Origin of the sequence: Methylotuvimicrobium sp. (genome assembly GCF_050611805.1) — a bacterium.
Lineage (GTDB): Bacteria > Pseudomonadota > Gammaproteobacteria > Methylococcales > Methylomonadaceae > Methylotuvimicrobium.
Genome location: NZ_JBNGHF010000014.1, coordinates 1 through 100,515 on the forward strand (window position 1 = coordinate 1; position 100,515 = coordinate 100,515).

Sequence of the window (100,515 nt, forward strand, 5' to 3'; positions counted from 1 at the left end):
CCGTTAAAGGACGCCGTAAACCCAGCACCTAAATTATCCAAGACAATTAACCATGTCCAATGGGCTATGGAATTTAGGTGCTGGGTAAATACGTCCATGTAGGCTCTATGCCAGCTCCATGCTGGCAAAGCCTTTATCGAGCCCCCCGAGGCCTCCTCCGGCACTGCCGAAATTTGAAGTGCGAAAGATATAGATAAATATCGACTGGACACAGGCAAAAAAGGGCCTGAAGCCAAAGAGACACTTACTCTGAATTTTCGTTCTATCTTTTATTTTCGCAGTAAGGCTGTTTTATACTGCCATTCTTGCTCGGGTTCAACCGTCTCGACAAAAACCACGTCGTTTTTTTTCGACGACGCCAGCAATACGCCGTCTCGGTAAAGCAAACGATTGGCCGCCTGCGGACCGACCCGATCGCCGCTACCGATAATGCCGGTTAGATTGAGCGGATCGACGGTACTAATCGCTATCAATTCGCCGGTTTTCACTTGTTTTCGGCTATCGCGGAGCATCGAGACGGCTTGCGGCAAAGCGAAGTGCTCGCCGGCCAAACCCTGCACGAAGCGGCCGCCGCGCACTTCGCCGCTCGCTTCCAGTCGCCGATAGACATAGAGCAAATCGCGCCAAGAAGGAATGCCTTCTTCGTTATCGAGTAATTTGCGGAAGACCACGCCGTAGCGGTTCAATAAAACGCGCGCAATATGCTCGACCGGCTCGTAAGCATCCGCGCCGGCTTGCACCGGCCGCAATAAAGACCACCTGCCGGCTGTCGCCGAGGTATCGTGGGCGGAATAACGTCGGCTGCGGCGCTGCCGAATCGCGCTACTTTGAATCAAGGTTCGAAGGCCTTGAAAGCTGTCTGCGGTAATCAATCCAGCGGCGACCAATTCGCCAAGCGCCTCAAATAGTTGCGCATTCAACAAACCGGTTTCATCGCTGATTTCCTGAAAAAAACTGGCGCCCCAATTTTTCAAAACCGCGTGGACTTTTTGCGCGCCGCTCGATAGCTCGATCGCGCCATGATCCGGCAAGGGCGCATAGACGCGCCAAAAGGAAAGATGAGCTCTCGGGAGCAGCGCGATCGATGTGCTTTTACCGGCCGGCCTCGGCGTTTTGGCGGCGCTTTTAAATTTCAGTCGCAGCCAAACGAAACGTCCGGAGCTGCAGCAAGTATCCAATTGCGATGCAAAATAGGGTTTCAAGCGTTTCGGCAGTACATCGCCTTCCCATGCGGCGGCGGGCAAATTGCAGCCTTCCAATTGCTGCAAGACTTTTTCCAAGGCGGCTTCGCCCTCTCGCGGTTCGTCCAGGCCGTGCCAGTGAAACAAAAAACGCATGAAGTCGGCTTGCGCGACCGGCTGTATCTCGTTGCGTAATTGTTTGAGCGTGTAGCGATGAACCCGAGCCAACAGTCCTCGCTCGCACCATTCGGTCTGCGCGGTATCGGGACTGAACCGGCCTTGTATCGCAAAACCTTGCTGTTCCAATACGGCAAGCGCTTGTTCGACTCGTGCTTCCGGAAGGTTCAAGGAAGCTGCCAAATTCCGGGACGTAACAGGGCCCAAACCTTCTAATCGGCTACGCAAGATGTTTTGCAACGCGGCATCCTTCGTCAATTGGGGATCGGCGTCCACGGCGTCAATCGGCGGCTGCACCGCTATTCCGGGAAATAGCAACTGCAATTCATGCAAGCGTTCGGCAGCGGTTAGAATGCGGTTTCCGTTTGGCAGCACCAGTAATGCCGCTCGTCCGGCCTGCTGCAGTTGCTCGAACAAAGGGTATTGTTCGCGCGTGCATTCTTTTTCATCGATAAAACTCAACACGACCATCGCATCGTGCAATTCGTCGGCGGTGTTTGCTTCGGGCCAGGCTTCAAGCCGGACGCGCGCGATCGCGGCCGGATCGAGCCTGCCGATTTCGGCGGCTTCTTCGGGGTTAGCAAAGCGGCGTTGTTGAATCGCCAAGGTCCTTCTTTCCTCGGCCGGCGCGTCGTCCAAAAAGGCGTAAGGCCGAGCGTTCAAAATTTCCTGCGCCATCGGCGACGGCGCGCTCAAATCCCTCGCTACAATCTTGATCCGCCCGCTTTCTATGCCGTCCAACAGGGCTTCGAGCCCGTCGATGTCCATCAATTCGTGCAAACAATCCCACAAGGCTTGATTGACCAGAGGGTGATCCGGAATTTCGCGGTCTCCGGCGATGTTTTCGAAACAGGCCAATTGATCGGGGAAAATCACCGCGATCAAATCCTCGGCATTGTTGCGTTGAAATTGTGCAGGCACCCTTTTGCCGGCCCGATTACGCGGTACCGCGAGTGCGGTATTGGTCACCCAGCGCCAACGGGTCGGGAACATCGGCGCGGCCAACAAGGCCTGAATCAATACGTCTTTTACGGTCGAAGCTTTCAAATAGCCGGCCGGTTCCGTAAGCGGAAAGCTGTGCGTCGGCCCGAGCGATAAAACGATATTGTCTTCACCCGCGGCAGCTTGTAATTCGAAATTAAACTTGCGGCAGAAGCGTTTGCGAAGCGCCAGACCCCAAGCCCGGTTGATCCTCGAGCCGAAAGGCGAATGAATCACGAAATGCATGTCTTGCGTTTCGTCGAAGAAGCGTTCGAACACGATCGTTTCGAGTGTCGGTAACACCGTCAAGGCAGCCTTCGCAGCCGCTAAATATTGTGATAACTGCTCGGCGGCGACATGCGGCAAGGCTAAATCGATCAGATAACGATAGGCCGCGCCCTCGCCTTGTTCGAGCAGACTGTCGATCATTGCGGATAATCTTGAGACCGCTTCGGATAATTCGTTACTTCGCCCCGGCGCTTCGCCGAACCAAAACGGAATATTCGGAGGCTGACCGTGCGCGTCCTCGACATGAACCCTGCCCTGCTCGACCTTGAGCAATCGGTAGGAATTGTTGCCGAGTTGAAAAATATCGCCGGGGAGGCTTTCGAACGCAAAGTCTTCGTTGAGTGTTCCGACGAAAAGGCCTTCCGGCTGCAATATAACGTCGTAATCGAACAGATCCGGTATCGCCCCGCCGTTCAGCAACGCGGTCAAACGCGCGCCTTTGCGGGGCCGTAGCATGCCGTGTACGGCATCCCTGTGAAGATAGGCGCCCCGCCGGCCGCGTCGAGTATGAAATCCGTCGGCGAGCATTTTGACGACGGCTTTGAATTCCGTTTCGGTCAATTCCCGGTACGGCCAGGCCCTGCAAAAAGCCTGATACAGTTCGGTTTCGCGCCATTCGCGGCAAGCGACTTCGGCGACGATTTGTTGGGCCAGCACGTCCAAGGGATGCCTAGGGATCAGTATCGTATCGAGTAAATCCTGTCCGACCGCATAGAGTAAAGCGCTGCATTCGAGCAAATCGTCCCGCGACAACGGAAACAATCGGCCTTTCGGCGTAGCCCCCAATCGGTGACCCGAACGGCCGACCCGCTGCAGAAACGCCGATATCGAATGCGGCGAGCCCAACTGGCAAACCAGGTCAACATCGCCAATATCGATACCGAGTTCAAGCGAGGCGGTTGCGACCAGTGCTTTCAACAGGCCTTGTTTCAAACGCTGTTCGGCATTCAGGCGATGCTCTTTCGCGAGACTGCCGTGATGCGAGGTGACGGCTTCTTCGCCGAGCCGCTCGGCTAGCGCGGCTGCTACTCGTTCCGCCTGGCGCCGCGTGTTGACGAAAATCAGCGTGGTGCTGTGTTCGACGATCAATTGTTCGAGACGGTCGTAGATTTCGGTCCACACTTCGCCGGCCATGACCGCTTCGAGCGGCGAGCCGGATACTTCGATTTGGAGATCGCGGCGACGGACATGACCAGTATCGATAATCATACAAGGCTCGGCACGGTTGCCTATTAAATAATGGGCGATACCATCGAGGGGTTTTTGCGTTGCCGATAAACCGATGCGGACCGGTTCTGTTTCGGTCAACTGCGTCAACCTTTCCAGTGACAGCATGAGATGTGCGCCGCGTTTGTTGCCAGCCAAGGCATGTATCTCGTCGACGATGACGCTACGCACCGATTTCAGCATCTCGCGGCCAGATTCCGAAGTCAGCAACAAATATAACGATTCCGGAGTCGTGACCAGGATATGAGGCGGGAAACGTTTCATTGCCGCGCGTTCGGCTTGCGGCGTATCGCCGGTGCGGACCTGGGCGCGAATCACGATATCAGGCAAAGCCGCTTCGAGCAGCGCCATGCCGATACCGGTCAACGGGTCTTCCAGGTTTTTATGAATGTCGTTCGATAAGGCCTTGAGCGGCGATATATATAAAATTCGCGTTTCATCGGGCAACGGCGCTTCAATGCCCTGCTTGACCAATTGATCGATCACGGCCAAAAAAGCGGCCAAGGTTTTACCCGAACCTGTCGGCGCGGCGATTAATGTCGACGCCCCGCTTTGAATCGCCGGCCAGGCACGAACCTGGGCTTCCGACGGCTGTCCGAAACGCTCGATAAACCAGTCGGCCACGACCGGATGAAAGGCAGACAAAGAGTCGGTCACTGATATCGACTAGGGTTTAGCGAAAATAAACCCGCAAAGGTACACTTGCTCATTTGAATTGACCGCATCGATAGATATAGATACTTGAGATTTATAGATCTTTGGGAAGTTTTTACTTTAATCTTAGACAGGCTAGAGCACGGCAATTCAAATTGTATCCGATTAATTGCCGCATATATACTTCGCGCGGCCATGTTTGGGGATTTTATGGCAATGCTATTTTGTTCGGTAGCAAGGCGCGAAAACAGGCGCATAGCAAGCTATGTAACTGTTTTCGCAAAGCTACCGCTCCTGCTCACGCCCCTTACCTACATCCATGTAGGTAACGCAGCTACCGGACAAAAGAGCGCGTCAGAAAGCCGCAAATGTGGCCGTGCGAAGTATAACCTTTGCTAGTCGGATTCGGCGCCGTCGCCCAATCATGCGAGTAACATAACCTGCTTCAAGGATCGTTGTTTCAGGGAATTATTGAGTGCCGAAACCCAAGCAAAAAGCAGTCCGCCGAGTTGAAAAACTAGGGCATTTGCCTCATTTTGCGTGAAATGCCATAATCCTTTCACTTAATCATTTGTAGTCAACAAATGATCTAGAGCAACGCTGTTGCAATACTTCGCTATGTGAACTTCCTTTATTTACAATGTCTGTAGACAGACGAACATCATAAAATATTGCACAACAGAGAACGATAGTTAGACTAAACGCTAGACAAACCAATAAAACTCAGCAAAAGCCTTGCCAAAAACTGCGACATATTGTCGCGCGGCAATATGACACATTCAAATAGTACCTTAGTACTAATACAATGACTCCGGCTCTTGAAATACGCTTCTTAACGCCTCAGCTTATTCAAGATACTCCTCAATTATGCGATAGTGTTATCGCATTCTTTCCACTCGGGGATTACCATGAAACGAAACTACCAAATAGACGAACCGATACCCTTAAAACACCGACAACTTGTCCAACAAACTGCATTTCATGAAGCCGGTCATGCCTCGGCGATTTACTTGTGTAACCGACAAAAGAATCTACCGCCCGTTTACTTCCAAATAACATTTGGAGGCTTGTGCGCCTCCACACCCGTAGCAGACCGTCTAAAAAAGCTACCGCATTACAATTGGGTTGCTACCGTCGAAGGTGGAAATCTGATTCACAGCCTGCCTCTCTCGGTAATCGAAAGCAGCGGCTATTTTTCCGATCACGAAAGCCACGCCTATCAGCTAGCTTATGAAGCCGATATCATCAACCTGTTGGCCGGCCCACTGGCTGAAGCGAAATATGTCGCGGAACGTGATAATGAAACATTCAATCCTCGCCTAGTCAATGTTGAAGCTCTTAGATATTATGGCGGCACTTCCGATCTCGAAAAAGTTGACGAATATCTGGAAGCTTTAATAGCAACTCAAGATAAACGTAGCAAAAAATTAAACGAGCTTTTTTTGGCCGCATTCCGATTTATCGAAGACCCTAGCCATTGGTATGCCATCAATCGACTAGCCCATCATATTCTCGAAAACGACAATGAAATCATCGGCTGCGAAGAGATAATCGATGTAATAGACAACGCCCTATTGCCGTCCTTAACCTATGACAGGTTAAGTGCTAATTTCCGTTGTTAATTGAACCGGCCTGACCATTACCGCTTATGAAACTCGACTCCATTCCTTGCCGAGGTCGCGAAAAAAAAAAACAAAGCCTACGCGGCCTTGGCTTTAACCTCTCCGCCCTGCAATACCCTCCAAACAACGAAAACAATTAATGAACTGTTGAAATTGATTCATTATCAACCCTTCCAGAAACACCTTTAAATACCTAAAGATTTGCTATCTCGCACCGTTGTATTTGACTGTAACTTAAGCCGTTGATCCCACGTTTATACATTGATTGCCCGAGCGAACAGGCCAAACCCGAAGCCAATACCCGAGCATAAAAGGGCAAGGTTTCGCTATAAGTGGGCAAAGCCTCTTCGATGCGGTCAAATACTTGCAAGTGTCGGTCGAAATCTTCGCGTTGCCTTGCTATTTCGATCATCAACACCGAATTACCGAGACACGCCTCCGATAGCTCAAGCGACCAAGTCAGGTCGTTTTGTAATTCGCATTGACCGACATAAAGGCCTGATTGTGTCTCCGGCCATTGCTCCGGCGCGATCAATGATAAGCGGTAGCCGTCCGGCTTACGATAAAGCCAATAACATTGACCAAGCACCGGTTTGAATTTAATGGCGCTACTCAACACGAATAACGAGGTAAATAGCTCATCGGCAATCCGGTTTAAAGGCTTGGCCGGGACATTAAGGCCTCTGGTAAGGGTATACAAAGCATCAAGCACAGGAAGCAATCCTTTGCCTTGCGGATTAGGCGATTGAACATGCGAGCTCATTGTTAAAAATAACCCTTATGAATAACCTTCGTCGACACGTTGCGCAAGATGCTTGAGAGCATCTGAAATAACGACCGGATAATTTTCTTCGCGCGTCAATAACTTCAATTTGCCGGGCAGCGTATGCAGTTGATCTTGCGTTTCGAGGCGAATACGCTCAAGCGACCGCTGCATTCCGGTAATCTGACGACCGTTTTGCATTACTGGCTGCAATAACGGTTTACCGTCGAAAATTTCATCATCTACAGCGATTGTATCGCCGATCATGATTCCGTCAAGATCGAAGCGGCGATACACTTGTTTTCGCCCCGGCCAGGTAGCCTTGCCTTCCGAGCGTTTGCGTCTCGGCACGCCGGCATATTCCTGCAATTTATACGCACAATCCATGTAAGGTGCATCCGCCGAGGTATCCAGATACGTGCCGATGCCGTATCCGTCGATCGGCGCTTGCCGCGAACGAAAAGCTTCGAGTTGATATTCGTCGATGCCGCCGCTCGCAAAAATCGTGACTTTTCGCAAACCGCCTTCATCGAGTATTTTTCTGACGTTATGCGCATGCTCGGCAAGATCGCCGCTATCTAAGCGCACGCCTTTGATCCTTATGCCGGCCGCTTGTAATTTGGGCGCGAGAGCCACGACTTTTTTCGCGCCTGCCTCGGTATCGTAGGTATCGATCAATAATACGACATTATCGGGATTGGCTTCGGCAAAGCGTAGAAAGGCATCGCTTTCATCGTCGTGAGCCTGCACAAACGAATGCGCCATCGTACCGTAAATAGGTATGCCGAACTGCCGACCGGCGCAAACCGTTGCCGTCCCGCTAAAACCGGCCAAATAACTCGCTCTTGCCGCCAAAACGCCGGCCTCGGCGCCATGCGCGCGCCGAAAACCGAAATCGACCAATAGCTTGTCTCCAGCCATCAAAACCGAACGCGCGGCCTTCGATGCAATCAGCGTTTGAAAATGCAACAAATTGATTACACGGCTCTCTACCAATTGCGCTTCAGGAAACGGCGCGATAATTCTCAGAATCGGTTCATTCGGAAAAAACACGGTGCCTTCCGGCATCGCGTCGACACTCCCTGTAAATGTCATCTCGGCCAGGTAATCCAGAAAATCCGTCTTAAAATAACCGGTTGTGCTAAGCCAATCGATTTCGGCCTGGCTAAAACGCAGATTTTCAAGAAAATCGAGGACTTGCTCCAACCCCGCCGCAACCAGAAAATTTCGACTTTCCGGTAACTTACGCACAAAAAACTCGAATACTGCAGTCTCTGTCATCGCATGCCGATAATAGCCCTGAAGCATCGTCAATTGATAAAGGTCGGTCAATAAAGCATTGCGAGCAATCATGCTAATTCGTCCAATGTAATAAGATGCGCCCCTTCGTCCGCCATCATGCGTTCGGACTCTAAACCGTCTTGTGGGTGAACGTTCGCGGCCGCTAGCGCATCTTGTAACAAAAACACCCTATAGCCGAGTTTAAGCGCATCGCGTACCGTCTGCAACACGCAATAATCGGTCGCAATGCCGCACACAAACAAACGCTGTATCGAAGCGTTATTCAGTCGGCGCTCGAGTTCCGGATTTTCAAAGGCCGAATAGCCTTCCGCCTCGTTCGTATCGCCTTTGGACACAATGGGGACAGTCTCCGGGAGTACTAAACCGGGAGCAAACTCGGCGCCTTTCGAACCGGCGACGCAATGAATCGGCCAAGGACCGCCTTGATCGGCGAATGAACGATGATGGCTAGGATGCCAGTCGCGTGTCGCAAAAACCGGTAAGTGACTGCTCATGAATCGCTCGATATAAGCATTGACGACCGGAACGATTTTATCGCCGCCGGCAACCGCCAGCGCTCCGCCCGGCAAAAAATCGTTCTGAATGTCGACCACCAGCAACGCATCGCCTTGCTTGAGTCGTATTGGAAAAAAATCGATTTGACTCATCGCTTAGGAACGAGCATGAAATAACTTCGACAAATGCTGAAAGGGGTTCGGTGACTCGATTGACAGGCGTTGGCGGCGGGGATAGCCGCCGTCGAGCCTACATGGATGTATTCACGGCGTCCTGTCAAGCGAGTCGCCGAACCACCACAATGCCTAAAACTTGTAGAAGTAAATTTGTGCATATTCCTTACGGACTCGACTGATGATGAGCCGATTCCATATGTTTACCGGTAAAGGGTACAAAACTGACCCCCAATACCGTCCGCGAATCGAAGTTGCCTTGCGAGTCTTTCTCTATAACCAGCAATTCCTGATAGCAAAAGGGAAGACCGACGGGAATCACCAAGCGCGAGCCATTCCGTAATTGATCGATCAAAGGCTGAGGAATATGCGGCGCGGCTGCGGTAACGACGATGCCGTCATAGGGGGCGTGTTCCGGCCACCCGAGATATCCGTCGCCGTTACGGACTTCTATATTTTGATAATCGTAGTCTACAAGCCTTTCCCTCGCTTTATCGGCCAGGGTTTCGACGATTTCAACCGTATAGACCTGTTTGACCAGCCGGGATAAAATCGCCGCTTGATAGCCGGAGCCCGTACCGATTTCCAATATCGTGTCATCCGGCTTGGGAGCCAATAAATCGGTCATCAGCGCGACAATATACGGCTGCGATATCGTCTGCCCCAAACCGATCGGTACCGGACCGTTGGCATAGGCGTAATGCCGAGACTCCTCGGGCACGAACAAATGCCTCGGGACTTCGCGCATCGCATCGATAACCCGCTCATCCAAGGCATTCTTACCAATATAATGCCGCGTCAAGCGCACTTCGGCTTCAATATCATCGAGCATCTGCTGAATGTTTTCTTTCAAAACGCGCCCCAATTTTGAGTAATAAAAAAGTGTTTTGCACGTTCCTTATTCCCAGAAAAATCATTTCACTATGAAGAATAAAATTTTAATTCAATAGCTTATTAGCCTATGCACATCCTTTTTGCTCCCCTAAAAGGTTATTCAAAATTTTAGAGCAAGCCATTGAAAGACTACATGTGGTTCATGGTCAAACTGACGAGTCTAGGTTAATGTATATGCACTTCTCGAGACTTTACCTTATCACTTCTTCGCAAAACATAACGATCCGATTTATTATCCAACCTTGTGCCATCGTCATCTAATTGAACCAAAGCTCCATCATTCTCTATAAAATACCGCCGTATGTTTCCCCCACCTTTAAGTGGCGTTAATACAACGGTTTGACTATCCTCATTCCAGCTATATTTCCCTTTTTCATAATACTCCCTTGAGGACTCCCTTGCCGGCTGAGTTACCATCAAATAATTATTTTTTGTTTTAAAGACAACGTGACCTTGATGCCATTGCAATCACTGCACGGGAGATAACCGTAAAATACTCCGCGAAAAATTTGACTTTCATCGACATGATTTTCATGGAGCGCATGATCGTTATCCTTTTGCAAATGTTTTACTCGGGCTTTTGCAAGATTTTCTCGAGCTTCAAAATCTGTCGCCGCAATTACCGGCATCGCGGTAATAAGGCATCCGATTAGCAACACGAAGCGACGAGGTTTTAATTGTTTTTTTACTATTCGCATGGCAAATTTCCGAAAAAAAGTTGTGTTTAGAAAAAGAAGGATCAATTGGGACAACCGGTTTCAATTTTAAACCCGATACTTATGATACTGTACCGGTAGCAGATCGTAATTTCCGCCCAGATTACAGAGCGGCCGGTTTGAAGATCGATGTCGAGGTAGGTTGGCCTTTTGAGTTTAGCAAGCGAATTGCCGGAATCAAGCCTTCGGGGTTATATCGAGACCACTAATTCCCGCAACTTTTCATTCTTGTGAACATTAATCGAAAAGGTTTTGTAATATTACTGACGTTAATGAATAGAGGGCTCGGACCGACCCATTCTTGCCGGTCGCGTTTCTCCGTAGCTGCCAGTCAGCCAAATCCAGATTCTGCGAACTTGATGGCCAGAAAGCAATCATTGGTGACCTTACTCAACGTCGAATTGCTGTCGCACGGCACTTCCATAAAGCCGCCATCTGAGCGACCGCCAAACTTCGAGACCTGTCGAACGACTCATAAGGGACGGCCGCAGAATTCGGAAAAAATAGTACGCTAAGCTTTTATGGTAAGAGTTTAAGCGTTGTAAAAGCAATTAATGCATCAAGTTGATAAGACCGCGTGTTAGCACCTAGTTAGTCCAAACATATATTGATGTGTTATGCCGAAAAGGGGTAATCGTCATTGCTGGAGCGCACATTTTTCTTTAGAAAAATGCGTACGCTTCGATCAACAACTGAACCATCGTAATCTCCCACAAAATAATTTTCCGCTTGCATAATTTGTTTATTACACTAAGATAGTAATTAATTACTATCTTATTAGGTGCAATCGTGAATACCCATGTAAAACATCTTCCTGCGGATGAACGACGGGCCGTAACAGTCGAGGCGGTGGTTGAATTGGCGGGTTCGCAAAACCCCAGCGAAATCACAACTGCGGCTATCGCTAAACATATGAACCTGACCCAGGGCGCGTTGTTTCGTCATTTTCCGACCAAGGATGCCATTTGGCAGGCAGTCATGGAATGGGTGGCGGAACGCCTCCTGGCCCGGATTGATTGTGCCGCACAAGGTATTGAATCGCCTCTAGCCGCGATGCAGGCGATATTCATGAGCCACGTCGAGTTCGTGGCTGAGCATCCAGGGGTTCCTCGAATGATGTTTGGAGAATTGCAACGTGCCGAGCAAACGGCGCCCAAGCGCATAGTGCAAACCCTGATCCAGCGTTATGGAGAACGCCTGCACCGACTGATTGAGGAAGGCAAGGCCTGCGGCGAGCTGTCCGCCGCACTCGATACCGAAGCCGCGGCCACTCTGTTCATCGGCACGATCCAAGGTCTGGTCATGCAATCGCTGCTGGCCGGCAATGTAGAGCGTATCCGTCACGATGCGCCACGCGTCTTTGCAATTTATCAGCGTGGCATCCGGAGTGCGCAATGAATCGCATGCCTCTGCAAAAACGCACCTTGGCGCTGCTGGCCGTTATTGTGCCGCTGCTTGTGCTTTTCGTCTACGTCGCCTTACGATCCGGTCCGTTGGCACCGGTAACCGTGACGGTCGCGGAGGTAAAGTCAAAGTCAATTGCCCCGGCGCTATTCGGTATCGGCACGGTGGAGGCGCGCTATACCTACAAAATAGGTCCCACGGTTGCAGGTCGCGTGCAACGTCTGGAGGTGCATGTGGGCGATCGGGTGAAGGGCGGTCAAGTGTTAGGCGAGATGGATTCGGTCGATCTCGATGATCGCGTCCGCTCACAGGAATCAGCATTCAAGCGTGCCGAAGCGGCATTGCGCGAAGCGAAAACTCGGCAAGTGTATGCGAAGGCCCAGTTGCATCGATATGAACAATTGTTTGCGGTACGCTCAACCAGCGAGGAAATAGTCGCCACCAAGCGACAGGAATTGCAGATCGCAGATGCTGTACTTACTGTTGCCCATGAAGACGTCTCTCGTGCCCGGTCTGACAGGGAGGCGTTGATTACGCAGCGGGGCAACCTGCGTTTGATCGCGCCGGCTGACGGTTTGGTTAGCTCCCGCGATGCCGATCCCGGTACAACTGTCGTTGCTGGTCAAGCTGTGGTGGAAGTGATCGATCCCGAAAGTTTATGGTTGAACGTACGCTTCGACCAGATCAGTGCAACAGGGCTTGCCACTGGACTGCCAGCCCGCATTGTGTTGCGCTCGCGCAGTGGCCATGTGCTGGCCGGCCGCTTACTGCGGGTGGAACCCAAAGCAGATGCCGTGACCGAAGAAATGCTTGCCAAGGTGAGTTTCGATTTGCCTCCCGATCCATTGCCGCCGCTGGGTGAACTGGCCGAAGTTACAGTCGACTTGCCGGCGCTACCAGCCGCCCCGGTGATTCCCATTGCCGCCATCCATCGCGAGAATGGCCAAGTGGGAGTCTGGCAAGCTATGGACGGCGACCTGCACTTTACTCCCGTTAAACTAGGCGTTGCTGATCTCGATGGCCAAGTACAAATACGCGATGGACTGAAGGACGGCGACCAGGTAGTGGTTTACAGCGAAAAGGCGCTGACCACACGCAGCCGAATTCATGTGGTTGAACACATTCCCGGTGCAGCACGATGATCAGCTTGGCGGGCCGCGACATTCTCCATTCCTGGGGTAAGTTCGTGTTCACCGGTGTCGGATTGGGCTTATTGATCGGCGTGACGCTGAGTATGGCAGGCATCTATCGAGGCATGGTCGACGATGCACAGGTGATGCTGGACAATACAGGCGCAGACCTGTGGGTAGTGCAACAGGGCACTCAGGGGCCTTATGCCGAATCGTCCAGTCTGTACGACGACCTGTATCGCAGTCTACTGAATATGCCGGACGTAGAATACGCAGCCAATGTCACCTATCTGATTATGCAGGTAGGCCACGGCGAGCAGGATGTTAGTGCCATGGTGGTTGGTGTCACGGCAGGCAAGTCGGGTACGCCAGGACAGCCCCGGTATCTCGTCGCTGGGCGACATATCACCCGTAGTCACTATGAAGCCATTGCCGATATTTCCAGCGGATTTCAGCTCGGTGAGCGTATCCGAATCCGCCGTAATTTTTACACGGTCGTCGGATTATCCAAACGCACAGTGTCTTATAACGGTGATCCGATGGTTTTCATCCCGCTCAAAGACGCACAAGAAGCGCAATTTCTGAAAGACAACGATGCGCTGGTTCAGCAGCGCCGCCGCAATGCCGAGAACACGGACTTCAATCGCCCTGGCATTCCCGATCTGCTTGCTGTGGTAAACGCATCGCAAAGTACCAATACCACTGTGAATGCGGTACTTGTTAAGCTCAAACCCGGCTCACTCCCTGAGGATGTAGCCGAAACGATACGCCGCTGGACGCGCCTGCAGGTTTATACCCGTGCCCAGATGGAATCGATTCTGATGGACAAAGTAATCGATAAATCGGCCAGGCAAATCGCCTTGTTTTTGGTGATTCTGAGCATCGTCAGCGCGGCCATTGTCGCCTTTATCATCTATACCTTGACCTTGGGAAAAATCCGGGAAATCGCGGTGCTTAAACTGATCGGCACCAAGAACCGCACCATTGCCGGCATGATCATGCAGCAGTCGCTCGCGCTTGGCGTTATCGGTTTTGTGGTGGGAAAAATCACCGCCACCTTCTGGGTACCGATTTTTCCTAAGTACGTATTATTAATGCCGCTAGACTCCGTCGCAGGTTTTTTTGCTGTGCTGGCGATCTGCGCATTGGCCAGCCTTGTTGCTATCCGTATGGCGCTGAAGGTCGATCCGGCCGAAGCCATAGGAGGCTAAGGTGAGCGGCAAAGGCATTCACATTGAAGGCTTAAAAAAACGCTACGGCGAGGGCGATACCGCTGTCCATGCCTTGAGAGGCGTGGACATGCAGGTCGCCCCGGGTGAAGTGGTAGGGCTTATCGGGCCGTCCGGTTCCGGCAAAAGCACCCTGCTCAAGTGTCTGGGGGCGGTGATCGATCCGACTGCCGGCCGCATGGTTCTGGGTGATGAGGTGATCTTTGACAACAACTGGAAAGTACGTGACCTGCGCGCCTTGCGGCGCGACAAAATCGGCTTTGTATTCCAGGCGCCCTATCTGATTCCGTTTCTCGATGTGACCGACAATGTAGCACTGCTGCCGATGTTGGCAGGCATTTCCAATAATAAAGCGCGTGCGAAAGCTCTGGAGCTTCTCACCGCGTTGGATATACAACACCGCGCTCGCGCCATGCCGTCGCAGCTTTCCGGCGGCGAACAGCAGCGCGTGGCCATCGCCCGCGGGCTGGTCAATCGCCCGCCTGTGATTCTTGCCGACGAGCCCACCGCGCCGCTCGACAGTGAGCGGGCCATGGCAGTTATCCGTATCCTCAACGACATGGCACGCCAGTTCGAGACCGCCATCATCGTTGTCACCCACGACGAAAAAATTATTCCCACCTTCAAACGCATCTACCATATCCGCGACGGCGTGGCCCATGAGGAAGTCGGCGAAGGACGAGGATTCGAGTGAGTAAACCATTAAATTCAAGGCGCTTTATGACATACCAAAACTTCGTTAGAAACCTTTTTAAAGCGATTGCAGCCAGCGTATTTATAGCCGGCATCTACTCGCATGCTTGGGCTGATGGAGATACCGAAGCCAAGCCGTTGGAACTGCGCCGGATCATGCAGGAAATCGGTAAGAACATGCAGACCATCACTGACGCCATTTCTCGTGAAGATTGGGCTTTGGTCGCCAAAGTTGCACCACAGATCGCCGAGCATCCGGAGCCGCCTGTTATCGAGAAGATGCGTATCCTGATGTTCATTGGCACCGATATGGGCACGTTCGAAAGTCAGGATGAATTAACGCATCGAGCTGCGCGGGCGCTGGAACAAGTTGCCGCTCGGAACGATGGGCAAGGCGTGATCACAGCCTTTGCGAATCTGCAAAGCAGTTGTCTGGCTTGCCATCAGAGTTTCCGTCAATCGTTCGTGGAACATTTTTATGGGCAACGTTGAAAGAATACACCGTCACAGTATTGATCGATCGAAGACCGATCACATGACGGTTCGGACATATACAGCCATCATTTTTGCCGGATTAATGGCGGGGTGTACCGTAGGGCCCGATTTCAAACCACCGGCCGCCCTCGATACGCCAGCCTACACCGCAACCCCTTTATCGACTCAAACGGCATCCGCGGCCACGGCTTTTGGGGGGGCGCAACACTTTAGGACCGGCGCCAACGTGAACGCACAGTGGTGGCGTGATATGGGATCGTCCAAACTCGACGCGCTGATAGAACAGGCTTTTCAGGCCAGCCCAACGCTGGCTTCTGCACGAGCCACGTTACGTCAGGCGCAGGAAATCCATGCGGCGCAGGAGGGAGCGATGATGTATCCTCAAGTCGATGCCGGTTTCAGCGCTCAACGACAACGCTTTAATCCCATCGTATTGGGGCAAGATGGCCAGGCGAGGGAATTCAGTTTGTTTAACGCCGGTGTTAACGTCAATTACCAACTCGATCTTGCCGGCGGTAACCGCCGCGCCTTGGAGGCCTTAGCCGCGCAAACCGAGTATCGTCGTCACGAATTGGAAGGTGCGCAGCTAACCTTGGCGGGCAATATCGTTACCGCTGCGATCAGCCAAGCCAGGCTTGCGGCACAAATACAATCTACGGAGGCTATTCTTCGCGCTCAAGAGGAACAATTGTACCTGACCCAAGAACGCGTGCGTCTTGGCCAGGGCGCACCGGATGAGGTATTAGCGCTGCAAACCCAAGTGGAACAGACTCGCGCCGGACTTCCTGTGTTGCGCAAACAGAGTCAGCAGAATGAACATCTGTTGGCCGCACTCAGCGGTTGTGCTCCGGGAGATGGGCGATTACCCGCTTTCACCCTGGAAGAATTCACCTTGCCGTCCGATTTACCCTTAATCGTACCTTCTGAGCTGGTGCGCCGCCGCCCCGACATCCTGGGCGCAGAAGCGCTGTTGCACGCTGCCAACGCGGAATACGGCAGCGCAATCGCCAAGCTGTATCCGCAACTGAATCTCAGCGCCGATCTCGCTACGCAAACCTTGGTTGCAGGCGCATTGTTCGGCCCCGGTTCGGCAATATGGAATGTCCTTGGACAACTGACCCAGCCGCTCTTTAATCCCGCACTGCCCGCCGAAAAACGAGCGGCATTGGCCGCGTTCGATGCGGCTGCGGCTAATTACCAAAGCGTCGTGCTCGAATCCCTACGCAATGTGGCCGATGTCCTGCGCGCCCTGGAGAACGATGCCCAGGCATTGGCGGCATTGGCTGCCGCCGATACTGCGGCACAGGGCTCTTTGCAATCCGTGCAGAGACAATATGCACTGGGTGCGGCCAGCTACGTTCAGCAACTGATCGCACAACAAGCGGCGCAACAAACCAGAATCGACTTGATCGCGGCTCAGGCACAGCGCCTCGTCGATAGTGCGGCTCTGTACCAAGCCATGGGCGGAGGTTCCAGTTAAGGCTATACCTTATCGTGATGTCAGGCTGTGCGCTTCTTTGGCGTCTGGGTAAAGTAACTCTAAGCGTCTGTTTGGTAAAACATACTTTATATACCATTAATCAGTACTGAATTTCCTCTGCGACTAACCCTTGTCGGGAAAAAATTATTGACAAAATATACGACCGGTCGTATATTTATACCCACTATGAACAGCAAACTCTCCAAACGCACAAAATTACTAGATCAGGGTGTTTACCTGCTGATGAACCAGGGCTATCATGCAACCGGTATTAACGAAATTGTAAATGCCGTACAGGTGCCCAAGGGTTCATTTTATAGCTACTTTGATAGCAAAGAAGAATTTGCTGCTCAAGCCATTACCCATTATATGGAGCCATTTATACAGCTATTAACGAAGCACCTACAACATTCACAGGTTGACCCGCTCTCTGCTTTAAAAAACTACTATGCGGAGCTTATTGTTGCAGTGGAAAAGAATGGATACAAAGGTGGATGCTTATTGGGTAACCTGATGGGTGAAATTGGCGATACCAGTGAACGGTGCAATCAGGCGCTAAAATCTGCCGTTGAACGCTACAAAGTGCTGCAACATAAAGCATTACTGCAAGCACAAAAAGAAGGCACGGTACGTACTGATCGGAACGCTGAAATTATGGCTAATTTGTTGGTAAATAACTGGCAAGGTGCGTTGTTACGGATGAAAATTGAACAATCCGTGCAACCTTTGCAAGAGTTTTGCGATACCTTACTGAATGATTATTTTGTTGCCAAGTCCAATTTAGATTAGGAGCAAGGTAAGTCGACACAAACGCCGGTTGCTTAGATCTTTTTTTTGCCTAACAGCAAGACGACCGGTCAACTATTAACTATGGGGATTTGATATGAGCGAAGAAAAAACCTTAATGGATTTTGTTAAACTAGCAAAATCACAAATACACGAAATAGAGGTATTAAATGTTAAATCTCTATTGGATGAAGGTTATCAGGTATTGGATGTGCGCGAACCTGCCGAATTTATGTCAGGTACTATTGAGGGCGCATTAAATATTCCACGTGGCATACTGGAAGCGGCGGCAGACCGCCAATACGCAGGTCGTCGTGAAGAATTAATGGATCGCGATAAAAAATGGCTACTACTTTGTGCCAGTTCGGGACGCTCTGCCATGGCGGCGGCTGTGATGCAACAAATGGGCTTTAAAAATATCAGGAATATTAATGGCGGTATTACAGCCTGGAAAGCGGCCGAATTAGCCGTGAAAATTCCACCACAAACTTAAGTATCACGCATTTAACAAGAGTGTTTAACGAACAAACTTTCAAACGATATGGCCATGATGGCTTATATCGTTTTTTAAACAACCAATCTCAGACGACTGGTCATATAACAGTATAGGAGACAATATGCCTAAATATATTATTGAACGAGAAATCCCTAATGCAGGCCAATTAAACTCCGCAGAACTGCAACAAATTTCACAAAAGTCCTGCTGTATTCTGAACGACATGGGGCCGCAAATTCAGTGGGTGGAAAGTTATGTGACAGACGACAAAATCTATTGCATTTACATTGCCCCCGATAAACAAAGCATTAAAACCCATGCGGAGCGTGGTGAGTTTCCGGCCAATTCGATTGCCGAAGTAAAAACCATGATTAACCCAACAACAGCTGAAAATAACAGAGGCTAAGCATCATGAAAATACAATGGGATAAACAAACATGCTCTCATTCCGGCAACTGTGTCAAATCACTGCCCGAAGTATTCAAAGTGGTCGACGGACAATTTGTGATCGAACCGGACAAAGCGACTGATGCTGAAGTCGTTAAAGTTATCAATCAATGCCCTTCCGGCGCGCTTAAACGCGTCGACTGACTAAAAAAACGGGGCTTCTTGCACATGGCGCAAGGTATTCATTATTGATGCGCCTAACACGTTGCCCCTTCACTGAATAAACAATTGAAGGAGTTATTATGACTAGCTCGACAAAACGCATTATCGTCGTTGGCGGTGGGATTGGCGGCACAATGACCGCCAATAATTTAGTCGCTAAATTTTATCCGGAAATCCTAAAAGGCGAAATTGAGATCATGATGCTCTCAAATTCCCCTAACCATATTTACAAGCCGGCCAATATGTATGTGGCTTTCAATGCCTATCATCCGCATGAACTGGTGCGTAAACAACGTTCGTTATTACGCCCGGAAATTATTTTTCATGTCGATGGCGTTGAAAGTTTCGAATTTGAGCAAAATCGTGTCCTCTGTGAAAGCGGCAAGCGCTACGATTATGAGTATCTGGTTATTTCTACCGGCTGTATTCCAGCACCGGAACGTATTGAAGGGTTGAAAGAGGCAGGCGATCATTTTTATCAGACTAAAGCGGCACAACAACTCGCTCATAAATTACGCACCATCGAAGAGGGCCGTATATTTATCACTGTCAATTTTCCCAAGACCCCGAACGTACCCCATCAATGCGGCATTGCCCCTATCGAAACCACGTTAATGCTTGATGAATATTTGCGTAAACGCGGCGTGCGAGACCGTGTAGAGATTATTTACAGCTATCCAACCGTGTCTCAATTATTGCGTAATTGCTTATTTTTACAGAAACCCACCTGCGATGTGTTGCCTACCATTTTCGATAGTAAAAACATTAAATATCAACGCGGTTTTACTTTAGATAAAGTCGATCCTGAAGCAAAAATAGCTTATTCGGAAGAAGGTAATTCTCAAGAATTCGATATTTTAATGGCCACGCCGCCTATTCGCGCGGTAGATGCCGTCATTAATTCAGGCAAGTCACAAGCACAAAATAATGAAGGTTGGTTACCTACCGACTTTGAAACCTTGAAAATGTACGGTGCCGATAATGTCTATGTGATGGGAGATACCGTTGATTTACCCGTTAGTAAAGCCGGTGGCACTTGCCATAACCAATCACCTGTTGTTGTGGAAAATATCGCTTCGGAAATTCGTCGTGGCTATACCTCTGCTATCTATGATGGGAAAGTACAGGCAATCGCTCAAATGGGATTGGAAGCCGGCATGCTGCTGTGGTACGACTATAAACATGATGTACAGGTCGCCCCACCTACCAAGCTCGGGGGCTTAATGCGTAAAACGTTTAATCGCGGCATTTATTGGGCTGTTGCGCGTGGAATAGTTTGATTACAGAGGAATTACTTATGTCTGAAGAAATACAAAACGTAGAAAAACTTATGTCGGATACGGTTCTTAATGACCCGGCAACCATTGATGGTATTAAGAATTTAATCGATAAAGCAACTCCTTTAGTACAAGCCGGACGCTTCAATAACATCATCGATTTATTGTCAATCATATCGGACAATATCGAATTTCTTGATGAAGCGGCACTGGAAAAAACCACTAAAGTAGGCGAAGAAATTTTAGCCTTGGGTTGGACAGCCGGTAATGCCGTGCGTATGGCAAACGCGCAAACGGAAGCATTAGAAAAGCCACCCGGTTTGTTTCAATTAATCGGCTCGCTGAACGACCCGGATGTTCGTCGTTCATTACATTTTTTTATCGGCACCATGCGTATTATTGGCAGGCAGATGAAAAATGATTAATCAGTCAATTTTAGGTGGCCTGTTTACTTAAATAGGTGACAACTATTATCAACGTTGCAGACTAAGTTTCCCCAGCAATTCCCAATTTGGGGATCAAAAAGGGTGTGGGGTGTGCTTGGCGAGGATGTCGGCAGCGGGACAGATTTTTGCTCCTCGGCAATTGCTCCTGCATTGCCCTACTACACGCCATCCTTGGCGTAATGCAAAATCTGCATTCACGCCATCCTTGGCGCTTAGCTGCCGCCAAGCCCCCATGGATGGGTTTACCCAGCACCTAAATTCCATAGTTCATTGGCTATGGTTAACTATTTTGGGTAATTTAGGTGCTGGGTTTACGGCGTTCCTCGACAGGCATACCCCACACCCTAAGATCGGCGAAAATGCTCAAACTGGGAATTGCTGAAGTTTCCCCTCACGCCTCACAATGTTACGCTGTTGGGTAGATATTTAGCCCATTGATAATAAATTATTAACTCAACATCCACTCTATTTTAAAAATATTATGAAAATAACGTACCAATTAAAAAAGTCACTTATTATTTTAACCTTCCTTTATCCAATGCTGGCACAAGCTGAAATTTTAGCGTTAGTCAATTATCAAAGTAAACCCGATCAAACCCCAAAGAGGGAAGGGTTGGCGATTATTGATCTTGATTTCAACTCTGAGAACTTTGGAAAAATTGTAACGGATATTCCATTGCCCACAGACTTAGTGGCGCATCATATTTTTTATAATAAAGATGTAACTAAGGCCTATGTCGCTTCCTTAGGCAGCAACCCCTTGCAAGTAATCGATATGACAAAACAACCTTATGAGCTTAAGACCATTTCTGTTCCTGAGTGTCAGGTTGCGGAAGACTTGGTCTTTTCAGGCGATAAAAAAAGATGGTATGTCACCTGTATGGGTTCTAGCAATGTCATTATGGGTGATGCACAAACAGATAAGCAGATTAAAGTCATTGCCGCAGCCAAAACGGCGACAAGCAAAAAATTTATTAGCCATCCGCACGGTATTGGAATAAACGATGAAATTAATCGAATTGTAATTGCTAACACGGTGCACCCGACTGATTTCAGCGATGCAGATGAAACAGTAACGATCATCACAGCCCGCAGTGGCAAAATACTCTCTACACATAAAATGTCGGAAAAAGCATCACCTTCAGGTTCAGCCCCTGTTGAGGCGGTATTTTTACCTAAATCAAATCCAGCACGGCTTTATATCAATACCATGTTTGGCAATACCTTGTGGACAGGCGTTTGGAATAGCATGAGTCAAAACTTTAGCTTTTCACAAGTTTTTGATTTTAACCCTTTAAAACAAGGAGTCCCTTTAGAAATTTACTTTAACCATAAGCTTGACAAAATGTATATTACGACAGCAAGCCCAGGTTATTTAAATATTTTTGATATTAAAAATCCAGCTAAACCGATACTTGAAAAATCGATTGCAACTGCGGAGGGCTCGCATCATGTTGTCTTTTCTCCTGATGAACGATATGCCTTTGTGCAAAATAACCTTTTAAATTTACCAAATATGAGCGATGGTTCTATTACGGTAGTTGATTTGCAAAAATCGACAGTAAAAATGACGATTGATACATTTAAAAATCAAGGCCTAAATCCAAACAGTATTGTCATGATGCCAAAATGGTATCATGACAACGCCCACTAGAAACGGTCGAAAAAGCTCAAGGGCGCGCGACCAACTTGATTCAAGGTTTTACAAAACTGAAAGTAATTATCCCCCCGCGCAAAGTCGGGGGATTTTCTCATTATTGGTTAAGTTAGCAGTGCACAAATACCGCATTGCCAAGCGCGCGTTGGTACATACCTCTCACCACAACTTCACCGATTAATTGTTTCAAGCCAACGTGGATATTCGCAACATTCAGGAGTTTTTGGGTCATAGCGATTTGAAAACCACGCTGATCTGTATTCATCGCATACTCAGTAGGACGATCAAAGAAGCTAAACGCCCGTTAGATTTTTAAGCTAAACAAAATCGTTGGCGGAAATGAGCCAATTTGCAATAAGTGCTGCGTGACTGCTTTGGCGCCTAGAGGCGTCTAGCATTTGATCTTTGTATTTAAATGAGACAGCAAGAAATAGCGACATAGAACCCCACTATATGTCATATGCCCGCCTAATTTCCTGACTGCTTCCATACATATTTTTTTAGAAGCGCTTAGTTTTTCCAAAGATATCTAAAACATTGGTCATCCCTCTGCCTAAGCGTAATGTGGAATCATATTCTTGACGGCAGAACCTTGTACAAGCTTTACATAGCTCATACAGGTGTATCCATATTTTCTAAAAAATTACGACTTTATTATCTAGCACAAGCCATTTGTAGATCGACAAAAAACTATCATACTTTAAGGTCTATAAGCTATTGAATTTACAAACTAGGCTTTTTCATTAAAAAGTAAAACTATCATACTTTTGATTGCTATTAACGATTTCTACTCTAAATTTTAAACAAAAAAGTATCATACTATCAATGAAAACGTACCACTTGCAAAAGCCCATACGATTACACTTAAGCCCAACAGCCTATATAACCCCGTAATTTTGAAAAAATAAAGAAAATACCAGTAAACTTAATCAGATAACTTGCTTAATGCTATCCATATCAGTTTGGCAGCTCTTGTTAGATCACTATCAGTAGTTTCGAAACCAAGGCTAAATCGTATTACCGAATCAGCTTCTTCTCCCTTTAAACCAATGGCTTTAAGAACATGAGAGGGTTCAGGAATACCCGAAGTGCAAGCAGATCCCGTAGATGCTGCCAAATGCGGCTGCATTGCACCAAGAATATCTTGCGCGTTGAAGCCTAAAAATCCGATAGACATATTGCCAGGATGGCGTTTATTCGCCTCAGGACCATATAGCTTTGTTGGCCATGGGAGCGATGAAAGCATGTCAATAAACCTATCTCGACGAATTCGTAGTGCATCGCGCATATTCCCCAAATTCTCTAAACACATATATTCGGAGGCGGCACCCATACCAACACACAATGGAGTAGGCACAGTACCTGACCGTAATCCATGTTGCTGACCTCCACCATAGATGACCGGTTCAATCTCGTCTTGAAGATCTCGGCGAATATAAAGAGCACCGATACCTTTAGGTCCGCACATCTTATGTCCGGATAAACTAAGTAAATCTACATTTTGCGTGTAGTCCTTTAAACTGATAGCAATGGGACTTTGTGCCGCATCGCAATGAAAAATAGCTCCATGTGCCTTGATAACCTTGGATAATCCAGCAATATCCTGTATAGTGCCAATTTCGTTGTTCACAGCCATGATAGAGACCATAAGCACATCGTCGCTAAGCTTCTGTTCTAGGTCAGACAACAATATTTGCCCATACCTGTCTACTGAGATAGTTTCAACATTGAAACCGTATTGATCTTCCAGTACGCGTCCGATAGACAGCACAGATTTGTGTTCGATTGCACTAAGAAGAATCCTTTTCCGCCGAGACCCTCTTAAAACCGAACGTTTAGCTAGGCCAAGCAACGCTTGATTGTTTGACTCGGTCGCACCGGAAGTGAAAATAATTTCATCCCTGTCTGCTCCAATTAGGCAAGCGACTTGTTGCGCCGCATTATCTATCGCAGCAGCAGAATTCCAACCAAGTACATGATCTGCGGAGTGAGGATTCGCAAATAACTCCCTGAAATATGGCAGCATTTTTAGCAAAACATCCTCAGAAACAGGTGTTGTCGATTGATAGTCAAAATACAGAGTTTTTACGTTATCCATATAAAACAAAATTTTATAGAGTTTAAGGCTAATTTCTAGTCTATCTGAGATTTCCACGGTTTCTGGTGGATTCCTCCAGGTTAACATTGACTATAACATTAGCTCTATATTAAAGTTCTCCTGGATGGATCATCCAGGAGAAAAAACATCATGGCACGCGGACCACTTTACCAACAAGACTATAAACCACAATTCTCAGGACACGAGACTTTTCCCTTACGCTATGGGTGGCTAAAGAAATGCTATGATCGTGTGTCTGAAACTCAGCTAGAACCTAATAATAAAGCACTATGTTGGGGAGATGACGCCATTGCACGTTTCGGCGTAGGTAAGAATATGGTGTCATCTATGCGTCATTGGGCTGTAGTTGCAGGTATTATTCAAGAGCAACTAAAGACCAATCATGTTACAACCACACCGCTTGGCCAATTGTTGTTCGGTGACAAAGGCGTTGATCCTTACCTAGAACACCCCACTTCGTTATGGCTAATTCATTGGAAATTAGCAACCGAGGAAAAAAAAACCACATGGTATTGGGCATTTAGTTACTACCCTGCTGTTACATTTCAACGTGAGGATTTAATAGTTAAATTAAAGAGAAAATGGCCAAACAGCTCACAAACTACACTTAAGAATGATGTCGCGTGTTTTGTCCGTACTTACGCGGCACAACCATCGTCAGGAAGAGACGATTCTCTAGAGTCTCCGCTAACCGAACTAGGGCTGATTAAACCTATCTCCAAACGCGATGAATTTCGCTTTGTTCGCGGTCAGAAAAACACATTAGGAGACGGGACTTTTGTCTATGCAATGCTTGAATTTTGGAATACATATTCTAAGGCATCAACACTTTCATTTGAAGCCATAGCACATGAACCGGGTTCACCGGGTCGTGTATTTTTGCTTGATGAAAATGACGTTGCAGATCGGCTTTCAAAAATTGATAGCATCACCAATAACGTACTTCGGTGGTCAGAAACTGCCGGATTGAAACAAGTAGTTCGAAGACCAGATTTTGATTTCAACAGCGCTCTTGAGTTTGTTCGAAAAGATTATGAGTTTTCAGATGAAAGGGAGGCAGCATAATGGCATTAGTAGATCAAGTCCACGTTGCTCGGCGTTTCCAAAAATCAATAAGAATCGATACAGATTTAGGTGAAAAAAGTGCTCTGGAAGGCTTCATTTGTCCGCAATCTTCAGCAGATACTCTGCTTTCAATGGCCCGACATATTTCGGAAACAGGTCAAGGTGCGTTCACCTGGACAGGACCTTATGGAAGTGGCAAATCAAGTTTGGCTATCGCCCTAAGCGCACTTCTTGGTGGTAATACAGAGTTCAAAAATGAAGCGGCAAATGTTTTTGGAAGAAAAATTACCAATACGATATGGAAATCACTACCGCCGGGTTCAAAAGGATGGCGTATTCTTCCGATCATAGGACGACGGGATAACCCTGTTGATATAATCGGTAAAGCCATCAAAGAAGCCGGTTATGCTTTACACGGCCCCGAAGGGGAGTGGTCGGAAGAGCATATTATAGACATATTGATGAAAGTTGCTACGAGCAAGCCAAAAACACACGGAGGCCTGATATTGTTCATTGACGAAATGGGCAAGTTTCTGGAGGCTGCTGCACAAGATGGAACGGATGTTTATATATTTCAGCTGCTTGCAGAAGCAGCGTCTCGGAGTAACGGACGACTTTTATTTATAGGTGTCTTGCATCAAGCTTTCGAGGAATATGCGCATCGACTTTCACATGAAGTGCGCGATGAATGGACTAAAATTCAGGGACGATTCATTGATTTGCCTGTAAATACGATAGGCGAGGAACAGATTGATCTGATTTCTCGAGCGATTGAATGTAATCTAGCTCTACCTCAATCGAAAGAGCAATCCAAAGTTGTTGCACAACTAATACGCAAGGAACACTTACAAGATGCAGAACGACTGGCTAACATGCTGGAAAAGTGTTGGCCCTTACATCCGGTTGTTGCTTGCCTTCTCGGCCCGATTTCCCGTCGTAGGTTCGGACAAAACCAGCGTAGTATCTTTGGTTTTCTCAATTCAGCTGAACCTCATGGTTTTCAGGATTATTTGCGCTCAGCGGATGAAACGACTCTCTATACACCAGCAAAACTTTGGGATTACTTACGAGCCAACCTAGAACCTTCTATTCTCGCCTCACCTGATGGCCACCGTTGGGCGCTTGCGGCAGAGGCCTTAGAACGGTGTGAAGCTCTTGGAAATGATGGGTTTCAAGTTGAGCTTCTAAAAACGATAGCAGTTGTCGATCTCTTTAAAGAGCGATCCGGGATCGTTCCGAGTTTTGATCTTATCCAAACATGCTTTCCGGATATCAGTGCCAAAGACCTTAAAGACACATTGGCAACTCTCGATAAATGGTCGCTGACAATCTTCAAGAAGTTTCAGGATGCACACGCCATTTTTGCTGGTAGTGACTTCAATATCGACCAAGCCGTCGGCATGGCTCTGGAAGAGATTGATGAGATTGACTTCGGAACGCTAAAGTCATTAGCAGGTTTGCAACCCATCCTGGCTAAGCGTCATTACCATGAAACCGGAGCCATGCGTTGGTTTGATGTGAATATCACGCCTGCCAAAGATGTGATGAGTGTGACATCGCTGTTTAAACCTAAAAACAGTATGATTGGAGAGTTCTTGCTCGTTGTACCTACCGAAGGTGAAGATGAGGAACACGTTAAAACTCTATGCCGGGAAGCGGCTAAGTTAAGAGATCAATGGGACATAGTTATTGGTTACTCTCCACGGGCTTGGTCTATGGTGATGCTGGCACGTGAACTGCTCGCACTCGATAAGGTTAATAATGATCATCCTGAGTTAGCGGGTGATCCAGTTGCAAGACGTGAAGTTACGGCAAGACTCGCAGATTTGCAGGCCCTGTTAGAAACTGAGCTTACAAAATCTCTCGACCACGCAGAATGGTGCCGTAAACATCACTCTACAAAACGATATCGCCAATCTGATCTGAACAGCCTCGCTTCTGAGCTTGCCGAAAGACGTTTTGATCAATGCCCCAAACTTCACAATGAGCTTCTAAACCGTCAAAAACCATCTGGCAGCGCTATCGCAGGTCAAAATGCTCTCTTGAGACACATGATTACAAGAGAAGGCGAGCCACGTTTGGGCATTGATGGCTATCCGGCTGAAGGTGGTCTCTATGCATCTCTTCTGGAGGCCACAGGACTTTATACAGAGACAAAAGATGGCTGGCGCTTTGTAGCCCCTTCCGATGATGAAAGTGATATATGCAGGCTGTTCCCGGCATGGAACGCAGCGATCCAATATATAACAGAGAACAAAAAACGTTCGGTTGCCGTATCAGAGCTTTATGACCTCTGGGAGGAACAACCATACGGTATCAAGGATGGATTGATGCCGGTTCTATCAGTCGCCTTCATTCTGACACAACGGGAAAATCTGGCCATATACAGGGAAGGTATATTCCGTGCACGATTTGACGATGTCGATGTTGAATATATGGCGAAAGACGCTCAGACGATTCAACTTCGTTGGATGGACCTGAATAAGATTTCTCGGCGCATGTTGTCGGACATGGCAGATGTCGTGCGTGACCTTGATGAGAAAAACAAACTCATCCATCTTGAACCTATTGATGTTGCCCGTGGTCTTGTTGCAATCTATGAAAAACTTCCGAACTGGACGAAACGCACAATGCGTTTGTCTGCAAGAGCCATTCAAGTGCGGGATATCTTCAAACATGCGCGTGACCCTAACAAGTTCCTGTTTGACGATATTCCCGCATTGGTAAACTCAAGGGAAGCCGAAGTCTCGGATACAGACGATATCCGAAACATTGTCTCAATAGTCAAAGAAGGCTTGCAGGAGCTTGTACAGGCATATCCTCTTATGGTCCATAGGTTAAGAGATATGCTTCTTGCTGAGCTACAGGCTCCTAATCTTTCACGTCAGTCTATTTTAGAACTCCGTGAGCGAGCAGAGAATGTAAAAGAGCTTGCCGGAGATTTCCGCTTGGACGCTTTTGTCGGCCGCCTAGCTAAATTTGAGGGTGCTGACGAAAGCTTTGAGGGCATTGCAAGCCTTGCTGCAAATAAGCCACCAAGAGATTGGGTTGACCCCGATATGGACCGAGCATCTATTGAACTTGCCGATATGGCTCAAAAATTTCTCAGAGCAGAAACATTCACACGCATCAAGGGTCGTCCAGAAAAGCGTCAGGCATTGGCTGTGGTAGTCGGAATGGAAGGCAGGCCAGCCCCACTTTTGGAAGAATTCGATGTTATCGATTCTGATAGAGAGGCTATCAATGATCTCATTGGCCGGGTTTCAAAGGCGTTGGATGCAGTAGATACCACGAAGCGAAGCATTATTCTTGCAGCGTTGGCAGAGTTAAGTGCCCGATATATGCAGAATTCGGAGTCCGAGATAGAAAAACGAAAAGGTCGCATAGGATATGTCAGTAAATGAAATGCACGTTCTGGGCTTGTCCGGTGGTCGAGATAGTGCTGCACTTGCCGTATACATGCGGCAGCATCACCCGGATATTGATATTGAATATTTCTTCACCGATACAGGTAAAGAGCTTCCGGAAGTTTACGAATATCTGGGAAGACTTGAAGGTTTCTTGGGAAAAACAATCCATAAACTCAACCCTGACCGTGATTTTGATTTTTGGCTGAAGCAGTACAACGACTTCCTGCCTTCCGCGCAGACAAGATGGTGCACACGTCAATTAAAACTGCGCCCCTTCGAGGTTTGGGTGCGTCCACTGCTCGAAGAGGGTAAGACAATATATAGTTATGTTGCTATACGCGGTGATGAAGAATACCGTTCAGGCTATTCATCAAAAGATGAGAACCTGATTGTAAAATTACCCTTTAAAGAGGCCGGAATAGACAAATCAGGTGTTTTGGATATATTGGAAGGAGCCGGTCTCGGTCTTCCTCAATACTATTCTTGGCGGACCCGTAGCGGCTGCACCTTTTGTTTTTTCCAGCAAAAGATTGAGTGGGTACGTCTCATGGAGCGACATCCCGAAGCGTTTGCAGAAGCAAAGACTTATGAAAAAAATGCCGTCGATCATGGCTCGCCCTTTACATGGAGCCAGGGCGAGTCTTTGGAAGAGCTATCTAAGCCGCAACGAGTCCAGCAAATCAAAGAAGATCATGAACAGCGTCTGGCGAGACAGAAAAGTAAGTTCCAGCCTAATCCTTTGCGTTCAGACAGTGAGCCTTTGGATATTGATGATCTATATGGCAAAGCTAAAGTATGCCTCGCTTGCCATAAGTAATATGATGAAATGTAAAGGACTTCAACTTAAAGTTCATGTATGTTTAAGGTAACTGCTCGAACCATTTTAGAACTGGGATCGGAACTCATCAGTTCTGACGCTATTGCGTTCTATGAGCTGATCAAAAACGGAATCGATGCGGGTTCCCAAAACGGTGTCACAATTAATTTCGATGTCGTTATGGGCCGACGGGATTGTCAGGAGTCCAAGTCCCAAATCCTCCGAGCTATCGAAGGTGGAGATGATGATTCTCCGGATTTGTATGACCTTAAGAAGGAACTTTCGGGCAAGCTCAATACGGAAGCCAAAGAGCTCTGGGACGATGCCAGCAATTTTATCGAGGAAGCCGGTACCTATGAAGCCTTACTGGCTGCGCTTGAGGAGATCGACGATCTGAATTCAATCACAATCTCAGATACTGGGTCAGGCATGTCGTTGGAGGAACTCGACACCGTCTTCCTTGTGATCGGGACTTCGTCCAGGAAGAGCGAGATCGATGCCGCCATTGCAGGTGGGAAGTCGCGCGCCCCTTTTCTCGGGGAGAAAGGGATCGGGCGCTTGTCAGCAATGCGGCTTGGCGATCGTCTCTCCGTGCGAACAACACGAACAAACGACAATTATTACAATCTCATTGATATTGATTGGTCCGAGTTCGACGATGCTTCTAAGATGATCGAAGACATCGATGTCAAACCCAGAAAAGGTAGGAAGAAGGACAAACTGGACTTCAGCGGAACTGATATCAAGATTGAGAAGCTGAACGCCGATTGGAGCGAGAAGCGTGTCGAACGATTAGCGATTGACGACTTCTCGCTGCTTGTAAACCCTTTGGGAAAAGTTTCCGGCCAGCGCATTGCGGTGTTCTGGAATGGCAAGCGGATCAATATCCGGCGGCTTGAGAAGAGCTTCCTATCGCATGCCAATGCACTAGTAAAGGGCAAGTACCGCTTAACCGATGCCGGCCCGGAATTGGAGCTTAGGATCGAACTCAACAATATCGGCTTTGAACACTCTCAGGAAGTGAGCATCGAGATTGCCACTGCCGATGTTCTGCACGGTGCGCTCGTTGGTCCGAAGGCAAAAAGCCGAAGGATGAACAAGAGGGATATTGACTATTCCGCACTGAATCGCGTCGGCCCCTTCGATTTTGAGCTTTACTGGTTTAACCGGTCAATCCTACGCAAGGGCAAATCGACCGGAGATTATCAGGCATTGCGCAACTTGCTCGACCAATGGATGGGTGTTCGCTTGTACCGTGACAGCTTCCGGGTCTATCCCTACGGGTCCGAAAACGACGATTGGCTTGAATTGGACAAGACTGCTCTGGCGTCGAAAGGTTATGCACTCAACAGAATCCAGCTTGTCGGGCAAGTCGAAATCAGTCGCCTGCAAAATCCTCAGCTCATTGATCAAACGAACCGCGAAGGCTTGAGGCAAACACCAGAAGAAGCGATCCTCAAGGAGACGATTCAGTTCGCCGTAGAACGCCTTAGAGACGAAATGAACCGCATCACCAAGGAACAAAAAGACGCTAAAAAACCCTTCATCGCAGACGAAACCAAAACGGCCGATCTCGAAAAACGGATGAAAACTGCAATTCAGTCAATTCGAAAATTCGTTCCATCAGAACATAGAGATGTCGTTCAAGAGCTCGAGCTAATGCGTGAGGAGTTCGCTCGATACGCAACCCAAGCCCGCGAACGTATTGCTGACATGGAAAAGGATGCGGATCAAATGCTCGCCATGGCGGGAATAGGCCTAATGGTCGAAGTTGTCGCGCATGAACTCACCCGGTCGGCAGAAGACGCGCTCGACGTTTTGAATAGCCTGAAACGTAAAACCGTTCCAGACGAAATTCGTCGTCGACTTGAAAGTCTCAGAGCATCAATGACTAGCATTACCAAACGGTTACGGATTCTCGATCCTCTTAGCGTGACAGGAAGACAGCGCAAAGAACGCTTCAATCTCGATGAGCTCTTGAATGATATCCTAGAAGCCCATGAGGCCCAGTTCGAACGTCATCAGGTCGCACTGAATGTTCTGCTTCCTGACAGACCTGTGCAGGTATCCGCAGTCAAGGGAATGGTCGTTCAGGTGTTGGAAAACCTGATCTCCAACTCGGTTTACTGGATGGATGTTGAAAAACAGCGGAAAATGTCATCCATGCTGGAGATAACAATTTCGCTCGAGGATAACCCACCACGAATACGGTTCTCTGACAATGGTCCTGGGATTTCAGAACAATATAAGGACCGTGTCTTCGATCTCTTTTTCTCACTCAAAGATAAGAGCCGGCGTCGTGGCCTAGGCCTCTACATAGCTCGGGAGGCAGCAGAACATAACGGTGGCGCACTGATGTTGGACCCGGGCACACTCAATGACGAAGGGCGCTTCTCCACGTTCGACTATCGTGTGGTGGAGGGAGAGAATTGAGCGATAAAAAACTGGTGCATGACGCCGGGATTCGTTCCGCGATCATCGTCGACGACGGATACGATGAGATTCCCCTAGTGGCGGAGCTTCTCGACGAAGAGGGCTGGGAAAGCTTTTTTGATGATGCACAAGGCGAAGCAGCAAAGCGAATTGAGGCAATATTTCCCGGCTATGATCCTGACGAACGAGAGCACCTGAAGTCCAACCAAGACTTTATCAACGCCCTATGGCAACAGCGGGAAACCATTAAAGACTTACTCGGAGAGCTGTTTGACACTTACGAGCAGAAAATACAGGAGATCAGACCTTTCTTGGAAGACGTAGAATCCGCTCTTAACGCACTCGATATTCCTTTTGAGACGTGTGGACGAAATTTCGTTGATGCAGCTATCGAAGCTGACTTGATCGTTATCGACCTTTTCCTCGGGATTCAACAAGGGGAGCAGGATCGCAAATTGACTGTTGAGCGACTCAAAGAGGTGATTGAAGTTAGGGGGCAACGCCCACTTCCATCTATTGTACTCATGTCGCAAGTTTCGGGAATTGGCAGACTAGCGAAAGAATTCCGCGAAGACGTGAAGCTCCATGCCTCGGCTTTCCGACACATTAGAAAGAGCGATTTGCCGAAATCGGGCCGTCTGGAAGGGCTGATTCTCACTCTCGCGTCGCATCGATCAGACAGCCAAGCACTTGCTAATTTTGTTGATACTTGGGAAGCGAATGCAATTACAGCTGCTAGCGCAGCAGCCAGTACTTTGCGGAAAATTGATATCGATGATTTGCAACATATTCGAAACATGTTGCTTCGCTTTGAGGGGATTAACACGTCGAGCTACATACTCGATGTCTTTGATCGCGTGCTCCAATATGAGATCGAGGCTCATAGCGCGGTGTTAGATGCAGCTATCCTGCTTGATGAAGTAGCGGATGATCCCGCGCCGCTGATGATTTCAAACGACCGCGACACTTATACCGTTCTGGAGCAAACCCTTTTCGTTAATCCAAAACGCCGTAACCATGCTACCGGGGCTGAGTGGCCGATTGCCTTTGGCGACATTTTAGGGCCAAAGCCGGGAGCTCTGATTAAGCCTCGCGGCTTCTTTTCTGGTCGCGACGACCTGGTTTTTTTTGTTGCTTCGCCGGAATGCGATCTGATTCGGAGGGATGGGCTGACAACAGCCTTGCTAGTGGCTGGATCGCTCAAGGAGATCGATATGACCAAGCCGGATCTCGCAGTGACGACCAAGACGACTCCGATATTAGTTTTTGATGGAGGCAAACGTTTTCAAGTCAATTGGGATTTTGGCGATCTGCGCACGATTAACTTGGATAAAGCAAAGCGGTTGCTCCACCCAGATCGCGGTAACATGTCGGTCATTGCAAGGCTTCGAGAAGGATCCGCGCTCAGTCTGCGGCAGCAGCTTCTCAGTAATGTCGGCCGGGTTGGCGAACTCGCCCCCCTTCCCAGATCATTACGGTTCAAAGCAAACCTCCATCTACCACTACAACAAGGCGGCACTCAACTTATCATAATGCCTGATGGTGTGGAGATCACCGGAAATGTGCTGATTCCCCGTCCCGGCAAATACGCAGCCGCAATCATCGATTCCAATTGCGAAGACGATCTAACAGCGGTGTTGCTTGGTCTTGATCTGGAGAATGTAGCCAATAAGAGCAAAAAGCGCTTTGAAACGCTCAAAGAACAGACCCGTATCCGACAGATATTCAGATCAGGCTTTCAGATTGAACTACCTTTGGACAGACCTCGCACCGCAGGTTTACTCAAGCTCGGGGAAGAGCAAGCGGAGAAGGACTCAGCCAAGCCAAAGATCGACCAGCTCGCCATGATTGTCGGGAAGACAAGCAAAGACGAACTCACCAATATCGAAAAAAGTGCTGGTCTTATATTAGAGATTCATTTAGAACCCGATATGTAAATTTTTCCAGATAACTGAGGTTTTGATTTAATTTTGCGAACTGCTCAAAGCGGTGGTTGAACGTACACTTTTCGCTCCCTATTAGTAAGGGCTATTTGAACAATGAAGGAGAGGATCTCCAGTTTGAGTGACGTTAATCGACTGCGGTGGAACGCAGCAGTTACATTGGAATAAGACTCGCCTCGGGCTCGCACCTTGATTAGTTATTGGCAACAAGTTATTTGTAAATGTCAGCCTACGGTTATTTATTCGTACCCAATAATACTTTTATATCTACTCATAATGTCTGGGTTTAGCCTAAGCCTCTCTTCGATATCGAAAGAGTTCCACCAATCGATCCAATGTAGATCCTCTCGAGTCCTGATTTTTTCGAAGTACTCTGTAAGGTCTCTTGTGACCTGAGAGCTAACCACGAGTAGATAAGCATCTGGCTTATAATCATATATTGTATCTGCAACATCTACGTCTGACTTCCCAATGCTTTTTTTCTTCGAACCTTCGAGATTAGTTTTGCACTGAACAATCAATTGACCAATTTCAATCGAAGGCTGCTCCTTACCAACACGAAGTTCTTTATAAGTGGCATTGTATTCACAAATTATATCGCGCCCGTTATCGCCTTGATTTGTTGGCGCAACTTTCTTCGCTGAAAGAATATACGGCTCCTGCACTAAGAGCTCTAAAACCAAATCCTCAAATAATGCACTGTCTGATTTGGTTTTTATAGTCCACTTCATTCTTTTATCTGCAAAAAGAATTTTGTTTTCTTGAGCATTACGTGCTTTTACTTTTTCCTTTTGGTCTAGGAACGCTGATATTCCACCGTCGTTGGTTATTGCCACCACATTCAGCATTCCTAGAATAAAAGAAATATTTTCATTTGGGATTACCAAAAGCTCTGAAGCACCTTCCAACTTATTAATTATTTTAGCTGCTAAATTGTATCTCTTATTGTCCACACAATTTCTGATTTTGTCTGTTAGATACAGTAGGCCTGATACACCTTCTAAAAATATGTGTTTGTCCTCATGCTTCTTATACAATTGCCTAATCATTTTAGGGAGAGTTTTGCTTTTAACGACTGAAACACCAGAAGAGAAACTTCTAAAATAGTACCAAGTAGGATTGACTCTTTCGTTATATGTGCATCCTATATTCTCTCCGAGAACCTCCTTAATTCTAGTGACCCAGCTGGTAATTTCGTTTCCTTCCCAATTATAGGTTTCTTCTTCTCCCTCTGTTACGTCAATAAAATCTATAAGGTTATTCTGAACTATTAACAACCCCATTAATATCTCGATTAGTTCATCGAGATCTTCTTTATATGAAGATCTAATTCTTTCAGATAAAGGCTGTGAAGGAAAAATGAAAGTCCCGTACAATTCATCTTCGATTCCACTCCATTCATTGTGTTGACCCAAAAACCTAAAAGAGAAATCTCCAACAGTTCTAAAAACTAAAGCAACGACCATAGGTATGATTTCGTGTAAATCTGTTCGTTCTCCAGGAGCAAAATGTGTTCTGAAATAGAAAATTGGGTAGTAAAATGAATCTTCCTTAATAAGACGAACAGTCCAACTTATACAGTCATGCCTAATAACAAATCCCAAGCCATCTTCTTCTTTGATATGATACCCGAAAGGTTCTAGCGCCTCTTTTAACTCTTTAAGCATGCTTTTTGAGGCTCCTTTACTTAACGCTAATTTGATTTCTTATCCAATCGACTGACTTGTATCAGTTGTGCTAATTCAGCAATCTCTTCTTCGGATGCAAATGGCACCTGAGCCAGAACAACTCTTCCTTCGCCCGATAGCTTTGCAGCCAGATGACCGCGACCGAGTAATCTCTCAGCTCCAGGTTCATCAAGAACCAGTATAGAGTTCTTTTTATCTGCAACCTTTAGCACTAGCCGGTTTGTTAAGTTGGCACGGAGCTGCATCGGCAAGGCGTCTTTGTCCGGTCGTTGTGTAATCAGTACGAGGTTGATTCCTGCCGCCCGTGCCTTCACGCCCAAACGGCTTGCATTCAAATCAACGGCGTCCCTGTATTCATTGATCATCATCCAGTCCGCCAACTCATCGTGGAACAACCAAATGCGTGGAAGTTGCTCGGATGGGGGTACTTTTCTGTTGTAGTTATCCAGCTTGGTAACACCTGCTTCCGCAAGCAGCCGGTTCCTTCGCTCCATTTCGGCCACTAGCTCTTCCAATGCATGGATGGCTTCGTCTTGTTCGGTAATGAGATCGCCATCGAGATGTGGCATATTTCGCAACCAGGGGAAATCAATTCCAGCCTTGGGATCAATCATGCGAATGCGTGCTTTTTCGGGAGAGTTTGTTGCGCATATATCAAGAAGTAGCGACTGTACCAGAACACCTTTACCGCTTCCTGTTTCCCCGGCAATCAGCGTGTGAGGTCCATGCTGCTGATGCCCCCCGAACTCATTGCCAACATTAAGGTATAGGATTTCCCCATCAGCCTCTTTCGCACCTAACAGTAAGCTGGTATTTGACTCAGGTGCAGTTGCAGGAAGCTTCCGCCTGCGCCAGAGATCCTGTAGCCGTAGTATCGCCCGATGTGGTCGTTTTACCATGATGATAATTTCCATCGGAGCAGCTAGTACATTGATAACATCAACTGCGTGGGAGGTCAGCAACTCCTGCCGCTTCTTTTCGACCTTGGGGACTGTAAGGTCATCTGAGCCTCTGAAGCGCACGAGGGCAGCATTTGGCGTGAGCCTAGAACCTATGAGTTCGGCAGTCATTTCATACCCGCGTAAAGCCCTCTGCAAAGCTTTAACCGTCTTATCAAGCCAGGCTTTGGTGCCTTCGTCGTCTTCCTCAGAAGCAACACCGTTGTTGACCCATTCGGCAAGCTGCCGCGACGGCCACATTTCTAATAATTCATCTGGAATAGTATGCCTAGTATCTTCTTCCGTGGTAGCCGGTTGAGGTGATGCGCTTTCTTCAGTTGGAGCGGAGATAGCGGTGTCCGGTTTATCTTGAGTTGCTGATACAGTTGCACCTTTACGTCCTACAGGTTCGGACGCGGGTGTTTGAGATTGGGTGGTTTCCTTAGAGTTAATCGTTGTTTGAGAAACCTCTAAAATTGTCCCTGTAGAAACAAGAGCGTCACTCCATGTACTATCATCGGCTTTCGGTTGCTCTTCAGAAGTTTTATTTTTCTCGGCAAATGATCGAAATAATCTGGCGACACAGGTTTTATCAAACACTTGCTGTGCACAGTGCGGCATACCTTTTAACGGCGTGGCTTCACCTGCATCGACATATTCATCATTGTCGTGAACGAAGACATGAGAAAAGCCAGCAAGTTGTATCGGTATTTCGTCCAACCTGACTGCATCTGACCATTTGTGTAAGTCCCAGCCGTTCATAAGCGCAGAATCAAACGGTTCCATGCCTTCGATCATGAAATCACCTATGCGGTTTAACCAAATTTCTCGATCTATACGTTTGTGATTTGGATCAATGGCTCGCCCTAGGCGCGCAACGGTTTCTTCGAGCTGTTTGGCTGATTTCTTTGCCTGTGTTCTGTACCCACGAGAACTGATAAATTTTGCTTCCGAAATAGCCACTTTCAGAACTGGTTTACCATCGATAATACGTGGAGCTATGGCCATAATATCGGCTATTTGCTCCTCACGTTGCCCAAACCAAGATGCAAAATCATCCAGGAAATACCACCCTATGGGCAAGCTAGAGCCTCCGAGTCCTTTACGAATTTTCTCCATGGAAAGCACTATACCAAGCAACTCATTCGCGTAATGACCATATCGGGCAGCGCGCATCACGACTTGACCGGACAGCGTATTGGCTTGATCGATCAGTTGGTCAATGAAAGATTCACCATACATAATGATTGCAGGATCGAGCCTTGCTAAGCGTTCTTTGAGAAGCACACGCAATAGTTTAGGCTTTGATGTAGTCGATACAACAATATTGCGATCTACTTGCCGGTCTCGTATATGGCGAATAACGCGAATGCCATTGTTGCTCAGGAGGCGTCGATCAACCAATTCGTCGAAGTTCACAACCCATTCACCAATCTTGTGTGTTTGGGTAAATACATTGCCAATTTCGCCATCACGGAAATTTACTTCACGAGCAGGTATAACATTGCCAGGCAGTGCGTTATCCCCTTCGAGGAATCCTTGTATGAGATTGAGGTAGCTTTGGCCGGAATGCGGCTGAACAGGGCTAGTCAGGTATACTGAGGTTGCTGTATCAGCCAAGCCTATCGGGCGGCGTCGAGACCAACGCGCCGGAACATGATTGAACAGATCAGGGTCTCTGTCGCCCGGAGCTCTTTTCCAAACAAGTTTTGCATTCCTGGCCACCACATCTTGAAGGGCCACAAGGTCGGCAGCGCGGTCAGTATCATCATTGGGAATTTTTGCGGCATCAAGAAAACCTACACGCAGTCTGGAAAGGAAATTCCTTGCTGCTTCACTAGCCATGACCGAACCGGATTCTTCGTTAACTGTAACATTTTGTTGTTCATAAATCCGTCTAATCCGCTTGGGCTCAGAATGCGTGAGCAAGAGATCGCATTGCAGTTCATTTTCTTGCTCAACTTTACTTGAGAGCTCTGATGCCAAAGCACTTGGCAATGCTTTAGATTCCGCATTATATAAAACCACCGAAAAATTACTACGCTCATGAGGCAGCAGCTTCAAATACTGTTCGCCTACATTGCCAAAGGCTTTGGCGGCAACACCGGGCTCAATATCAAGCGCATCATCTCCGTCCTGCCGGTTTCTGCGTAGCGGCGGCTCGGCGAGTGTATAGTCATATGATGTGTCAGCCGCAGATAGGAGTATCGGTTTATCGCGATCAAATCCTATACAGACTTCCGGGTAATAGATTGCAAGTAGCTCAAACTGGACCTGAGAAAATAGAAGGTCAGCCCGAAAAATGTCATCTTCTTCAGCATCGAGAACATCATTAACAAGCCGAGCAGCCTGATTTGCTTTAATGTTAATTTCAGCGAGACGCAATGGATGCCATGGAGTAACGATCGCAGCAGGGCTTCCGGCACCTACATTCGCCACACCAAATCGCAGAATTTCCTGCCAGAGTTTTTCCCGTGCGAGATCATTACTTGCATACTCTAGCAGAGATACTAGTAATTCGTCATAAGCTGTCGCTTGCCTAACAAAAGCTTCTGAGCCAATTCCCGATCCCTCGATCGCAACCCAATCACGAATAGCCTGAGAATAGGCAACTAGGAAGTTATCAAATCGCTCTTTTATGGTCTCTTGGCCTTGTATCCCCAATACACCAGAAAGCTCATTTAGGTTGGACAGAAATGCGACACTCCTATCACCACTATCCTTATTAGGTGCAACGAGCTTTCCATCATTTGTATTGGTGGCATCACGGATCGTATTAACATCATTTAACTCAATGCGCTGGATACTTCCTTTCGCACTAACTGATTGTCTTGTGATATCCGCTGTTGGTAATAAAGCATAACTTTCCTCATAGTTTGCCACGTTAAGCAAGTCGTCGGGCATTGCTGTCGCCATAGCATCGACGGACATTTCCCAGTGGAAAATGAGCTTAACCTTTGCACCTTCGGGGTCAAGGACGGCTTCGAACTTGATAGATCTGGCCTCTTTAGAGCCGGACGTCGTTCTAGCAAGATCGTCATCAACCTTTGGAAAGTAAAACTCCATCAACTTTCCAAAATCTAATTCGACCTTGTTCCCCAAAACTGTTTGTAGCCCTCGGTAACGGAAAGCGAAGTATCGTGCGACTTTTGGATTTTTTCCTCGCCAGAAACTTTTCTCTCGGGCATTGGGAATGCGAATTGTCAGTTTCTTTTCTTTTAGCTCATCATCACTAACACGGTTGCGCAAGCTACCCAATGTTTCTAGCAATCCAACCAAAAAATCTTGGTAGGTTTGCGGGTTGCGATAGATATACCGTTCCCATTTGCCAGACAACTTTTTGTCTCGGGCTAATTGTTCACGGTGAGTTTCAAAGAAGTCCTGTATGTCGTCCGATGGATCTTTTGGGAAATCACTTGAAAGCAGTTCGCGTTCTTCATCTTCCAGCAGATCATCAAATTCATCATCAAAGAACTTGATCGTTACTTGTCCCAAAGATAGCGACGCGGTTTTTGTTATTCCTTCAAATAGATCAGAAGTAGACCTCCAATCGAGGTCTACTAAGCTTTTTTGTTCATTGGACCAGTCATCAATCCGCAAATCAGCATTAAGGAACGTTTCTATCGCCTGCCGTTCCGACTCTTCTAAACGATCAGAAATTTCTTCAAAGTTAGCACGAAGCTGCTCTCGCGGAATTGGCTCGCCTTTCTCCGTTTCCCGAACAAGAAGGGGACGAACTTTATTATGTAGCCCTTTAAATATTTTGTTCCATTCGCCGATAGATTTGCGTTTCTTTTCAGGTATGCGGTCAAAGTAACCTGAATACCGTGGAAGCCTTAAGCTAGGAAGAGCATTATCAATTGCTTTTTGGAGAGGCAGCCCCTTATAAATAATACCTTCCGCAATAGAAAGAACGAAATCTGCGAATGTTTCAATGGTTCGCGCTGCATGTGATTGGTTTGCTGATTGGAGGGCAGTAAGTAAATGTTCACGCTTAGTAGCGTCCAGATACACTGATGTCAATCCGGCCTGATTAATCCAGGCGTCATAGCAAGTTCTCAGTGTGTCTGTTTCTATTTTTGTGATTTTTTCAACGCTCTTATCATTACGTTGAAGCTCTTCTTGCGTAGCCACAAAAAGCACTGCGCGTGTGCTATCCGGCAATCGGCAGTGACGCCAATGTGTGATGGATTGGTCGCTTATCACGTTCTCAGGAAGAGTATTTTCCGGATCGAATAAGCTAGATATCCTGACTAAAACAGTAGATGACGTATCTGAGCCGGCCGATACGGCTTGTGCAATAGAGCGCACAAGAGACGCTTCAAGCCCGAGCATGCAAAAACGCATTGAGCCGTCCGGCTCCTGATCTAAATGAACCTTTATGAAATCGAGCGCGACTGCCGCGATGAGTTCGTTTCTTGTCATGTATTGCTCCTGAACGGGTTCTCAACGTAGGCACAATCATCAGAAAGGCGGCGTAGCAGTCCTAATGTCCTCAAGCGTTGCTCCAAGCGCTGTGTATTTTGCATAAAAGCGTTTTGATCAGTTGGAAGAGTCCCGAAAGCTTGCTCCGCTTCGTTCGCACCTATAACCAACCGGAATCGGTCATATAGTTTGGCTAGAAAGCGGTGATATTCCTCACGGCCTTCATCGACGACACACATGACTAGCGCTTTGAGCAAAGAATCATCAGGAGAGTACCATGTTCCTGCGCCACGACGCGATACTGCTAATCCAATCTGTTTTGCCCATTCCATATGTACTTTGGCAACGTGTTGTTGGTGGCGCTTTTCAGCGTAGTATCTAAGGGCTTCGAAGATTGTGTCCGGATCACCAGATGGCAGGCCATCATCCGGCTGCCATTCATAACGTTCAGAAAGATACTCTCGCACTGCGTCTGCGGGAGCCCTTGCTTGCATTGCGTCATACCAGTGTTCGTCTTCTTTAGCAGATTCGATGTATGCACGAACCGCGCGTGTAGATAACATCCGATTCGCTCCGAAATTTTCCTTTGAGAGTTCAAATAGGGTTGTTCTTCGAGGCGAAGCTATTTCCAATACGAATTTTGGTTCACTGATATCACCAATTTCTTCATTAGCTCGTCTCAGCATGTACAGAAGCATGTGTAAAGACGATAGACGCGTCAACGGATCGAATAGCGCTTCGCCGGATAAATCCAAATTAAGTAACCGAGTCCATGTTTCGGCTAGGTCTCCATACTCAGGACGTTCTGCAAAAGGTAGATACCCAATCGAGCTTGATACAAGGTTAGAGTCAATCCTATATCCCTCAGGCAGCAACGCACGTACTACTCGATTCCAAGTTTCATCTTGGCGCAGCAATTTCTCAGAAATCATCTCTGCTAAGTCTTTCCCCTTACCGCTGCGATTAAGCATCAGATAGAGAAGTTCACCACTTCTTGCAAAGAAGCGTCTATCCGGGCTTCCATTTACATTCGCGGGTAAGTCTGCATAAAGACAGTTAGGGCCGTAAGGAAACAGAAAACGGGACGTCCACCTGCGTTGACGGTGAGGTTCAATTGCGGTGATTTGAAAAAGCTCTATCACTCGGGAAAAACGCGAAAACGACCCAAAACGGTCTTGGAGATATCTAAAGTCATCGTCGGAAGAAAAAATTTTCAACCACTCCAGCCATCTCTCGGGATCAGATAGATGGTTGTCCTCAACATATCGGATATGAGGATTATTAAAGACCAATTGCCGCAGAGGGATTAGACGAGGAATGTAGTATGTGAAAGTTTCGTGTAAACCATCACCTTGACTTTCATTAAGGGCCTTTCCTTCCGCATGCCTTGACTGAAAAATTGCAAGGAATTCCAAAAAAACAAGCCATGGTGTTTGATCATTGTAAAGGCGGTGTCCCCAGATAGCCTCGTCAACCCAAACATTAACATCGCTTCTGAATTTTGCTGGCGCTTCAAGACGTGTATTCATGAGGCCACCCTGATTCGTACATTGTCGGGATGAGCTCGACCATGCTCATCCACCGTAAGTGCTTGTATGCTGATTTCATCTCCAGATGTCTCTTCACCAAGCAGGTCATCAAGTCTTTTGATCACCCTTAATTTGAAATCCAGGAAATCCTCATTACATTGGATGGAGAAGCTTGCCGGCAAACTGCCAGTTGCGACACGAACAAGATACTCAAAATGTGTAAGCTGAAGAGTGAGGCTGTCAACGATTCCATCATCGTCTGCGGCAGGGTCAATAATTTGCATGCATGGCGTTGCGTCATCACTTTCTAATTCAAAGTTAAGATAAGGGTCTCTTCTACGTCTAGTCGTCGGCAAATCATAATTAAGAAGAGAGGCAATCCGACCGCGACCATCACCACCAGATGAAGCGAGATAAAGTTCCGTTCCGTCGTCAATCATCATGCCGCAGAATGTTCTGTTAAGTCCACGAACAAGCAACTCTGTTGTTCGTGATATGTCGCCGCCGTTTTTCAGACCTTCTACAAATTCTAGGAACTGACCTGAAGCCTGATATACTGTTAAACGCCAAGGATCAAGGTTACCGGCAGGTAGTGAAAAGAAAAGCCTTTGTCGTTGTCTCGATAAAGCCCGCATAAATTCATCGATATTTTCTCTAGCACCTTCAAGGTAATCACGTAAATATGGCTCATACGCAGGTGCGCCATAATAAGCATCTTTGGTCACCAAATCAGTATACAGTTTGGAATCACTGTATGATCCATAGATGAGTAAATTATCAAATTTATTGTCCGTTTCGCGCCCAATTCCAAAGGCTTCGAGGATATTGAAAACTTGATATTGCTGCCTCTGGCGTTCAGGTAGATTCATCCCGAACACATTCGCATAAGGATTCGTTAAGCGATAATCTTCTTTTTCCGCACGATTTTTTGCCGTGCGACAGGTCAATAAAATCTGTCGTCCATATCGATCGCCCAAAAGAATGTTGACACCTAACAGTAGAAGGTCTCGAATTGGAAGATGCATACGGTTGGCTCGTGCGAGCCTCATTAACTCACCGAGACGTTTACGAAATACCCCCCCTTCAGTTCCAATACGAAGCCGTTCGCGGTTAATCCGAATGGGACAAGTTGTTGATCCATTTTCATCGAGCAGATCACACCCCTCACATTGAGACCACTGTGGATGTTCAACGATTTGTTCGACAAGTTCCTGAAAATGCTCTGAGGCGTCCAAGCGACTGAGATTATAAAGATTCAGATTCAATGCTTCATCCGTAGTTCGCTCCTCAACAAGCATGTCCTCTATGATTTTAAAAATCTTATGTGCTTCTTCATCTTGGGTGTCTGACCAATCACGCCAGCTCGCAAGAAGTTGTCCATCATTGGCGGCCACAAGATAAACGTTGTTGATGTTTTTTTTGGCTATGGAATTCGCTAGATCGGCAAGTAAGTTGTTTTTCTCATTTTGTGTCAACTCACTTAGATCTTTTATAATTGTAAGCTTCTTACCTGAAACAGGAAGTGTTGTGGATAGAACCTTCTCTCCAGCTTGCCATTGTTCAGGGTCTCCTCCAAATTCTATCCAAATACGGCGGCAGTGATATGTCTTACCATCTCCAGCAGTACCAGTCAGTATTATTGTATGAGGAAAAGGAGATTTGAAATTTTCCAGGATTTCTTGAAGTTTAGACGGGGTAATATGAATCACAGGATCTACGCCATGACGGTCGATCTCGGTCTGGATCAGCTCGTCATACATGTTATCCCCTGCGGGGATGGGTCCGTAATGACGTAAAAAGGTTACTAGGTCATTTGTTTGACTCATTTGTTTGTACATCCTTGCTTTCCGGTTCTTTTATTGTAAAAAAATATCATGGCTCTATACAAACCCCAGGTTTATATTTTAAAAAGTTGTTTCCAGTCTGCTTTTCAAGACTGTTGACAGTAAGTATACTGTCCCCAAGGCTACAAAGATGTATCTAGGCCGTATCTTGAACGTCAGAGCGAAAGCGACCTGTGGTTTGTATAGAGCCAAGTAATTTATTTGAACAACTGATGTATCAACACTTTTCAGGAACATCAATCATGTTCGGTTGCACAAGATTGTCGATCTATTCGTGATTTAATACCATGATCACCACCTGCGGTAATACCGAGAGCTTTCTCTTCCTTAATTTATTCTAAATTAGTTGTTTCGCCCTTAGGTAACTCTCTAACATGTCTTAGGCTTCGCCTTAGATAAATTACTATACCAAAATGAAAGTCCGCCGGGCTAATTTTCACCAAGTAATGTTTTTTACCAGCCTTTGGTGAATTATGTGTATCTATTTCTTTGGGTGAAATTTAACTACATCCCATTCACTTTCTCTGCTGCTCTAGCTACCCATGACTCTATCGCATCCTGCTCATTTTTTATCTTGTTATCAGGGTGTCCTAAATATTCCCGAACTGAGGTGTTCTTCGCAATGTATTTTCGTTTCCAACTCATCGCAATCAAGCCTTCATCCTTATGAGAAGTCATTAGTTCATCAAGGATACCCTGAAATGTTGACGAGGTATCAGACGCTCGAAAAAACAAGGTCGAAAGGCTTTCGGGCTCTGTTGTACCGTCTTTTTTGATTTTACTTGTCAGTTCAATTTCTAATACCTGAATCGTCGTTGTTGTATCTCGCTGAATTATCGCGTGGCAATATCGGCGAGACCGGTCACCAACCAAATGCTGACTGCGACAGTGCTTTTGGGTACATCCCCCATTTGGTATTCAATTTTCCAACCATATTCATCTTCCAATTTTTGCAACATGGTTTGAAAGAACAAAATTTTCTCAGGCGCATCGATGAGCTCAGGAGGATCAAAGTTATCGACATCTGCACTGTAAGCGTCCAATCGAGCCACCTATTCGTGCTCGGCAGAACATGATTTAATCCCCGCGGTCGAACGGCAACAATTCGTCGATCCGGCTATTGGGCCAGGTGGGTAGTTTTTCCAGGGTTTCATTTAACCAAGCGGCCGTATCAAGTCCATTGAGTTTGGCGGTACCGAGCAGAGTTTGGATGACGGCGGCCCGTTGGCCGGCACGTTCGGATCCCGCGAACAGCCAGTTTTTTTTGCCCAGGGCAATGGGTCGGATGGCGTTTTCTACCGGATTGTTGTCGATCGGTAAATCGCCGGTTTCGGCGTAACGCGTCAGGGCTGGCCAGCGTTTTAACGCGTGATCGATGGCTTTGGCGGTCGCGGTATTCGGTGCGGTGCGCAACCGGGTTTGGTGCAGCCAGTCGTGTAAGTCCGTGAGTGCCGGCAGGCTTTTTTCGGCCCGAAGGGTTTGGCGTCCTAGGGACGTCAGTTCCCGCGCGTCGGCTTCTAGCGCATATAAGACCGCAATTCGGTTTAATGCCTCCTGCGCGATCGGGCTCTGATTGGCCTGATACAGATCGAAGAATTTTCGGCGCACATGCGCCCTGCACGCCAGTTCGACGCACGGCTCGAGTAGGCAAGACGATTCGGGATGCGCACGCGCCGTCGCAAACAGGGCTTTGTAGCCACTGTAGTCATCGACCAGCAGGTGACCGTGCCAGTCTTGTAGAAAGCGCTGCGCATGCCGGCCACTGCGACCGGCTTGGTAGTCGAAGAAGAGGATCTTGGGGCCGGGTTGCAAATCGTTGCTGCGATAAGCCCATAAATAGGCTTTCTTGGTTTTGCCGTTGCCGGGATCCAGTTGCGAAACGGGGGTTTCGTCGGCATGCAAGCTATCGCGTTGCAATAAGTGCCAGGTTAAACGATCGGCCAAGGGCTCCAGGGCGACGCCGAGGCGTCCGACCCAATCGGCCAGTGTCGAGCGGGACAAGATCACACCGCTGCGGGCGGCGATCTGTTCCAGTCGGTACAACGGCAAGTGGTCGAGGAATTTGCCGATCAGCACCCAGGTCAGCAAGCCGACTGCCGCCATACCGCCGTCGATCACGGCCGGAGGAATCGGCGCCGCCGTGACGGTTTCACAGGCTCGGCAGGCATATTGCGGGCGGATATGGCGATGGACAAAGAATTTGGCCGGCTCGACATCCAGTTGTTCGGTGACGTCTTCGCCGATCTTGACCAAGTCCTTGCCGCATTGACCTCAAGTGCAGGATTCGGGTTCGTGACGGTGCTCGATGCGGGGCAAATGATCCGGTAAGGGTTGGCGACAAACCACAGGGAGGTGGTGAATGCAGAAAATGCAGGAGCAATTTTCTGCCTGCGCGCGGACGTTTGGGGCGAGGCGCAGTATCACACGCCGGGTCGTCTTGAAGCTGCTCGACCTCGGCTTGGATAGCGGCCATATCGGTATCGCAGGCTTCCTCGAATACGTCGCGTTGCAGCGGTGCCAGTGCTTCGCTCCGGGTAGCGAAGCGGATACGCTTGTAGTAGGCCAATCGTAGGTCAGGGCGCCGATTTTGAGGTCTTTAGCCTCAATGGTTTTGGCGTCCTGAGCAGCTTGATCAAGAAGCGCCTGAAGCAACGCCGCGACATGATTTTTCGCGGCGGGCTCTAGGTTCAATTGATCAAGTTCAGCCAGTGGATTCATGGGGTTTATTATACCCTATTAAGCCCTCTGAAGCACTTGATTCAACTGGGTTTCTACGATTTTTTTACGTGTTTTTTTCAGGTCTTTTAGACTTGCCAATCGGCTGACGATGATGCCGATAAGCGCTGCCAATCGACCCCGGCAATCAACCATTGCCACTGCGCCTGACTCAGGGCAAATACGGTTTCGGAGGCCTTGGGCCAGGTAAACGAGCCTCGATGCAGACGCCGCTGACACAGCCAGACACCATTGCCGTCCCACAGCAACACTTTCAAACGATTGCCGGCGCGATTGCGGAAAATAAACGCTGCCCCGGCGCACGGCGCATAACCTAAGCGCTGTTGGACAATCGCCGACAAGCCATCAATGCCCCGCCTCATATCGACCGGCTCGACCGCCAGCCAGATTTGCGCCGGACTCTCAATCAAGCCAGACATTGCAGCAACTCCCCGAGCCAATGCGGCGATACACTGCCCGGTATTTCCAAAACGTGGCCGTGCGGCCAACGTAACGACAACGAACCCGAGGCCGTCGACTCCGGTTGCAGCCGGACCGGTATCAATGCAGGCGCATCGGAGTCCGCCGCTTGCCGAGCCAATCGGCACCAGCGGCCAAAGGTTTTGACGTTCAAACCCGCCTGACGGCAATACGCTGATTTCGTCAATCCGCTGGCTTGCCAGGCTTCGATGTGATGTTTTTGTTTGTCCGATAATGCCATGTGCTCTCCTCGTGAAAAAATAATGAGGATAACAACGGCGGGGAAAATTTTTTAGATGGTGGCGTTGGACGCTTACCAAGCAGTCCGTCAATTTCCATATCAATTAGAAAATCAGTTGTCATAACCTGAAGTATCCCTTTGTATGCGGGATGCTTAATACCTAGCCTTTTTGCAATATCAATTGTGGCCTCCGGATTAAGAGGGAACTGCTCCCGAATATCAGTGACGGAGGTATTCCAATCAAAAAGCAAGAAGACAGCAAGTTCGAGGTCTGAAAGTATATGGACGATACGATTGTGAGTCAAAGCTGGGCGACGATGAACCCTGCCTTTACTCGGAACATCCCAAACAGTTAAGAAAGGGTTGTAATCTTTGCCATAACCTTGACCACGCTTTTCCTTTTGCAACCGTTTCAGAATTGCAGGCTCAAGAATACCTTTGATATCTTTTGAGTGGGGACTTAATAAAGAAGTTTTAGAGTTCATTTGAAGCATCCAAGCTATGCCATATACGTTAAGCATAGCTTAAATAATCAAAAGTATGATAGTTTTTTGTTTAGTATGATACTTTTTTGTAAGTATGATATATTTTTGTCAATCTACAACCATTCTTGCTCATTCTCCGCTATTTATTCGACCGTTACCGACTTAGCCAGATTTCTCGGCTGATCGACATCGGTGCCTTTTAGAACCGCGACATGATAGGACAGCAATTGCAACGGAATGGTATAGATAATCGGCGATATTTCGTTTTCAACCGGCGGCATTTTAATAATTTGAACGTTGACATCGTTTTCGGCCGCCAATGTTTCGTCCATAAACACGATCAATTGACCGCCTCGGGCGCTGACTTCCTGTATGTTCGATTTGAGTTTTTCAAGCAGGCTATTGTTCGGCGCGACCGTGATGACCGGCATTTCGGCATCGATCAGTGCCAACGGTCCGTGTTTCAATTCGCCCGCAGGATAAGCCTCGGCGTGAATATAGGAAATCTCCTTAAGCTTCAATGCGCCTTCCATTGCAATCGGGTAATGTGTCCCACGACCCAAAAATAATGCATGCTGTTTTTCGGCGAACTGCTCGGACAATTGTTTGATCTTGTCGTCCAATTGCAGAACCGCTTCGATTTTTCCGGGCAAACTGAAAAGCTCCGAAGATATTTTGTTTTCCAACTCTTTCGTCAGTCCAAAACGCCTCCCTATCGCGATGACTAATAGCAACAAGGTCGCCAATTGCGTCGTGAAGGCTTTCGTCGACGCGACGCCGATTTCCGGGCCTGCACGAGTCATCATCACTAAGTCGGATTCTCTGACTAGCGAACTTTCCGGAACATTACAGATCGCGAGGGAATATTTTGCACCGAGCTTTTTGGCTTCTTGCAATGCGGCCAAAGTATCGGCGGTTTCGCCGGATTGCGAAATGGTCACGACCAAGGTACCGCGGGGGACGATCGGTTTACGGTAGCGATATTCGCTGGCTACTTCGATATTACAAGGCACCTTGGCTAATTTCTCGAACCAATAGCGGGCAACCAAACCGGCATGATAGCTAGTCCCGCAAGCGAGTATCTGTATCGATTCGATCTGATCGAATACCTCGCCGGCATTATGGCCGAACGCGCTTTCTTGAAGGCGATTATCGATAAAGCGTCCTTCGAGCGTCTCGGAAATCGCCCAAGGTTGGTCGTAGATTTCCTTGAGCATGTAATGGCGATAGAGGCCTTTTTCGACCGAATCGGCCTTGAGCTGGCTTTCTTTGATCGGCCGATCGACTAGGCTGCCATCCTTGTCGTAAATTACGACTTTATCGATCGTAATTTCGGCAACATCGCCGTCTTCGAGAAACATAAAGCGTTGAGTGACCGGCAGCAATGCGGCGACGTCGGAGGCGATAAAATATTCGCCGATGCCGACTCCAATCACGAGCGGGCTACCTTTTCTACAGGCGATCAAGGTATTCGGGTGATCCTTTGCAACGACGCCTAACGCATAAGCGCCTTCGAGCTTTTTGATCGATTCCTTAACCGCGCCGAGCAGATTATCAGTGTTTTCCAGTGCGCCATATATTTCGTTGACGATCACTTCGGTATCGGTTTCGGAGGTAAATTCATAACCGACTGCTTTCTGATTATTTCTTAAATGCTCATGATTTTCGATGATGCCGTTATGCACGACAGCAACCTTGTCGCGGCATACATGCGGATGAGCATTCGCGGTACTCGGTTTACCATGCGTCGCCCAACGCGTATGAGCGATACCGATATTACCTTGTATCGCATTCTGATCGATCAAGGCTTCTAAGCCTCTAACTTTGCCGACCTCGCGCTTGCGATACAACTGACCATCTTCGACAATGGCCAATCCGGCCGAATCGTAACCGCGATATTCAAGGCGCTTGAGTCCTTCGATCAATATCGGCACTACGTTACGTTGCGCAATTGCGCCGACGATTCCGCACATACTATTTCTCCTTTTTTACCGGCCTTTGCCAGGTTGGGATAGTGGTTTGTTTGGCCCGCGCCAATGTCAATTTTTCAGGGGGGGCGTCTTTCGTAATCGTCGATCCAGCGCCTATCGTCGCGTTCTTACCGATTGTAACCGGCGCAACCAATTGCGAATTCGAGCCAATAAATGCGCCATCTTCGATCACGGTCTTGAACTTATTGACACCGTCGTAGTTACAGGTGATCGTGCCGGCACCGACATTGACGCCGCTACCGATGACGCTATCACCGATATAACTCAAATGGTTGATTTTACTGCCGATTTCAACTATGGACTTTTTGATTTCGACGAAATTGCCGACATGAACATTATCGGCTAATTTGGCGTCGGGCCTTAGCCGTGCAAAAGGCCCGATGCGGCTGGCTTTACCGACTTCGGCATTTTCGATCACACAATTCGGCAATATTTCGACATTATCGTGAATGATCGAGTTTTTTATAAGCGTATTTGCGCCGATCGTTACATTGCTGCCTATGTTAATGCTTCCTTCGAGAATCACATTGACGTCGATTTCGATATCGGTACCCAAATGCTCGATCTTTCCCCTGATGTCGAAACGCGCGGGATCTCTCAATGTAACTCCGCGTTCCATTAAGCTATTTGCCTGCTCCATTTGATAAACTCGCTCCAAATGCGCCAATTGCATACGATTGTTGACGCCCAACACCTCGTCCTCGGTCTCGGCCTGGGAAGTTACGATGTCTATTCCGTCATTGACAGCCATTTCGATGATGTCGGTTAGATAATACTCGTTTTGTGCATTATTATTCTGCAAACGGTTTAACCATTTTTTCAATTGCTCGCCGTTCAATGCCATGATACCGGTATTGCCTTCTTGTATCGCTTTTTCTTCGGGAGATGCGTCTTTTTCTTCGACGATCTTCAAAACGCTATTGTCGCCGTCCCGCACGATGCGACCATACCCCGTAGGATTGGATAACACGACCGTTAATAATGCTAAGGCATTACTACCCGCATCGGCAATCAACGTTTCGATCGTCGACAACTTCAATAAAGGCACATCCCCGTATAAAATCAGCACGGTATCGTCATCATCGACATAATCGATGGCTTGCTGCACGGCATGCCCGGTGCCTAATTGCTGAACTTGCTCAATCCACTGAGCATCGAGGTGGCTTAATCGATTTCGAACTTGCTCCGCGCCGTGTCCGTAAACGATATTTACCCGATTATCGGCCAATTGTTTACTGGTATCGTATACATGCTCCAGCAAAGGTCTTCCAGCCACTTGATGTAAAATCTTCGGAGTTTCGGAACGCATGCGCGTCCCTTTGCCTGCTGCTAAAATTATAGTCGTTAATGTCATATTTTCATTTCCTTTACCCAGCTTTAACAAATATAGTACCTATGGCATAAGATATAAAAATAATAAGCTTTAAATATCATGCCAATTTTTATCCGGACTCAAACAAAAAAAGCCCGACAACGCTTTATCGTTATCGGGCTTTTATATGGCTTAAGCCACGGGTGTTAACCGCCGCGCTTTCTGAGTCTGTCCAAGGTTCTCAATTGCATGACCGCTTCCATCAACTGCGCCTGAGCGGTCGCATAATCGATCTTTCTGGTTTTATCGGATAATGCTTCCTCGGCTCTGGATTTGGCCTCCAGTGCAGCCGCTTCATCGATGTCTTTCGCTCGAATCGCGCTATCGGCCAATATAGTCACCAAATGCGGCTGTACTTCCAAAATTCCGCCAGAAACAAAGAATGGATAGCTTTCGCTGTCGCTGACCTTGACCCTGACTTCACCGGGTTTGAGTTTGGTAATCATCGGCGCGTGACGCGGCGAGATACCGACTTCGCCTAGTTCGGCGGGCGCAAAAACCATTTCGGCCAAGCCGGAATAAATTTCTTGCTCCGCGCTGACGATGTCTACATGTACGGTCATTGTCATCTCTCGGTTCCCATCGTCCGGTTATTTTTTCATGCCCTTGGCTTTTTCCAAAGCTTCTTCGATCGTGCCAACCATGTAGAATGCTTGCTCCGGAACATGATCGTACTCGCCATCGATAATACCTTTGAAGCCGGCGATGGTGTCTTTTAATGAAACATATTTTCCCGGAGAACCGGTGAAAACCTCTGCCACGAAGAACGGTTGCGACAAGAATCTTTGAATCTTGCGCGCTCTCGAAACAATCAACTTGTCTTCTTCCGACAATTCATCCATGCCTAAAATCGCGATGATGTCGCGTAACTCTTTGTAGCGTTGCAAAGTACCTTGCACCGCACGAGCAACATTGTAATGCTCATGGCCGATAACCAAAGGATCCAACTGGCGACTGGTCGAGTCAAGCGGATCGATCGCCGGATAAATACCCAACTCGGCGATTTGACGGGACAATACCACGGTCGCGTCCAAATGCGCAAATGTCGTAGCCGGTGACGGGTCGGTCAAGTCGTCGGCAGGAACATAAACGGCCTGGATCGACGTAATGGATCCGGTTTTGGTTGACGTAATACGTTCTTGCAATACGCCCATTTCTTCCGCCAAGTTAGGCTGATAGCCTACCGCCGACGGCATACGGCCCAACAACGCCGACACTTCGGTACCGGCCAATGTGTACCGATAAATATTATCTACGAAGAACAATACGTCACGACCTTCTTCACGGAAAAACTCGGCCATCGTCAAACCGGTCAAAGCCACACGCAGCCTATTGCCTGGCGGCTCGTTCATCTGACCGTAAACTAACGATACCTTGTCGATAACTTTCGAGTCGGTCATCTCGTGATAGAAGTCGTTACCTTCACGGGTACGCTCGCCAACGCCGGCGAAAACCGAGAAACCGCTGTGTTCGATCGCGATGTTACGAATCAATTCCATCATGTTGACGGTCTTGCCGACGCCGGCACCGCCGAACAAACCGACTTTACCGCCTTTCGCGAATGGACAAACCAAGTCGATAACCTTGATGCCGGTTTCTAGCAATTCATTGCTGGCGGCTTGCTCATCGTAAGACGGCGCTTCGCGGTGAATCGCCCATCTTTCGTCTTCGCCGATAGCGCCTTTCTCGTCGATCGGCTCGCCAAGCACGTTCATGATACGGCCCAGCGTTTTTTGACCCACCGGCACCGCAATAGGCGCACCGGAATTGCTCACTTGCAATCCTCTGCTCAAACCGTCGGTCGAACCCATTGCAATGGATCTGACCACGCCGTCGCCTAATTGCTGCTGCACTTCCAAAACAAGATTCTTGTCTTCAACCTTCAGTGCATCATAGACTTTCGGAAGGCTTTCTCGTGGAAATTCGACATCCACGACCGCCCCGATAATCTGAACGATTTTACCCAAACTCATTTTGTCGTCCTCTTCAATACTTAAATCTGTTAATTCGTCTGTGTATTACACAGCAGCGGCGCCGGCAACGATTTCGGAAATTTCCTGCGTAATCGCGGCTTGTCGGGCTTTGTTGTAAACCAGTTGCAGTTCGCCGATAAGCTTGCCGGCATTATCCGAAGCGCTTTTCATCGCAACCATCCGAGCGGCCTGTTCGCAAGCATTGTTCTCGACCAGCCCCTGATACACGATCGATTCGATATAGCGAATCAGCAGATTATCCAGAACTTCCTTCGCATCGGGTTCGTAAATATAATCCCAATGCCCTTTCAATTCGTCCTCGATCTCATCGGCAATGACCGGCAGTAGTTTTTCGACATTCGGCCGTTGCGTCATCGTGTTAACAAACTCATTACTGATCACATATAACTCATCGACTCGGCCTTCCTCATAAGCGTCGAGCATGATTTTTATGATACCAATGATATCGTTTAGATGCGGCGTGTCGCCAAGCTTGCCGACTTGCCCAACCATATTGATTTTTTGTAAGTTACCGAAAAACCCGGCCGCCTTGGTTCCGATTGTGCAAATATCGACATCGATGCCGTCTTTTTCCCATTGGCGTAACTGCACTAGGGTTTTACGGAATAGATTAGAATTCAAACCGCCGCATAAACCGCGATCCGAACTGACGACGATCACACCGACCCTTTTGACTTCTCGTGGAATCAAATAAGGGTGTTTGTACTCGGCATTGGCATGAGCCAGATGTTTGATGATCTGACCCATTTTTTTCGAGTAAGGCCGCGTTGCCTGCATTCTGTTTTGCGTTTTACGCATTTTACTCGCGGCGACCATTTCCATCGCGCGCGTGATCTTTTGAGTATTCTTGATACTTCCGATCTTAGTGCGTATTTCTTTACCGACAGCCATTTGACGACCCTTTTACCAGCTATGCGTGTTAATGAACGTTTCGATGGCGGATTTAATGCCTTCTTTGATTTCATCGGAGAAGTCGCCGGTTGCATTGATCTGATCCATCAAATCCGACTTTTCGGATTTCATGTACAGTTGCAGAGCGTCTTCGAAATCGCGTACTTTATTGACTTCGACCGAATCCAGATAGCCTTCGTTTGCAGCGAACAACGACACCGCCATTTGCGCAACCGACATCGGCGAATATTGATTTTGTTTCATCAACTCGGTCACGCGTTGACCGCGTTCGATTTGCTTACGCGTGCTTTCGTCAAGATCGGACGCGAACTGAGCGAAAGCCGCTAACTCACGGTACTGAGCCAAGTCCAAACGAATACCGCCGCCCAATTTCTTGATGATTTTGGTTTGTGCCGCGCCGCCTACCCGCGATACGGACAGACCCGCGTTGACCGCAGGACGAATACCGGCGTTGAACAGGTCGGTTTCTAAGAAAATCTGTCCGTCAGTGATCGAAATTACGTTGGTCGGAACGAAGGCCGATACGTCGCCTGCTTGCGTTTCGATGATCGGCAATGCGGTCAACGAACCGGTTTTGCCTTTGACTTGACCGTTAGTCAACTTTTCGACTTCGTCTGCATTGATTCTTGCCGCTCTTTCGAGCAACCGTGAATGCAAATAGAAAACATCGCCTGGATAAGCTTCTCGACCCGGCGGTCTACGAAGTAATAACGATACTTGGCGATAGGCCCAAGCTTGTTTGGTCAAATCGTCGTAAATAATTAATGCGTCTTCGCCGCGGTCTCTAAAATATTCGCCCATCGAGCAACCGGTATACGGCGCGATGAACTGCAGAGCTGCGGATTCGGATGCGGAAGCCGCTACGACAATGGTATGCTCCATCGCGCCGTGCTCTTCGAGCTTGCGTACGACGTTAGCGATCGAAGAACGCTTTTGGCCGATCGCGACATAAATACATTTGATGCCAGTGCCTTTTTGATTGATGATCGCATCAACGGCAATGGCGGTTTTACCAGTTTGGCGGTCGCCGATGATCAATTCGCGTTGGCCGCGACCGACCGGAATCATCGAGTCGATCGATTTCAGGCCGATTTGCACCGGCTGATCGACCGATTGGCGTGCGATAACGCCCGGAGCGATTTTTTCGATCGGAGAAGTTTCGCTTGTGTTAATCGCGCCTTTGCCGTCGATCGGATTGCCCAATGCGTCGACAACGCGTCCCAGCAACGCTTCGCCGACCGGTACTTCCAAAATTCTACCGGTACATTTGACGGTGTCGCCTTCGGTAATGTGTTCGTAAGAACCCAGAACCACAGCCCCGACCGAATCGCGCTCTAAGTTAAGCGCCATGCCATAGGTATTTCCAGGAAACTCCAACATCTCGCCCTGCATGGCTTCGGAAAGCCCATGTACTCTGACGATACCGTCGGTTACACTAACTACGGTCCCTTCGGTATGGCTTTCGACGCTCAGGTCGAAATTTTCGATCTTTTGCTTGATAAGATCACTGATTTCTGATGGGTTTAATTGCATGTTCTTTTTCTCTCACTCACTGTAGAGCTTTCTGCATGTGAAGAAGCTGGCCTTTGACGGTTCCGTCGATCACCTTGTCTCCGGCACGGATTAGTACGCCACCGATCAGCGACCGGTCGTTCCAGATATCCAAACGAACTTGCTTATTCAGCCAACGCTCCAATCTGGACACTAAGTTGCCTTGCTCGTCTTCCGTCAAAGGGTAAGCGGATATGACCTGAACTTCCGAGTATCCTTCATCGTCCGCTCTAAATTGCTCGTAAATCTTCGCAATTTGCGCGGCCAATTTCAGCCGATTATTTTGGATAAGCAGTTTTAGAAAGTTTTTACCTTCCTGATCGAGATGTTCGCCGCAGATATCCAACATCAAGTTTAAAAAACTTTCTTTAGCGATTTTCGGATTATCGGCTGCCAGCGCAATATTAGAGTCGCTCAAGACCGCGGACAAAAACGCCAAATTATCGGACCATTGTGCAGTCGCACCGATCTCCTTCGCTCGTTTGAAAGCCGCCTCCGCATAAGGCCGCGCCAATGTTGCCAGTTCGCTCATGGTGCTTAACCTATTTGATTGGAAACTTTATTCAAGATTTCTTGGTGTTTGGCTTGATCGATTTCCGCGCTTAAAATTTGTTCTGCCGCATTCAGTGCCAAGGAAGAAACTTCCTTGCGCAAACTTTCTTTGACTTGCTGCAATTCTTGATCGATCTGCGCTTGAGCGGCGACAAGTAAGCGTTCGCCTTCTTTCTTAGCGGCGTCTTTCGACTCCTCGACAATTTCATTGGCCCGTTTTTGCGCCAGATTGACGATATCCGAAGACTGCTCTTTGGCTTCTTTGAGGACATTGATAGCCCTTTTCTCGGCCAATTCCATTTCTTCCTGGCCTTTTTCGGCCGCCGCCAATCCGTCGGCTATTCTCTTCTTCCGCTCTTCCAGGGATTGATACAGTGGGGGCCAAACGAACTTCATGGTAAACCATACCAGAAGCGCAAATGTAATCATTTGACCAATCAGAGTAGCATTGATACTCACGATGCGTTCCTCTTGTTGCTGTTAGTTAAAAAACCGGATCTATTAATTACCGGCAGCGGCTTGAACAGCGGATAAAAACGGATTCGCAAATGTGAAGAATAATGCCAAACCAACGCCGATCATGGTTACCGCGTCCAACAAGCCTGCAACAATGAACATTTTGACCTGCAACATAGGCACCATTTCTGGTTGACGCGCCGCGCCTTCCAAAAATTTACCGCCCAACAAACCGAAACCGATAGCGGTTCCAAGCGCACCCATTCCTAAAACCAGTCCGACAGCGATCGCTGTCATGCCTTGAACATCAGCAATTAAAGACGCTAAATTTTCCATGATACCTCCAAACGTATGATTAAAATTAAAGTAACAAAATAATTAGTGATCTTCGTGAGCCATACTCAGGTAGACGATCGTCAATACCATGAATATGAAAGCTTGCAGCGTAATAATCAGAATATGAAAAATCGCCCACGGAAAACTCAGCGCCGGCTGTATTGCCCATGGCAACAGCGCAATCAGAATAAATATTAGTTCGCCGGCATATAGATTACCGAATAAACGAAGCGCCAATGAGATCGGCTTGGCTAGTTCCTCGACCAGTTTCAGCAACAGATTAAACGGCAGTAACCAAGGTCCGAACGGTTGAAACATCAACTCTTTGGCGAATCCCCAAGGGCCTTTGACCTTAATGCTGTAAAAAATAATCAGGAAGAATACCGATATCGACATGGCGAAGGTCGCATTTAAATCTGTACTTGGCACGACTCTGAGATATTCGATACCCATCATGGAGCCGATCATCGGTAACAAGTCGACCGGGAACAAATCCATAAAATTAAACAGGAAGACCCAGCAGAAAATCGTCAACGCCAATGGCGCGATCAATTCACTTTTGCCATGAAAGCTGTCTTTAACCTGTGAATCGACGAACTCTATCATCATTTCGGCAAAATTTTGCACCAATCCCGGGACATCGGAAGTGGCTCTTTCGGCCGCCATTTTAAAAAACCAAATGAACAATCCACCCAACACGGCGGAAAAAAATAGAGTATCCAAATGCAAAGTCCAGAAACCCTCACCAACACTCAATGGTGTCAAATGATGAACGATATATCCGGTTGCCCCTTCGGCTGCATGGGCTTCAGTAGCCATCTTTCCTCTCTCGAATTGAAATCGTCAGCGCATAATTAGCGCAAACCAAAATACGGACAATACTGCTATATACCCCGATAGCAGCGTTAAAATATTGATATTCGGAATTTGAAAAATCAAAAAAAACAGCACAGCTGTCAATATGAGCTTTCCCGATTCGCCGGCATAAAACGAATTCACGATTTTTTTGGCGCCTTGCCCGCTCGCTCTAAAGATGCGCAAAGCAAAGTATAGATTCGGTATAAATGCTGCCAATGCGCCTAGAAACGGCGACTTAGCACTCTGCAGCCCCGAAAAAACTGCAAATCCGGAATATATCGCGATAATAACGAACGCTTGTAAAATCAAGATTTTTCCGACTGTAGAAATCTTTTCGTCCGTCACACCGACTCCGGATACAACAACTTGTGGATTATAGCGATGAGGCTTCATTTAATCAAGGAAGAATAAGGAACAGAGCATTTCCTACTTTGCAACGATTCATTTAAAAATCAGCCAATCGTTCAGCCTGATTTTCCGGTTTTACCCATATCCCGGACAAACAAAATCAATCGGTAATTCTATTTTCCGAATAACTGAGCTGCTCGATGATGCCGTCCAATTGCTCCAAACTCGAATAAGCCACCACCAGCTTGCCGGAACCGTTTTGTTTATGATTGATCGAGACTTTCGCGCCGAGTTTCGACGTTAGCTCCTCCTGCAATCGAAGGGTATCGCGGTCGACTTCCGCCGGTTCGTTTTTTAGCGACTCGGTCTGCAAATCTCTGATCAGTTTTTCCACCGCCCTGACCGAAAGACTTTGCTTAGCGATTTTCTGCGCGGCCTGAATTTGCAGATCGCGACCCAACGGCAACAAAGCCCGGGCATGCCCCATCTCGATTTGCTTATCAACCAGCAACTGCTTGACTTCCGGCTGCAACTCCATCAATCGCAATAAGTTGGTCACCGTCGCGCGGGATTTACCGATCGCATCGGCGATTTGTTGATGCGTCAACTCAAATTCTTCAAGCAGTCTTTTTAAGGCTTCGGCTTCTTCGAGCGGATTCAAATCTTCGCGCTGAATATTTTCGATCAACGCGATCGCCATCGCACCCTTATCGTCGATATCGCGCACAACAACCGGCACTTCTTGCAACCCGGCAAGCTGCGCAGCGCGCCAACGCCTTTCCCCGGCAACGATTTCATATCGTTCATCGCCGATTTTACGCAACACAATCGGCTGAATGATACCTTGTGCCTTGATCGAATCAGCTAGCTCCTTGATCCTTTCCGGATCGATATCCTTTCTCGGTTGAAACTTTCCACGCTGCAACCATTCGATCGGCAGTTTTTGCAGTTCGTTTTTTTTCTCTGTCGCAGGTGGCGCATCGCCCAATAATGCATCCAATCCCCGACCCAAACCTCGTTTTTGTACCGCCATAATTGTCTTATTTCTTCTCTTTTCTAATCATTTCGCCGGCCAATGCGATATAAGCCAAGGCACCGCGCGACGACCTATCGTATTGGATTACCGGTAAACCATGACTCGGCGCCTCGGCCAAGCGAATATTACGCGGAATCGTGGTGCGAAAAACTTTATCGCCGAAATATTCAGCCAACTGATCGGAAACGTCTTTGGTCAAACGGCTTCTATTATCGAACATCGTTCTTAAAATACCTTCGAGTTGCAACCCGGGATTTACCGAACCTTGAATGTTTCTCAATGTCGACATCAGCGCCGATAAACCTTCCAGCGCGTAGTATTCGCACTGCATCGGTATCAGCACGCTATCGGCTGCGACCATGGCATTTAATGTCAACATATTCAATGTAGGAGGACAATCGATCAGTATATAGTCGTACTGATCCTTAATCGGCTGCAAGGCTTCGGCCAGACGCCGCTCCTTGCGATCGATCTGTAGCATATTGACTTCGGCTGCCGTCAAGTCGGAATTGGCCGGAATTATCGAAAACCCGCACGACTCTTGCTTTACAACAGTCTCGGCTGCCGGCACATCTTCTAATAACAAATCGTAACTGGAATATTGCACCGAGTCTTTATCGACGCCGCAACCCATCGCCGCATTACCTTGCGGGTCGAGATCCACCAACAACACTTTTCGTTTTGCACCCGCCAAAGCCGCGGACAGATTTACACTGGTCGTTGTTTTCCCGACCCCGCCTTTTTGATTGGTAACTGCTATCACCTTTCCCACTCGTTTACTCCCGCTGCGTAGGCTTGTTAATTTGAATCAGGCATCGCTGCGCTTCTATTCCCGGAACCCTTATCGGTATCACTGTCGCGTTACCTTCGATTTGCTGCAACTCCTGCTCGGGATACTGACCTTTCATCGCCAACAACACGCCGCCCGGCGCGATCAAATGCCCGGTCATTTTCAGCATGTCTGGCAAATTAGTAAACGCTCGCGTAATGACCGTATCGAACAAATGTTCAGACGAAAAACCCTCAACTCGGCCATGACAAACCTGGACATTGGCCAATTTCAACTCTAAAACGGCCTGCTGCACGAAACGGGTTTTTTTGCTATTGCTATCCAATAACGTGAAAGTTTTGTCCGGCCGGCAAACGGCCAAAGGAATACCCGGCAATCCGGCGCCGGTCCCGATATCGATGACCGTTTGCCCGGTAACATAAGGTAAAACCGCAAGACTATCGAGCAGATGCAGACTTACCATCGCTTCTTGGTCACGGATCGAGGTCAGATTGAAGGCTTTATTCCATTTATCGATCAGTCCGATAAACCTCAACAAGCGGTCGGTCTGTTCGTCGCTAAGCGTTAAGTTTAATTCATCGAGACCGGCCTGAAGTCGTTTCCGGCAAGTATCCATCAGGCGCTTTTCTTCTTTAAATGGACCAGTAACAAGGATATCGCCGCCGGCGTTATACCCGGAATTCGCGAAGCCTGTCCCAGCGTTTCCGGCTGTTGTTTTCTGAGTTTTTCACAAACTTCGTTTGAAAGCCCCGAGACGTTCCGGTAATCGATCGTTTCCGGCAAACGTAAATGATCATAACGCTTGGTCTTGTCGATTTCAGTCTGCTGCCTGTCGATGTAACCCGAATATTTGGCCTGTATCGCGACTTGCTCGGACACCTGCCCCGGAACATCATCTCGCTCGACAAAGGTCAACAGCCGCTCGATATCCACTTCGGGACGGCGCAGCAAATCCATCAAGTTGACTTCGCGCTGCAACGGCTTGCCCCAAAACGCTTCGGCTTGTTTGGCTTCTGCCGTTTCGGCCCGAAGCCATTTTTTCGACAGTTCCGTTTGCAAAGCACCGATTTGTTCGCGCTTATGTTCGAAAGTGCGCCAACGCTCGTCGTCAACCAAACCTAACTCGCGGCCGGTTTCGGTCAAGCGTAGATCGGCGTTATCTTCGCGTAACAACAGCCGGTATTCGGCACGGCTCGTAAACATCCGATAAGGCTCTTGCGTGCCGCGCGTGATCAAATCGTCGATCATCACGCCGATGTAAGCCTCGTCGCGAGCCGGACACCAACTTTCCTGATCGCGAGTCGAGCGCGCGGCATTGAGCCCTGCGATCAAGCCTTGTGAGGCCGCCTCTTCATAGCCGGTCGTGCCGTTGATTTGCCCGGCAAAAAACAAACCCGGCATATGTTTGGTTTCCAATGACGACTTAAGATCCCGCGGATCGAAAAAATCGTATTCGATCGCATAGCCAGGGCGAATGATTTCGGCATTTTCGAATCCGAGCATCGAACGGACGAATTCGTATTGCACATCGAACGGTAAACTGGTTGAAATACCGTTCGGATAAATCTCGTTCGTATTCAAGCCTTCCGGCTCAATGAAAATCTGATGCGAATCGCGATCGGCGAAACGCACAATCTTATCTTCGATAGAGGGACAATAGCGCGGCCCGATGCCTTCGATTACACCGGTGTACATCGGCGAACGGTCCAGACCGGACCGAATGATGTCATGCGTCCGGCTATTGGTTCGCGTGATAAAACAAGGAATTTGCCGCGGATGCTGCTCGCGCTTGCCCAAAAACGAAAAAACAGGAACCGGATCGTCGCCGAATTGCTTTTCCAACCGACTGTAATCGATCGTGCGACCGTCGATGCGCGGCGGCGTGCCGGTTTTCAACCGGTCCACTCGGAACGGCAACTCGCGCAAACGCTCGGCCAACTCGACAGAGGCCGGATCGCCGGCACGCCCGCCGGTATAATTTTCCAGTCCGATATGAATACGTCCGGCTAAAAAGGTACCCGCGGTCAAGACTACGGCGCGCGCGCGAAACTCGAGCCCCATTTGGGTTTTAACGCCGGCAACCCGACCGCCTTCGACGATCAAATCGGCAACCGTTTGCTGAAACAAGGCCAAATTCGCTTGATTTTCCAATGCGCCACGCACATATTGCTTATAGAGACTACGGTCGGCTTGCGCGCGAGTCGCTCTGACCGCGGGACCTTTACTGGCGTTTAGAATACGAAACTGAATGCCGGCATGATCGATCGCCTCGGCCATGATGCCGCCGAGTGCGTCGATTTCCTTGACGAGATGGCCTTTGCCGATGCCTCCGATCGCCGGATTGCAGCTCATCTGTCCCAAGGTATCGATATTCTGGGTGAGTAATAAGGTTTGCGCACCGCTTCGGGCGGCTGCCAATGCAGCCTCGGTTCCGGCATGACCGCCGCCGATCACGATAACATCAAAATTTTTTTTGAATTTCACAGGCTTTTAATGCTCAAATAAAGCGCTATTTTAAATAGTAAAGAGGCGTTGTCCAAAATTATTCAGGAGTTTATTTATGAAAAAGACCAAAAAACCGGCACCCAACGCGCAAGCCAACTTGGTTGCCAAGCACGCTCATCAGTTTAACAAAGCCCAAATATTCCGCGACAAAACCCAATACCGCCGCAAAGCCAAACACCAAGGCAGGGAGCCTTTACCGATGATGTCCATGGACGCTATCGGTAAAGGCTTCTCGATCAAAATGACCTATCGTTTTTCCGCTTTTTCCGCGCATTGAATGCACAAATTGGCAAAAGGTAAAACCTTCAGCCGCTCCTTATTAATCTTCGCCCCGCAATTTTCGCAAAAACCGTATTCGCCATCGTCTATCCGATCAATCGCGTGCCTGACTTTAACCATCTCCGCCCGGGTCGTATTGCCTAAATAATCCAATACTTCATCATTCTCGGTTTGTACGGCCTGTTCGCCGAAATCTTGCGATAACGGCTCATCGGTATGTTTGACGTCCTCGGTAATTTTGCTCAGGCGCTCATCAAGTTCCTCGAGCATTTCGATCAAATTTTCGCGGACTTCCTCGTATTCACTCACAGCTCTACCCTGACATTAATTTTAAACTATAGTTGTAGATAGCATAGTACCATTAACTTCGGCATTCATTCTCATGAGACTTTATCTTATCAACAATTCCCAGCTTGAGCAGTTTCGCCGATCTTAGGGAGCGGGGTATGTCTATCGAGGAACGCCGAAAAAATTAATAATCCACTTCGCACAAAAATCATCTCCTCATGCAAAACCCAATCGCTCCTTTGTTGGAATCCGCCAATCGAATTATTCTCGGTAAACAACATCAAATCCGTTTAGCCCTATGTTGCCTTTTGGCTCGAGGCCATCTATTGATCGAAGACATACCCGGCGTCGGCAAAACCACGCTCGCGCATACTCTAGCTAAATTGCTGGGCTTAAATTATCAACGCATTCAATTTACCAGCGATATCCTGCCGGCCGATATTATCGGCGCATCGATATTCGACCCGGAAGAACGCAGTTTCAAATTTCATCCAGGGCCGATCTTCAATCAAATGATTCTGGCCGATGAAATCAACCGCTCGACGCCCAAAGCACAAAGCGCCTTATTGGAAGCCATGGAGGAACAACAAGTCACGGTCGAAGGCAAAACCTATCACTTGCCCTCGCCGTTTTTCGTGATCGCAACGCAAAACCCCGCTCATCAAATCGGCACATTCCCCTTGCCCGAATCGCAACTGGACCGATTTTTGATGCGCATCGAACTGGGTTATCCGAACCGCAACGCGGAGCGGGAATTATTGAGCGGACAGTCGCGTTATCATTTGATTGAAAACCTTCAAACCGAATTACCGCCAGAACAGCTCAAAAACATCCAACAACTCGTCAACACCGTGCATGTTTCAAGCGCATTGCTGGATTACTTGCAAAACATCATCACCTTTACCCGTGAATTCCCTGATTACCCTTGCGGTCTGTCGCCGCGTGCCGGTTTATCCCTGCTCAACGCGGCAAAGGCATGGGCGTTCATGGACAGTCGTGATGCAGTATTGCCCGAAGATGTACAAGCGGTGCTCCCGTCCGTCGCAGGCCACCGTCTGCGCTCCGCCAGCCAGGATTCCGGCGCGGTCGTCGCACCGATACTCGAACGAGTAAACGTGCTTTGAATACCCTGTCAATCAAGGACCGTTTTCGGTTAAGCCGTTTTTTTGCCGGCGAAAACCCGTCCGACGAAGCCATTCCACTGAATCAGCGCCGAATATTTATTTTACCGTCCAAGCGAGGCCTGAGCTTTGTCGTATTAATCCTACTGTTGCTGCTGATCGCGTTCGTCTATAACAATAACCTCGCATATTTTCTAACTTTCTTGCTAGCCAGCGTATTTTTTATCGGCATCCTGCACAGTTACAAAGCCTTAGCCGGCCTGATCATTCAAAAAGGGCAATGCAAGCCGGTATTCGCCGGCGAACGCGCAGTATTCGAAATTCATATCGACAATCCGATCCCTGTTCCACGGCTCAGTCTCGAAATCGACTTGCATGACAAAACACAAATGACTCTTGCTCCCTACGAGAAGAAAGCTGTTAGATTGTATGCTCCGACCGAACGCCGAGGACATCAACCCTGTGGCACGATCACCCTATCGAGCGGCTATCCGCTCGGCTTGTTCCGCGCCTGGTCGCCGTTGCGTTTTAACCTGTCGGTGTTGGTTTACCCGAAACCCTGGCCCCAAGAGATCCCGTTTCCCGAAACCGGCGGCGGAGCATCGGATCAAGGAAAGGCCGAAAAAGGCACCGACGACTTTTACGGCCTTCAAGAGTATCAACGCGGGGATTCGATTAAACGCATTCATTGGAAAGCCTATGCGAAAGGTCAGGGTCTTTTCAGCAAGCAATACAGCGGCGAGCAAGGCGATGAATTGTGGCTCCATTACGAAGCCAGCGCCGGTTACGGCAACGAGGAACGCCTGAGCCGACTGTGCCGCTGGGTTCTCGATGCGGAAAAAGCCGGGCTTCGTTACGGCCTTAAGCTACCCGGCCAAAAAATCGGCCTCGGCATCGGTCACGCGCACCGGGCGCGTTGTCTTGAAGCGCTCGCCTTGTTTTAGATTATGCTGGCCAGTATCGAAAAAAACATTTTACTCTTTCTGCTGATTTCGGTCGGATTGATTGCGCTACCGCACATTTATCATATCCCGGCTTCGATTTTCGGATTCTTCGTATTGCTGCTAACTTGGCGCTTCATCGGCATTTGGAAACCGAGTTGCTTGCCCGGCAAATTATTGCTGTTTTTGTTGACCGTAGGCGGCCTCGTCCTGCTTTATTCGCAGCATCAAGGACTCTTCGGCCGCGATGCCGGAACCCGACTGTTCATGACCGCACTGGCATTGAAGCTACTCGAAATCAGGCAAGAACGCGATTTGTATTTGATTGTCTTTCTGGCTTTCATCGTCGCCGCTTCGCAATTTTTGTATGAGCAGAGCATCGCCATGGCGGGCTATATCTTGTTCGTTTGCTGCGTGCTACTAGGCACGCTGGTCGCAATCAATAGCCGCCGGCAAAATACCTTAAACGCGCTGAAAACATCGGCCGTCATCCTGGCGCAAGCGCTGCCTCTAGCGATCGTGCTGTTCGTTTTTTTTCCGAGAGTCGAAGCGCCGCGCTGGATGTTGTTCGAAGACAAAAGCCGAGCTAAAACAGGGCTCAGCGACAGCATGGAACCCGGCTCGATTAGCGACCTCGGCTTTTCGGACGAACTGGTATTCCGCGTCCGCTTTCAAGGCCCGATACCGCCGAATGCGCAGCGCTATTGGCGCGGCCCGGTGTTTTCCGTCACCGACGGCAAACGCTGGACCGCAGCAAAACGCTACACCTATACGGCCGCCGCCGAACCGGACTTCAGCGAACCGGCTTATCGCTATACGCTATTACTCGAACCTCAAAATAACAACTGGGTCTTCGCGCTGGAAATGGCCGGCGACTTCCCGCCGCAACTACACATGAATTCGGAATATTTGCTGACTCGAAGCGGCAACCCCGACAAGCGCGCCGAATACCCTTTTACGTCTTATCCCAGTTACCGCACCGGAGAGCTCAGCGGTCACAAATTACGCACCAATACACAGTTACCGGGACCGGCTTCCCAAAAAATCACCTCGCTAATCAAACGACTCGGCGGCTTCGATACGCGGCCCGAACAATTCGTCGACCGTGTTCTACAACATTTCAACCGAGAAAATTTCAGTTACACGCTGACTCCACCACTAATGGAAGACAACCCGATCGAAACGTTTTTATTCGAAACCCGAAGCGGATTTTGTAGTCATTATGCAGCCGCCTTCACCTACCTGATGCGTGTTGCGAACATTCCTGCACGCGTCGTCACGGGCTATCACGGCGGGGTCTTGAATCCGGTCGGCAATTTTTTGGAAATAAGACAAGCCGATGCCCATGCCTGGACCGAAGTCTGGTTGGAAAACCGGGGCTGGGTGCGCGTCGACCCGACGGCCGCAGTAGCGCCGGAAAGAATAGAACAAAACGTCAATATCGAACAACAAATTGCCAGTCGCAACATCAGCTTTTTCTCCGCCGACAGTGAGTTGGCACGACAGCTCGACTGGCTTAAACAAGCCCGGCAATTATGGAGCAGCGTCGATTACAACTGGCAGCGCTGGGTCATCAATTATCATTCCGCCAATCAGACCCAATTTTTAGCCTCGCTCGGTATAGAATCGTTAAAACAAATGCTCTATTGGCTAGTCGGACTTGGCGCCTTATTCACCTCGATACTCAGCTGGCTATTGTTATCGCGCAAAGAAAAAACCGCCGACAAAGTATTGCGCTGCTATCGCCGGTTCTGCGCCCGGCTAGGCAAGGCCGGCCTAAAAAGAAATGCTGGCGAAGGACCTCTCGATTTCGCTAAACGGAGCAAGAAAGCGTATCCGGAGCAAACCGAGGCGATAGACGAAATCACCGGCTTGTTCATCAAATTACGCTATCAAAAAGAATCGTCGCAAGCAGACTTGAGCCGGCTAAGCGAACGAGTCGACCAACTTAAGATTCGCCGAAGATAACCGGAAAATAAAATTGTCATGTCACCGACATGACAATTTCCATAAAGCTTTGAAACGATTAAAATGCATCGCCGGTATTGCAATAAATCACGAAGATGATATTAATGCATTTTTATTAAATAGTTAGTTAAGCGGGAAGAGTACACGATGGACACGCTAGACATGTTGATATTTTATTCCTTTAATTTAGGAATTTTTACGCTCGTTTTTTTTATCGCCGGAATGATCAAACCGAAATGGCCGCTGTTTTTTATGAAAGAGCCGACTCGGTTTTTGGTAGTTGGCATTACCACCGTCATGATCATGGTCGTTCTGACCATGTACGGAGAAGGCAATCGGAAGATTCGTGCGGAACAAGAAAGGCTTGAACGATTCAAGATGGTAGGAACGAGCCAAGAACCCGAAACGCCGAGCCCATCGGAAGTCAAACCCAAAAAAACCAAGCCGAAAAAACAGGTTGCTCCAGAGGACGAAATTCCTCAGTTTGATTCAGTGCAAGATGCCATCAAGGCCTTTGAAGAAAAACAATGATCGTATAGACCCCACTGTCATTAAGTTAACGTAAATCCGTTATTCCGGCGGCGACCAATTGCCAAGCATGGCATGAACCCAGCACCTAAATTATCTAAGATAGTTAACCATAGACAATGGATTATGGAATTTAGGTGCTGGGTGAATGCGGATTTTGCAGGAGCAAAAATCTGCCCTGCCGCCGACACCTGTCAATCGAGCAACCTTACCCTCCTTTCAACAATTCGCTCAATATTGAAAAAAGCAAGTTATTTAGAGCTATATCCTTTGGTTTCTGCTGACTTTGAGTTCAAATGGGTATCAACTATTAACACGAACATAGCCATAAAAAACGATAGCTCAACACCATTGATTTTGGCAGCATAGACTGTTCAAGCAGATCATCTGCTGTAAATGACCCCACAATTAAATGACCTAACACGCTCCGGTGATTTATGAAACTGTCCGACTACCGCATCGAACCCGCCGATTATAAAGCCGATTTCAAGGATCTTCGCGCTGTGCGCGACTCGGTTTTCATCATCGAACAACACCTCCCCGCCGACCTCGAACAAGACGACAAAGACCCGCTCAGCCATCACGTTATTGCCCGCGACAATCACCATAACCCGGTCGGTACAGGTCGACTGACGCCGAAAGGACAAATCGGCCGAATCGCCGTATTACATCAGTGGCGTAATCAAGGCGTTGGTCAATCGCTATTAAGAGTGCTCATCGAAAAAGCACAAAAGCAAGGACTCAACCAAATAACCCTCGAAACACCAACGAGCGCTAGCGGGTTCTTTCAAAAATTCGGATTTATCGGTGAAGGAGAAGCATTTAACGTAGCCGGCAACGAATTTCAGCGCATGAGCATGACGCTTACGCCGCTTGCCGAAAGAAGACGGCAGTCCGCGAAGCCGCGCGAGACATCGGTACCGGCAGAAAAACTCGATAACCTGGAAGCCCACCTCGAGTCGGCCATTCGACTTATAACCGAAGCACGACGCCAAATCTGTATTTATACCCGCGACTTGGAACGTGGTTTATACGGACACAACGACGTTGTCGAAGCGTTTAGAGAATTCGCGATCAACAGCCGAGACGGTTGCGTGCAAATCATCGTACAAGACACGTTTGCCGCGCGCGGCAAACCCCATGCGTTAATCGACTTGGCGCAAAGACTGCCTTCGTCGTTTCAATTGCGAACACCGGTCGAACGGGAAGACCTGCAATACTCATCGGCATTTCTAATCAACGACCGAGACGGTTACTTGTTTCGACTCAATGCAGAACGTTACCAAGGCGAATGGAGCCCCAATCATCCCGCCCGAAAAAAACAACTCTACGAAGAGTTCGACCGCATCTGGCAACGCTGCCGCCCCTGCACCGAATTTCGGGCGCTCGGAATCTGAAGATAAATCCGCAACTAAGGTTCCGGTTTTTTAGCCGTATCACGCGCTACGTGCATCTCACGACAGAAGCCGGGGCTCAATTTGCATACAACCCGAAAAAAAAGGGTCAGGTTTAATTACAAAATAAACCCGACCTTTTTTCAATCTCACCCGACTCCTTTGCTAAGCTTCTCCTGTAGAATCTCAATTTTTTCACTCATTTGTTTAGAATCTTATGAAATACCCGTTATTACTGGCCGCACTGCTTGCCGCTTTATCCACCCTCAACGTCGCCGCCGAAGAAGTCGGCTGCGTCACCACCGCTTGGAAGCTAATCGGCGCTAACCATAAGGTTTGCGTGCAGGCATTCGATGATCCAAAAGTCCAGGGCGTCAGCTGCCACATTAGTCAAGCGAAGACCGGAGGCGTCGCGGGCGCATTCGGCTTGGCCGAAGATCCGTCCCAGTTTTCGATTGCCTGCCGGCAAGTTGGGCCGATCGTGATCAAAGGGAAGTTGCCGGACCAGGAAACCGCATTCAGTGAAAATACCTCGGTTTTGTTCAAGGAAACACGCGTTACGCGATTGTTCGATCGTAAGCGCAATACGCTTGTGTATATTGCCGTCAGCCGAAAATTGATCGACGGTGCGCCGGCCAACAGCCTGTCCACCGTGCCGATCATGCCTTGGCGGGAGTAATGCCGGTAATCGGCAAAACCGGGTTGATCCCCCGCAACCGGACCGGCAAAGAACGTCCAAAACGGCCAGCAAGCCAAAACCACAAAGCTTCCGGCAACGGCGAGACGGATTTGCCCGCCAGACAAATGCAAAAAGATAAAAAAGGGGTCGTGTGTAATAGTTCTTTCGGTTAATCAAACCCGCCCCCCTTTTTTCCGCGTCGATCTCCAAGCCCTACTATCCCTGTCCCGATAGCGCACGTCCTTGTGCTTTTATGCGTTTTTTAGCGGATGTCGATCGAACCGGTTGTCGCCACAGAATCACTGCCGATCGCTTGCGTGTTGGTCAATGTGTTTTTCGATGCGTTGATCAGCGTCGATTTCTCGACTTTCGAGCCGACGACGCTGATCGAGCCTGTGCTGGCGGCGCTGTTACGGCCGATCGCCTGAGTATTGGTCAACGTATTTTTTGACGCGTTGATCAATGTGGATTTTTCGATTCTGGAGCCTTCGGCCATGGCTGTGCCGGCGACGATTGACATTAAAACGACTGCTGCTAAAGATACTGTTTTCATGATGGTTTCCCCTTGGTACTTGTTGGTATGGTTCGTTCAAGCGTTTCGTTGAACTTGGGTACAGTATCCCGATTTGCAGATAAAAAAGCGGTGATCGAGTCACGCCGTTTGTGTGATTTATTCACCGGTTGGCGAATCGAACAGGCATCGTTGGTTGAATACGCAGCTCGTCTGCTTCCGAATTGCTCAACCTTTCGAATTTGGTCATAAATAACTTCCCTATTTTTGATTTAGGCCAGGCAGATTCGGTTGCTAAATTGACAAGTGTCAGCGGCAGGACAGTTTTTTACTCCTGCAAAATCTGCATTCATGCCATCCTTAGCAATCAGTCACCGCCGTTAAGCGTACGTATTAACCCAGCACCTAAAATCCACAATGGATAATTATCTTGGATAGTTTAGGTGCTGGGCCTGTCAAGCGAGTTGCCGAACCCACAACAAAGCTCATAGCTCCTGGACGTTATTTATCATGAAATCCTAGCTGTTAAGACACAGCCTCTGCCGAGACTATTCATTGTAGATACTATCGATTAAATCTTTAAACCAACGGGGACGGAAAACCATGATATACAACATCAGAGATTCTAATATCGGCAACGGTATTATGTGTAAAACAATCAATACCAATAAAAAAACAATACAGATTATCAGTCTTGTAAAAGAGGTTGATTTATTCATTATTGAGCTCCCGGTTATTATTTATTATTCCCAAAGAATAGCTTTTAAAACCATCGCGCCTTTGCTTGCCAATTGAACCTCGTGTGACTTCCGGTCTTATAATTCCGATAAGCGCCAATTCTACGATGCATTTTCGGCTTTATCGGCATGAATTGCCGATATCCAAGTATAGCTAGCATTGCTATCAGGCACCGGATTCCGACAATATCCGGCGAAATGACGCATTATTTCCTTAAGTTAGCGCCTTTGTTTATAATTCCGTCCGGCGCAACAATTGGGCATTCAACGCCACGATCACCGTGCTGGCCGACATCAACACCGCGCCGACCGCCGGCGCGAGCAGGATTCCGGCCCATGCCAGAACGCCCGCCGCGAGCGGAATCGCGACAATGTTGTAGCCCGCGGCCCACCACAAATTCTGCACCATCTTACGATAGGTCGCCTTACTCAGATTGACGATCCTCGACACGTCGCGCGGGTCCGAACGCACCAATACCACATCGCCGGCTTCGACCGCGACGTCGGTGCCGGCGCCGACCGCAATACCGACATCGGCGGTCAATAAGGCCGGCGCATCATTGACGCCGTCACCGACCATCGCGACGCGCTTGCCTTGAGCCTGCAGCTCTTCGATGCGCTTTACCTTGTCTTCGGGCAACACTTGAGCGAACACCGTGTCGATGTTCAACTCCTTAGCCACGGCGTCGGCAACCGCTTGCGAATCGCCAGTCAGCATTGCGACTTCGATGCCGGCTTCATGCAACAGGCGCACCGCTTCGCCGGAAACGGGACGAATCGCATCGGCGATCGCAAAGACCGCTAAAATTCTATCCCCTTCAATGAGATAAATCGCCGCCCGGCCAGATTCGCCAAAGCGGTCGGCGGCTTCCGACAAGGCCTGCGGTATTTCTCTCTCGAACGTTTTTATCAAGGCTGGCCCGCCCACCTGGAGTTTTCGCCCTTCGACGACGGCAGCCACACCTCGGCCGGGTATCGCCTGAAAATCCTGGGCCGAGGGCCATTCAATTTCGTCTTCTTCGGCGCTCTTGAGCAAGGCTCTCGCAATCGGATGTTCCGAATCGCGCTCGACCGCCGCCGCGAGTCGAAGTGCTTCGTTGGGCTCGACACCTTCGGCCGTCATCGTTTCCAAGACGCGGTGCTCGCCCAAGGTCAACGTCCCGGTCTTGTCGAACACCACGATATCCAGATTACGCGCCTCCTCCAACCCCCGGCGATCGCGCACCAATAATCCGCAGCGCGCACCCAACGTCGTCGAAATCGCAATCACGAGCGGCACGGCAAGCCCCAAGGCATGAGGACAGGCGATGACCAGCACCGTCACGACCCGCGTCACGGTGAAATCCATCGTCGCACCGACCAGGGACCACGAAATAAAAGTCAAAGCGCTCGAAACTATCGCGACCAGCGCCAGATAAAACGCCGCGCGGTCGGCCAAGGCCTGAGCCCGAGAGCGTGAAGTTTGAGCCTGATCGACCAAGCGCATGATACCGGCCAAAGCGGTCTTGTCTCCAGTGCCGGTGACTTCGATGCGCAAGGAACCTTCGCCGTTGACCGTGCCGGCAATCACTTCATCGCCCTCGCCTTTCGTCACCGGCTCGGATTCGCCGGTAATCAATGCCTCATTGACCGAACTCTTACCGCTCTTGACGATGCCGTCGGCAGGAACCGCCGCGCCGGGGCGGATCAACAATAAATCGCCGTCTTGCAAGCGGTCAACCGTGACCTCTTCGGTTTCATCTCCTTCGACCAGTCTTAGCGCCGTATCCGGCAGCAACTTCGCCAATTCCTTCAGAGCCCCCTGAGCCTGGAAGATAGAACGCATTTCTATCCAATGTCCCAGTAGCATGATCGCCACCAAAGATGCCAGCTCCCACCACAGCGCATGCCCCTTGAAACCGAACGTGACGGCCAAGCTGTACAAAAAAGCAACGCTGATCGCCAGCGAGATCAAGGTCATCATGCCCGGCAGACGGCTTTGCAATTCGCGCCAGCCACCTTGCAAAAACACCCAACCGCCGTAAAAATAAACCAGCGTGCCGAAAACGGCCGAAACATACCCCGAACCCGGAAAAGCCGGCGCCGTATACGACAACCAGCGTTGCAGCCCATCACTCCAAATCAACGTCGGAACGGCCAGCACCAACGTCAGCCAAAATTTGTCCCGAAACATCTCCACGCTATGGCCTGCATGCTTGTCGTGTCCGGCATGGTTTTTGTATGCCGAATGCGAATGGTCGTCGTTTTTATCGGACTTCGAGGCCCCGGCATGAGGCTCCTGATGTTTATTTTGCTCGTGCGGATGTTTCATGATTGAGCCCCTCCTCCGTTTTTACTTAATGGATGGATTTCGTTCTCGCGCAAAGGCGATAGGGCGCATAGTGTCTATGTTCAAATGCACCGGGTGCGAAGTGTTCAGCTAAAACGGCTTGAATAGCGTAATACCGATTTCGCATCTTTTCTCCGCGGTCCTACGCCCCTCGGCGAGTTCTTTTTTTCTTTTCGTTAACCAGCCCTCAGCTTCTTCAAAACCGTGCGCAATATGCCGCCGTCTCGGTAATATTGAATTTCGATCGGCGTATCGATTCGGCTAGCGGCCTTGAAGGACTTAACGCTCTCGTCCGGCGCGCTTGCGGTCACGTCGACGATTTGTTGCGGAACCGTGTCGTCGGCAATGTCCACCGTAACGATTTCGTCGCCCTTCAGGCCGAGGTTTTGCGCCGATTCGCCAGACATAAACTGCAACGGCAAAATCCCCATGCCGATCAAATTGCTGCGATGGATTCTTTCGTAACTTTCCGCGATTACCGCCTTGACACCCTGCATGAACGGCCCTTTCGCCGCCCAATCGCGGGACGAGCCGGAACCGTATTCCTTGCCCGCCAGAATACAGAGCGGCATTCCGGACTCTTTGTACTTCATCGCGGCATCGAAAAAGGTCATTCGTTCGCCGCTGGGATGATGAATCGTCACATTGCCTTCAGACCCTGGGACCAACAGATTATGGATACGCACATTGGCAAATGTGCCTCTGCACATCACTTGATCGTTGCCGCGACGCGAACCGTAACTATTCCAGTCTTTGCGCTCGACGCCTTTTTCGAGCAGATATAATGCCGCCGGCGAATCGGGCGCAATTTGACCGGCCGGCGAGATATGATCGGTCGTGACCGAACCGCCGAACAGCGCCAACACCCGCATATCGGCTAGACGGCCGATGGTTTCCCGGCCGCCGCCCAGTCCTTCGAAGAACGGCGGCTTTCTGATATAAGTCGACCGTTCGTTCCATTGATAACGCTCGGAACCTGCGACCTCGATCGCCTGCCAAGCCTGAGTACCGGTGAAAACGTCGGCGTAACGCTCCCGGAACATTTCCGGTGTCACAAATTTTCGGACGACTTCATCGATTTCCTCGGTCGTCGGCCAAATATCTTTCAGGAAAACTTGTTCGCCGTCGTTACTTTGACCGATGGCGTCATTTGTCATATCGACAGCGGTCGATCCCGCTAGCGCATAGGCCACCACCAGCGGCGGCGAGGCGAGATAATTGGTTTTGGTGAGCGGATGTACGCGGCCCTCGAAATTCCGGTTGCCGGACAACACCGCAGACACGACCAAGTCATTGTCTACGATGGCCTCTTCCACCGCTGCATCGAGCGGGCCGGAATTGCCGATGCAGGTCGTGCAACCGTAGCCGACCAGATAAAACCCCAATGCTTCCAGATAAGGCAGCAGCCCGGATTGCTTCAAGTATTCGGTCACGACCAGTGAGCCGGGCGCCAACGAGGTCTTGACATAATTTTTGACTTTCAGCCCTTTCTCGACGGCTTTCTTGGCGACCAGGCCGGCGCCGAGCATCACGGAGGGATTACTGGTGTTCGTGCAAGACGTAATCGCGGCGATCACGACGGCGCCATGCGTGATCGTTTCGCAGGCACCTTGGCTCGAAACTACGCCGCAGCGATCGAGATCGCTTTCGGCAAGGCCCATGCCGCGAATGCCGACCGGGGCGGTCAGCGTCTGCCGATAAGTCGGCCCGACTTGGCTCAGCGGAATTCGGTCCTGAGGACGCTTGGGGCCGGCCAGTGCCGGTTCGATTTCGCCGAGATCGACTTCCAGCGTGCGGGTAAATTCGGGCTCCGGCGCATCGTCGGCGCGAAACAGCCCTTGTAGCTTGGCATAGCGTTCGGTGAGCTCGATTTGTTCGGAGCTGCGCCCGGTGAGGCGCATATAACTCAAAGCCGCCTCATCGACCGGAAAAAAACTCACGGTCGAACCTTGCTCCGGGGCCATGTTGCTGATGGTCGCACGGTCCGGAATACTGAGTTGGGACAAACCGGAGCCGTAAAACTCGACGAATTGACCGACGACGCCGAACTCCCTGCACAACTCGGTGATGCGCAGCACCAGATCGGTCGCGGTCACGCCAGGCGGCAGTTTACCGGTCAACTTAATACCGACCACATCCGGTTCGAGCATGTAAATGGGCTGATCCAGAATGACCGCCTCGGCCTCGATGCCGCCGACGCCCCAGGCCAGCACGCCCAGACCGTTGACCATCGGCGTATGCGAATCGGTGCCGACGCAACTGTCGGGATAACACAGATCGTTGCTCTTGTTGTGGAAGACGACTTGAGCCAGATATTCGAGATTGACTTGATGAACGATGCCGGTGGACGGCGGAACCACGCGCAGATTTTGAAAGGCCGATTGCCCCCACTTCAGGAATTCATAGCGTTCTTGATTGCGTTGAAACTCGACCGCTTCGTTCATCGGCAAGGCATTGGCTTTGCCGAAATAATCGACCTGTACCGAATGGTCGATCACCAGATCGCAAGGGATGAACGGATTAATTTTTTTCGGATCGCCACCCAATTCGCTCATCGCATCGCGCATCGCGGCCAGATCGACCAGCGCCGGCACGCCGGTAAAGTCCTGGAGGATGACCCTAGCCGGTTTGTAGGGAATTTCCCGCCTGGAACCTTGCGCCTGCCAACCGGCGAGACCGAGTACATGGTCTTCGGTGATCGAATAACCGTCGCAGTTACGCAGCAGGCTTTCGAGCAGAATTTTTATCGTATGCGGCAAACGGGCAAGGTCGGCAGCGCCGGCGGACTCTAAACTCGCAAGACAGTAATAGGACAACTGACTTGCTCGATCAGGATTCAATAACTGCCGTGCGCCGAAAGGATCGATTAAATTCATGGCGGATACCCTCTTTCGAAGTCGGGAATTTGATTTTTTGTATACCACACTTCTGCCGGATATGACACCGCTTTATCGTTTTGATGTCTTCGAACCCCGAATCAACCTGTCACTTATCCGAGTGAAGATATTTTTTGATTGTCCGGCTATCCAGCCCTGCAATCCGGGCCACCGCCTCGAAACTTTCTAGCCTATCGTACAAAAATCGACAATAGTTTTGCAGCAATTGCTGCGCCGAATAATAACCGCCGGCTTCGCTCCGAAACCCGGTTTGCTCGTTTCCGGCCTGCGGTTTAGGCGCTTGATAGGTACCGGTCAGGCAGATACGCCGTATGCATTGTTCTAATTCCCTAACATTACCGGGCCAGTGATAATCCGGCGGCACAGCTTCGTGTATTTTGGTTTCGATGCGGCCGACCAGTTCCACATCCGGCGACTCGATGACCCGTTCCAACAAGCGCGCGATCAGGCTACGTAATTCATCGGGATTTTCGCATAAGCGCTCCCTCAGGCTGGGCAAGGTAATGACGTCGGAACATAGCCGATAATATAGATCGACTCTGAACAAGCCCTTCTCCAGCAACTGTTCGATCGGACGGTTCGTCGCGCTGATCACTCGGCCTTCGAAACGTTGCAGATCATGACTTCCTACCGGACTGTAAACACGGTCTTGTATCACATTCAGCAATTTCACCTGAATCGGGATGTCGATATCGCCGATTTCATCGATGAATACCGAGCCGTGTCGGCTGCATTGGGCAAACAATCCCGGATGATTATCGATGGCACCGGTGAACGCACCTTTTTTATGGCCGAATAATTCCGATTCGAGCAGGCCGGTGGAATATTGCGACAAATTGATCGCCCTGAATGACGCGGTAAAGCTTTCGGCGAAGCGGTGCGAAACCATGTCGAACGGAATATATCCCGAGCAACCGATAGCTCTCGCCACCAGACTTTTTCCAGTTCCGGTCTCGCCCAACAGCAACAAGGAAAAATCCTCCATGCGATCGCAGAGATAATCGAGATACCAAGCCGGATTGAACGTGAAAATATTATTCCACAAGCGCATACGCAGCTCGAAAATGGCGGAGCACTCGCCCGAGACCGCCTCATCGATAAAGGTGAATGCGCGCTGCAGTTGAAACAGCAAGGCGATGTAATAAGCCGTTTGCTCCCGGGTGAAACCCGCCTGCTCGAATCGACCGACAAGCTCTGCTGCGAATGCAAGTTCGATCGCTTTGTCGCCCGCGTGTTTTTGGGCCTTGATATGCTCGATAAACGGCTGCTGATAACCGTGAAACAGATAGAAAAGCCATGCCAGACACATGACTTCCTGCATGCGTCCCTGAAAGCGGCGGATATCGAATCCGGCTTGCCGCTCCAGCGCTTTGAAGCGCTCATCCAGTATTACTTGTATCGCTTCGCGCCGCTCGACAAACGATAAACTGCCGATGCCGATATCGAGCACTCGGCAGTCCACCTGCTCCCGTTCCTTACTGAAAGGGTTCAAAAACGCCAATTCGGCAATTCGGCTAAAAAAGTCATATTGCTCAGCGGCCAATCTTGTCTTCATAAATTGCTCACCGTGTCGTCATTTTATGACTATCGAGTATAGACCAGCATAACCAAAAAATCCTAATTATTTGATTTTCATAGCTTATAAATGTGGCATTTGTTTTGCACTAGTGACTTTGACTCAACCCGAAACAGGAGCACATCATGAACAACCTAAAACGTATATTCATCACGCTAAAAACCCAACTGGATTCCGTTGCCGACGATTTCGAAAATCATGAAGCGCTAGCCGGCGTCGCGATCAAGGAGCTTGAAGAATGGCGAGTCAAAACGCGCATCCATCAGCATCGATTGCAAAAAATGATCGCGCAATTCGAAGCCAAGCTAAACGAATTACAGAAAGAATCGACGCTGTGGTCGGTACGCGCGGTCAAGATCAGAGAAACCGACGAACAGCGCGCCTTGCAATGCGTCAAGCGTCTGCTTCAAACCCGGCAACAAACCCAATCAACCGAACACCGGCTTCGCGAAGCGCAGGAACAATTTCAACGCTTGCAGGCCGATTTGAGCTCGATCGAAACGCAACTGCGAACACTGAGTGCGCAAAAAGAGGTCCTGGCCGCGCGGCAAAACCGGATTGAACTGCAATCGGCATTTCGAAGCGGCCGCCACAATCCTGCCAAGGAAGCGGAAAGCATTTTCAACCGTTGGGAAGAGTCGATAACAGGCGCCGAATTCTGCCATCCCGACACTGAAAGCACCGATAGCTTTGCCGATGCCTTCATCCAAGAAGAGGAAGCCTTGGAACTGGAAATGCTATTGAACGAATTGAGCGCTAAAACCGGCACAGACCAGGAGAATCCAAATGTACACGAATGATTTCGAATCCAATACGCCCGCCTCTTCGGCTTGGCGGCAGTCTGAACAAGCCGCGCCTAGCTTAACCTGCCAAATCATCCGTTATTTGCGCTGGGCCGGCACGGTCTTGATCATTCTTTCCGCCGTCGGCTTCATGCTGCAAAGCCATGCGGATTTGCTGCCCGCCTACCGCTATTGGGCCGGATTGGGATTTACCTTGGCGCTTTGCGCCGGCGGCCTGGTTTGTACCTATCTTCTCAGAGAAACCACCGGCGCCAGAATCTTCTTCACGCTCGGAGCCGCATTCTTGCCGGTTCAGGTTTCCCAGGTCAGCGCGATGATCTATGCGTTCATACACGGCGGATCGGCGCTGCAACCGGACTACAGTTGGCTGCAGTTTAGCGGAGTTAATCCGCCGCTGATCGCCGTAGACTTCGTCATCACCGTATTTTTACTGATTTCGGTCGGCTATACGGGCTTTTCTATGCTCGCGCGCCGTCAGGTCAAAATCTTGATGCACGCTTTTTTAATGGGCAATCTTTTGTTGTTGCTGCCGGTTCGCGATGCCTTCTGGGTTCCCTTCCTTATCGCGCTGCTGTTCATTCGTCTTAGAACTCTCGAACAAACGCTACAACAAGAAAAAGCCATGCACCTGTTCGAAGGCGTATCGGCCAGAGCATTGACCAGCCTGCCGTTATTGATATTGATCGGCAGAAGTCTGCTGCATCCGTCCTCCGTTTTGCTGACTGCAGTCATCGCAGCGATAACAGCAACGTTCTTCCTTGTAGACATCAAACGCTATACCCGTTCACCCCTGGTCATCTATGCGGCCCAATGGTTCGGCACATTGGCCGCGCTGGGCGCATGGATCGTCGTCGCCGAGGATTATGCCGGCATCGACCACGGCTATTACGGCCTGATGCTGCCGTTATCCGGCCTGTTATTCCTGCTGTCCACGCAAGCCGACTACCATCAAAAGGCTTACCGTTTTTTCGGTTCGGCACTGGCTCTCATCCTAACTTACGGCGCATTACTGAACGATCAAGCCTTTGCGCCTTTATCGGCATTGTCGACGGGCATGGCCCTGAGCTTGGCTGGCTTGAGATACCGCGAAAAAACCCCATTCTTCGCTGGGCAGCTCTGTTTTCTCGGCGGCATTTTGTTTTATTGCTGCTATGCGATCGATGCCTACAGTCATGCTCCATGGCTCAGCTCGATCGGCCTCGGATTGGTCGTACTCTTATCGGCATCCTATCTGGAAAAAAGGCAACAATTGATCATCAGTAAGGTCGATCACTATTGGCAGGAATTGAAAAGCTGGGATTAGTTTTGACGAACAGGCTATTCACCTCACCAAACAACCGACCAAAGCGGTTCGAAGAATTGGCTGAACCGCGCCGGCACATTTCTCTAAAAAGGAGGCGTAACTAAAGCAGCACTGCTTTTCTAAGTGCTAAAGCAGGATGCAATAAACAACTTGCGCCGCATCGATCCCGACCGATGCGGCGCAAGTCCGGAAGCTTACGAGTCATGCTCAAAGACCTGCGTAACTTTGGGCGCTAGACGGTATTTCCGTACATATGGAGTCAAATTTGGACACAGTTAGCGTAAACCAGCTTAGAGATCAACTAAGATCCCTTGAAGAGCATGTAGTTACTAATCATGCCCCCTAAAGGAAACTCGTAGGGCCGGCGAAGCCTTTGTGGTTATGAGTGCAGACGACTAGGAGCAAGAACAGGAAACTCTCTATGTTCTTCAGAACAACAGCCTAATGAAACAGATTGCCGATTCAATGGCAACGCACAACGAATAACTGTTCACGAATTCAAGACTCGTCTTACTAACACCGGGCCAACCGATTCAAAGATAATGGTAGAGAAAACCACAACCGGGAGAATGGTGTCGCGGACTTCCGGAAACTGCTCGGCTGCCAGCAACGCCATACCAATTGCTATACCTGCCTGCGGCGTCAGAGCCAAGCCAATATTGCGGGGGAGTGTTTTCTGCTTAGCTCTGATAAACAACACTGCGAGAAAACCGCCAAACATACGACCTGCCAGTCGCAAGATAATATAAAGGACTGTCAGCCCGACTGCATCAACTACTTTATACAAATCAATGCTGGCGCCGGAGAGCACAAAAAAGAATACCAAAAACGGCCATTCTATATGTTCAATCTCCCGGAAGGATCGAGTATGGTGGGATGATAGGTTTGCCACCATAGTACCGGCAACCATGGACGCCAAAAGTGAAGACACATCCAGCAATGAGGACAACCCTGTAAGTAAAAGAATTACAGCAATTGCTTCGACCTGGGTCGGTTCTCCTGGTCGGAGACGACCGGTAAGCCAAGCCGCTGGCAAGCCGATCAACACGCCAAGGACTATTGAGCCGCCAAGCTCCCAAAAGGCGTGCAGCAAAGCCTGCTGCCCGTTGCCACTCAATACCCATCCAAGAACTGCCATACAGAACCCGAATACAACAATACCCCAAGCATCATCGATGGCTACGATGCCCAGCAACACCTTGGCTCGTAAGCGGGTGTCCCCGCTTTCCCTGATGGTTTCACTAACAGCCGCGGGATCGGTCGCGACTGAAAGGGCAGCCAGCGAGATTGTAATTGCAAGGGGAAAGTTCAGCATCAGTAAACCGGCGGCAACCATAAATCCACTAACTGCAGTCACGAACAGTGAGATAATCAGAATCAGTGGCCCGGTAAACCGCAGCCGGTAGATCTTCAATTCGCTACCTAGCAGAAAGGCCACCATAACCAGGGCTAAGGTGATCAGCGGTTCACTTAGCCCGTCCAGCAAAGGCCCACTCTGATTGCCCAAGCATACCTGCTGCACAAAAGCAATCCCGACCCCGACCAGTACCAGAATCGATATCCGTGGCACGCTGGTGCGTTTAGCCAGAGTATCGGCAAAAATGCTGATGGACAAAATAACACCCATCAGAACAATGTTCAGTGTGGATTGGTTAAAATTTATGGATAGCCAGCCGTGAAAGTAATCAATCATATGGACTACTCGATCTTTGTCTTCGCGAAATCACTTCATTTTTTGACGAAACACATAACCGTTCACATAACCGGCAGCAAAAAGCAGAGCGAGGTGCGAGCGGCGCTTTTGCTGCCCGAGTGCATTTGATTATTATGTTATTTTGTTTACCAATAAACGGGGTCATTGAATTCCTTGACGCACGCAGGACGTCCATTAATAGTCGGAATTGACCCTCCCGATAAAGATTGGCCGAGCCATCCGAATGGCATTGAAAGCTTTAGCGGTGCCTTAATAACATTTTCTGAAAGTGGCTGAAACCCCACCTTTGAATAAAAGGATGGATCGCCATATGTGACAACAACATTCACAGAGCGTTTTTTGAGTTCATTAAGCCCATAATTGATTAGTGCCTGTCCGATGCCTTTTTCCTGATGTTCAGTGCTCACTGCAACCGGGGCGAGCATGTAAACCTGAATAGGTTCATTAAACTGTAGGCGAGTAAAGAAAATAGAGCCTATGAGTGATTCATTTTCATAGACACCGAAACAGATTGTTTCTTCATTGTCGATGCTTGATGCCAACTCTGAAGAAAGATTGCCAATTAATATACCTTCCTTTTTACCCTCTGATGAGGCGAATACAGAAGTAAACAAACCTGCCACCTCTTTTTGCTTTGATTTGTCGAGGGTTTTGTAGTCCATGCTTTCCCTTTTTATATCTCAATGCTTGTTGGTTGCTGAACATAACAAGTTATTTTCTAGATCTCCATATCTTGTTCAGCTAGACTCGCTCATTAGGTCAATTTCTTTCTGAAAGCCTTGTCGTTTTATTTGGGATAACATATATTCCTGCCTTAAAACAACAATTACAGAAAGTCTCGCACGGTAAATTTGTGCCAACCCCCAAAATCATGAAAAATCAGCGTTTTTTGGGTTACATGAAAATTCTATCCATTTGATTTTAATTGATTTAAGTAATTGGTGCCTGCAATTTTCAAATGCTATCCGGGAGTTGATGTATTTCTTTGCTTTTAATGGTATTAATGATCAGGACAAATTTACCCTGGAAAGTCTCGGCTCTCCATGAAGCCGACCTTAAAACCGATTATGCAGGTGTATTTTTACCGGATCAATCAGGAAAAAAATATAAAAATGCCGCTAAAGATTTCATTTGGCAGTGGTTTTCCCCTCAACAATCGTTAACATGGGTCACGGAAACGCAAGAACGTAAGCGCATCATATCCTGAGTCGGTGGCACAGAAAGCGATCAAACGCGCCGTAAATGATGCCAAATTGATCAAACGGGCAACCGTCCATACTTTGCGGCATTCCTTCGCCAACCAATTATGACATTCGCACTATTCAGGAATTACCGGGCACAGCGATGTCAGAACCACGATGATTTATACCCATACAGCCCTAATACACGCCATCCATGGCGTAATGCAAAATCTGCATTCACGCTATCATAGACGCTTGAGTCGCCGCCAATCCTACGCGGACGTATTCACCCAACACCTAAATTCCATAGCCCATTGGCTATGGTTAACCATCTTTAGATATTTTAGGCACTGGGCCTGTCAAGCGAGCACCCTAACCTAGGCTAAGCTACATAGTCCCGGGAAGTTATCTGTCGCGAAACCCTAATGAAAAAAACCAATTCGATACGACCATAGGCCACCAATAGGTACGATTTTTGCTTTTAATTTCAAAGCATTCCAAAATAGTGCGGCAAATGTGATATTGTTGTGCTTCACGGACGTATTCACCCAACGCCTAACTTCCATAGCTCATTGGCTATGATTAAGTATCTTGGATAATTTAGGCGCTGGGCTCATGGCGTCCTGCCGGGCGAGCGACCGCGCGCTCCGCCACGCCTCACTCTTTCATTTGCCGGGGCGACGCCCAGACCTTCATGATCACTAGGTTAACTACTTTGAATAATTTAGTTACCAAGCCTGTCAACCGATCAACCGAACCTAGGCCAAGCCCCATAGCTCCGGGAGGTTATTTGTCGCGAAACCCTAATGAATAAAAAACCGATTCGATATGATCACCACCCATCAATCAGGCATGTTTTTTGCTTGTTAGTTTCAGCAGCAGCATTCCAAAATAGTCCAGCAAATGTGCTATTGTTGTGCCGAATGAAGCCTAATTAATCGACCAAAAAAACATTGCCAATCAGATTCAATTGGAATACTGTTTTAGCTGAGGATACGTCGAAAAGTCACTCTGAAATACCTATCCATAATCCCACTACGCGATATCGTCATGGAAAATAGAAACAAGCAATTCAAATATCCAGGAACAAGGGTTGCCATGGATGGCAATACAGTAGCCATCATGTGCGAACGCGAATCCTCGGATGCCGCAGGCGCCTATCCCATCACACCCTCCACCCAAATGGGCGAATACTGGGCTGAAGAGGCGGCCAAAGGACATTTGAACATTTCCGACCGCCCTCTCATCTTTATTGAGCCGGAAGGAGAGCATGCCGCGGCTGCAGTAACGGCCGGATTGTCCATGACAGGCTTGAGGTCCACCAATTTTTCCTCTGGTCAGGGCATTGCCTACATGCATGAATCGCTTTATGCCGCTGTCGGAAAAAGGCTGACCTATGTTTTGAACATAGGCGCAAGAGCCATGACCAAAGCCACTCTCAATGTGCATGCCGGACACGATGATTACCATGCGATTGACGATACCGGTTTTTTTCAGCTTTTTGCCAAAAAAGCCCAGCATGTGGCCGACCTGAATATCATCTCCCACAGAATTGCCGAATTGGCCTTGAATCCGGGCGTAATCGCACAAGACGGCTTTTTAACCACCCATTTGATCGAGTCTCTTTTATTGCCGGAGCGGGAGTTGATCAAGGAGTATCTGGGTAGACCGGACGACATCATTGATACGCCTACTCCGGCTCAAAGAATCATTTATGGGGAGAAAAGAAGACGTATTCCTGAAGTGTGGGATGTGGACAATCCTATGATGGCCGGTATCGTGCAAAATCAGGATGCTTATATGCAAAGTGTCGCCGCTCAGCGTCCTTTCTTTTTCGACCATATAAAAGAGCTGACCGACCAAGCTTTCGAGGAATATTATCAATTGACGGGGCGTCGTTACGCACGCGTCATGACCTATAAAGTCGAAGACGCCGATTACCTAATTCTAGGTCAGGGCAGCGTAGTCTCTAGTGCCGAAGCGGTGGCGGATTACTTAAGAAAAACTCGCGGCTTGAAAGTCGGCGTGGTGGATTTGGTGATGTTCCGGCCCTTCCCGGCGGATCTTTTGGGAAAAGTTTTAAAGGGCCGAAAAGGCGTCGCCATTTTGGAAAGGCTGGATCAGCCGTTGGCGGAAGATCCTCCTATCATGCGTGAAACCCGCGCGGTAATTACCAAATGTATCGAAAACGGTACGTACAAGAAAAATGTTCCGTATCCCGATTTGCCTTCCTATTCGTTCAGCGAAATGCCGCCTCTATTTTCGGGTTCTTTCGGCATGGGCAGCCGCGATCTTCAACCGGAAGGCATTATTGGCGCGATAGAAAACATGCTGCCTGATGGCAAACACAAAAAACGCTTTTATTTGTCGATCGACTTTATCCGGGAACATGCCTTCACGCCCAAACAAAGAGCCCATCAAGAAGCCATTCAAGAGGCTTATCCGAATGTGAAGGAATTGGCTGTTCGCGGTTCTGAAAACCCAAACCTGATGCCGCAGGGCGCCATTACGGTGAGGTTTCACTCGGTCGGCGGTTGGGGCGCTATCACGACAGGAAAAAACCTGGCAATGACGTTGTTCGATCTTTTGGGCTACGACATCAAAGCCAATCCTAAATACGGTTCGGAGAAAAAAGGACAACCGACCACTTACTATCTTGCCGCCGCGCCCGAACCGATCAATATAAATTGCGAATATTATTTCGTCGATGTGGTGCTATCGCCTGACCCGAATGTTTTCAAGCATACCAATGCCTTGGCGGGCCTCAAAAAAGGCGGAACTTTCATCATTCAAAGCGAGCGGAAAACCGCCGATGAAGTTTGGGCCGACATACCGGTACATTACCAAAAGATGATCATCGACAATGAGATTCGAGTCTTTTATGTCGATGGATTCAAAATCGCAAGAGAAGAAGCGACCGATCCGGAATTGCAGCTCAGGATGCAGGGCATTGCCTTTCAGGGCGGTTTTTTCGCGGCCTCCCCTTTGATGGAAAAATCCGGACTCAGCGATGTCGCGCTGTTGAAAGCGATAGAAGAACAACTGCAACATAAGTTTGGCAGCAAAGGTCAGCGGGTCGTCGATGACAACATGCGCGTCGTGAAGCGCGGATTCGATGAAGTCCACGAAATCAAAAACAAAGTCTTAGGCGCTCAAGCCGAGAAAACCAGCGGGCAATTGATTGCGCCGATTCCAAGCCTGCTGAAAACCAGCCCGCAGAGTGAATCCAAACTCAGCGATATTCACCGTTTTTGGGAACAGACCGGTAATTTCTATCTGACCGGCCAAGGCAACGATAATCTAACCGATCCCTTTATCGGTTTGAGCGTGATGCCGGCAACGACATCGCTGTTCAGGGATATGACAGGCATTCGCTTTGAGCACCCGGAATGGTTGGCCGATAATTGCACGGCTTGCGGGAACTGTTACACGGTTTGCCCAGACACGGCCATTCCCGGCTTGGTGAGCGAATTATCGGATGTGCTCGATACGGTTTTGAAACGGGTGAAACGGAAACACGACAAACTCGAATTTCTTCCTAAAACCGTCAAACAGCTGGAACCCAAAATTCGTGCGCTTTTCAATGAGCCGCACGAGGGGGTCACCGTGAACAACATGGTCAATGAAGCCATCGATGCCGTTATCGAACAAGAATCGAAGGACTCATTGCTCGCTACCGAACTGCAATGGTTCAGGGACGAACTCGGCGATTTCCAGTTTTCGCTGACTCGGCCCTACTATGACCTGCACGAAAAGAAAGCAGCCAATAGCGGGGGCTTATTCAGCATCACTGTCAATCCTACGACCTGTAAAGGCTGTATGGAATGCGTCAAGGTCTGCGATGACGACGCATTGAGGGTAGTCAAACAAACCGATGAATCGATTGCAAAATTGAGAGAGGAATGGGGCTTTTGGAGCGACCTTCCGAATACTCCGAAAAAATTTCATCGCGTTGACGACTTGGAAGAGAAAATAGGTCCTCTGGAAACCATCTTGTTGGATAAAGGAGCCTATCAAAGTTTTGCCAGTGGCGACGGGGCCTGTTTGGGTTGCTCCGAGAAGTCGGTCGTTCATCTATTCATGGCTACGGTGGAGTCCCTGATGATTCCACGGGTCGAAAAACATGTGACTTATCTTCAGGAACTGATTGAAAAGCTGGAGAAACATGTTCAACTCAAATTGATGAACACGATGAACGTCACGGACACCGACATGATGTCCAAGATTGTCGCCGAAATGCAGGGCGGGGACCTGACCATGTCCGGGATTGCCCGTAGACTGGAGCATGAAAAAGGTTCTTCCCCGATCGACCAGGAATGGTTGACCGAAACGACGCAAACCATTGCCGGTTTGAAACACTTGCATTGGAAATATACCAACGGAGTCACCGGAAAAGGCCGCTCGACGATGGGCATGACCAATGCGACGGGCTGTACCTCGGTATGGGGCAGTACTTATCCGTACAATCCCTATCCGTTCCCTTGGGCGAATCATCTGTTCCAAGACAGTACTTCCTTGGCTATGGGGATTTTTGAAGGTCATATGGCCAAAATGGCTGACGGATTCAAATTGATACGTAAAGCCGAATTGGAATTGAGCGGAAAATACAATCCCCGCGATCATAACGAATTCTTCAGCTATTTCAATTGGGAACAGTTTTCCGACCAAGAGTGGAAGTTGTGCCCGCCTGTCGTGGCTTTGGGCGGCGATGGCGCGATGTACGATATCGGTTTCCAAAATCTTTCGCGCATGATGGCCTCGGGCAAACCCATTAAAGTAGTGGTTGTCGATACCCAAGTCTATTCCAATACCGGCGGCCAAGCTTGTACTTCGGGTTTTGTCGGTCAAGTCTCCGACATGGCGCAATTCGGCAAAGTCGGGAAAGGCAAATCCGAATCCAGAAAAGAAATAGGCTTGATCGGCATGGCGCACAGAAATACCTATGTCATGCAAGCCACACTGGCCAACACCAGCCACATGATCGAAGGCTTCATCGACGGCTTGATGACGAAAAGACCGGCGCTGTTCAATCTGTACACCACTTGCCAACCCGAGCACGGCGTGGGTGACGACATGGGGGCGCATCAAGCCAAATTGGTTGTCGAGTCCAGAGCCTATCCAATCTTCCGCTACAACCCCGACAAAGGCGTGACGCCTCAAGAGGCATTCGACTTGGAGGGCAACCCCGCGATGGACAAGCTATGGCCGACCTATGAACTGAAATACCTCGAAGGCGGTAGACAAAAATCGATGGAAGTTGCGATGACTTTTGCCGATTTCGCCTTGACCGAAGCACGGTTTAGAAAACACTTCCGCAAGGCACCTCGGGATACTTGGAATGAAAATATGGTGGTTTTGGCCGACTTCCTAAAACTAGACGAATCCGAAAGAGAAGGGAAATTTCCGTTCATTTGGGCCGTGGATAGCAAACAACTACTCAGTCGGGTTTTGGTCTCGAAAACGATCGTACTGTCCTGCGAGGAAAGAAGGGATTTCTGGATCATGTTGAAAGCCATTGCCGGCATTAAAGACGACAAAACAACGCCGGTGGAAGATTTAGAAAGCAAAATCCGGACTGAAGTCGTCGGAAAGATTGCCAAGGGTTTGATGAAGCTAGCCGGTGATGAGGGATCAGGCATCATGGACTTGGCATTGGATAAAACCGAAACAGAAACCTCGACAGGCGCAGCCGAAGTCAAAGCGGATAGCATGGAGCCTTGGCTTGAAACGGAGAATTGCACAGCCTGTGACGAGTGCATCAACCTGAACCCCAATATCTTCGCTTACAACAACGATAAAAAGGCCTTTATCAAAGATGCCAATGCCGGGCCTTACAGCGATTTGGTCAAGGCGGCTGAAAAATGTACCGCCGGCGTGATCCATCCGGGACTGCCTGCCGATAGAAGCGCCGCCGATATCGAGAAATGGATCAAAAGAGGCGAAAAATTCAATTGATGCCGTGTTGAAATTTTTTTCAAATACTTTCAAGCATGGGGTACATCCCCCGGAACACAAGGAGGACACGAACAAACTGCCCGTCCGGCAGTTTCCGTTTCCTCCGTTGATTGTCCTTCCGATGCAGCAGCATATAGGCAAGCCGGCTCAAGTCATCGTACGCGAAGGCCAGGAGGTCGCACGGGGACAGCTGCTGGCCAAGGCCGACGGCTATCTGTCGGTTCCGATGCATGCTCCGGTTTCCGGGGTTGTCAGGAAAATCGCCAATGTGCCGGTCATCGGCGGTCAAAAGGCAAGCGGCATTTATCTTGAAACATTCCCTTTTTCCGGACAAGAAGTCGTGGAAGGCTTGCCTGTTCCCCTGTCGGCAAGCCCGGAAGCCATTTTACAAGGCATCCAAGATGCCGGTATTGTGGGCTTAGGCGGGGCCGCATTCCCGACCCACGTCAAGTTGAAAATTCCGGAAGGAAAATTCTGCGAGCACTTGATCATCAACGGGATTGAATGCGAGCCTTATCTGACTACCGATCATCGAGTCATGCTCGAACAGGCGGATGATATTTTCACCGGCATTCGATATCTTCTCAGAGTCACCGACGCCAAACAGGTCATTATCGGTATCGAAGCCAACAAAAAAGATGCCGCCGATCATTTAGCCGATCGGATTCCTGACGATTTGCCGGTAAAAGTCAAAGTCGTTCCCGTCAAATACCCTCAGGGCGCCGAGAAAATGCTGATTACGGCATTGCTCGGTAAAGAGGTTCCTTCAGGCGGTTTTCCGATCGATGTTCATGCCGTAGCGGTCAATGTCGCCACGACGGCCGAAATCGGAAGATTGTTGCCTCATGGCCGTGGCATTCAGGAAAGAGTGGTCACGATTACCGGACCCGGAATCAAGAAAAAAGGCAATTATCTGATTCCGGTCGGGACGCCGCTACGCTTTGTATTGGAACACGTCGGAGCCGCAGAAAACCTCAGCGAAATTTATATGGGCGGGCCGATGATGGGCATTTCGGCCTCCGACTTGGATATCTCGATTGTCAAAGGCACATCCGGCATCGTGGTGTTCGGCGATGAAAATGTCAAAAGAAGCGACAAAATCTATCCGTGTATCAAATGCGGGGCCTGTGTCGATGCCTGTCCGATTTCCCTGAATCCTTCGCGATTGGGCATCTTGGCAAAATCCGAAGCTTACGACACGATGGCCGAGGAGTACCATCTGATGGATTGTTTCGAATGCGGTTCTTGCTCCTATGTGTGCCCATCCAATATTCCTTTGGTGCAATATTTCAGAGTCGCCAAAGGAATCGTCAGAAAAAGAAAATCGGCGGTTGCCCATGTTTAGCAAAACCCTACGTATCAGCAGTTCGCCCCATATCAACAAAGGGGTCGGCGTCGATGTGATCATGCGCAACGTAATCTATGCGCTTCTGCCGGTTACGGTCTTTGCTATTTATGCCTTCGGCATCAATGCGCTTTTGGTGATTCTCACCTCCCTGATTGCTTGCGTATTGACCGAGCATCTATTGAACAAATTCTCCAACCGGCCGAGCACGATTGCCGACGGCTCGGCGGTGATTACCGGTTTGCTGTTGGGATTGACGTTACCGCCGATTTTTCCATTATGGATGACCTTCATCGGCGGCGTATTGGCGATTGCCTTGGGCAAATTCGTTTTTGGCGGTCTAGGCTACAATGCTTTTAACCCGGCTTTGGTCGGAAGAGCTATTCTACAAGCTGCCTTTCCAGTCGCGATCACGACTTGGCATCCGGCTTTTTTGGCGGACAGATTCACCCGCGTGTCCGAATCGGTGCTAACTTTTCCGTTTGCAAAACCTGTCGTCGACGGCATATCGGGCGCCACGCCGCTTTCTGCTTTTAAGTTCGATCAAGTTACCACGGAAAGTGCCGATTTGGCCATGGGACTTATCAGCGGATCGATCGGAGAAACATCTTCCGTGTTGATCGCATTGGGCGGGCTCTATTTAATTGCCCGCAAGATGATGAACTGGCGCATTCCTGTCGCCATTTTAGGTGCTGTTTATGTTTTGAGCGGCATTTTGTATTGGATTAATCCGGAAATCTATCCTTCTCCGGAATTTATGCTTTTCTCCGGCGGCTTGATGCTGGGGGCGGTATTCATGGCCACTGATATGGTGGGTTCCCCGATAACGCCATTGGGCGTCGTGATTTATGGCATCTTTATTGGGCTGCTGGTAGTCGTTATTCGGATTTGGGGCGGTCTGCCCGAGGGCGTGATGTATGCCATTTTATTGGGAAATTCGCTATCGCCTCACATCGACCGACTCATCCGTCCTAAAGTTTACGGGACCTGAAAGGTAAAAGCATGAATGCCAATCACCCTGTATCGAGTCAAACCAATCCTTCCGAAGAAAGCAAAAAGATGCTGATCGCGATGGTGAGTATAGGCATTTTTTGCGCCTTGCTGATCGTCCTGGTCTATGAAGGCACCAAGGAAAGAATCGATCGTTTACGAACCGAAGCGCTGGAAAAAGCGGTTTTCAAAGTCCTGCCGGGCATCAGCAATACACGGATGTTTTTATTGGGAGCGGACGGGAATTTCAAGCCTGTCGAAGCTCCGGATGGAAAAAGTCAGGTAGTCTATGCAGGTTACGACGACGCTGGTGAATTCATCGGCGTAGCCATCGAGGCCCGCGGCCAAGGCTATGCCGACGTCATTCGGATTTTGTACGGCTACGATCCCCATTCGCAAACCATCGTCGGTTTTTATGTGCTTGAGAGCAAGGAAACGCCGGGATTGGGAGATAAGATCGAAAAGGATGAAAACTTTCTGGCTAACTTCAAAGCGCTTTCGGCCAAACTCGATCCTGAATCGACTCGGATTCAAAATAAGGTGATACCGGTCAAGCAAGGGGGTAAATCCAATCCATGGGAAGTGGAAGGTATCACCGGCGCAACCATTTCTTCGAGAGCCATCGGCAATATCATCGGTGAAAGTTCGTCAGTCATGGCACCATTGATATACAATCAAATCGAAACGTTTAACGTCAATCCGGATTCAAAATGAGTACTCGGATAACCAATAATACCGACAAAAAGGCCGAGCCAAGCTCCACCGACGAGTTCATCAAGGGGCTTTGGCGTGAAAACCCTGTATTCGTGCAGGTGCTCGGCATGTGTCCGGTTTTGGCGGTGTCCAATACCGCCCAAAATGCGCTGGCGATGGGTTTGGCGACGGCTTTCGTACTGTTGATGTCCAATATACTGGTCGCTTCTTTAAGAAACTTTATTCCCAAGCAAGTCAGGATTGCCTCTTTTATTCTCATTATCGCCACGTTTGTCACGATCGTCGATTATGCCATTCAGGCCATCAGCGTCGATTTGCATAAAAACCTCGGGGCTTTTATTTCTCTGATTGTGGTCAATTGCCTCATTCTGAGCCGCGCAGAGGCCTTTGCTTCGAAAAATACCATAGGCAAATCGATCATGGACGCCTTGGGTATGGGAGTCGGCTTCGTATTAGCGCTTTTTTGTCTGGGTGCGGTCAGAGAATTACTTGGTAATGGAAGCTTGTTCGATGTCGCGATATTTCCGGAATCGTTTCAAGAGTGGATCATTATGATCCTGCCGGCAGGCGGCTTTTTTACGTTGGCGTTATGGCTGATTGTGTTTAATTATTTCAAAGTTAAAAAAGCGAAAGGATGAATACCGAATCCTATTGGAGCATATTTATCAATGCCAGCCTGGTCAACAACTTCGTTTTGGCCTACTTCCTCGGCATTTGCCCCTTTCTCGGCGTTTCGGGAAAAATGGAAACCGCCACTAAAATGGGAGGCGCGGTTACCTTCGTCATGCTCATCAGTTCAATTTGCGCCTATGGTATCCATGCATTATTGGTGGCTATCGATGCGCCCTTTCTACAATTGATTAGCTATATCGTCGTGATCGCCTCCACCGTGCAATTGGTGGAAATGTTCATCAAGAAGATGAGTCCTACTTTATTTAGAGCCTTGGGGATTTTTCTTCCGCTGATTACGACCAATTGCGCCATTTTAGGTTTGGCGCTCTTTCAAACAAACAAAGCCTACAGCCTCAGCCAGAGTCTCGTTTATGCCTTGGGCGCCGGGATTGGATTTACCTTGGCGTTGATATTGATGGCAGGAATCAGAGAACAATTGGAATTTGCGGAAGTCCCCGATGTAGTCAAAGGAACCGCGTTGACCTTATTGGTCGCAGGGATCTTGTCATTGACGTTTATGGGATTTTCGGGCTTAGGCTCATAAAACACGGGGGCCATTAATGACATTTATAATTGGAATCAGTGCCGTAGTATCGATGCTGCTGGTTTGGGTTTGGGTGCAGTCCCGATGGCGGGAAACATTTTCCGAGAACATTTCAGACTCGGACGTTTTAGCCGAAAGGCTAAGCTGCGGCAATTGCGGATGCACCCGGGTTTGCTCAAAAAGCAAACGAATTGATCACGAATCTTCAAAATGAGGCAATAAAGCCATGTCCTATTTATCAGAACTCGATACAAGTAAGCAATACAAAGCCAAGGTCAAAAAAACCGAAAGGCTGACCCCCGCTAATGTGGAAGAAATTCGAGAAATATTACTGGAGGTCGACAATCCCGAATTTGATTGTCAGGTAGATCAAAGCTTCGGCGTTCTGCTCGAACACAAGAGCGACTTCGGCAATTCCTATCATCATCGGCTTTACAGCGTGGCCGACATTCCGGAAAAAAGCAACGGCAAATTGCTGATAACGATGCTGGTCAAAAGATGTTCTTATGTGGACGAGTTCAGCGGCGAGCAATATCAGGGAGTGAGCTCCAACTTCCTGTGCGACCGTCGTGAGGGCGATGAAATCACGATTACCGGTCCTTTCGAATTGCCCTTTAAAGTGCCCGATGACAAACATGCCAACATTATCATGATTGGAATGGGTACCGGAATCGCTCCATTCAAGGCATTTATCAAGCACATTTACAGCCAGGAAAAAGAGTGGCACGGAAAAATCCGCTTATTTTATGGCGCGAAAAGCGGACTCGAACTCCTCTATCTCAACGACAAGGATGGAGACCTAACCCAGTATTACGACAAAGCGACATTCGAAGCCTTTCATGCGCTCAGTCCAAGGCCGCATTGGGAAGACCCGATATTACTGGATCACGCGATAGAGCAAAGGGCCGAAGAAATTCTCGAAATGCTCGGTTCGGCCAACACTTATATCTTTATCGCCGGCTATGAAAAGGTAAAAGAAAATCTCGACAAAGCCTTTATCAATATCATGGGTTCCAAAGAAAAATGGGAAAACCGGAAAGCCGAACTGATTGCCGGCAAAAAATGGGCCGAGGTGATTTATTGATCTCCGAACCGGATAGATAGAGATGACCATTCTGATTGCTTTGCTAGCACTGGGTGGATTGACGCTGGTATTGGCGCTGATGCTGATCATTGCCAACAAAAAGCTGTATGTCTACGAAGACCCAAGAATCGATGTGGTGGAGGGCATGCTGCCTCATGCCAACTGCGGTGCTTGCGGATACCCCGGCTGCAGGCCATTTGCGGAAGCCTTGGTCAAAGGCGAAATGCCGCCGGCCAAATGCAGCGTAAGCAGCGAAGAAGGACAAAAAGAGATAGCACAATTTTTGGGCGTGGATGCCGGCTCGGAAGAGAAAAAGGTTGCGCGCTTAGCTTGTGCCGGAGGTAACAATGTCGCGATCAATCGCGCTAGATATGAAGGAATATCAAGTTGCAGAGCGGAGGCCTTGGTTTCAGGGGGAGGCAAAGGGTGTTCTTGGGGCTGTTTAAGCCACGGAGATTGTGAAAAAGTCTGCGATTTCGATGCCATCACAATGAATACCTTCGGTTTGCCGGTCGTCGATGAAGCAAAATGTACCGCCTGCGGAGACTGCGTCGAAGTTTGTCCGAAGGATCTTTTTTCGATACACCCCGTCAGTCATAGACTATGGGTAGCCTGTAAAAGCCTGGAAGCAGGCGATGGGGTTTTAGAAGAATGCGAAGTCGGCTGCACGGCCTGCGGCAAATGCGCGATGGATGCCCCCAGCCTAATCACGATGACCAACAATTTACCCGTTGTCGATTATTCCAAAAAGCACCAAACCCAAGCCCCCATCCAACGATGTCCCACGGGCGCCATCGTTTGGCTGGAGGAAAATGGAGAAGTCGTCAAAGGAGCTGAAGCCAAAAAAATCATCCGCAAAGGGAAATTGAAAATGGGGGAAAGCTGAATTTTTTTGAGTTTGAAATAGTTTCGAGGCGCCCCCGTTTGATAATGTTTTTTTATCTTGCGTGAAAAGGCGAAAGGAGCCGGCCGAATCGCTTGTTCAATCCGCCTTGATCGTCGAGAAGCTAGAGATTCCTGAACTGGTTACCCAAGTAGGAGCTCTCATCGTTATACACAAATATCGATAACCTTGCTAAACAGAGGTCATCGTATACCTGGGAACGGTGTTGTTTGATAAATCTGCGGATATTGAACATCAGTGGCTTCGAAATCGCGATCTAGGGATCGCTCCCACAGAGCATCCGCCCCCCTTGTGGGAGCGACGCCTTCGTCGTCCCTCACCTAACGCTAGGTGAGGGAAAGCCGGGTTCGTTAAGCAACACGAGGTCTTATTCGCCAAGGTGGCAAGACGGTATCTACGACTCATGTATAACGGCGAGAGTAGGAGCTTGGGTAACCGCATTAGTTACGCGATGCGCACCAAACTGTTTTTTAAAGCACGTAGCCCGTATGCAGCATAGCGGAATACGGGAATGGCGTGGCTCCGAACTTCCCGGATTGCGCTGCGCTCCATCCGGGCTACACTCCTTAGACTCGTCGAAAACGGTAGATAATGATTTAGCAACGGGGAGCTACGCTTAGCTTGATGCTTATGGTTACCCCCCAGCCCAGCAATCTGTTGTCCAGAAAAGCTTTTTCCCCTCATTATCGCTCCAATTATTTCGAGGTTATGTTGTCTGCGGCCTCCCTACGAAGTTTTCTTTATTAATACATAATGCCTTAACTTACTTCTGAGCCGATTCTTATAACAAAGGTAGTAAATTATTAATTATTAATGCTTTTTCTGACTTGACAGCCAGGAAAAACTTAGCGACTATCCAAACGCTGACCCAGGGATACGGCTTCGTCATTGTTGTCAATAAAGAATTAACCCTTGGGCTAGACAAAAAATCATTGCATAAAATAACAATAATCAATTAATGAGGGGAGATTTGAATGGACATTTTTACAACACAACCCGGTCTGGAAATGCTGTTTCGATGGGGACATTTTTTGGCCGGAATAACCTGGATTGGGTTGCTTTACTATTTCAATTTCGTGCAAGGGGAATATTTTAAAGAGGCGGAAGCTTCGGCTAAGTCGGATGCCGTTCAAAAGTTGGTGCCGCGCGCATTATGGTGGTTTCGCTGGGGAGCCATGCTGACTTTTCTAACAGGACTCGGCATTATGGGAATCCGCGGCAGCGGGTGGTCGGTCGATATCTATATCGGTGCTATGCTCGGTACATTGATGTTCTTAAACGTTTGGTTAATCATTTGGCCGAATCAAAAAATAGTGATCGCATCCACTGAAAAAACCGCGAAAGGCGAAGCGGCCATACCTGAAGCAGCTGATGCAGCAGCGCAAGCAGGGCTGGCTTCTAGAACGAATGTATTGTTTTCAGTCCCGATGTTATTTTTCATGGGCGCCTCCGCTCATTATCCTCATTATGATTCCGGAACGCTCGGTATCCTTTTGATTTTCGCGGCGATTCTCGGTCTCCAATACAATGCGTCACGCAAGGCGCTTTCCCGATTCGGTTTTGCGCAGAAATTGCCGCCTGCCGGATACATGGGGCCGTTGGCAAGTGTAAAAGGCGTAATCCATTGCGGTTTAGGTTTGGCTTTGGTTTTTGTACTTATTTTAGAGTTAATCTAATTACTTCGCGCGGGGCGGGTTATTCAACCCGCTCCGAACGTTTTGATTTGCTTTAGCCACAATCGAAACGTTTAGGACGGTGTTACAAATTCCGTGCTGTAGGTTATAAGACCCATATGCATCAAGCTAAAAACGTCCAACCCTCATCTCGATCTTTACCAAACTCCATCCAGCTTCCAGAGACCGGCACAACATCAATCAACCTCGATTCGCTCATTCAATTTTTCCTTTATCGCCGGAAAGCTAGAGCTTCCTCTACAGATTACCCAGTCTGAAGCTTGAGTAACACCATTAGACGCGCGATGCGCACCAAACTACTGTTAAAGCACGTAGAGGAATACGGGAATGGAGGCGGAAAGTACACGATATGACCTAATTTCGATCCCCCCTGCCCCTGTTTATTCTAATCCGCATGCCGGGACCGTAGAGCAGGCTTGCGGATTAGATGATTCGTGCCGCCCAACCGCGACAAGATCGCTTGAATCTCATCGCGATTCAGTACCACAGGCAAACGCTTCGGCGCCTTGACTTGCTCTACGTTATCCAGCCAGGGCAACTCCATGGCAAGCACCTCACGGTGCAAAAACAACAGAACGACTTTCGCCTGATTTTGAGTAGAAGCCGCCACTTTGCCGTTGACCGCCAAATGCGTCAAAAACTGCTCCACCTCGCTAACACCCAAGTCACGCGGATGACGCTTGCCAAAATTCAAACTATAGCGTTTAATCCACTCCGCATAGGCCTGTTCGGTAAGAGCTTCAAGCGAATCTTAGCCTGTTGTAAAAACCAGCCCAAATCCGCAGTTATTTGCCGAATATTAAAATCCCCCCACGTTATCCCCAGCCTCAAATAGCCTGCTGAAAAAATCGTGATGGAGGGTTTTTTCCGAACGCAATTCATCAATAATCAAGCAAAGCATCACGGTCAGCGGTATAAAGAGCGGTGTCGTTGAGAGAAGGTATGACGCCACCAAGATTTGACGGTCAACACTGACGCCATACCCCCAAAACCGTGCCGAAGCACGATCCTCAGTGTGACATATCTGGGGAATAAATCCAGCCCTCATCGGCCTTTTTGTCGATGTGCCGATCCGCCCGCCTTTATCATTGTCACCGTTGTCATACACAGGTCATCATCTGCTCGAGTTGTGATCGTGGTCAGCGCTATTGCACCCGCGGATGCGCCGCGTCCGCCCGTTTAGACTCCCGCAGGCGCGCCGGGAAAAAATATCAGTCCACCCGCTCAGAACGCTTCCATAATGCCAGCCGTCAACAACGATTTCGAGAACGACAGAAACAAAAAGTAACGCATCAGGGTTCAAACGATCCAACGTTGTCGGCATTAATCGGTGACCGGGACAGCAATAAGATTCAGACACATTGCTGGATTATTGAAACCTCGATTGAACATGACCATGAATATTTCGAAGGCTTTCTGAAGGTTTCTCTCCAAAAAATAATCATTGCACTTCGTAATGAGCGTCATTTGTTACGTGATATGAATCAAGCGATTTCCGATGAAACACAAAGGCGCAAAGGAGGTGATATTGATGCTGGCGATTTCAAGCAAATTTGTGAGGAAGTCATGTTTGAAATTTCTGAACAAAGTCCAGCGGATAATCTGTATCCAAACGGCTTCTCAGCTGACCAATTCGCTAGCGTAATTGAATCAGGGATGATTTGGGATGTTCTTCATTAGAAGTAATTTCCTTCGACAGACACTTTTAACAATCATCGGTGTTGGCCGAATTGGGAAAGGGAGGCTTTCCCTATAAATCTTATTGAACGCTAAGAACTATATGACGATTCGAATGATGATTGACAAACTGCTACAACTTATATATGGTGACATTTTGTCACCAATAGAGAAATATTCTCATGGCCATCGCAAACAATGAACGCATTACTGCCAGAGTCAGCGAACAAATCAAAGAAACGCTGATTGCTGCTGCCGACTTAACTGGTGCGACCCTCAATCAGTTCTTGGTACAGGCGGCGCTTGAGAAAGCGGAACGGGTCATTGAAAAAGATAAATTGATTCATCTTAGTCAACAAGATGCTGAATTTTTCTTTGATGTGTTAGACAATCCGCCTGAACCGAATAACAAACTAATCAATGCGGTCAAAAATTATAAGGCCCGCATTAAGTGAGTTCGATTTTAACGATCGAGACACAGAGTAAGACACATCATCGCAATGCGTTTGATTGCGGCGACGAATTGCTCAACCACTTTTTACAAAAGATTGCTCGGCAACATAACGATAAGGGGTTGTCGAAAACGTTTGTTTTGGTTGATCGACAACAGCCCGAAGAAATTATCGCTTTTATGACCCTCGTGGTTTGTGAGGTACTGGCCGACCAGATACCGCATCAATGGGCAAAAAAATACCCGGATAAGATACCGGCCGCCAAGCTTGCAAGATTAGCCGTTGCCAAAGATCAGCAAAGAAAAGGATATGGCCAGTTACTGCTGATCGATGCGTTACAGAAAACACTCGATGCCTCGCAGGTTATGGGGATAGCAGGGCTTTTTGTCGACGCAAAACATAAACAAGCACAGGCCTATTACCAGCAATTTGGTTTTTTGGCTTTACCGGAACAACTCGATAATTTGTTTATGCCGATATCGACCATCATAAAAAGTTTGAGTCGATAATATATCGTGCTTTCCTGCTTCTTTGAGCATGATTATTTTACGTCGTTTTGCATCAATGCATAAGTGTTGTCTTTGAATTGTAATGATTCAAAGATTCTGTGTTCTGTTGCTTATGTTAATAACACTTAACATAAGTTGGGTCAGGGGGGAGGCTTGACTCTATCAAAAGCATTGGAGAAACATTTTGATTTCTGCTGGTACAGTTAAACTAGAATGAGTCAGCGACGATGAAATGTCAGGTAGATTTTATGATAGAACAACAAATCATGCAGGAGCTGCAAGGCATTCCTGAATATAAACTCGCCGAAATTTATGATTAGATTCATTACTTCAGATTGGGACTCGACAAGGAACGAGCTGGAGAACGCAAGCCTGGATTGTTGAGTGGGAAATTAGGCGACGCTTTTTTTTGAGCCATTACCGGATAAAGAGCTGAGCGCGTGGAAATAAATGCTGATCGATTCCCATGCGCTGTTGTATCGGAAGTAAATAAATTAGGGGCTGTTGCCGTTTTGTAACTTACCCTTGAATTTCAATAATTCCGCCTCATAGCTTGTTTATTTTGAGCCAAAAACAAGCAAACTATGCCGCGACAAATGTTTACGGATGAACACTGGGAAAAATTGAAGATGATTATGTTGAAAATGGGGATATATGACAAACCCTGAGGTATCCCCACAAAATAGCCATATAAAACAATTTGCTATAGCTAAAAATT

At 48.6% G+C, this 100,515-nt stretch carries 80 protein-coding genes and 2 pseudogenes; 42 read left to right on the plus strand and 40 right to left on the minus strand.

Going from position 1 to position 100,515, the window contains the following annotated elements:
* Positions 1-269: 269 nt before the first annotated feature.
* Positions 270-4,511 carry a DEAD/DEAH box helicase gene (locus ACRJJO_RS08895; protein WP_431065442.1) on the minus strand — a complete coding sequence of 1,414 codons (4,242 nt, stop codon included), beginning with the start codon at positions 4,509-4,511 and terminating at the stop codon, positions 270-272.
* Between the two features lie 905 nt (positions 4,512-5,416).
* Here ACRJJO_RS08895 and ACRJJO_RS08900 point away from each other — a divergent pair.
* The gene (locus ACRJJO_RS08900; protein WP_431065443.1) at positions 5,417-6,130 is read left to right on the plus strand and encodes a hypothetical protein; all 714 of its coding nucleotides are present in this window, start codon (positions 5,417-5,419) and stop codon (positions 6,128-6,130) included.
* 193 nt (positions 6,131-6,323) lie between these two features.
* Here the strand turns inward: ACRJJO_RS08900 and ACRJJO_RS08905 are convergent, their stop codons facing one another.
* The 5 genes and pseudogenes from ACRJJO_RS08905 to ACRJJO_RS08925 all read right to left on the minus strand — a co-directional run bounded on the left by ACRJJO_RS08905 (position 6,324) and on the right by ACRJJO_RS08925 (position 10,455).
* Complete coding sequence (locus ACRJJO_RS08905) at positions 6,324-6,893, minus strand: DUF2452 domain-containing protein (protein ID WP_431065444.1); 570 nt, start codon at positions 6,891-6,893, stop codon at positions 6,324-6,326.
* Positions 6,894-6,908: 15 nt separating this feature from the next.
* The gene (locus tag ACRJJO_RS08910; protein ID WP_431065445.1) at positions 6,909-8,246 is read right to left on the minus strand and encodes a nicotinate phosphoribosyltransferase; all 1,338 of its coding nucleotides are present in this window, start codon (positions 8,244-8,246) and stop codon (positions 6,909-6,911) included.
* On the minus strand, positions 8,243-8,842 hold the full coding sequence (locus ACRJJO_RS08915; RefSeq protein ID WP_431065446.1) for an isochorismatase family protein: 600 nt from the start codon (positions 8,840-8,842) through the stop codon (positions 8,243-8,245). The genes ACRJJO_RS08910 and ACRJJO_RS08915 overlap by 4 nt, the downstream gene beginning before the upstream one ends.
* 187 nt (positions 8,843-9,029) lie before the next feature.
* On the minus strand, positions 9,030-9,716 hold the full coding sequence (locus ACRJJO_RS08920) for a protein-L-isoaspartate(D-aspartate) O-methyltransferase (protein WP_431065447.1): 687 nt from the start codon (positions 9,714-9,716) through the stop codon (positions 9,030-9,032).
* A gap of 206 nt (positions 9,717-9,922) precedes the next feature.
* Positions 9,923-10,455 (minus strand): annotated as a pseudogene (locus ACRJJO_RS08925) (copper resistance protein NlpE).
* Positions 10,456-11,262: 807 nt separating this feature from the next.
* On the opposite strand from ACRJJO_RS08925, the gene ACRJJO_RS08930 reads away from it, so the two are divergent.
* The 13 genes from ACRJJO_RS08930 (at position 11,263) to ACRJJO_RS08990 (ending at position 22,172) form a co-directional block, all read left to right on the plus strand.
* Positions 11,263-11,871 carry a TetR/AcrR family transcriptional regulator gene (locus ACRJJO_RS08930; protein WP_431065448.1) on the plus strand — a complete coding sequence of 203 codons (609 nt, stop codon included), beginning with the start codon at positions 11,263-11,265 and terminating at the stop codon, positions 11,869-11,871.
* Complete coding sequence (locus ACRJJO_RS08935) at positions 11,868-13,019, plus strand: efflux RND transporter periplasmic adaptor subunit (protein ID WP_431065449.1); 1,152 nt, start codon at positions 11,868-11,870, stop codon at positions 13,017-13,019. The genes ACRJJO_RS08930 and ACRJJO_RS08935 overlap by 4 nt, the downstream gene beginning before the upstream one ends.
* Positions 13,016-14,218 carry an ABC transporter permease gene (locus ACRJJO_RS08940; protein WP_431065450.1) on the plus strand — a complete coding sequence of 401 codons (1,203 nt, stop codon included), beginning with the start codon at positions 13,016-13,018 and terminating at the stop codon, positions 14,216-14,218. The genes ACRJJO_RS08935 and ACRJJO_RS08940 overlap by 4 nt, the downstream gene beginning before the upstream one ends.
* A gap of 1 nt (position 14,219) precedes the next feature.
* Positions 14,220-14,930: an ABC transporter ATP-binding protein gene (locus ACRJJO_RS08945; protein ID WP_431065451.1), complete on the plus strand. Its 711-nt coding sequence runs from the start codon at positions 14,220-14,222 to the stop codon at positions 14,928-14,930.
* Positions 14,931-14,956: 26 nt separating this feature from the next.
* Positions 14,957-15,421: a cytochrome c gene (locus ACRJJO_RS08950; RefSeq protein WP_431065452.1), complete on the plus strand. Its 465-nt coding sequence runs from the start codon at positions 14,957-14,959 to the stop codon at positions 15,419-15,421.
* Positions 15,422-15,464: 43 nt separating this feature from the next.
* On the plus strand, positions 15,465-16,904 hold the full coding sequence (locus tag ACRJJO_RS08955; protein WP_431065453.1) for an efflux transporter outer membrane subunit: 1,440 nt from the start codon (positions 15,465-15,467) through the stop codon (positions 16,902-16,904).
* 186 nt (positions 16,905-17,090) lie between these two features.
* Positions 17,091-17,693, plus strand: a complete 603-nt coding sequence (locus tag ACRJJO_RS08960; protein ID WP_125218783.1) for a TetR/AcrR family transcriptional regulator — start codon at positions 17,091-17,093, stop codon at positions 17,691-17,693.
* 94 nt (positions 17,694-17,787) lie between these two features.
* Entirely contained in the window at positions 17,788-18,183 is a 396-nt protein-coding gene (locus ACRJJO_RS08965; RefSeq protein ID WP_125218784.1) for a rhodanese-like domain-containing protein, read from the plus strand.
* A 124-nt stretch (positions 18,184-18,307) separates the two neighbouring features.
* Positions 18,308-18,592 (plus strand): DUF4242 domain-containing protein, encoded by a 285-nt coding sequence (locus ACRJJO_RS08970; protein WP_125218785.1) that lies wholly within the window; start codon positions 18,308-18,310, stop codon positions 18,590-18,592.
* A 5-nt stretch (positions 18,593-18,597) separates the two neighbouring features.
* Positions 18,598-18,777 (plus strand): (4Fe-4S)-binding protein, encoded by a 180-nt coding sequence (locus ACRJJO_RS08975; protein ID WP_014146859.1) that lies wholly within the window; start codon positions 18,598-18,600, stop codon positions 18,775-18,777.
* Between the two features lie 98 nt (positions 18,778-18,875).
* Positions 18,876-20,075, plus strand: a complete 1,200-nt coding sequence (locus ACRJJO_RS08980; protein WP_431065454.1) for an NAD(P)/FAD-dependent oxidoreductase — start codon at positions 18,876-18,878, stop codon at positions 20,073-20,075.
* Between the two features lie 17 nt (positions 20,076-20,092).
* Positions 20,093-20,497 carry a DUF1641 domain-containing protein gene (locus tag ACRJJO_RS08985; protein WP_341328746.1) on the plus strand — a complete coding sequence of 135 codons (405 nt, stop codon included), beginning with the start codon at positions 20,093-20,095 and terminating at the stop codon, positions 20,495-20,497.
* Between the two features lie 502 nt (positions 20,498-20,999).
* Positions 21,000-22,172, plus strand: coding sequence for a YncE family protein (locus ACRJJO_RS08990; RefSeq protein WP_431065455.1), 1,173 nt, complete (start codon positions 21,000-21,002; stop codon positions 22,170-22,172).
* A gap of 112 nt (positions 22,173-22,284) precedes the next feature.
* On the opposite strand, the gene ACRJJO_RS08995 is transcribed toward ACRJJO_RS08990, so the two are convergent.
* Positions 22,285-22,440, minus strand: coding sequence for a hypothetical protein (locus ACRJJO_RS08995; RefSeq protein WP_431065456.1), 156 nt, complete (start codon positions 22,438-22,440; stop codon positions 22,285-22,287).
* Between the two features lie 660 nt (positions 22,441-23,100).
* A complete protein-coding gene (locus ACRJJO_RS09000) occupies positions 23,101-24,330 on the minus strand; it encodes a cysteine desulfurase family protein (protein ID WP_431065457.1) in 1,230 nt (409 codons plus the stop codon).
* 93 nt (positions 24,331-24,423) lie between these two features.
* Between ACRJJO_RS09000 and ACRJJO_RS09005 the strand changes: the two genes are divergently transcribed.
* From ACRJJO_RS09005 to ACRJJO_RS09025, 5 genes are read left to right on the plus strand one after another with little or no spacing between them, the layout of a single operon-like run.
* On the plus strand, positions 24,424-25,359 hold the full coding sequence (locus ACRJJO_RS09005) for a DUF4007 family protein (RefSeq protein ID WP_431065458.1): 936 nt from the start codon (positions 24,424-24,426) through the stop codon (positions 25,357-25,359).
* Positions 25,359-28,763: an ATP-binding protein gene (locus ACRJJO_RS09010; RefSeq protein ID WP_431065459.1), complete on the plus strand. Its 3,405-nt coding sequence runs from the start codon at positions 25,359-25,361 to the stop codon at positions 28,761-28,763. The genes ACRJJO_RS09005 and ACRJJO_RS09010 overlap by 1 nt, the downstream gene beginning before the upstream one ends.
* Entirely contained in the window at positions 28,750-29,586 is an 837-nt protein-coding gene (locus tag ACRJJO_RS09015) for a phosphoadenosine phosphosulfate reductase family protein (RefSeq protein WP_431065460.1), read from the plus strand. The genes ACRJJO_RS09010 and ACRJJO_RS09015 overlap by 14 nt, the downstream gene beginning before the upstream one ends.
* A 39-nt stretch (positions 29,587-29,625) precedes the next feature.
* Positions 29,626-32,019 carry a sensor histidine kinase gene (locus ACRJJO_RS09020; protein ID WP_431065461.1) on the plus strand — a complete coding sequence of 798 codons (2,394 nt, stop codon included), beginning with the start codon at positions 29,626-29,628 and terminating at the stop codon, positions 32,017-32,019.
* Complete coding sequence (locus ACRJJO_RS09025) at positions 32,016-33,956, plus strand: hypothetical protein (protein ID WP_431065462.1); 1,941 nt, start codon at positions 32,016-32,018, stop codon at positions 33,954-33,956. Before ACRJJO_RS09020 ends, ACRJJO_RS09025 begins: the two co-directional genes overlap by 4 nt.
* A gap of 245 nt (positions 33,957-34,201) precedes the next feature.
* Here ACRJJO_RS09025 and ACRJJO_RS09030 read toward each other — a convergent pair whose 3' ends face one another.
* The 24 genes and pseudogenes from ACRJJO_RS09030 to mnmG form a co-directional block, all read right to left on the minus strand.
* Positions 34,202-35,629: a hypothetical protein gene (locus tag ACRJJO_RS09030; protein ID WP_431065463.1), complete on the minus strand. Its 1,428-nt coding sequence runs from the start codon at positions 35,627-35,629 to the stop codon at positions 34,202-34,204.
* Positions 35,630-35,655: 26 nt separating this feature from the next.
* Positions 35,656-41,013: an FtsK/SpoIIIE domain-containing protein gene (locus ACRJJO_RS09035; protein WP_431065464.1), complete on the minus strand. Its 5,358-nt coding sequence runs from the start codon at positions 41,011-41,013 to the stop codon at positions 35,656-35,658.
* Complete coding sequence (locus ACRJJO_RS09040; protein WP_431065465.1) at positions 41,010-42,542, minus strand: hypothetical protein; 1,533 nt, start codon at positions 42,540-42,542, stop codon at positions 41,010-41,012. Before ACRJJO_RS09040 ends, ACRJJO_RS09035 begins: the two co-directional genes overlap by 4 nt.
* On the minus strand, positions 42,539-44,368 hold the full coding sequence (locus ACRJJO_RS09045) for a hypothetical protein (protein WP_431065466.1): 1,830 nt from the start codon (positions 44,366-44,368) through the stop codon (positions 42,539-42,541). The genes ACRJJO_RS09040 and ACRJJO_RS09045 overlap by 4 nt, the downstream gene beginning before the upstream one ends.
* A gap of 851 nt (positions 44,369-45,219) precedes the next feature.
* Positions 45,220-45,429, minus strand: coding sequence for a hypothetical protein (locus tag ACRJJO_RS09050; protein ID WP_431065467.1), 210 nt, complete (start codon positions 45,427-45,429; stop codon positions 45,220-45,222).
* Between the two features lie 34 nt (positions 45,430-45,463).
* Positions 45,464-47,104, minus strand: a pseudogene (gene tnpC / locus ACRJJO_RS09055) (IS66 family transposase).
* A gap of 86 nt (positions 47,105-47,190) precedes the next feature.
* Positions 47,191-47,541: an IS66 family insertion sequence element accessory protein TnpB gene (tnpB, locus tag ACRJJO_RS09060; RefSeq protein ID WP_014150087.1), complete on the minus strand. Its 351-nt coding sequence runs from the start codon at positions 47,539-47,541 to the stop codon at positions 47,191-47,193.
* On the minus strand, positions 47,529-47,822 hold the full coding sequence (gene tnpA, locus ACRJJO_RS09065) for an IS66 family insertion sequence element accessory protein TnpA (RefSeq protein WP_431065468.1): 294 nt from the start codon (positions 47,820-47,822) through the stop codon (positions 47,529-47,531). The genes tnpB and tnpA overlap by 13 nt, the downstream gene beginning before the upstream one ends.
* On the minus strand, positions 47,765-48,307 hold the full coding sequence (locus tag ACRJJO_RS09070) for a hypothetical protein (RefSeq protein ID WP_431065469.1): 543 nt from the start codon (positions 48,305-48,307) through the stop codon (positions 47,765-47,767). The genes tnpA and ACRJJO_RS09070 overlap by 58 nt, the downstream gene beginning before the upstream one ends.
* Before the next feature lie 143 nt (positions 48,308-48,450).
* On the minus strand, positions 48,451-50,280 hold the full coding sequence (gene glmS, locus ACRJJO_RS09075) for a glutamine--fructose-6-phosphate transaminase (isomerizing) (RefSeq protein WP_431065470.1): 1,830 nt from the start codon (positions 50,278-50,280) through the stop codon (positions 48,451-48,453).
* A 1-nt stretch (position 50,281) separates the two neighbouring features.
* The gene (gene glmU / locus ACRJJO_RS09080; protein ID WP_431065471.1) at positions 50,282-51,652 is read right to left on the minus strand and encodes a bifunctional UDP-N-acetylglucosamine diphosphorylase/glucosamine-1-phosphate N-acetyltransferase GlmU; all 1,371 of its coding nucleotides are present in this window, start codon (positions 51,650-51,652) and stop codon (positions 50,282-50,284) included.
* A 164-nt stretch (positions 51,653-51,816) separates the two neighbouring features.
* A complete protein-coding gene (locus ACRJJO_RS09085; RefSeq protein WP_431065472.1) occupies positions 51,817-52,239 on the minus strand; it encodes a F0F1 ATP synthase subunit epsilon in 423 nt (140 codons plus the stop codon).
* 21 nt (positions 52,240-52,260) lie between these two features.
* On the minus strand, positions 52,261-53,643 hold the full coding sequence (gene atpD, locus ACRJJO_RS09090; RefSeq protein ID WP_431065473.1) for a F0F1 ATP synthase subunit beta: 1,383 nt from the start codon (positions 53,641-53,643) through the stop codon (positions 52,261-52,263).
* 45 nt (positions 53,644-53,688) lie between these two features.
* The gene (gene atpG / locus ACRJJO_RS09095) at positions 53,689-54,555 is read right to left on the minus strand and encodes a F0F1 ATP synthase subunit gamma (RefSeq protein ID WP_431065474.1); all 867 of its coding nucleotides are present in this window, start codon (positions 54,553-54,555) and stop codon (positions 53,689-53,691) included.
* 12 nt (positions 54,556-54,567) lie between these two features.
* Positions 54,568-56,109 (minus strand): F0F1 ATP synthase subunit alpha, encoded by a 1,542-nt coding sequence (atpA, locus tag ACRJJO_RS09100; RefSeq protein WP_431065475.1) that lies wholly within the window; start codon positions 56,107-56,109, stop codon positions 54,568-54,570.
* 16 nt (positions 56,110-56,125) lie between these two features.
* Positions 56,126-56,659, minus strand: coding sequence for a F0F1 ATP synthase subunit delta (locus ACRJJO_RS09105; RefSeq protein ID WP_014146841.1), 534 nt, complete (start codon positions 56,657-56,659; stop codon positions 56,126-56,128).
* A gap of 5 nt (positions 56,660-56,664) precedes the next feature.
* A complete protein-coding gene (locus tag ACRJJO_RS09110; RefSeq protein ID WP_341327289.1) occupies positions 56,665-57,138 on the minus strand; it encodes a F0F1 ATP synthase subunit B in 474 nt (157 codons plus the stop codon).
* A 42-nt stretch (positions 57,139-57,180) separates the two neighbouring features.
* Entirely contained in the window at positions 57,181-57,471 is a 291-nt protein-coding gene (gene atpE / locus ACRJJO_RS09115) for a F0F1 ATP synthase subunit C (protein ID WP_014146839.1), read from the minus strand.
* 42 nt (positions 57,472-57,513) lie between these two features.
* Complete coding sequence (gene atpB, locus ACRJJO_RS09120) at positions 57,514-58,290, minus strand: F0F1 ATP synthase subunit A (protein ID WP_014146838.1); 777 nt, start codon at positions 58,288-58,290, stop codon at positions 57,514-57,516.
* 24 nt (positions 58,291-58,314) lie between these two features.
* Positions 58,315-58,674: an ATP synthase subunit I gene (locus ACRJJO_RS09125; protein WP_431065476.1), complete on the minus strand. Its 360-nt coding sequence runs from the start codon at positions 58,672-58,674 to the stop codon at positions 58,315-58,317.
* A 163-nt stretch (positions 58,675-58,837) separates the two neighbouring features.
* A complete protein-coding gene (locus tag ACRJJO_RS09130) occupies positions 58,838-59,710 on the minus strand; it encodes a ParB/RepB/Spo0J family partition protein (protein WP_431065477.1) in 873 nt (290 codons plus the stop codon).
* Positions 59,711-59,717: 7 nt separating this feature from the next.
* Positions 59,718-60,485 carry a ParA family protein gene (locus ACRJJO_RS09135; RefSeq protein ID WP_431065478.1) on the minus strand — a complete coding sequence of 256 codons (768 nt, stop codon included), beginning with the start codon at positions 60,483-60,485 and terminating at the stop codon, positions 59,718-59,720.
* A gap of 4 nt (positions 60,486-60,489) precedes the next feature.
* The gene (rsmG, locus tag ACRJJO_RS09140; protein ID WP_431065479.1) at positions 60,490-61,119 is read right to left on the minus strand and encodes a 16S rRNA (guanine(527)-N(7))-methyltransferase RsmG; all 630 of its coding nucleotides are present in this window, start codon (positions 61,117-61,119) and stop codon (positions 60,490-60,492) included.
* Positions 61,119-62,987, minus strand: coding sequence for a tRNA uridine-5-carboxymethylaminomethyl(34) synthesis enzyme MnmG (gene mnmG, locus ACRJJO_RS09145; RefSeq protein WP_431065480.1), 1,869 nt, complete (start codon positions 62,985-62,987; stop codon positions 61,119-61,121). Before mnmG ends, rsmG begins: the two co-directional genes overlap by 1 nt.
* 76 nt (positions 62,988-63,063) lie before the next feature.
* On the opposite strand from mnmG, the gene ACRJJO_RS09150 reads away from it, so the two are divergent.
* Entirely contained in the window at positions 63,064-63,285 is a 222-nt protein-coding gene (locus tag ACRJJO_RS09150; RefSeq protein ID WP_431065481.1) for a DUF7230 family protein, read from the plus strand.
* Here ACRJJO_RS09150 and ACRJJO_RS09155 read toward each other — a convergent pair.
* The gene (locus ACRJJO_RS09155; protein ID WP_431065482.1) at positions 63,255-63,596 is read right to left on the minus strand and encodes a TraR/DksA family transcriptional regulator; all 342 of its coding nucleotides are present in this window, start codon (positions 63,594-63,596) and stop codon (positions 63,255-63,257) included. The two genes, ACRJJO_RS09150 and ACRJJO_RS09155, sit on opposite strands and share 31 nt — an antisense overlap.
* Before the next feature lie 197 nt (positions 63,597-63,793).
* Here ACRJJO_RS09155 and ACRJJO_RS09160 point away from each other — a divergent pair, with 197 nt between their 5' ends.
* The 7 genes from ACRJJO_RS09160 (at position 63,794) to ACRJJO_RS09190 (ending at position 70,206) form a co-directional block, all read left to right on the plus strand.
* Positions 63,794-64,699 carry an AAA family ATPase gene (locus ACRJJO_RS09160; RefSeq protein WP_431065483.1) on the plus strand — a complete coding sequence of 302 codons (906 nt, stop codon included), beginning with the start codon at positions 63,794-63,796 and terminating at the stop codon, positions 64,697-64,699.
* The gene (locus ACRJJO_RS09165) at positions 64,696-65,640 is read left to right on the plus strand and encodes a DUF58 domain-containing protein (RefSeq protein ID WP_431065484.1); all 945 of its coding nucleotides are present in this window, start codon (positions 64,696-64,698) and stop codon (positions 65,638-65,640) included. Before ACRJJO_RS09160 ends, ACRJJO_RS09165 begins: the two co-directional genes overlap by 4 nt.
* 3 nt (positions 65,641-65,643) lie before the next feature.
* On the plus strand, positions 65,644-67,605 hold the full coding sequence (locus ACRJJO_RS09170) for a transglutaminase TgpA family protein (protein WP_431065485.1): 1,962 nt from the start codon (positions 65,644-65,646) through the stop codon (positions 67,603-67,605).
* A gap of 147 nt (positions 67,606-67,752) precedes the next feature.
* Positions 67,753-68,136, plus strand: coding sequence for a hypothetical protein (locus ACRJJO_RS09175; protein ID WP_404359552.1), 384 nt, complete (start codon positions 67,753-67,755; stop codon positions 68,134-68,136).
* Between the two features lie 72 nt (positions 68,137-68,208).
* Entirely contained in the window at positions 68,209-68,502 is a 294-nt protein-coding gene (locus tag ACRJJO_RS09180; protein ID WP_431065486.1) for a hypothetical protein, read from the plus strand.
* Between the two features lie 68 nt (positions 68,503-68,570).
* Positions 68,571-69,530 (plus strand): GNAT family N-acetyltransferase, encoded by a 960-nt coding sequence (locus ACRJJO_RS09185; protein WP_431065487.1) that lies wholly within the window; start codon positions 68,571-68,573, stop codon positions 69,528-69,530.
* A gap of 214 nt (positions 69,531-69,744) precedes the next feature.
* Complete coding sequence (locus ACRJJO_RS09190) at positions 69,745-70,206, plus strand: CreA family protein (RefSeq protein ID WP_431065488.1); 462 nt, start codon at positions 69,745-69,747, stop codon at positions 70,204-70,206.
* A 262-nt stretch (positions 70,207-70,468) separates the two neighbouring features.
* On the opposite strand, the gene ACRJJO_RS09195 is transcribed toward ACRJJO_RS09190, so the two are convergent.
* The 4 genes from ACRJJO_RS09195 to ACRJJO_RS09210 form a co-directional block, all read right to left on the minus strand.
* The gene (locus ACRJJO_RS09195; RefSeq protein WP_431065489.1) at positions 70,469-70,759 is read right to left on the minus strand and encodes a hypothetical protein; all 291 of its coding nucleotides are present in this window, start codon (positions 70,757-70,759) and stop codon (positions 70,469-70,471) included.
* Between the two features lie 927 nt (positions 70,760-71,686).
* Complete coding sequence (locus ACRJJO_RS09200; RefSeq protein WP_431065490.1) at positions 71,687-73,765, minus strand: heavy metal translocating P-type ATPase; 2,079 nt, start codon at positions 73,763-73,765, stop codon at positions 71,687-71,689.
* A 194-nt stretch (positions 73,766-73,959) separates the two neighbouring features.
* On the minus strand, positions 73,960-76,659 hold the full coding sequence (acnA, locus tag ACRJJO_RS09205; RefSeq protein WP_431065491.1) for an aconitate hydratase AcnA: 2,700 nt from the start codon (positions 76,657-76,659) through the stop codon (positions 73,960-73,962).
* 109 nt (positions 76,660-76,768) lie between these two features.
* Positions 76,769-78,235 carry a sigma 54-interacting transcriptional regulator gene (locus ACRJJO_RS09210; protein ID WP_431065492.1) on the minus strand — a complete coding sequence of 489 codons (1,467 nt, stop codon included), beginning with the start codon at positions 78,233-78,235 and terminating at the stop codon, positions 76,769-76,771.
* Positions 78,236-78,381: 146 nt separating this feature from the next.
* Between ACRJJO_RS09210 and ACRJJO_RS09215 the strand changes: the two genes are divergently transcribed.
* Positions 78,382-79,056, plus strand: a complete 675-nt coding sequence (locus ACRJJO_RS09215; protein ID WP_431065493.1) for a PspA/IM30 family protein — start codon at positions 78,382-78,384, stop codon at positions 79,054-79,056.
* Positions 79,043-80,362 carry a hypothetical protein gene (locus tag ACRJJO_RS09220; RefSeq protein WP_431065494.1) on the plus strand — a complete coding sequence of 440 codons (1,320 nt, stop codon included), beginning with the start codon at positions 79,043-79,045 and terminating at the stop codon, positions 80,360-80,362. Before ACRJJO_RS09215 ends, ACRJJO_RS09220 begins: the two co-directional genes overlap by 14 nt.
* 490 nt (positions 80,363-80,852) lie before the next feature.
* On the opposite strand, the gene ACRJJO_RS09225 is transcribed toward ACRJJO_RS09220, so the two are convergent.
* The gene (locus tag ACRJJO_RS09225) at positions 80,853-82,055 is read right to left on the minus strand and encodes a cation:proton antiporter (RefSeq protein WP_431065495.1); all 1,203 of its coding nucleotides are present in this window, start codon (positions 82,053-82,055) and stop codon (positions 80,853-80,855) included.
* 146 nt (positions 82,056-82,201) lie between these two features.
* Complete coding sequence (locus ACRJJO_RS09230; RefSeq protein ID WP_431065496.1) at positions 82,202-82,738, minus strand: GNAT family N-acetyltransferase; 537 nt, start codon at positions 82,736-82,738, stop codon at positions 82,202-82,204.
* A 341-nt stretch (positions 82,739-83,079) separates the two neighbouring features.
* Here ACRJJO_RS09230 and ACRJJO_RS09235 point away from each other — a divergent pair, with 341 nt between their 5' ends.
* The 10 genes from ACRJJO_RS09235 (at position 83,080) to ACRJJO_RS09280 (ending at position 97,141) form a co-directional block, all read left to right on the plus strand.
* Complete coding sequence (locus tag ACRJJO_RS09235; protein ID WP_431065497.1) at positions 83,080-83,283, plus strand: hypothetical protein; 204 nt, start codon at positions 83,080-83,082, stop codon at positions 83,281-83,283.
* Between the two features lie 1,024 nt (positions 83,284-84,307).
* Positions 84,308-89,212: a 2-oxoacid:acceptor oxidoreductase family protein gene (locus ACRJJO_RS09240; RefSeq protein ID WP_431065498.1), complete on the plus strand. Its 4,905-nt coding sequence runs from the start codon at positions 84,308-84,310 to the stop codon at positions 89,210-89,212.
* 4 nt (positions 89,213-89,216) lie between these two features.
* Positions 89,217-90,557 carry an electron transport complex subunit RsxC gene (rsxC, locus tag ACRJJO_RS09245; protein ID WP_431065499.1) on the plus strand — a complete coding sequence of 447 codons (1,341 nt, stop codon included), beginning with the start codon at positions 89,217-89,219 and terminating at the stop codon, positions 90,555-90,557.
* On the plus strand, positions 90,550-91,548 hold the full coding sequence (locus tag ACRJJO_RS09250) for an RnfABCDGE type electron transport complex subunit D (protein ID WP_431065500.1): 999 nt from the start codon (positions 90,550-90,552) through the stop codon (positions 91,546-91,548). The genes rsxC and ACRJJO_RS09250 overlap by 8 nt, the downstream gene beginning before the upstream one ends.
* 11 nt (positions 91,549-91,559) lie before the next feature.
* Positions 91,560-92,261, plus strand: coding sequence for an FMN-binding protein (locus ACRJJO_RS09255; RefSeq protein ID WP_431065501.1), 702 nt, complete (start codon positions 91,560-91,562; stop codon positions 92,259-92,261).
* Positions 92,258-92,899 (plus strand): electron transport complex subunit RsxE, encoded by a 642-nt coding sequence (gene rsxE, locus ACRJJO_RS09260; protein WP_431065502.1) that lies wholly within the window; start codon positions 92,258-92,260, stop codon positions 92,897-92,899. Before ACRJJO_RS09255 ends, rsxE begins: the two co-directional genes overlap by 4 nt.
* Positions 92,896-93,477 carry an electron transport complex protein RnfA gene (locus ACRJJO_RS09265; RefSeq protein ID WP_431065503.1) on the plus strand — a complete coding sequence of 194 codons (582 nt, stop codon included), beginning with the start codon at positions 92,896-92,898 and terminating at the stop codon, positions 93,475-93,477. Before rsxE ends, ACRJJO_RS09265 begins: the two co-directional genes overlap by 4 nt.
* 226 nt (positions 93,478-93,703) lie before the next feature.
* Entirely contained in the window at positions 93,704-94,561 is an 858-nt protein-coding gene (locus ACRJJO_RS09270) for a ferredoxin-NADP reductase (RefSeq protein WP_431065504.1), read from the plus strand.
* 22 nt (positions 94,562-94,583) lie between these two features.
* Positions 94,584-95,447, plus strand: a complete 864-nt coding sequence (locus ACRJJO_RS09275) for an RnfABCDGE type electron transport complex subunit B (protein ID WP_431065505.1) — start codon at positions 94,584-94,586, stop codon at positions 95,445-95,447.
* 992 nt (positions 95,448-96,439) lie between these two features.
* A complete protein-coding gene (locus tag ACRJJO_RS09280; RefSeq protein WP_431065506.1) occupies positions 96,440-97,141 on the plus strand; it encodes a urate hydroxylase PuuD in 702 nt (233 codons plus the stop codon).
* 403 nt (positions 97,142-97,544) lie between these two features.
* On the opposite strand, the gene ACRJJO_RS09285 is transcribed toward ACRJJO_RS09280, so the two are convergent.
* A complete protein-coding gene (locus ACRJJO_RS09285) occupies positions 97,545-97,853 on the minus strand; it encodes a phage integrase N-terminal SAM-like domain-containing protein (protein WP_431065507.1) in 309 nt (102 codons plus the stop codon).
* Between the two features lie 620 nt (positions 97,854-98,473).
* On the opposite strand from ACRJJO_RS09285, the gene ACRJJO_RS09290 reads away from it, so the two are divergent.
* From ACRJJO_RS09290 to ACRJJO_RS09300, 3 genes are all read left to right on the plus strand, one after another.
* On the plus strand, positions 98,474-98,839 hold the full coding sequence (locus ACRJJO_RS09290) for a hypothetical protein (RefSeq protein ID WP_431065508.1): 366 nt from the start codon (positions 98,474-98,476) through the stop codon (positions 98,837-98,839).
* Between the two features lie 179 nt (positions 98,840-99,018).
* Positions 99,019-99,291, plus strand: coding sequence for a DUF1778 domain-containing protein (locus ACRJJO_RS09295; protein WP_431065509.1), 273 nt, complete (start codon positions 99,019-99,021; stop codon positions 99,289-99,291).
* Complete coding sequence (locus tag ACRJJO_RS09300; protein ID WP_431065510.1) at positions 99,288-99,797, plus strand: GNAT family N-acetyltransferase; 510 nt, start codon at positions 99,288-99,290, stop codon at positions 99,795-99,797. Before ACRJJO_RS09295 ends, ACRJJO_RS09300 begins: the two co-directional genes overlap by 4 nt.
* The last annotated feature ends 718 nt before the right edge of the window (positions 99,798-100,515 follow it).

Coding starts and splice junctions, on each gene's coding strand:
- ACRJJO_RS08900 (WP_431065443.1), top strand. CDS start 5,417: ATGAAACGAAACTACCAAATAGACGAACCGATACCCTTAAAACACCGA.
- ACRJJO_RS08905 (WP_431065444.1), bottom strand. CDS start 6,893: ATGAGCTCGCATGTTCAATCGCCTAATCCGCAAGGCAAAGGATTGCTT.
- ACRJJO_RS08910 (WP_431065445.1), bottom strand. CDS start 8,246: ATGATTGCTCGCAATGCTTTATTGACCGACCTTTATCAATTGACGATG.
- ACRJJO_RS08915 (WP_431065446.1), bottom strand. CDS start 8,842: ATGAGTCAAATCGATTTTTTTCCAATACGACTCAAGCAAGGCGATGCG.
- ACRJJO_RS08935 (WP_431065449.1), top strand. CDS start 11,868: ATGAATCGCATGCCTCTGCAAAAACGCACCTTGGCGCTGCTGGCCGTT.
- ACRJJO_RS08940 (WP_431065450.1), top strand. CDS start 13,016: ATGATCAGCTTGGCGGGCCGCGACATTCTCCATTCCTGGGGTAAGTTC.
- ACRJJO_RS08950 (WP_431065452.1), top strand. CDS start 14,957: ATGACATACCAAAACTTCGTTAGAAACCTTTTTAAAGCGATTGCAGCC.
- ACRJJO_RS08955 (WP_431065453.1), top strand. CDS start 15,465: ATGACGGTTCGGACATATACAGCCATCATTTTTGCCGGATTAATGGCG.
- ACRJJO_RS08960 (WP_125218783.1), top strand. CDS start 17,091: ATGAACAGCAAACTCTCCAAACGCACAAAATTACTAGATCAGGGTGTT.
- ACRJJO_RS08965 (WP_125218784.1), top strand. CDS start 17,788: ATGAGCGAAGAAAAAACCTTAATGGATTTTGTTAAACTAGCAAAATCA.
- ACRJJO_RS08970 (WP_125218785.1), top strand. CDS start 18,308: ATGCCTAAATATATTATTGAACGAGAAATCCCTAATGCAGGCCAATTA.
- ACRJJO_RS08975 (WP_014146859.1), top strand. CDS start 18,598: ATGAAAATACAATGGGATAAACAAACATGCTCTCATTCCGGCAACTGT.
- ACRJJO_RS08980 (WP_431065454.1), top strand. CDS start 18,876: ATGACTAGCTCGACAAAACGCATTATCGTCGTTGGCGGTGGGATTGGC.
- ACRJJO_RS08985 (WP_341328746.1), top strand. CDS start 20,093: ATGTCTGAAGAAATACAAAACGTAGAAAAACTTATGTCGGATACGGTT.
- ACRJJO_RS08990 (WP_431065455.1), top strand. CDS start 21,000: ATGAAAATAACGTACCAATTAAAAAAGTCACTTATTATTTTAACCTTC.
- ACRJJO_RS08995 (WP_431065456.1), bottom strand. CDS start 22,440: ATGAATACAGATCAGCGTGGTTTTCAAATCGCTATGACCCAAAAACTC.
- ACRJJO_RS09005 (WP_431065458.1), top strand. CDS start 24,424: ATGGCACGCGGACCACTTTACCAACAAGACTATAAACCACAATTCTCA.
- ACRJJO_RS09010 (WP_431065459.1), top strand. CDS start 25,359: ATGGCATTAGTAGATCAAGTCCACGTTGCTCGGCGTTTCCAAAAATCA.
- ACRJJO_RS09015 (WP_431065460.1), top strand. CDS start 28,750: ATGTCAGTAAATGAAATGCACGTTCTGGGCTTGTCCGGTGGTCGAGAT.
- ACRJJO_RS09020 (WP_431065461.1), top strand. CDS start 29,626: ATGTTTAAGGTAACTGCTCGAACCATTTTAGAACTGGGATCGGAACTC.
- ACRJJO_RS09030 (WP_431065463.1), bottom strand. CDS start 35,629: ATGCTTAAAGAGTTAAAAGAGGCGCTAGAACCTTTCGGGTATCATATC.
- ACRJJO_RS09035 (WP_431065464.1), bottom strand. CDS start 41,013: ATGACAAGAAACGAACTCATCGCGGCAGTCGCGCTCGATTTCATAAAG.
- ACRJJO_RS09040 (WP_431065465.1), bottom strand. CDS start 42,542: ATGAATACACGTCTTGAAGCGCCAGCAAAATTCAGAAGCGATGTTAAT.
- ACRJJO_RS09045 (WP_431065466.1), bottom strand. CDS start 44,368: ATGAGTCAAACAAATGACCTAGTAACCTTTTTACGTCATTACGGACCC.
- tnpB (WP_014150087.1), bottom strand. CDS start 47,541: ATGTCTGGCTTGATTGAGAGTCCGGCGCAAATCTGGCTGGCGGTCGAG.
- tnpA (WP_431065468.1), bottom strand. CDS start 47,822: ATGGCATTATCGGACAAACAAAAACATCACATCGAAGCCTGGCAAGCC.
- ACRJJO_RS09070 (WP_431065469.1), bottom strand. CDS start 48,307: ATGAACTCTAAAACTTCTTTATTAAGTCCCCACTCAAAAGATATCAAA.
- glmS (WP_431065470.1), bottom strand. CDS start 50,280: ATGTGCGGAATCGTCGGCGCAATTGCGCAACGTAACGTAGTGCCGATA.
- glmU (WP_431065471.1), bottom strand. CDS start 51,652: ATGACATTAACGACTATAATTTTAGCAGCAGGCAAAGGGACGCGCATG.
- ACRJJO_RS09085 (WP_431065472.1), bottom strand. CDS start 52,239: ATGACAATGACCGTACATGTAGACATCGTCAGCGCGGAGCAAGAAATT.
- atpD (WP_431065473.1), bottom strand. CDS start 53,643: ATGAGTTTGGGTAAAATCGTTCAGATTATCGGGGCGGTCGTGGATGTC.
- atpG (WP_431065474.1), bottom strand. CDS start 54,555: ATGGCTGTCGGTAAAGAAATACGCACTAAGATCGGAAGTATCAAGAAT.
- atpA (WP_431065475.1), bottom strand. CDS start 56,109: ATGCAATTAAACCCATCAGAAATCAGTGATCTTATCAAGCAAAAGATC.
- ACRJJO_RS09105 (WP_014146841.1), bottom strand. CDS start 56,659: ATGAGCGAACTGGCAACATTGGCGCGGCCTTATGCGGAGGCGGCTTTC.
- atpE (WP_014146839.1), bottom strand. CDS start 57,471: ATGGAAAATTTAGCGTCTTTAATTGCTGATGTTCAAGGCATGACAGCG.
- atpB (WP_014146838.1), bottom strand. CDS start 58,290: ATGGCTACTGAAGCCCATGCAGCCGAAGGGGCAACCGGATATATCGTT.
- ACRJJO_RS09130 (WP_431065477.1), bottom strand. CDS start 59,710: ATGGCGGTACAAAAACGAGGTTTGGGTCGGGGATTGGATGCATTATTG.
- rsmG (WP_431065479.1), bottom strand. CDS start 61,119: ATGGATACTTGCCGGAAACGACTTCAGGCCGGTCTCGATGAATTAAAC.
- ACRJJO_RS09150 (WP_431065481.1), top strand. CDS start 63,064: ATGAAAAAGACCAAAAAACCGGCACCCAACGCGCAAGCCAACTTGGTT.
- ACRJJO_RS09160 (WP_431065483.1), top strand. CDS start 63,794: ATGCAAAACCCAATCGCTCCTTTGTTGGAATCCGCCAATCGAATTATT.
- ACRJJO_RS09170 (WP_431065485.1), top strand. CDS start 65,644: ATGCTGGCCAGTATCGAAAAAAACATTTTACTCTTTCTGCTGATTTCG.
- ACRJJO_RS09175 (WP_404359552.1), top strand. CDS start 67,753: ATGGACACGCTAGACATGTTGATATTTTATTCCTTTAATTTAGGAATT.
- ACRJJO_RS09180 (WP_431065486.1), top strand. CDS start 68,209: ATGAACCCAGCACCTAAATTATCTAAGATAGTTAACCATAGACAATGG.
- ACRJJO_RS09185 (WP_431065487.1), top strand. CDS start 68,571: ATGAAACTGTCCGACTACCGCATCGAACCCGCCGATTATAAAGCCGAT.
- ACRJJO_RS09190 (WP_431065488.1), top strand. CDS start 69,745: ATGAAATACCCGTTATTACTGGCCGCACTGCTTGCCGCTTTATCCACC.
- ACRJJO_RS09195 (WP_431065489.1), bottom strand. CDS start 70,759: ATGAAAACAGTATCTTTAGCAGCAGTCGTTTTAATGTCAATCGTCGCC.
- ACRJJO_RS09200 (WP_431065490.1), bottom strand. CDS start 73,765: ATGAAACATCCGCACGAGCAAAATAAACATCAGGAGCCTCATGCCGGG.
- acnA (WP_431065491.1), bottom strand. CDS start 76,659: ATGAATTTAATCGATCCTTTCGGCGCACGGCAGTTATTGAATCCTGAT.
- ACRJJO_RS09210 (WP_431065492.1), bottom strand. CDS start 78,235: ATGAAGACAAGATTGGCCGCTGAGCAATATGACTTTTTTAGCCGAATT.
- ACRJJO_RS09215 (WP_431065493.1), top strand. CDS start 78,382: ATGAACAACCTAAAACGTATATTCATCACGCTAAAAACCCAACTGGAT.
- ACRJJO_RS09220 (WP_431065494.1), top strand. CDS start 79,043: ATGTACACGAATGATTTCGAATCCAATACGCCCGCCTCTTCGGCTTGG.
- ACRJJO_RS09225 (WP_431065495.1), bottom strand. CDS start 82,055: ATGATTGATTACTTTCACGGCTGGCTATCCATAAATTTTAACCAATCC.
- ACRJJO_RS09230 (WP_431065496.1), bottom strand. CDS start 82,738: ATGGACTACAAAACCCTCGACAAATCAAAGCAAAAAGAGGTGGCAGGT.
- ACRJJO_RS09235 (WP_431065497.1), top strand. CDS start 83,080: ATGATCAGGACAAATTTACCCTGGAAAGTCTCGGCTCTCCATGAAGCC.
- ACRJJO_RS09240 (WP_431065498.1), top strand. CDS start 84,308: ATGGAAAATAGAAACAAGCAATTCAAATATCCAGGAACAAGGGTTGCC.
- ACRJJO_RS09250 (WP_431065500.1), top strand. CDS start 90,550: ATGTTTAGCAAAACCCTACGTATCAGCAGTTCGCCCCATATCAACAAA.
- ACRJJO_RS09255 (WP_431065501.1), top strand. CDS start 91,560: ATGAATGCCAATCACCCTGTATCGAGTCAAACCAATCCTTCCGAAGAA.
- rsxE (WP_431065502.1), top strand. CDS start 92,258: ATGAGTACTCGGATAACCAATAATACCGACAAAAAGGCCGAGCCAAGC.
- ACRJJO_RS09265 (WP_431065503.1), top strand. CDS start 92,896: ATGAATACCGAATCCTATTGGAGCATATTTATCAATGCCAGCCTGGTC.
- ACRJJO_RS09270 (WP_431065504.1), top strand. CDS start 93,704: ATGTCCTATTTATCAGAACTCGATACAAGTAAGCAATACAAAGCCAAG.
- ACRJJO_RS09275 (WP_431065505.1), top strand. CDS start 94,584: ATGACCATTCTGATTGCTTTGCTAGCACTGGGTGGATTGACGCTGGTA.
- ACRJJO_RS09280 (WP_431065506.1), top strand. CDS start 96,440: ATGGACATTTTTACAACACAACCCGGTCTGGAAATGCTGTTTCGATGG.
- ACRJJO_RS09295 (WP_431065509.1), top strand. CDS start 99,019: ATGGCCATCGCAAACAATGAACGCATTACTGCCAGAGTCAGCGAACAA.